General features: G+C 43.9%; 105 protein-coding genes, 1 other RNA gene and 1 riboswitch (2 of these 107 running past the window's edge). Of the genes, 12 read left to right on the forward strand and 94 right to left on the reverse strand.

The window, feature by feature from the left end; genetic code table 11:
* Positions 1 to 51 carry the 5' portion of a lipoyl synthase gene (gene lipA / locus D469_RS0102855; protein ID WP_018921855.1) on the reverse strand. Its footprint begins 873 nt before the window's first position, so only the first 51 of its 924 coding nucleotides appear in the window; its start codon is at positions 49 to 51; its stop codon lies off the left edge, out of view.
* Positions 52 to 597: 546 nt separating this feature from the next.
* Between lipA and D469_RS0102860 the strand changes: the two genes are divergently transcribed.
* The gene (locus D469_RS0102860; RefSeq protein WP_018921856.1) at positions 598 to 1,590 is read left to right on the forward strand and encodes a M23 family metallopeptidase; all 993 of its coding nucleotides are present in this window, start codon (positions 598 to 600) and stop codon (positions 1,588 to 1,590) included.
* 99 nt (positions 1,591 to 1,689) lie between these two features.
* Here the strand turns inward: D469_RS0102860 and D469_RS0102865 are convergent, their stop codons facing one another.
* From D469_RS0102865 to D469_RS0102985, 25 genes are all read right to left on the reverse strand, one after another.
* Positions 1,690 to 3,045, reverse strand: coding sequence for a sodium-dependent transporter (locus D469_RS0102865; protein ID WP_018921857.1), 1,356 nt, complete (start codon positions 3,043 to 3,045; stop codon positions 1,690 to 1,692).
* 351 nt (positions 3,046 to 3,396) lie between these two features.
* Entirely contained in the window at positions 3,397 to 4,197 is an 801-nt protein-coding gene (yunB, locus tag D469_RS0102870; protein WP_018921858.1) for a sporulation protein YunB, read from the reverse strand.
* A gap of 60 nt (positions 4,198 to 4,257) precedes the next feature.
* The gene (locus D469_RS0102875) at positions 4,258 to 4,740 is read right to left on the reverse strand and encodes a dihydrofolate reductase (RefSeq protein ID WP_018921859.1); all 483 of its coding nucleotides are present in this window, start codon (positions 4,738 to 4,740) and stop codon (positions 4,258 to 4,260) included.
* Complete coding sequence (locus D469_RS0102880) at positions 4,737 to 5,531, reverse strand: thymidylate synthase (RefSeq protein ID WP_018921860.1); 795 nt, start codon at positions 5,529 to 5,531, stop codon at positions 4,737 to 4,739. The genes D469_RS0102875 and D469_RS0102880 overlap by 4 nt, the downstream gene beginning before the upstream one ends.
* A gap of 26 nt (positions 5,532 to 5,557) precedes the next feature.
* Positions 5,558 to 6,667 (reverse strand): HD-GYP domain-containing protein, encoded by a 1,110-nt coding sequence (locus D469_RS0102885; RefSeq protein ID WP_018921861.1) that lies wholly within the window; start codon positions 6,665 to 6,667, stop codon positions 5,558 to 5,560.
* A 188-nt stretch (positions 6,668 to 6,855) separates the two neighbouring features.
* Positions 6,856 to 7,170 (reverse strand): YunC family protein, encoded by a 315-nt coding sequence (locus D469_RS0102890; RefSeq protein ID WP_018921862.1) that lies wholly within the window; start codon positions 7,168 to 7,170, stop codon positions 6,856 to 6,858.
* 245 nt (positions 7,171 to 7,415) lie between these two features.
* Positions 7,416 to 8,828, reverse strand: coding sequence for a bifunctional metallophosphatase/5'-nucleotidase (locus tag D469_RS0102895; protein ID WP_018921863.1), 1,413 nt, complete (start codon positions 8,826 to 8,828; stop codon positions 7,416 to 7,418).
* A gap of 167 nt (positions 8,829 to 8,995) precedes the next feature.
* Positions 8,996 to 9,820: a sulfite exporter TauE/SafE family protein gene (locus D469_RS0102900; protein ID WP_018921864.1), complete on the reverse strand. Its 825-nt coding sequence runs from the start codon at positions 9,818 to 9,820 to the stop codon at positions 8,996 to 8,998.
* Between the two features lie 26 nt (positions 9,821 to 9,846).
* Positions 9,847 to 10,710, reverse strand: a complete 864-nt coding sequence (locus tag D469_RS0102905) for a DUF72 domain-containing protein (RefSeq protein ID WP_018921865.1) — start codon at positions 10,708 to 10,710, stop codon at positions 9,847 to 9,849.
* 285 nt (positions 10,711 to 10,995) lie between these two features.
* A complete protein-coding gene (gene sufB / locus D469_RS0102910; protein ID WP_018921866.1) occupies positions 10,996 to 12,393 on the reverse strand; it encodes a Fe-S cluster assembly protein SufB in 1,398 nt (465 codons plus the stop codon).
* Positions 12,394 to 12,491: 98 nt separating this feature from the next.
* Positions 12,492 to 12,953 carry a Fe-S cluster assembly sulfur transfer protein SufU gene (sufU, locus tag D469_RS0102915; RefSeq protein WP_018921867.1) on the reverse strand — a complete coding sequence of 154 codons (462 nt, stop codon included), beginning with the start codon at positions 12,951 to 12,953 and terminating at the stop codon, positions 12,492 to 12,494.
* Positions 12,940 to 14,163, reverse strand: coding sequence for a cysteine desulfurase (locus D469_RS0102920; protein ID WP_018921868.1), 1,224 nt, complete (start codon positions 14,161 to 14,163; stop codon positions 12,940 to 12,942). Before D469_RS0102920 ends, sufU begins: the two co-directional genes overlap by 14 nt.
* On the reverse strand, positions 14,163 to 15,473 hold the full coding sequence (gene sufD, locus D469_RS0102925; RefSeq protein WP_018921869.1) for a Fe-S cluster assembly protein SufD: 1,311 nt from the start codon (positions 15,471 to 15,473) through the stop codon (positions 14,163 to 14,165). The genes D469_RS0102920 and sufD overlap by 1 nt, the downstream gene beginning before the upstream one ends.
* A gap of 18 nt (positions 15,474 to 15,491) precedes the next feature.
* Positions 15,492 to 16,283, reverse strand: coding sequence for a Fe-S cluster assembly ATPase SufC (gene sufC / locus D469_RS0102930; protein WP_018921870.1), 792 nt, complete (start codon positions 16,281 to 16,283; stop codon positions 15,492 to 15,494).
* A 676-nt stretch (positions 16,284 to 16,959) separates the two neighbouring features.
* Positions 16,960 to 17,106, reverse strand: coding sequence for a YuzK family famiily protein (locus tag D469_RS22830; protein ID WP_018921871.1), 147 nt, complete (start codon positions 17,104 to 17,106; stop codon positions 16,960 to 16,962).
* Positions 17,107 to 17,342: 236 nt separating this feature from the next.
* The gene (locus tag D469_RS0102940) at positions 17,343 to 17,717 is read right to left on the reverse strand and encodes a carboxymuconolactone decarboxylase family protein (protein WP_018921872.1); all 375 of its coding nucleotides are present in this window, start codon (positions 17,715 to 17,717) and stop codon (positions 17,343 to 17,345) included.
* Between the two features lie 125 nt (positions 17,718 to 17,842).
* Complete coding sequence (locus D469_RS0102945; RefSeq protein WP_018921873.1) at positions 17,843 to 18,679, reverse strand: MetQ/NlpA family ABC transporter substrate-binding protein; 837 nt, start codon at positions 18,677 to 18,679, stop codon at positions 17,843 to 17,845.
* Positions 18,680 to 18,701: 22 nt separating this feature from the next.
* Positions 18,702 to 19,370 carry a methionine ABC transporter permease gene (locus tag D469_RS0102950; protein WP_018921874.1) on the reverse strand — a complete coding sequence of 223 codons (669 nt, stop codon included), beginning with the start codon at positions 19,368 to 19,370 and terminating at the stop codon, positions 18,702 to 18,704.
* Positions 19,370 to 20,380, reverse strand: a complete 1,011-nt coding sequence (locus D469_RS0102955) for a methionine ABC transporter ATP-binding protein (protein ID WP_018921875.1) — start codon at positions 20,378 to 20,380, stop codon at positions 19,370 to 19,372. Before D469_RS0102955 ends, D469_RS0102950 begins: the two co-directional genes overlap by 1 nt.
* 270 nt (positions 20,381 to 20,650) lie before the next feature.
* Positions 20,651 to 20,762, reverse strand: a riboswitch (SAM riboswitch).
* A gap of 86 nt (positions 20,763 to 20,848) precedes the next feature.
* Positions 20,849 to 22,090, reverse strand: coding sequence for an MFS transporter (locus tag D469_RS0102960; protein WP_018921876.1), 1,242 nt, complete (start codon positions 22,088 to 22,090; stop codon positions 20,849 to 20,851).
* 186 nt (positions 22,091 to 22,276) lie between these two features.
* Positions 22,277 to 22,660, reverse strand: coding sequence for a glycine cleavage system protein GcvH (gene gcvH / locus D469_RS0102965; RefSeq protein WP_018921877.1), 384 nt, complete (start codon positions 22,658 to 22,660; stop codon positions 22,277 to 22,279).
* Between the two features lie 40 nt (positions 22,661 to 22,700).
* A complete protein-coding gene (locus D469_RS0102970) occupies positions 22,701 to 23,060 on the reverse strand; it encodes an arsenate reductase family protein (protein WP_018921878.1) in 360 nt (119 codons plus the stop codon).
* A gap of 243 nt (positions 23,061 to 23,303) precedes the next feature.
* A complete protein-coding gene (locus D469_RS0102975; RefSeq protein ID WP_018921879.1) occupies positions 23,304 to 25,088 on the reverse strand; it encodes an acyl-CoA dehydrogenase family protein in 1,785 nt (594 codons plus the stop codon).
* A 40-nt stretch (positions 25,089 to 25,128) separates the two neighbouring features.
* Positions 25,129 to 26,310: an acetyl-CoA C-acetyltransferase gene (locus D469_RS0102980; protein WP_018921880.1), complete on the reverse strand. Its 1,182-nt coding sequence runs from the start codon at positions 26,308 to 26,310 to the stop codon at positions 25,129 to 25,131.
* A gap of 32 nt (positions 26,311 to 26,342) precedes the next feature.
* The gene (locus tag D469_RS0102985) at positions 26,343 to 28,730 is read right to left on the reverse strand and encodes a 3-hydroxyacyl-CoA dehydrogenase/enoyl-CoA hydratase family protein (RefSeq protein WP_018921881.1); all 2,388 of its coding nucleotides are present in this window, start codon (positions 28,728 to 28,730) and stop codon (positions 26,343 to 26,345) included.
* 213 nt (positions 28,731 to 28,943) lie between these two features.
* Between D469_RS0102985 and D469_RS19460 the strand changes: the two genes are divergently transcribed.
* Entirely contained in the window at positions 28,944 to 29,201 is a 258-nt protein-coding gene (locus tag D469_RS19460) for a hypothetical protein (protein WP_018921882.1), read from the forward strand.
* A 12-nt stretch (positions 29,202 to 29,213) separates the two neighbouring features.
* Positions 29,214 to 29,546, forward strand: a complete 333-nt coding sequence (locus D469_RS0102995; protein WP_018921883.1) for a spore coat protein — start codon at positions 29,214 to 29,216, stop codon at positions 29,544 to 29,546.
* A gap of 55 nt (positions 29,547 to 29,601) precedes the next feature.
* On the opposite strand, the gene D469_RS0103000 is transcribed toward D469_RS0102995, so the two are convergent.
* Positions 29,602 to 29,871, reverse strand: coding sequence for a YusU family protein (locus D469_RS0103000; RefSeq protein WP_018921884.1), 270 nt, complete (start codon positions 29,869 to 29,871; stop codon positions 29,602 to 29,604).
* Positions 29,872 to 30,253: 382 nt separating this feature from the next.
* A complete protein-coding gene (locus tag D469_RS0103005; RefSeq protein ID WP_018921885.1) occupies positions 30,254 to 30,460 on the reverse strand; it encodes a hypothetical protein in 207 nt (68 codons plus the stop codon).
* A 678-nt stretch (positions 30,461 to 31,138) separates the two neighbouring features.
* On the opposite strand from D469_RS0103005, the gene D469_RS0103010 reads away from it, so the two are divergent.
* Positions 31,139 to 32,278: a cysteine desulfurase family protein gene (locus D469_RS0103010; RefSeq protein ID WP_018921886.1), complete on the forward strand. Its 1,140-nt coding sequence runs from the start codon at positions 31,139 to 31,141 to the stop codon at positions 32,276 to 32,278.
* 467 nt (positions 32,279 to 32,745) lie between these two features.
* Here the strand turns inward: D469_RS0103010 and D469_RS0103015 are convergent, their stop codons facing one another.
* From D469_RS0103015 to D469_RS0103065, 10 genes are all read right to left on the reverse strand, one after another.
* The gene (locus tag D469_RS0103015; RefSeq protein WP_018921887.1) at positions 32,746 to 33,708 is read right to left on the reverse strand and encodes a type I phosphomannose isomerase catalytic subunit; all 963 of its coding nucleotides are present in this window, start codon (positions 33,706 to 33,708) and stop codon (positions 32,746 to 32,748) included.
* Between the two features lie 563 nt (positions 33,709 to 34,271).
* Positions 34,272 to 34,442 (reverse strand): hypothetical protein, encoded by a 171-nt coding sequence (locus tag D469_RS21930; RefSeq protein WP_018921888.1) that lies wholly within the window; start codon positions 34,440 to 34,442, stop codon positions 34,272 to 34,274.
* A gap of 268 nt (positions 34,443 to 34,710) precedes the next feature.
* On the reverse strand, positions 34,711 to 35,223 hold the full coding sequence (locus D469_RS22740) for an Rpn family recombination-promoting nuclease/putative transposase (RefSeq protein ID WP_083910700.1): 513 nt from the start codon (positions 35,221 to 35,223) through the stop codon (positions 34,711 to 34,713).
* Positions 35,224 to 36,041: 818 nt separating this feature from the next.
* On the reverse strand, positions 36,042 to 37,448 hold the full coding sequence (locus D469_RS0103035) for a sucrose-specific PTS transporter subunit IIBC (protein ID WP_018921891.1): 1,407 nt from the start codon (positions 37,446 to 37,448) through the stop codon (positions 36,042 to 36,044).
* A 181-nt stretch (positions 37,449 to 37,629) separates the two neighbouring features.
* Positions 37,630 to 38,622, reverse strand: a complete 993-nt coding sequence (locus tag D469_RS0103040) for a LacI family DNA-binding transcriptional regulator (protein WP_018921892.1) — start codon at positions 38,620 to 38,622, stop codon at positions 37,630 to 37,632.
* 275 nt (positions 38,623 to 38,897) lie between these two features.
* Entirely contained in the window at positions 38,898 to 39,440 is a 543-nt protein-coding gene (locus D469_RS0103045; protein ID WP_026286073.1) for a Rossmann-fold NAD(P)-binding domain-containing protein, read from the reverse strand.
* Positions 39,441 to 39,812: 372 nt separating this feature from the next.
* Positions 39,813 to 40,283, reverse strand: a complete 471-nt coding sequence (gene bcp / locus D469_RS0103050) for a thioredoxin-dependent thiol peroxidase (protein ID WP_018921894.1) — start codon at positions 40,281 to 40,283, stop codon at positions 39,813 to 39,815.
* A gap of 150 nt (positions 40,284 to 40,433) precedes the next feature.
* Entirely contained in the window at positions 40,434 to 41,438 is a 1,005-nt protein-coding gene (locus D469_RS0103055; RefSeq protein ID WP_018921895.1) for an NAD-dependent epimerase, read from the reverse strand.
* Between the two features lie 561 nt (positions 41,439 to 41,999).
* On the reverse strand, positions 42,000 to 43,052 hold the full coding sequence (locus tag D469_RS0103060; RefSeq protein ID WP_018921896.1) for a glucose-1-phosphate thymidylyltransferase: 1,053 nt from the start codon (positions 43,050 to 43,052) through the stop codon (positions 42,000 to 42,002).
* 26 nt (positions 43,053 to 43,078) lie between these two features.
* A complete protein-coding gene (locus D469_RS0103065) occupies positions 43,079 to 44,371 on the reverse strand; it encodes a UDP-glucose dehydrogenase family protein (RefSeq protein ID WP_018921897.1) in 1,293 nt (430 codons plus the stop codon).
* A gap of 557 nt (positions 44,372 to 44,928) precedes the next feature.
* On the opposite strand from D469_RS0103065, the gene D469_RS0103070 reads away from it, so the two are divergent.
* The 5 genes from D469_RS0103070 to D469_RS0103090 all read left to right on the forward strand — a co-directional run bounded on the left by D469_RS0103070 (position 44,929) and on the right by D469_RS0103090 (position 49,633).
* Positions 44,929 to 46,173 (forward strand): CotS family spore coat protein, encoded by a 1,245-nt coding sequence (locus D469_RS0103070; protein WP_018921898.1) that lies wholly within the window; start codon positions 44,929 to 44,931, stop codon positions 46,171 to 46,173.
* Positions 46,170 to 47,972, forward strand: a complete 1,803-nt coding sequence (locus D469_RS20895) for a glycosyltransferase family 4 protein (protein ID WP_018921899.1) — start codon at positions 46,170 to 46,172, stop codon at positions 47,970 to 47,972. The genes D469_RS0103070 and D469_RS20895 overlap by 4 nt, the downstream gene beginning before the upstream one ends.
* A 507-nt stretch (positions 47,973 to 48,479) precedes the next feature.
* Positions 48,480 to 48,695, forward strand: a complete 216-nt coding sequence (locus tag D469_RS0103080; protein ID WP_018921900.1) for a hypothetical protein — start codon at positions 48,480 to 48,482, stop codon at positions 48,693 to 48,695.
* A gap of 171 nt (positions 48,696 to 48,866) precedes the next feature.
* Positions 48,867 to 49,106 carry a hypothetical protein gene (locus D469_RS0103085; protein ID WP_018921901.1) on the forward strand — a complete coding sequence of 80 codons (240 nt, stop codon included), beginning with the start codon at positions 48,867 to 48,869 and terminating at the stop codon, positions 49,104 to 49,106.
* Between the two features lie 317 nt (positions 49,107 to 49,423).
* Positions 49,424 to 49,633: a hypothetical protein gene (locus D469_RS0103090; RefSeq protein ID WP_018921902.1), complete on the forward strand. Its 210-nt coding sequence runs from the start codon at positions 49,424 to 49,426 to the stop codon at positions 49,631 to 49,633.
* A gap of 180 nt (positions 49,634 to 49,813) precedes the next feature.
* On the opposite strand, the gene D469_RS0103095 is transcribed toward D469_RS0103090, so the two are convergent.
* The 14 genes from D469_RS0103095 to D469_RS0103155 all read right to left on the reverse strand — a co-directional run bounded on the left by D469_RS0103095 (position 49,814) and on the right by D469_RS0103155 (position 66,008).
* A complete protein-coding gene (locus tag D469_RS0103095) occupies positions 49,814 to 50,524 on the reverse strand; it encodes a hypothetical protein (RefSeq protein WP_018921903.1) in 711 nt (236 codons plus the stop codon).
* Between the two features lie 263 nt (positions 50,525 to 50,787).
* Positions 50,788 to 51,153: a transfer-messenger RNA gene (ssrA, locus tag D469_RS21445) on the reverse strand.
* Positions 51,154 to 51,269: 116 nt separating this feature from the next.
* Entirely contained in the window at positions 51,270 to 51,776 is a 507-nt protein-coding gene (smpB, locus tag D469_RS0103100) for an SsrA-binding protein SmpB (protein WP_018921904.1), read from the reverse strand.
* Positions 51,777 to 52,060: 284 nt separating this feature from the next.
* A complete protein-coding gene (rnr, locus tag D469_RS19470) occupies positions 52,061 to 54,361 on the reverse strand; it encodes a ribonuclease R (RefSeq protein WP_018921905.1) in 2,301 nt (766 codons plus the stop codon).
* Positions 54,362 to 54,385: 24 nt separating this feature from the next.
* Positions 54,386 to 55,141: an alpha/beta hydrolase gene (locus tag D469_RS0103110; protein ID WP_018921906.1), complete on the reverse strand. Its 756-nt coding sequence runs from the start codon at positions 55,139 to 55,141 to the stop codon at positions 54,386 to 54,388.
* Between the two features lie 743 nt (positions 55,142 to 55,884).
* Positions 55,885 to 56,115: a preprotein translocase subunit SecG gene (secG, locus tag D469_RS0103115; protein ID WP_018921907.1), complete on the reverse strand. Its 231-nt coding sequence runs from the start codon at positions 56,113 to 56,115 to the stop codon at positions 55,885 to 55,887.
* Between the two features lie 264 nt (positions 56,116 to 56,379).
* The gene (eno, locus tag D469_RS0103120) at positions 56,380 to 57,663 is read right to left on the reverse strand and encodes a phosphopyruvate hydratase (RefSeq protein ID WP_018921908.1); all 1,284 of its coding nucleotides are present in this window, start codon (positions 57,661 to 57,663) and stop codon (positions 56,380 to 56,382) included.
* A gap of 55 nt (positions 57,664 to 57,718) precedes the next feature.
* Positions 57,719 to 59,251: a 2,3-bisphosphoglycerate-independent phosphoglycerate mutase gene (gene gpmI, locus D469_RS0103125; protein ID WP_018921909.1), complete on the reverse strand. Its 1,533-nt coding sequence runs from the start codon at positions 59,249 to 59,251 to the stop codon at positions 57,719 to 57,721.
* Complete coding sequence (gene tpiA, locus D469_RS0103130) at positions 59,248 to 60,003, reverse strand: triose-phosphate isomerase (protein ID WP_018921910.1); 756 nt, start codon at positions 60,001 to 60,003, stop codon at positions 59,248 to 59,250. The genes gpmI and tpiA overlap by 4 nt, the downstream gene beginning before the upstream one ends.
* A gap of 51 nt (positions 60,004 to 60,054) precedes the next feature.
* Positions 60,055 to 61,239 (reverse strand): phosphoglycerate kinase, encoded by a 1,185-nt coding sequence (locus D469_RS0103135; RefSeq protein ID WP_018921911.1) that lies wholly within the window; start codon positions 61,237 to 61,239, stop codon positions 60,055 to 60,057.
* Positions 61,240 to 61,626: 387 nt separating this feature from the next.
* Positions 61,627 to 62,631: a type I glyceraldehyde-3-phosphate dehydrogenase gene (gene gap / locus D469_RS0103140; RefSeq protein WP_018921912.1), complete on the reverse strand. Its 1,005-nt coding sequence runs from the start codon at positions 62,629 to 62,631 to the stop codon at positions 61,627 to 61,629.
* Between the two features lie 64 nt (positions 62,632 to 62,695).
* Positions 62,696 to 63,736 carry a sugar-binding transcriptional regulator gene (locus D469_RS0103145; protein ID WP_026286076.1) on the reverse strand — a complete coding sequence of 347 codons (1,041 nt, stop codon included), beginning with the start codon at positions 63,734 to 63,736 and terminating at the stop codon, positions 62,696 to 62,698.
* A gap of 543 nt (positions 63,737 to 64,279) precedes the next feature.
* Positions 64,280 to 65,641: an RNA polymerase factor sigma-54 gene (gene rpoN, locus D469_RS0103150; protein WP_018921914.1), complete on the reverse strand. Its 1,362-nt coding sequence runs from the start codon at positions 65,639 to 65,641 to the stop codon at positions 64,280 to 64,282.
* Between the two features lie 88 nt (positions 65,642 to 65,729).
* Positions 65,730 to 66,008 carry an amphi-Trp domain-containing protein gene (locus D469_RS0103155; protein ID WP_018921915.1) on the reverse strand — a complete coding sequence of 93 codons (279 nt, stop codon included), beginning with the start codon at positions 66,006 to 66,008 and terminating at the stop codon, positions 65,730 to 65,732.
* Between the two features lie 583 nt (positions 66,009 to 66,591).
* Here D469_RS0103155 and clpP point away from each other — a divergent pair.
* The gene (gene clpP, locus D469_RS0103160) at positions 66,592 to 67,188 is read left to right on the forward strand and encodes an ATP-dependent Clp endopeptidase proteolytic subunit ClpP (protein WP_018921916.1); all 597 of its coding nucleotides are present in this window, start codon (positions 66,592 to 66,594) and stop codon (positions 67,186 to 67,188) included.
* An 85-nt stretch (positions 67,189 to 67,273) separates the two neighbouring features.
* On the opposite strand, the gene D469_RS0103170 is transcribed toward clpP, so the two are convergent.
* The 5 genes from D469_RS0103170 to D469_RS0103190 are packed head-to-tail and all read right to left on the reverse strand — an operon-like array spanning position 67,274 to position 70,903.
* Positions 67,274 to 67,531, reverse strand: coding sequence for an HPr family phosphocarrier protein (locus D469_RS0103170; protein WP_018921917.1), 258 nt, complete (start codon positions 67,529 to 67,531; stop codon positions 67,274 to 67,276).
* 33 nt (positions 67,532 to 67,564) lie between these two features.
* A complete protein-coding gene (whiA, locus tag D469_RS0103175) occupies positions 67,565 to 68,527 on the reverse strand; it encodes a DNA-binding protein WhiA (RefSeq protein WP_018921918.1) in 963 nt (320 codons plus the stop codon).
* Positions 68,528 to 68,563: 36 nt separating this feature from the next.
* Positions 68,564 to 69,508: a gluconeogenesis factor YvcK family protein gene (locus tag D469_RS0103180; RefSeq protein WP_018921919.1), complete on the reverse strand. Its 945-nt coding sequence runs from the start codon at positions 69,506 to 69,508 to the stop codon at positions 68,564 to 68,566.
* Position 69,509: 1 nt separating this feature from the next.
* Complete coding sequence (gene rapZ, locus D469_RS0103185; RefSeq protein ID WP_018921920.1) at positions 69,510 to 70,388, reverse strand: RNase adapter RapZ; 879 nt, start codon at positions 70,386 to 70,388, stop codon at positions 69,510 to 69,512.
* A 32-nt stretch (positions 70,389 to 70,420) separates the two neighbouring features.
* Entirely contained in the window at positions 70,421 to 70,903 is a 483-nt protein-coding gene (locus D469_RS0103190; RefSeq protein WP_018921921.1) for an NUDIX hydrolase, read from the reverse strand.
* A gap of 273 nt (positions 70,904 to 71,176) precedes the next feature.
* Here D469_RS0103190 and D469_RS21935 point away from each other — a divergent pair, with 273 nt between their 5' ends.
* Positions 71,177 to 71,326, forward strand: coding sequence for a hypothetical protein (locus tag D469_RS21935; protein ID WP_156816882.1), 150 nt, complete (start codon positions 71,177 to 71,179; stop codon positions 71,324 to 71,326).
* Positions 71,327 to 71,501: 175 nt separating this feature from the next.
* Here the strand turns inward: D469_RS21935 and trxB are convergent, their stop codons facing one another.
* From trxB to D469_RS0103240, 10 genes are all read right to left on the reverse strand, one after another.
* Positions 71,502 to 72,452 (reverse strand): thioredoxin-disulfide reductase, encoded by a 951-nt coding sequence (trxB, locus tag D469_RS0103195; RefSeq protein WP_018921922.1) that lies wholly within the window; start codon positions 72,450 to 72,452, stop codon positions 71,502 to 71,504.
* A gap of 106 nt (positions 72,453 to 72,558) precedes the next feature.
* A complete protein-coding gene (locus D469_RS0103200) occupies positions 72,559 to 73,620 on the reverse strand; it encodes a tetratricopeptide repeat protein (RefSeq protein ID WP_018921923.1) in 1,062 nt (353 codons plus the stop codon).
* Positions 73,621 to 74,139: 519 nt separating this feature from the next.
* A complete protein-coding gene (hisIE, locus tag D469_RS0103205) occupies positions 74,140 to 74,766 on the reverse strand; it encodes a bifunctional phosphoribosyl-AMP cyclohydrolase/phosphoribosyl-ATP diphosphatase HisIE (protein WP_018921924.1) in 627 nt (208 codons plus the stop codon).
* Positions 74,763 to 75,521, reverse strand: a complete 759-nt coding sequence (gene hisF / locus D469_RS0103210; RefSeq protein WP_018921925.1) for an imidazole glycerol phosphate synthase subunit HisF — start codon at positions 75,519 to 75,521, stop codon at positions 74,763 to 74,765. The genes hisIE and hisF overlap by 4 nt, the downstream gene beginning before the upstream one ends.
* Positions 75,521 to 76,255, reverse strand: a complete 735-nt coding sequence (gene hisA / locus D469_RS0103215) for a 1-(5-phosphoribosyl)-5-[(5-phosphoribosylamino)methylideneamino]imidazole-4-carboxamide isomerase (RefSeq protein WP_018921926.1) — start codon at positions 76,253 to 76,255, stop codon at positions 75,521 to 75,523. The genes hisF and hisA overlap by 1 nt, the downstream gene beginning before the upstream one ends.
* Positions 76,248 to 76,892 carry an imidazole glycerol phosphate synthase subunit HisH gene (gene hisH / locus D469_RS0103220; RefSeq protein WP_018921927.1) on the reverse strand — a complete coding sequence of 215 codons (645 nt, stop codon included), beginning with the start codon at positions 76,890 to 76,892 and terminating at the stop codon, positions 76,248 to 76,250. Before hisH ends, hisA begins: the two co-directional genes overlap by 8 nt.
* A 2-nt stretch (positions 76,893 to 76,894) precedes the next feature.
* Positions 76,895 to 77,518 carry an imidazoleglycerol-phosphate dehydratase HisB gene (gene hisB, locus D469_RS0103225; RefSeq protein ID WP_420834844.1) on the reverse strand — a complete coding sequence of 208 codons (624 nt, stop codon included), beginning with the start codon at positions 77,516 to 77,518 and terminating at the stop codon, positions 76,895 to 76,897.
* Positions 77,478 to 78,758 (reverse strand): histidinol dehydrogenase, encoded by a 1,281-nt coding sequence (gene hisD / locus D469_RS0103230; RefSeq protein ID WP_018921929.1) that lies wholly within the window; start codon positions 78,756 to 78,758, stop codon positions 77,478 to 77,480. The genes hisB and hisD overlap by 41 nt, the downstream gene beginning before the upstream one ends.
* A complete protein-coding gene (gene hisG / locus D469_RS0103235; protein WP_018921930.1) occupies positions 78,755 to 79,396 on the reverse strand; it encodes an ATP phosphoribosyltransferase in 642 nt (213 codons plus the stop codon). Before hisG ends, hisD begins: the two co-directional genes overlap by 4 nt.
* Entirely contained in the window at positions 79,389 to 80,579 is a 1,191-nt protein-coding gene (locus D469_RS0103240; protein WP_018921931.1) for an ATP phosphoribosyltransferase regulatory subunit, read from the reverse strand. The genes hisG and D469_RS0103240 overlap by 8 nt, the downstream gene beginning before the upstream one ends.
* 494 nt (positions 80,580 to 81,073) lie before the next feature.
* Here D469_RS0103240 and cax point away from each other — a divergent pair, with 494 nt between their 5' ends.
* Positions 81,074 to 82,141 (forward strand): calcium/proton exchanger, encoded by a 1,068-nt coding sequence (cax, locus tag D469_RS0103245; protein ID WP_026286079.1) that lies wholly within the window; start codon positions 81,074 to 81,076, stop codon positions 82,139 to 82,141.
* 638 nt (positions 82,142 to 82,779) lie between these two features.
* Here cax and D469_RS0103250 read toward each other — a convergent pair.
* From D469_RS0103250 to fliD, 27 genes are all read right to left on the reverse strand, one after another.
* The gene (locus D469_RS0103250) at positions 82,780 to 84,504 is read right to left on the reverse strand and encodes a methyl-accepting chemotaxis protein (protein ID WP_083910703.1); all 1,725 of its coding nucleotides are present in this window, start codon (positions 84,502 to 84,504) and stop codon (positions 82,780 to 82,782) included.
* A 147-nt stretch (positions 84,505 to 84,651) separates the two neighbouring features.
* Positions 84,652 to 85,179, reverse strand: a complete 528-nt coding sequence (locus tag D469_RS0103255) for an acyltransferase (protein WP_018921934.1) — start codon at positions 85,177 to 85,179, stop codon at positions 84,652 to 84,654.
* On the reverse strand, positions 85,176 to 85,823 hold the full coding sequence (ppaX, locus tag D469_RS0103260) for a pyrophosphatase PpaX (protein WP_018921935.1): 648 nt from the start codon (positions 85,821 to 85,823) through the stop codon (positions 85,176 to 85,178). Before ppaX ends, D469_RS0103255 begins: the two co-directional genes overlap by 4 nt.
* The gene (locus D469_RS0103265; RefSeq protein WP_018921936.1) at positions 85,813 to 86,766 is read right to left on the reverse strand and encodes a nucleoside recognition domain-containing protein; all 954 of its coding nucleotides are present in this window, start codon (positions 86,764 to 86,766) and stop codon (positions 85,813 to 85,815) included. Before D469_RS0103265 ends, ppaX begins: the two co-directional genes overlap by 11 nt.
* 50 nt (positions 86,767 to 86,816) lie before the next feature.
* The gene (gene lgt / locus D469_RS0103270) at positions 86,817 to 87,683 is read right to left on the reverse strand and encodes a prolipoprotein diacylglyceryl transferase (protein WP_018921937.1); all 867 of its coding nucleotides are present in this window, start codon (positions 87,681 to 87,683) and stop codon (positions 86,817 to 86,819) included.
* A 129-nt stretch (positions 87,684 to 87,812) separates the two neighbouring features.
* Entirely contained in the window at positions 87,813 to 88,748 is a 936-nt protein-coding gene (hprK, locus tag D469_RS0103275; RefSeq protein ID WP_018921938.1) for an HPr(Ser) kinase/phosphatase, read from the reverse strand.
* A 197-nt stretch (positions 88,749 to 88,945) separates the two neighbouring features.
* Positions 88,946 to 89,293, reverse strand: a complete 348-nt coding sequence (locus D469_RS0103280; protein ID WP_018921939.1) for a phage holin family protein — start codon at positions 89,291 to 89,293, stop codon at positions 88,946 to 88,948.
* 12 nt (positions 89,294 to 89,305) lie between these two features.
* Positions 89,306 to 89,512, reverse strand: a complete 207-nt coding sequence (locus tag D469_RS0103285; protein WP_018921940.1) for a PspC domain-containing protein — start codon at positions 89,510 to 89,512, stop codon at positions 89,306 to 89,308.
* A gap of 53 nt (positions 89,513 to 89,565) precedes the next feature.
* A complete protein-coding gene (locus D469_RS0103290; protein WP_018921941.1) occupies positions 89,566 to 90,783 on the reverse strand; it encodes a DUF4097 family beta strand repeat-containing protein in 1,218 nt (405 codons plus the stop codon).
* Positions 90,784 to 90,854: 71 nt separating this feature from the next.
* Positions 90,855 to 93,725: an excinuclease ABC subunit UvrA gene (gene uvrA / locus D469_RS0103295; RefSeq protein ID WP_156816900.1), complete on the reverse strand. Its 2,871-nt coding sequence runs from the start codon at positions 93,723 to 93,725 to the stop codon at positions 90,855 to 90,857.
* Between the two features lie 12 nt (positions 93,726 to 93,737).
* Entirely contained in the window at positions 93,738 to 95,714 is a 1,977-nt protein-coding gene (uvrB, locus tag D469_RS0103300) for an excinuclease ABC subunit UvrB (protein ID WP_018921943.1), read from the reverse strand.
* 100 nt (positions 95,715 to 95,814) lie between these two features.
* Positions 95,815 to 97,032: a PDZ domain-containing protein gene (locus tag D469_RS19475; protein ID WP_018921944.1), complete on the reverse strand. Its 1,218-nt coding sequence runs from the start codon at positions 97,030 to 97,032 to the stop codon at positions 95,815 to 95,817.
* A 743-nt stretch (positions 97,033 to 97,775) separates the two neighbouring features.
* Positions 97,776 to 99,260 carry a S41 family peptidase gene (locus D469_RS0103310; protein WP_018921945.1) on the reverse strand — a complete coding sequence of 495 codons (1,485 nt, stop codon included), beginning with the start codon at positions 99,258 to 99,260 and terminating at the stop codon, positions 97,776 to 97,778.
* Positions 99,261 to 99,865: 605 nt separating this feature from the next.
* Positions 99,866 to 101,125, reverse strand: a complete 1,260-nt coding sequence (locus D469_RS0103315; RefSeq protein ID WP_018921946.1) for a murein hydrolase activator EnvC family protein — start codon at positions 101,123 to 101,125, stop codon at positions 99,866 to 99,868.
* Between the two features lie 111 nt (positions 101,126 to 101,236).
* The gene (ftsX, locus tag D469_RS0103320) at positions 101,237 to 102,133 is read right to left on the reverse strand and encodes a permease-like cell division protein FtsX (RefSeq protein WP_018921947.1); all 897 of its coding nucleotides are present in this window, start codon (positions 102,131 to 102,133) and stop codon (positions 101,237 to 101,239) included.
* Complete coding sequence (gene ftsE, locus D469_RS0103325; protein WP_018921948.1) at positions 102,123 to 102,809, reverse strand: cell division ATP-binding protein FtsE; 687 nt, start codon at positions 102,807 to 102,809, stop codon at positions 102,123 to 102,125. The genes ftsX and ftsE overlap by 11 nt, the downstream gene beginning before the upstream one ends.
* Positions 102,810 to 103,757: 948 nt before the next feature.
* Entirely contained in the window at positions 103,758 to 104,156 is a 399-nt protein-coding gene (locus D469_RS19480; protein WP_018921949.1) for a c-type cytochrome, read from the reverse strand.
* A gap of 65 nt (positions 104,157 to 104,221) precedes the next feature.
* Positions 104,222 to 105,094: a YitT family protein gene (locus D469_RS0103335; protein ID WP_018921950.1), complete on the reverse strand. Its 873-nt coding sequence runs from the start codon at positions 105,092 to 105,094 to the stop codon at positions 104,222 to 104,224.
* Positions 105,095 to 105,279: 185 nt separating this feature from the next.
* A protein-coding gene (gene prfB / locus D469_RS0103340) for a peptide chain release factor 2 (protein WP_156816884.1) occupies positions 105,280 to 106,378 on the reverse strand; the annotation gives its coding sequence in 2 pieces (ribosomal slippage) (positions 105,280 to 106,305 and positions 106,307 to 106,378; 1,098 coding nt in all).
* Between the two features lie 261 nt (positions 106,379 to 106,639).
* Positions 106,640 to 109,165, reverse strand: a complete 2,526-nt coding sequence (gene secA / locus D469_RS0103345) for a preprotein translocase subunit SecA (protein ID WP_026286083.1) — start codon at positions 109,163 to 109,165, stop codon at positions 106,640 to 106,642.
* A 524-nt stretch (positions 109,166 to 109,689) separates the two neighbouring features.
* On the reverse strand, positions 109,690 to 110,268 hold the full coding sequence (gene hpf / locus D469_RS0103350) for a ribosome hibernation-promoting factor, HPF/YfiA family (protein WP_018921953.1): 579 nt from the start codon (positions 110,266 to 110,268) through the stop codon (positions 109,690 to 109,692).
* A 312-nt stretch (positions 110,269 to 110,580) separates the two neighbouring features.
* Positions 110,581 to 110,778 (reverse strand): cold shock domain-containing protein, encoded by a 198-nt coding sequence (locus D469_RS0103355; protein WP_018921954.1) that lies wholly within the window; start codon positions 110,776 to 110,778, stop codon positions 110,581 to 110,583.
* Between the two features lie 623 nt (positions 110,779 to 111,401).
* A complete protein-coding gene (locus tag D469_RS0103365) occupies positions 111,402 to 112,823 on the reverse strand; it encodes an NAD-dependent succinate-semialdehyde dehydrogenase (protein ID WP_018921956.1) in 1,422 nt (473 codons plus the stop codon).
* 191 nt (positions 112,824 to 113,014) lie between these two features.
* Positions 113,015 to 113,440: a DUF8042 domain-containing protein gene (locus D469_RS0103375; RefSeq protein WP_018921957.1), complete on the reverse strand. Its 426-nt coding sequence runs from the start codon at positions 113,438 to 113,440 to the stop codon at positions 113,015 to 113,017.
* Positions 113,441 to 114,057: 617 nt separating this feature from the next.
* Positions 114,058 to 114,435 (reverse strand): flagellar protein FliT, encoded by a 378-nt coding sequence (gene fliT, locus D469_RS0103380; protein ID WP_018921958.1) that lies wholly within the window; start codon positions 114,433 to 114,435, stop codon positions 114,058 to 114,060.
* A gap of 3 nt (positions 114,436 to 114,438) precedes the next feature.
* Entirely contained in the window at positions 114,439 to 114,849 is a 411-nt protein-coding gene (gene fliS, locus D469_RS0103385) for a flagellar export chaperone FliS (protein WP_018921959.1), read from the reverse strand.
* Positions 114,850 to 114,891: 42 nt separating this feature from the next.
* On the reverse strand, positions 114,892 to 115,343 hold the 3' end of the coding sequence (gene fliD / locus D469_RS20900) for a flagellar filament capping protein FliD (protein WP_018921960.1). The gene runs 1,783 nt beyond the window's last position; 452 of the gene's 2,235 nt are visible here — the last part of the coding sequence; its start codon lies off the right edge, out of view; it ends in the stop codon at positions 114,892 to 114,894.

The following is a 115,343-nucleotide window of genomic DNA, read 5'->3' on the forward strand; positions in this document are numbered from 1 at the left end:
TTTAATCTTAAGCCATTCCGGCTTACGAACGTGTTCTTCTTTTTTTGCCACGCTAATCACTCCACTAGGTTTATTTCCATTACAGAAGCGCACCTATTCATATGTATATTCACCTTCTGTATTCTTCTTATACTTTAACACGTCCAACGTCCGTTTCCAAACGTCCTGCTCCATATATTTATAAATAACCCCCCAACAGAAAAGCGGAGCGGGCTTGAATAACGACGCAGAGCCCTTCTCTACCACCGAGGAGGCTGTGGCCGCCGCAGTGTGGGAGAAAGGGATCTCAAGTCGTTAGCCCGCGAAGCTAGACATCGAAAAGCGGAGCGGGCTTGAATAACGACGCAGAGCCCTTCTCTACCACCGAGGAGGCTGTGGCCGCCGCACACGCTTCTTAACCAGCGAGAAGGACGCGTCCGCCGTAGGGCGTGATCAAGAAACGATCGCAAGCCACTAACACCCACAGCAATAATGCTTAGAACGATAAGCTTTATTCATTGCGATCATTGAATTTAGAAAGCAATCATTTTCTTTCGTATCTAATCGTGGTTTTTTACTCATTATAAAAAGAGTCATCAAAATTTGGAGGTTTCCATCATGAATTTCAGACAGCTGATCCCTCTACTTATCATTCATGTTTTGTTTCTTTCATGTTTCCCAGCATCACTTCAAGCCGAAACTGAAAACGAAGAAAACCTCTCCATTCATGAGGAAAGGCTTAATATGTATCATGAAATTGAAAGCCTTACGCATGTACCTTGGTACTGGTTAGCCGGAGTTGATGCTTATGAACGTGGTCTGACTAAAGCAAGAAAAGACCGTGAAAGTTCTGAAGGTATAATCTCTATTTATTATGCGCCAAACGAATGGGCTGGCCCCCTCAATCCTGACCTTGAAGATGTTGACCCAACGAGTATCACATTATTTGGTGGAAAAGGATTGGATGGAAATGGGGACGGGAAAGCCGATAGAGAAGATGACTATGACCGGCTGTTTACGTTTGCCAATGAAATAGCTTCGTACGGTAATACTGATAAAGATGTGCGAATTGGTTTATGGAAGCATTACTTACGTGATCAAACAGTGCGTATTATAACGGGGCATGCCAATGTTTACAGACACCATGGTCATACCAACCTTGAAGAAAGAGCCTTCCCTCTCCCTTCTGAATATGAATACAGTTATCAAAGTACCTGGGGGGTTAAACGGGGTTGGGGCGGCAGGCGCATTCATGAAGGAACAGACCTATTTGCTGGTCATAGCACGCCGGTACGCTCCACTTCTCACGGTGTAGTAGAATTAATGGGTTGGAACGACTTTGGCGGTTGGCGAATCGGCATTCGCGACCTTAACAACGTCTACCATTATTATGCACATTTAAGCTCATTTGAAGATTCAATTGAACAAGGAACAATAGTAGAACCTGGAGATGTAATTGGGTATGTAGGAAGTTCAGGCTACGGTAAACCGGGTACACAAGGAAAATTCCCTCCCCATCTTCATTATGGCTTGTATCGTGATAACGGCTATACAGAATGGTCGTTTGATCCTTATCCTTCTCTTAAACAATGGGAAAAGCAAGAGAGTTAACAAAGCAAAGCATAAAGCCTTTCACTTCTTCGTTTTATATATTTAATTAAATCAGTCCAAAAAAGCTCTCTCTCCAGCAACGGAGAGAGAGCTTGATGTTTATTGGAAAAACGGTGTATTAACAACATTTAGATACAAAATCCACAGAATACCTAGTGGAGCTACAATACGCAAGAACCAAATCCATAGAGGTGCGATGCTCGAACCGGTAAGGTCGGACTCGCGGAAAGCATCCTCCCTGCGCCAACCCCAGCCTACAAAGAGGGCAATCATCAAACCACCAAGTGGTAAGAAGTACATATCGGTTAACGTATCGACAAAGTCAAGGAATGGTAATCCTGCAATTGTGGCTTCAGTCAACGGTCCGCCTTGACTTAGAGCTGATGGAATACCTACAGCAGTAATAAGGAGACCTACTACCAAGGCTGCCTGCTTTCGGGCCCAATTAAACTTCCGCATCACAAATGCTACACTAACTTCCAACAAAGAGATCGCAGAAGATAGAGCTGCTAAGGCAACGAGGATGAAGAAGAAAATCGCAAATACAGTTCCTCCCCCGCCCATTAAATTAAACACTTCTGGAAGCGTGACGAAAATAAGCCCAGGGCCATCTCCAGGATCAATGCCAAATGAGAAGACAGCAGGGAAAATTACCAGTCCAGCTACAATCGCAAACAATGTATCAAGAACTACAACAGTCCCCGCTGCACTAGGCAAACGATTGTCTTTGGAAAGGTAACTACTATAAGTAATCATAGCCCCCATCCCGAGAGATAAAGTGAAAAAGGCCTGCCCAACAGCAGCTGACCAAACTTCCGCATCACCAAACGCGCTCCATTCAGGGCTGAACAAGAATTGAAGTCCTTCTGAAGCACCGTCAAGCGTTAAACTAAATCCAGCCAAGAAGAGAAGGATGACGGCAAGTAACGGCATAAAGATTTTATTGGAAAGCTCAATCCCTTTCTTGACGCCAAAGTAAACAATTCCAATTACAATAGCCATAAATAAAACCTGCCAGAAAATAGGCCCTCCACTCGAACCAATAAAGCTTTCAAAGAAGTCTCCGTATCCACCTTCTTCTACAGCACCAGCAGTTCCTGTAAAATAACTATATATATAGTATAGGACCCAACCGGCTATAACCCCATAGAACGATAAAATAAAAAACGATGCAGCTAGCCCAAAAAAGCCACCTAGTACCCAAGGTTTACCTGGCGCTTTTGAAGTAAAAGCAGCGATTACATCAGTCTGCCCTTTGCGCCCAATCGTAAATTCAGCTAAAAGAACAGGGAGACCGATCAAAAATATACAAATAACATAAATTAATAAGAAGGCAGCCCCGCCACTTTCACCAGCAACATAAGAAAAGCGCCAAATGTTACCAAGTCCAACAGCTGAACCAACGGCAGCTAAGATGAATCCTAGCTTCGATGCCCATTGTTCGCGACCATTCATTTTATATACCCCTTTCCCTTTGTAATAAAGGCTCTATTAAAGGGCAGTGAAACACGTCAATATCATACAATAATAGAATAACTTCGAATTATCAAAAAATTACCATCGTGTTCCATTATACCCTATAACACTTCCAGTTGTTCCCTCACCACCTTTCAAACTCGTGCTTATGCACTCGTGCATCAATTATAATCACCTACTATTCCTTTGTCAAAACGAAGTATTATTCTGCTTGCTGAAAGAATGCAATTTCTTCATCACATACTATTTACTATTAAAAAATAACAATAATCTCCCCCTTTCCCGTTAGGCATTTCTTTATGAGGTCTTAACGTTTTGGCAGTTAGACGGTTATGCTCCGCCCTCCTCTTCTGTGGCATCAGAAATATCTTCTTCTTGAATAATTGCTGGAGCCGGCATTCCTTCCCCTCCGCTATTGTAAAAGTCAGGCACCTCTCCAGGAACAAATACCATACCAACAGGAATAGAGGTAGCTACTTCATCTGTTTCAGTTGCAAATGGAATAACGACTTCAACGTCGACTTCAATATGAACAGAGACACGAATGTAGGTATTATTAATACCTGATTCTTCAATCTCTTCTTCCATTTGAACGTTTACATCTCCAATTGTAGTAAACTGCACTGGTATTTTTGGCCCTAAATGAGCAAGAAGAGCATTGTTGGAAGCTTGCCCAAGCGGAATCATATGAACAATTCCATGTTCGTTATAGTACTCTTCATCATAATGAATATCAATGCCTTCTGGTAATTCCAACTCTTGTAGATTCCCTTGCTCGACCATTTTCAAGTACTTTTGGACACGTGATACAGACTCGGCCATCACCCGATTATAAATCTGAGAGTTAAATCCTATTGAAGTAATAACACCATCATCATTTGTATCCACATCGACCAAATCTTCCATGTCTGAATTCTCGACGATTTTCTTGGAAATTGCATCATTGATAGCTTGCGTCGCAATTTTTTGAGTTTCTGTGCGAGCAATTTCCACAATCGTTGGCCGTATGCCCTGGTCCACAAGCCAAAGGCCCTGTAATGTTAATACTGTAAAAATAAGTAGTGAAATCATAAAAACGTGACGAAAAGAGAGGGGCCCTCTTTGGCGTCGTAACTTTGGTGTTTTTTTCATGAAAAAGCCCCCTTTGCAACCAAATTTATGCAAAGAGGGGCTGGAAAAGCACTCAATTTCTCAATTTTGTCCAATCCGTTCAAACGTCACAAAGCGGTGAGGATATCGATTTTTTTCGTCGACGTTTCCGTTTGTTACTTCAAGGATCGTAAACTGGTCATTGTCCCATTGCGGAAAAAATGTATCTCCTTTAAACGAAGCCTCAATAAAAGTTAAATACATTCGGTCAGCCATCGGCAGAAATTGTTCGTAAATGGTCGCTCCACCAATAATATATATATCTTTCGCCAAAGAATGGATGTCTTCTTTATCATGAATCACCTCGCATCCTTCAGCTTCGTACGCCCGATCACGAGTTAAAATAATATTTGTCCGGTTTTTCAACGGTTTGCCGATAGACTCAAACGTTTTTCGGCCCATCACGACAGTTCCACCTGTCGTTACTTGCTGAAAATGCTTTAAATCGTTAGGAAGGTGCCATGGCATCTTCCCATTTAAGCCAATGGCCCGGTTTTCATCCATAGCAGCAACTAACGCAATCATACGGATACTTCTCCTTTAATATGCGGATGAGGGTCATAGCCTTCTAAAGAAATATCTTCGAATTTAAAATCAAAAATAGACGAAACTTCCGGATTTAGGTGTAATGTAGGCAATTCTCTCGGGGTGCGGCTCAATTGAGTCTTTATTTGCTCTACATGATTTGAATAAATATGCACATCACCAAATGTATGTACAAATTCCCCAACCTCTAAATCAGTTGCTTGAGCAACCATGTGTGTAAGCAGAGCATACGATGCGATATTAAATGGCACACCGAGAAACAGGTCAGCACTGCGCTGATAAAGCTGGCAGGAAAGTTTTCCATCAGCTACGTAAAATTGAAATAAGCAGTGACATGGAGCGAGGGCCATGTCTTCAATTTCAGCAGCATTCCAAGCATTCACCACTAACCTTCTTGAATCAGGGTTCGTTTTAATAGCTTGAATCACATCGCTGATCTGGTCTACAGTTTGACCATCAGCCCCTGTCCAAGAGCGCCACTGTTTACCATAAACCGGGCCTAAGTCTCCGTTTTCATCTGCCCACGCATCCCAAATCTTTACTTTATTTTCTTTTAAATACTCAATGTTTGTGCTGCCTTGTAGAAACCATAGCAATTCATGAATAATTGACCTTAAATGAAGTTTCTTGGTAGTAACGAGTGGGAAACCTTCAGAAAGATCAAATCGGCATTGATAGCCAAAGGCACTAATTGTTCCTGTCCCTGTCCGGTCATTTTTTTCTATTCCAGTTGTTAAGACATGCTCACATAAATTCAGGTATTGCTTCATCTTCTCACCTTCTATTTTGGTTTCCTTTACATAGCCTCTAGTTCTTCACAGGAAATGATCGTTACGTTAGTGTCTTTAAGCAAATCCACCTCGTACGGCTTGTCCACTTTGTTGTAATTGTGGTCCGTTAAAATGCGGATCACAGGACGTGTTGTCATTTCTCCATTTTGTCTTACAACTACTCCCTGCCTACCGTCATTCAGCGTTAACGTCATCCCATTTGGGTACATAGCAATCACCCGACTGAAAACTTCAACCGCCTGAAAGTCATATAACGTCCCAGCTCCGCTAAATAAAATTTCCATCGCTTCATGAGGGAGCATTGCATTTCGATACACACGGTTAGACGTAGTAGCATCAAAGACATCTGCAATTGCCAAAAGTTTAGCATATGGATGAATAGCTTCTTCCTTAATTCCTCTTGGATAGCCGCTTCCATTCAAACGTTCATGATGCTGGTACGCACAATGGGCTGTTAACAGTGATAAGTTTGGCATATCTTTTAACAATAAAAAACCGTCCTCAGGATGTTTTTTGATTGTAGTAAATTCCGCTTCTGTCAGCCCGGTAGGCTTCTGTAGAATTTCTGAAGGAATATTTAATTTCCCTACGTCATGTAATATAGCACCTAACCCAATCGCTTGTAACTCTTGTTTATTATATCCCATTTTCATAGCAAGCCGAAGAGTATAGATGGTCACATTTAAAGAATGAGTAAAGATATAAGAGTCATACATGTATATATCAGATAAAATACCAATTGCATCATCGTTTGTTTCTATATCTTCAAGTATTTTGTCAACGACCGTACTAAAAGACTTACTAACTTGGCCTTGCGTCAACGCCGACTGCAAGCGCCCCGGCTGCATGATGGTACGAAATTCATTTTTAATTGTCGCTAAAGCTTGTCCTCTTGTTTTGTCATGAATAGGAGAGGAAACTTCTATATCGTCGGTACGACCGTCTTCAATATACACATATGTAATACCTTTTTCCTGTATTTTTTTCACAATACGCTCTGTTAAAGTTACTCCTTCTTGCAAGAGTACGATCCCATCATCATTTACGATGGGTCGAGCTAAGATAGAAGAAGCTGGCAACTTTTTTGTTGAGACTAGGCGCATACGTTTACCCATTCCTTTTGTATTCTAATTTAAATACTGAAATTAAACTCCTCCATGCAAGTGGGACAAAGACTTGATTTCCAGCTTCATATTATGCTTCTTCACGTGTTGGCAAAGGGTACTGTTTGCTTTTATTGTAACTCACTTTTTAAATCATCGTCACCAGCCTTTTACCTTTTCACAAAAACCTAAACCCGCTCTTAGTCCGATTGTTTATGCATTCGCAGCAGAGCATCCTTTCCACTCATCCCAGGCTGTACTCCTTTTTTACTTGCTTCTAGTGTAACATCTGAAAGGGGCGCATGTATTAATTCATCAATCGAACGAACTCCTAATGCTCTAGCAGCTACAATTTGTCGATGTGCTAATTTTTCATTTAATAACTGAACATCTAAAGCACCACACATAATATAACCAGTGTCCCCTGAAACCGTCATCAACTTCGTACCCGGTAACTCTACGGTTGTAGCCATAAATGTATAATCCTCAATGTGAACCGGCTTCAAGCTTATCATGCTGCTTTCCCCCTAAGCTTCTGGTCTCTCTGCATTCTATGCAGGCAAAACACGAACCGTGCAGAAGAAAAGGAGCTAATTACAAACGCGTTTTCACCACTGCCTGCGATGAAAGTATTCGCCTGGAGCGAATTAACATAGTACACTCCCTTAAAAAGAAGCAAACTTTTAGAAACCAACCTTAGAAAAAAGAACTGAAATCACTTTAGTGAATGGCGATTTAACAGTTTTGCCACGCCAATGGTCTATTTTCCTTCTCCATCACTCATCTTCATTAATTTGTTCGCCAATATATCTCTCATCATCTCCGGCATGAGGTATTCTTTCTGTTCAGCTTGTGCAAAGCCGGGGTACAAATAACCAAAAGTGAACATATCTGCTGTAGCTAAAGTGTACATCTTGTTCGATAGTAATGGTTCTCCCTGCATAGTGATGTCTGCCACTCTCTCACTATCATCATCAGCATGCACAATTTGCACCTCAATCCCAGAAAAGGCCATGCGACCAAGCTTTTCGCCCCGGAAGCCAAACCCCTTTAATTCAAAATGAATCATTCGTTTAGTAAAAGCAGCATGAATCGATTCTTTTAAGACGGCCCCAGACACCGTAAGTATACAAGGGTTTACAGGATGAGGGCAGATGCGGTGTATATCCATTCTTGTGACTGGGCCACTGGCTAAAGAGTCTAATAGCAAACCAGCATTTATCATTGCAAAGTCTGTCTCACACCATTCTCTTACTGCATCAACTAAAACATCTGCTAAAGGAGAAGGGTTTTCCCAGTCCACGGCCAACGGTTGGTCTAAGGTAGTAATTTTCTCCATCAATAATGTATCTGCCTGTTGTTCTTGTTCTTGCAAAATCTGCTTTGTCGTTTCATCTTCTTTAAAAGTCTTCATAGAAACCGTTCCGCCCTCTTTATTGACGATTTCTTTTGTATTGGTATCAATTAGTAAACGAACCTGGCCAGCATAAAAGGAATGCTTCCCTGCTTGTGCTATCAAGGTACCATCCACTTCCTGCGCCGTTTTCAATAAATGATGGGTGTGAGCCCCGAGAATAACATCAAGTTCTGAAAATCGCGCAGCCAGCATTTCATCCTGTGGGTAACCGAGGTGCGATAATAAGATAGTTACATCGCAAGTTTGCTTTAGAGTGGTTAAAATATCCGGCAGTACATTAGTAGGTTCAACTATATGCCAGCCAAGCTTTGTATAAAATGGAGTGAACGGTGCAGTTACAGCTGTGACACCTACTGTCAGCTTGGACTCTGGAAGCTCGATACGATCATAAGGTTTAGACCATGTGGGACGCATACCAGATTGGTCAAACAAATTAGCTACTAAGACTTGAAAGTTCGCTTCCTCATAAAGAGCATCCAGATCTTCCCTCGAAAAGGTTATCCCTTCATTATTTCCAATCGTTACATGGTGCACTGGTGTAGCATTCAATAATTGAACATTGCTTTTCCCTGCTGTCCCTTCTGTGACCGGGTGCACACGGTCAGCATGGTCACCAATATCAAAAAACAGCGCATCTTCATGGCGCTCGCGGTGTACATGTTCTCGCTCTTTAAAATAAGAAGCAACTTTTGGCCACTGTTCGAGATAACTATGTAAATCATTCGAATGATATATATAGACCGGATACAAGCTCACTGCATATCACCGCTTTCTCCCTCTTTACATCTTCTCCTTATGAAGAACCTGGTATTATTGCTTATTTTCTTTTTAATTCTGATAAAATGGAGCAAGTATTTAGCTCCGTGGAGGCTTTTGGCGCTGATGAAACGTGATAATTGACAACATTCAACAACTTTTTGGATTTAGCTCCCAGTCAAACCTTGCCAAATTAGACGGATCCCGGCAATGATCAAAAAGATTCGCAACAGAAAAATGAGTTTATCACTTTTCAACTGCTCATTAATAATAGCTCCAAGTTTTGCGCCAAACCATGCGCCAGGCACAAGTGCAAGTACATATAGCCATTCTACATTCCCAAGAATAATATGGGAGACAGAACTTACGATTGCCGACAATAAAATCATAAACATGGAAGTCGCCACAGCTAAATGGGGTGGAAAGCCAAAAAGCAAGATCATGGCAGGCACCATTAACGAACCGCCGCCTATACCAAACAGGCCGGAAAGCATGCCAACAAAAAAGGCAATCGCTATTCCAATCACTGGCGAAAAACCATATTCCACATGTTCATTTAACGTATTGATATATGAACGCCGTATGCCATTTTTAGATACTTTCAATGGGCGAAGCAAATGCCGAATCAATAATACAAATGATACAACAATCATGAACAACCCAAAATAAATAAGAAAGGGCTCTACTTCCAACCCTTGATTTAAGTATACTCCTATTAAAGCCCCAGGCCCACTCCCGGCAAAAAAGATCCAAGCAGCTATAAAATCAACTTTCTTCTGCTTTATGTAAGCTAACGTTGAAGAAAGGCCCGTAAATACCATAATGACAAGCGAAACGCCTACGGCTAGTTGAGGCGTGATCCCTGACAATAACTCTGTATATGCTCTCAACATCATAAGAGCTGGCACTATAATAATGCCACCGCCCAGACCAAGCAGACTTCCTAACATACCTGCTGCAAGACCAATGAAAATCAGTAATATCCATTCCATTTCCTTTTTTCCTTCCCGGTCTTTCCTTATGGATCCTCCCCATCAAATAAATTCAATTGTCGAGGGTTTAGGTTTTCATAAGAGATATTCGCTTTTTTTAAGAATGTTTTAGCGTTTGGAGCAGCATGGCCTCCTGAATTGTTGTTAAATATAACATACACATTCTGCCCTTCGGCTTCTAACTCCTTTACGTTCTTTATCCACTCTTGTGTTTCAGTTTCATTATAGTCATATAAGTAGCGTATTTCTCTCCATTTCTCCCCTGATGCAGGTTTACTCCAAGCTTCTTTATTTCTCCCATGAAGCCGAATTAAGGTCGTATTAGGATGAGTGGGATGCAAAACAGTTGGCACCGAGCCTTCCCCGATTTGTGGTTCATCCACGATGGTATGAATCCATCCTTCCTTTTTCATAAAAGCAAGGGTTCGCTCGTAGTTCTGAGCGTTAAACCAACTACGATTCCTGAATTCTAGCGCAAGTGGATATTCTCTCAACTGCTCTCTCATGAATCGCAGGACATCTACATGTTCTTTTTTACAATCAAACCAGGGAGGAAATTGACACAAAATCATCGCTAATCGGTCTGCTTCTATAAGTGGGAGGAGGGAGTCTTTAAACGATTCGTACATTTCTTGTTTTGAAACGTAGGGAATCTCTCCTCGTTGGTGTCCCGTCATGCCTTGATAGGCTTTAACTATAAATGAGAAACGGGAAGGGGTTTGCTTGATCCATTTTTCGAAAGTGCTTTGTGACTGGATAGCATAGAATGATGAATCCACTTCAACGGTTGGAAAGTGGCTGCTATATGCTTCTAGTTTATTACCTGCTTTCGTTCCGGCAGGATAAATTGAATCATGATCTCCCCATCCCGTCAATCCAACGTATATCATGAACTCTCTCCTTATTACAGTAACAGCTTTTCAGATAAAGTTGAAATTTAATTCGTTAGTAAAAAGTATACTCACTACTTTCCCTCATTAATAAGAGAAATAACCTTATACTAAAAAATTCAGGGTCTACTTACAGCTGTGAGGCCTTTCTCAGCAATACTAAAATGAGAGTAAAAAGCTTTACTTCCTTACTGTGCTACCAATTATGTAAATAAATTCGAATGAGAGAAAGCGAACTCCCGCAAGAGTTCGCTTTCCATAATGCATTCCATTTCAGCTTTAAAATTAACCGATAGATCCTTCCATTTCGAAACGGATAAGACGATTCATTTCTACGGCATATTCCATTGGCAATTCTTTTGTAAATGGCTCGATGAAGCCCATTACAATCATCTCTGTTGCCTCTTCTTCAGAAATACCGCGGCTCATAAGGTAAAAGAGCTGTTCTTCGGATACCTTTGAAACAGTTGCTTCGTGTTCAAGGGTAATATTGTTATTAAGAATTTCATTATATGGGATCGTGTCTGAAGTAGACTCTTGGTCCATGATAAGTGTGTCACACTCAATCTTTGACTTCGATCCTTCAGCTTTGCGGCCGAAATGAGCAATACCACGATACGTTACTTTTCCACCTTGTTTTGAAATCGACTTCGATACGATCGTCGATGAGCAGTTTGGCGCAAGATGGATTGCTTTCGCACCTGCGTCCTGGTGCTGACCTTTACCTGCAATGGCAATGGAAAGAATATTACCTTTTGCATTTTGGCCTTTCATGATAATAGATGGATATTTCATGGTAACTTTGGAACCGATATTTCCATCTACCCATTCTACCGTTGCATTTTCATCTGCAGTCGAACGCTTTGTCACAAGGTTGTAAATGTTTGGCGCCCAGTTCTGGATCGTTGTATAACGCGTGTACGCATCTTTTTTCGTGATGATCTCAACTACCGCACTGTGGAGAGAGTCCGTACCGTACACAGGAGCAGTACAACCTTCCACATAGTGTACCGAGCTTCCCTCATCGGCGATAATTAACGTACGTTCAAATTGGCCCATGTTCTCCGAATTAATACGGAAATAAGCCTGCAACGGCGTATCAACTTTTACACCCTTCGGCACATAAATGAAAGAACCGCCGGACCATACCGCAGAGTTTAAGGCCGCAAACTTATTGTCGGCCGGAGGAATAACCGTAGCAAAATGCTTACGGAAAATCTCTTCATCCTCTTTAAGCGCGGTGTCTGTATCTTTAAAGATAATCCCTTGATCTTCCAGGTCTTCTTGCATGTTGTGGTAAACCACTTCTGATTCATACTGCGCAGAAACACCAGCAAGATATTTTTGTTCCGCTTCTGGAATCCCTAGTTTATCAAAGGTGTTCTTAATTTCTTCTGGGACTTCATCCCAGGACTTTTCCGAACGCTCTGATGGCTTTACGTAGTACGTAATATCATCAAAGTGAAGTCCGGATAAGTCACCGCCCCACTGCGGCATCGGCATCTCATAAAATTTATCAAGCGCTTTTAAGCGGAATTCCAACATCCATTCCGGTTCTTCTTTCATTTTCGAAATGTCTTTTACAATCTCTGGCGTCAAGCCACGATCTGAACGATAAATGGAAACATCTTTATCATGAAAACCATATTTATATTCGCCAATATCCGGCATTTGTTTAGCCATGTGATAACCTCCTTAATAATGGTTGAGGAACAATCTGCACGATACCAATGGCTGAGTTCTCTCTTACTTCATCTCTTACATTTTACTAAGAAGACGTATTAATCTTCGTCCTCGTCTTCTTCCACATCTTCTCCGAGTCCCTTTTCCATCGCTTTCCATGATAAAGTTGCACACTTAATCCGAGCCGGGAATTTCGTAACGCCCTGCAGCGCTTCAATGTCTCCTAAGTCATACTTCTCGTCGTCATAATCTTTTCCTTGCATCATGTCTGAGAAAACCTCGGCGATTTCAAGGGCTTCTCCTACGGGGCGGCCTTTTACAGCCTCCGTCATCATCGAAGCGGAAGATAAGCTGATGGAACACCCTTCTCCAACAAATTTTGCATCTTGAATCGTGTCATCTTCTACGTGCATCTGCAACTGAATGCGATCTCCACATGTAGGATTATTCATATTAACAGTTACAGTTCCGCTCTCAGCTTCTCCGCGGTTACGCGGATTCTTATAATGATCCATGATCACTTGCCGATACAGGGTATCCAAGTCACTATGCGAAGACATCACCAAAATACTCCTTTGCTTTACTAAGACCATTGACTAACTTGTCAATATCTTCTTCAGTATTATATAAATAAAAGCTGGCTCGTGCTGTCGCTGTAACGTTCAACCATTTCATCAACGGCTGCGCACAGTGATGGCCTGCTCTAACAGCAATTCCATCTGCATCTAATACGGTAGCCAGGTCATGAGGGTGGACTTCCTCACTATTAAATGTAATCAGCCCGGCACGCTTTTCTGGACCGAACACTTCTAATCCCTCAAGTTCACTAAAGCGTTCCAATGCGTAATTTGTAAGCTTCGTTTCATGAGCAGTGATATTATCCATACCTATATCTTCAAGAAAGTCAATAGCCGCTCCAAGACCTATTGCTCCTGCTATTATAGGGGTTCCCCCCTCAAATTTCCACGGCAGCTCTTTCCAGGTCGATTCATATAGATCAACAAAATCAATCATTTCGCCGCCAAATTCAAACGGTTCCATCTGCTTTAAATGTTTTTTCTTTCCATACAGAACACCAATACCTGTTGGGCCGCACATTTTGTGAGCAGAAAAAGCATAAAAGTCGCAATTAAGGTCCTGCATATCCACTTTCATATGAGGAACACTTTGCGCGCCATCTACTACTGTTACCGCGTTGTGCTCATGTGCAATGGCTGTAACTTCTTTAATGGGGTTAACCGTTCCGAGTACGTTAGAAACATGCCCCATAGCAACAATTTTTGTTTTATCAGTAATGGTGTTTCTTGCATCTTCCACTGTTATTGTACCATCATTTTGCATTGGAATGTAATGGAGCTTGGCTCCGGTTGCTTTTGCCACCTGCTGCCACGGGATAATATTTGAATGGTGTTCCATCTGGGTTAGGACGATTTCATCGCCTTCAGAAAGATTGGCACGTCCATAACTATTGGCCACCATATTCAAAGCAGTCGTTGTCCCTCGTGTAAATATAATTTCCTCAGAGCGCTTTGCTCCAATAAACGTTTTGACTTTTTCCCGTGTGCCTTCATAGCCTTCAGTTGCCATAGTTCCTAATGTGTGCACACCCCGGTGAACATTTGAGTTATAGCGGCGGTAATAATCCCCCAATGCTTCAATAACAGGCAGCGGCTTTTGGGAAGTCGCTGCACTGTCAAGGTAAACAAGAGGATGACCGTTTACTTCTTGGTCTAAAACGGGAAACATGTCCTTCACGTTTTTAATATCCATTAAAGTACTTTCCTTTCAATTAACGCAGAAAGTTGATCTTTAACCGCCTGAATTGGAAGCTCACCAACCACCGGCTCTAAGAAACCGTGGATGATAAGGCGTTCTGCTTCCACACGAGGAATACCACGGCTCATCATATAAAACATCTGCATCGGGTCAATTTGACCAACAGAGGCAGCATGGCCTGCTGTTACATCATCTTCATCAATAAGCAAAATCGGGTTTGCGTCTCCTCGTGCTTTTTCACTTAACATGAGTACACGCTCCGTCTGTTCGCCATGAGATTTTGTGGCATTTTTTTCAATCTTTGTGATTCCATTGAAAATAGAAGTAGCTCGATCTTTCATAACCCCGTGCTTTAAAATGTAGCCTTCTGAGTGTTTGCCATAATGAACGATATCTGTCGTAAAGTTTTGCGTCTGTTGATTGCGTCCGATAGAGACAGTCTTCGTATCAGCATAAGAACCATCGCCAACAAGATAGGTCATATTTTCTGATACAGTTGACCCCTCATTCATTTGGCCCAAGGCCCACTCTAATTTTCCGTCTTTGGCTACATGGCCGCGGCGGTTAACGTAAGTGAGCATACCTTCTTCAAAATTATCTACGGCCCCAAAAGAAAGATGAGCGCCATCGCCTACGTAGACTTCAGTCAGCACGTTCGATACAGCCTTTTCTTCCTTTTCAAAAGACGCATAGTTTTCCAAGAAGGTCGCTTTACTATTAGCTTCAGCCACCACAATTACATGATTGACCAGGCCGAGCTTAGGATCTTTCTGCCAGTTTACTGTTTGCAGTGGAGCTTCTACTTCCGTATTTTTAGGAATGTAGACAAATGTGCCGCCGTTTAAAAAGGCAAGATGAAGAGCTGTGAGCTTATGCTCTATATCTTCAAAAGCCGCTCCCATAAAGTACTTCTTCACCAAGTCGCTATGCTCACTTACAGCAGTAGCAAGATCAGTAAAGATAACCCCTTGCTCTTCAAGCTTTGCACTCACTTGGCTATAGATCGGCTGGCCATCTTGAAAAACCAGCAAGTTTTGTTCCTCAGAACTTGTATCAACCAACTTTTGCACATCTTCATGCAATTCATTCAGATTTTGAATGGCAGGAACCTCACCAGCATCATATTCAAACGTGGAAAAATCCCATTTTGAAATGTTTGTTTTGTCCGGCTTTGGTAACTCTAGCTGATCAATCTGTTTTGCTGCGTTAAGACGTTTATTTAATAACCATTCAGGTTCATTTCTTTTTTTCGAATATTCCTCTAATGCATTCGCATCAATCGATACGTTTGTTTCTACAGACATGTTTTACACCCTCCTACACTACGCTTGTTGTTGTTGCCCTACACGCTCATCTTCTATGCCAAGTTCTTCTTTAATCCACTCGTAACCTTCAGTTTCAAGGCGCTTAGCAAGTTCAGCATCACCAGATTTCACGATGCGCCCTTGCATCATAACGTGGACTTTGTCTGGAGTAATGTAGTTTAACAGGCGCTGATAGTGCGTGATGATAAGACCGCCAAACTCAGGACCGCGCAAGTCATTGATACCTGTAGAAACAACTTTCAATGCGTCAATATCTAAACCAGAATCAATTTCATCTAGCACTGCGATCTTTGGTTCCATCATAAGCAGCTGCAAGATTTCATTGCGCTTCTTTTCTCCACCGGAAAAGCCTTCGTTCAAATAACGTTGGGAGAAGGCTTGGTCCATTTCAAGCGTCTCCATTTTTTCTTCCATTTTACGAATAAACTTCATAAGAGAAATTTCATTGCCTTCTTCACGTTTTGCATTGATCGCAGAACGCATGAAGTCAGCATTTGTCACACCGCTGATTTCGGATGGATATTGCATGGCCAAGAATAAACCTGCCTGGGCACGCTCATCCACTTCCATTTCCAATACATCTTTACCATCTAAATGGACAGACCCTTTAGTGATCTCGTATTTTGGATGGCCCATAATAGCTGAAGCAAGGGTGGATTTCCCTGTCCCATTCGGTCCCATAATGGCGTGAATTTCACCGCCATTAATCTCAAGGTTAAACCCTTTGATAATTTCTGTACCGTCGATCTCTACGTGTAAGTTCTCAATCTTCAAATTTGGTGCTGACATAATCCATACCTCCATTTATTCGTTTAGAAAAGCTCATCTCCAGCTTACGAAATAAAACAAGCTTCTCTTATAGTGTCGCATTCGAGAATCCACTGTTTCACTGTGCATCAGTTTATTGACGCACGGTTCCATTCTCAATCTATTCTCATTCTTATTTTAAAACAAATCCAATGTGAGTTCAAGCCGTCCGCCAATGATAGATCTTCCTTGCGACAGACATTACTACAAAGGGCAAAAATATATGCCCTACCCATTTTCCCTGAAAGTACTTATTCTGTCCAGTTTGTTGAACTTCGTCACTATCTTTTTCTATTTTAAGCTTTTATAACCAGTTTGTTCAAATACGAATTCTTTTTCTCATGAGTCGTTTGCTTATGAAGTAATTATAATTTGAAAGGCTAAAGGCCTTACAGGGAAGGTGGCTGGGATGTATGCACTCGTATTTGTGTTTTGTTTAACGGTGGTTCCTTTGCAGGCGAATGGCACAGTTCCGTTTTAAAATCAATCTATTGGTGTGTTTCAGCCTCACATACTCTGCTAAAACTGCAAAGCTGCTTACAAACCACCTCATGAACCTGCTTTGCCGAAACAAATAAAAGAAACCATGTCTGAAATTTGGCAGACATGGCCTCACACTATTATTCTTTCTTATATTAAACAATCGTTCCTATTAATGTTACGGGCGGTTTTGAAACTCTGCTGCTAGCTGACAGCTTGCATAGTATTCTTTTTCTCGGCTACGTTCCACGTGCAAGCGAGTAGCTAAGCATTGATCGTATACCGCAAAACCAATTCCGTGTGCTTGGTGCATTGCTTTTTCCATTTCACCAGTTACCGTCGATTCAATCCTATGGATAGAAAATCAACCCTTTCAGTTTATTTTACATGCTCTACTTTAGCACGTTGAATTTTTTCAGACAAAAAGGGTTTGTTGTTAAATTTTCTGACAATAAGGAAAGAATTACCCTGCACATCATTGTTAGATATGAGAGTGACGATTTCTGGCATATTCTCTTACATACTTTAGATTTCATTGCAAACAAGAACGTTTATTCGCATTTAATGAGATTGATTTCCTCCAAACGTTTGCATTGCTTCCTGAACCACGGTCACGGCCTGACTCATTGCAGCTCCGCCCCCAAACGCACTTGCCACGCCAATTGTTTCTAGCAACTCGTCCTCTGAACAGCCTTCATCAAGACTTCCTTTGGTGTGATAAATCATACAATATTCATCTTGAGCCTCGATGCTTACTGCCAAGGCAATCAACTGTTTAGTCTTTTTGGAAAGCTTACCTTCTTTGAAGCATTCATCCGTAAACGCTTTGTACTGTTTAGCAAGCTTTGGCATCTTATGCTCCAAATCTCCCATGCCTTCCTTATAATCGTGCAATGCTTCTTCCACAAAAGATTGACCTTGTTGATCGTTTGTCATTAACGTCTCCTCCTCACACAGCATTACTCATAGCATGAAACAATACAAAGAAAAGTATGTAAGCAAAAGAAAAGCCGACCGAGAATATCCGGTCGACTTTTGCCCAAGAACTGCAGGCTACTTATTTATTCACTTACAGGTACTACGGCGTTTTCATACTCTTCAACAATGAAATCTTGAACGTCCTCAGAGCGCAGCACCTCAACGAGTGTTTGAATCTCTTCGTTGTCCTCATCGCCTGCTGGCACTGCAATGACATTTACGTGCGGGTTGTCCAATTCAGTTGATTCTGTAGCAATCGCATCTTCCATCGGATTTAGATCATAATCAATCGCGTAGTTTGAATTGATGAGAACAGCATCTCCTTCGCCTTGTTCATACGCAGTTGGAAGTACCGCTGCTTCTACATTTGCTTGAAATTCCAAGTCACGTGGGTTTTCTTCAATATCATCAACTGTAGCATCCACATCTACACCTTCAGCTAAGGTGATTAGCCCTTCTTCTTCTAACAAGGTAAGAATGCGGCCATGGTCTGCCACTGAATCACTCATAATAATTTCAGCACCGTCTGGAAGCTCATCAAGTGAATCGTATTCTTGGCTGTATACACCAATTGGTTCAATGTGAATACCACCTGCATGTTCAAACTCATAGCCGTGTTCCTCAATTTGGTCCTCTAAATAAGGAATATGTTGAAAATAGTTTGCATCTAGTTCCCCTTCGGCTAGATACTCATTAGGAAGAACATAATCGTTAAACGTTTCAATTTCCAACTCAATGCCTTCCTCTTCAAGTGCGTCCTCTGCATATTCAAGAATTTCAGCATGCGGAACGTTCGAAGCCCCAACCGTTAATGTTTGAGTCTCTTCGCCTTCTCCACCTGATTCTTCTCCATCTGTTCCACAAGCTGCCAACACCAAGGCAGCAGTTCCTGTTGTTGCAAGCAGTGCTAATTTCTTCATTTTATATTCCTCCTCTAGTTAATTAACGTTTATCAAATTTATAAGTCAACCTGTCGCCCATCCACTGTAAAACAAAAACAATCAATAAAATAATAACCGTTGCTGTTACGGTAATATCTAAATTATTGCGTTGAAAGCCATCTCTGTAAGCAAGGTCGCCTAGTCCGCCTGCACCAATCACTCCAGCCATAGCTGTATAACTAACTAGCGCAATAGAAGTTACAGTAATGCCCGATAACAAAGCAGGCATAGATTCTGGCAAAAGCACCTTTAAAATAATGTCTCGATGCCTTGCTCCCATCGATTGAGCAGCTTCAATCACTCCACTATCCACTTCTCTTAGCCCAATTTCAACTAATCTTGCATAAAACGGGGCTGCTCCAACGATTAAAGCTGGGAGGGCAGCGGACGGCCCCAAGATCGTACCAACAATAATACCGGTCAACGGAATCAGCAGAATGATTAATATAATAAAAGGAATGGAGCGAGTAATATTCACATAAGCTGCGATTATGGAATGGACCCCTTTGTTTTCCCACAAATGCCCTTTTGAGGTTAAAAACAAAAGAAGACCGAGCAAAATACCAAAAAGAAACGTCAAGACGCCAGCAATAGCCGTCATGTAAATGGTTTCTAGTGTAGCCTCCCACATCGTTTCCCAGTTTACGTTCGGAAAGATTGTCTCTAGCATCAGGCCATCACCTCCGTAAACACGCCGCGTCCATTTAGAAAAGAAAGGCTATGACTCAGTTGGTCCTCATTTGCTCCCACAGCCACATATAACGTTCCGAAACTTCCTTCTGTGGTATGAGTCAGTTTCCCGTGTAAAATATTCACATCAACTTGCACTTCACGAATCCAATCTGAAACGACGGGTTCGCCAGCACGGGTACCGGTAAATGTCAATTTCATCACAGGGGCATTCGCAGATTCGATAACTTGCTGCACGGCTTCTTCATCCGGAGCAGCAATCTGTTTGACAAATTCCTTCGTCATTTCTTGTTCCGGCTGTTGAAACACCTGAAGGACATTGCCTTCCTCAACCACTCGACCCGCTTCCATCACCGCAACCCGGTGGCAGATCTTGCGAATTACGTGCATTTCATGAGTGATCATTACAATTGTAAGGCCTAGCTTTTGATTGATATCTACAAGCAGATCTAAGATCGAATCTGTCGTTTTCGGATCAAGAGCTGATGTAGCTTCATCACAAAGCAAGACCTTTGGCCGGTTAGCCAATGCCCTGGCGATGCCAACTCTTTGCTTTTGGCCGCCACTTAACTGTGAAGGATACGCCTGTTCTCTACCCGCTAACCCAACCAGCTGAATTAGTTCTTCAACTCGTTTCTTGCGTTCGCTTTTAGGGACCCCGGCAATTTCAAGCGGAAGCGCAATATTGCTGTAAACCGTGCGTGACCAAAGCAAGTTGAAATGTTGAAAAATCATACTAATTTCTTGCCGTGCCTCGCGCAGCGAGCTGTTATCCAGTGCTTGCATATCATACCCTGCCACTTCCACTGTGCCTGCCGTCGGAGCTTCAAGCAGATTCAATAAGCGGACGAGCGTACTTTTACCAGCACCGCTGTATCCAATCACTCCAAAAATCTCTCCTGCCTCGATATGCAAATCTACATCATCGACGGCTGTTACCTCTTGATTTGAAGTTTGAAAGATTTTCGATAGTTGTTTTAAACGAATCATGATGTTCACCGCCGTTCTGTATAAAAATAATCTAATTAGGCTCTTTTGCTTTCCTCAATTCTATCCATTGGGATAGACGATGAAATTAGAAAAGGGGCTGCCTTGCATAAAGAAGCTCCTTTATATAACTTGACTCTTGCAGAGAAGTGGTAAAGTTTACTATCCCTACCTATTAAGTATACTTTGGTGCGGAAAGAAAAACCTGGCGGGCCCCAAGCTTTAATGAAATGAAAAGCCTTCCTGGCAAAAGAGCAGAAAGGCAATTCCTTTCTCTCATCTTTCAAAGTCTTGTAGAAACTTTGCAGGAATTGGCACCATTTTAGTCAAACTAACGGTTGCCGGGTTTCATAGGGCCCAGTCCCTCCACCTCTCGTGATAAGAGCATATATATGATTGTAATCTTCTTTATTAGGACAGAGAAAATCATAGCACGCGCACTTCATCCTGTCAATTCAAATAGCCGCTAGATTAACTCCGTTTAATAAATACCAAATAAAAGTAAATTGAACCAATTAAATAGAGTACACAAGTCATGCTAAAAACAAGGGCCCAGCCCGTATATGCTCCGTACATGACCACGATTGTAGTCGACACCGGTCCCATCACTGCCCAGCCAAGCTGAAAGACCATCTGCCCTACTGAATTCGCAAGTCCTTTTATCGAATCATCTACTTTTCGCATCATAAGAGACATTTGGATGGGGTTTCCTGCATTCATTAGAGCCTGACGGAAAAGAAAACCAATAACAGCCAACCAGAGATTCTCTGTAAAAGCTGTCACTAAAAGAAAAGGAAGAGAACTTAATTGGAGAATAACGACAGCTTTTACTTCGCCAACCTTCCCCACCACTGCTGGCCCGAGCATAAAAGCTACTGCCGTCATAGCCTGGCCAGCAGCTAGAATTATGCCTACAGCAGAATAGGTGATGTCAAATCGATCGGTAAAATACAGGTTTAAATATGGAATAACAAGCCCTGAGCCAAACCCAATTAAAAGCTGGGCAACAGCAAATAAGCCGATTAACTTCAAACCTGAACGATGAGTAGTAAGTAGTTTTTTCCAACCGCTCACGCCTGCTTTTTCTTGTTTCACTTTTCGTTCTTCTTTAATACGCAGGACTGGAAAGAGGGCAGAAAAACTTAATGCAGCCCCTATAAGCAGTGTAACTCGAATGCTTTCCAACGAAGAAAAAGCAAACGTCCACTGGAAAACGTCACTAAACGTACCTCCGAGCGCATTACCAATCACGTTGGCGACCATGTTCAAGGCAAAATTAAAGCTGAACAAATGAACACGCTGAGCTTCTGTAGAATTTTCAGCAAGCAGAGGAATGGCAGCCACTTGAATAGCAGCCATACCTATCCCCGTCAAAAAAGCCATCGATAAAAGCGCGTTTTCCGGGACAAATAAAGAACGGGCAAAGAGGCTTACAGCTAAACATAAAGCACCGCTAATAATAATTTTCTTACGGCCAATGCGATCACTTAATAGCCCGGCTGGTAGTAAAGCCAGGGCTGTTGCGGTTGCTTGCATCGCTATGACCCGTCCATTCACATCATCGGTATAACCAAGCTCACGCACGTAATAATTATAGATAACAAGAAAAACGCCCATTCCAATGTTTGAAAGAAGCGAAGCAAACAGGAAGAGTCTAACGTTCTTGTTGTATGTTTTAAATTGAGATTTCCATTCAGCAGCAATTCGAACCATGGCATGTATCCCTTTCACTTGCCAGCAATTTTTTCGACACCCTAAATATCATAATCAAAAAGTGAGGATTTGGAAAGGGAAAATATGCTTGGCTTAAGCTACTTTTTGCCAGTGAAAGGTTCCTATACATCAAAAAAGCGAATGCCTCCCCTTTGAGCAGGGGGGACATTCGCTTTATGTAATGCCTTAGTCTTCGCTTACCATTTCTTTATACTCTTCAGCAGACATTAACTCATCGAATTCACTCTTATCGGATGGTTCAACTACAATCATCCACGCTTTTTCATACGGTGATTCATTGACGAATTCCGGACTGTCTTCTAAGTCTTCATTGATCTCTACTACTTTTCCAGTTACTGGAGCATAGAGTTCAGATACTGTTTTTACAGATTCTACACTGCCGAATGGTTCATCTGCTTCGACTTCATCGCCTTCTTCCGGCAATTCAACGAATACGATATCACCAAGTTCGGATTGAGCAAAGTCAGTAATCCCGATCCGGACTTTTCCGTCTTCCTCTTTCACCCATTCATGTTCTTCTGAGTACTTTAATTCCTTTGGTAAATTCATGTGGGGCACCCCTTCGTTTTCAAAATTGATGATGTTTAAGTTACTGCTTCCATCGTTCCTCGAATTCTTGTTCTTTAAACCCAATCGTAACATTTGTGCCGTCTGTTACAATGGGTCGTTTAATTAACATACCGTCTGAAGCTAACCAATCTAACAATTCTTCTTCACTAGCGTCTTTAACTTGATCTTTTAAGCCGAGTTCGCGGTACTTTTTACCGCTCGTATTGAAGAATTTGCGAAGCTCCAGACCGCTATTCTTATGTAGCTTTTCTAGCTCCGCTTTGCTTGGAGGTTCTTCAACGATATGTTTCTCATTATAGCTGATATTATGGTCATCTAGCCACCGTTTTGCCTTTTTGCATGTACCGCACTGGGGGTATGCATAAACTGTCAATGCCATTCTTATCCCTCCTTTCCTGCTTTCTTATGTTCTAGTATAACGAATACGCGCGCTTTATTCATTACTTGGCGCTCACTTATAAATGCTGAGTAATAACGCTTTATTGTTAAACGGACAAAAAGCCCTGGTAGTCCCAGAGCTTTTTGCCATACTTCAAAGAGAGGAGAATCCCTTCCAAAAGAAGGAGTGTATATTAGTTTTGAGATCAATAATGACCTCAAATTTGCTAACGCTAATGAATTGTTATACCAAGTAACGTTCCGCTTCTAATACTCGTTCGGCAATGTCACGTTTAAGCTGCACGACATTGGTCGGCGTATGGCGCGTTAATTTGCGTAGAATGGAGAGCATTGTTCGTAAGTTGTCTCCTGCTTCCATATGAACGAGGGATTCTTTTGCATGAGCTTCTATCCGATTAATCGCCTCTTGGCAAACAACTTGAGTATAAAGATGTTTAAGCGCTTCTTTATCAGCACCGTTTTTATTGATCGCTTTTTCAGTTCGTAAAATTGAGGATTCCATATTGTAAATATCACTTACAATATCAGCTACATTCATCAATAATTCTTGTTCCTTATCTAGCGCCTCTCCGTATTTCTGCGCACCGTTTCCGGCAATCATAAGAAAGACTTTTTTTGCGTTTTTAAGCAAGTATTTTTCTTGCTCAAGCAGCTCATCCCCAATTTCCTCTGGCATCATCATCATCAGTTCTTCCTGCAGCCCTTGAGCCTTTTCTAGGAAAGGAAGTTCCCCTTTCATTGCTTTTCTCATGATCGTGCCAGGGACAAGCATACGGTTAATTTCATTTGTGCCTTCAAAAATACGGTTGATGCGAGAATCACGATAAATGCGTTCGACTTCGTATTCGGCCATAAATCCGTAGCCACCATGAATCTGCACCGCTTCGTCTGCTACAAAATCAAGTGTTTCCGATCCGTATACTTTATTTAAAGAGCATTCGACTGCATATTCAGCGATCGCTTTCGCTACTTTGCTGCCGTCTTCTTGCTCAGCTTCGCTTAGTTGGCCAAGCTTTTCTTCAAACAAACCTCCTGTACGGTAAATTGTACTTTCAAGCGCGTACGTTTCCGCAGCCATAGAGCCTAATTTTTCTTGAATGGCGGTGAATTGAGCAATCGGAGTTTTAAACTGCTTACGTTCATTAGCATAAGCAGCTGCCAATTCAATGCCTCGCTTGCTGGCGCCGACTGCTCCTACTCCAAGTTTATACCGGCCCACATTTAAAATATTAAATGCAATGACATGGCCGCGTCCGATTTCGCCCAACACATTTTCTTTCGGTACTTTTACTTCTTCTAAAAGCAGGGTACGAGTAGAGGAACCTTTGATCCCCATTTTTTTCTCTTCAGGCCCGGTTGAGACGCCTTCGGTATCAGCGTCTATGATAAAGGCCGTGAAATGTTCGCCATCAATTTTGGCATAAACGATAAAGACATCAGCAAAGGCAGAGTTTGTAATCCATTGCTTTTCCCCGTTTAAGATATAGTGCGTACCCTCATCATTGAGCACAGCCTTTGTCTTAGCACCGAGTGCATCCGAACCGGAACTCGGTTCTGTTAAGGCATAGGCTGCGATTTTTGCCCCGTTTGAAAGGTCTGGCAAATATTGTTTTTTTTGCTCTTCATTTCCGAAGAAGATAATTGGTAGTGAGCCGATTCCAACATGAGCACCGTGGCTCAAGGAAAACGAACCAGCTCGCGAAAACTTTTCTGTTATTAACGTAGAGCTGATTTTATCAAGCCCAAGTCCAGCATACTTTTCCGGTACATCCGCGCCAAGAAGCCCGAGTTCTCCAGCCTGTTCTAGCAAGCGCCGAGATATGTCAAACTGGTGACTTTCGAGCTTTTCGACTTCCGGGACCACTTCATTGATAACAAAATCTTCTGTCGTTTTTGCAATCATTTCGTGTTCTTCCGTAAAATCTTCTGGTGTAAATACTTGCTCCGCTGTGACTTCATCAATAAGAAAGCCTGCTCCTTTGACACCAGCTTCTAATGCCTCGCTCATGTTCATTCCTCCCATTATAGGTATGCTAAAGGTTTAATTTTTAGTTAACTAATTCAAAGACTCCTGCAGCACCCATGCCTCCGCCGATGCACATCGTAACCACTCCAAACTGTTCACCGCGGCGTTTCATCTCATAGGCCAGGCTAAGCGTCAATTTCGTTCCGGTACATCCTAGTGGATGCCCAAGTGCAATGGCCCCACCATTTACGTTTACTTTATCGTGATCTAGTTCTAATTCACGTATTACTTGCACAGACTGAGAAGCAAATGCTTCATTCAATTCAAACAATCCAATATCTGAAAGCTCCAGACCTGCCATTTTCACTGCTTTTGGTATAGCTTCAACTGGCCCAACTCCCATGATTTCAGGACGTACACCCGCCACAGCAAATGAGTGAAACTTAAGCAGCGGCTGCAACCCTTCTGCTTTTGCCTGTTCCCGTTCCATGACAAGTACAGCAGCAGCACCATCACTCATCTGGGAAGAGTTACCTGCAGTTACACTACCCTTTGGATGAAAGGCAGGTCGCAGATTAGCAAGAGTTTCAACCGTTGTGCCTTCACGGACGCCTTCATCAGTCGTAAAGGTCACGTCTTTTTCAATCAGCTTGTTATCATCGCCCACCGAACGCTGCGTTACGTCTACGGGGACGATTTCTTCCGCAAACTTTCCTTCTTTAATGGCGCTTGCGGCACGTTTATGACTTTCTGCTGCAAAAGCGTCCTGGTCTTCCCTGCTCACTCCAAATTCATTTGCTACTTGTTCTGCCGTATAACCCATGCCCATATAATATTCCGGCGCTTCATCAACGAGCGTCGGGTTGGGAGCAATAACATGGCCGCCCATCGGAATCATGCTCATTGATTCCACCCCGCCTGCAATAATTGAATTAGCATGGCCAAGCATGATTTTCTCTGCTCCATATGCAATGCTTTGCAAGCCGGAAGAGCAGTAACGGTTAATCGTAATGGCAGGAACGCCATGTGGAAGTCCTCCTAGAGCAGCTATACTCCGCGCCACATTCATGCCCTGCTCAGCTTCCGGCATCGCACATCCTATAATGACATCTTCTACTTGAGCAGGATCATATTCTCCAGCTCGTTTTAACGTTTCTTTTATCGTTAGAGCCGCGTAATCTTCAGGGCGCACCCCCGCTAATGTTCCTTTTTTTGCTTTTCCAACCGGTGTTCTCGCACCCGCTACAATAACTGCTTCCTTCAAGAGCTTTCCCTCCATTCATTTATTCTCGTTTGCTAGTTGCGTAATGGTTTACCTTTCGACAACATGTGCTGCATGCGCTGCTGCGATTTTGGTTCAGCAACGAGACTCAGGAAAGCCTCTCTCTCTAAATCAAGCAAGTAATCTTCATCGACAAGTGTCCCTTTTGGGACCCGTCCACCAGCAAGTACAAAAGCTAATTTATCTGCAATTTTCATGTCATGCTCACTTACTTGCCCGCCAAATTGTAAGGTCTTAGCTCCCAATTTCATTGCAGCGTACCCTGTCTCTCCAACTACCGGGACTTTTTTGCGAATAGGTGCTCTATATCCTTTCTCAAACAAATCAATGACTTTACGTTTTGCGGCATATAAAATATGGTCGCCGTTCGCAATAATGGCATCTCGTTCATTCATGAAGCCATTTTTTGCAGATTCCGCTGCTGACGTGCCGACTTTTGCCATAGCAATCGTTTCAAACACTTGATTAGAGATAGCTTGCAAATCAATGGAAGCCCCTTCTGGAAGCCCTTCAAGTTGCTTCATGTAAAGCTCCTTATTTCCACCTCCGCCAGGAATCAGGCCAACCCCCGCTTCGACAAGTCCCATGTACGTTTCAGAAGAAGCCTGCATACTTGCAGATGGCAGGCAAATCTCTGCCCCACCACCGAGCGCCATCGCAAAAGGTGCTGTAACTACCGGTTTATCCGAGTAGTGAATATTCATCATCGCTTGCTGAAATTGACGGACCACCATGTCTACTTCCATGTAGTTATCATCTTGAGCTTCCATTAAAATCATCATTAAATTAGCGCCAACACAGAAGTTTTTGCCTTGGTTGCCTATAACTAAGCCTTTATAATTTTTATTCACTTCTTCAAGTGACTTGTTAATCATTTGAATAACATCAAGCCCGATCGAGTTATTAGGAGAATTAAATTCAAGCCCAGCCACTTCATCTCCTAAGTCGATCAAGGAAGCACCCGCATTTTTCATAATGACCCGGTTTTCGTTTTTCAAGCTTTTTAGATGAATGACTTTTTCATTTGTTTCGATTTCATGATAAGCGCCCTGGTGATAAAAACGATGAGTTCCTTCGTAAAACGAGGTATACCCTTCCTCCACCATCGTTTCCACCCATTCTGGAATCTTATCGCCTTCTGTTTTCATTTTTTCGGTCGTTTTTTCAAAGCCGAGCGCATCCCATATTTCAAATGGGCCTAGCTCCCATCCAAATCCCCACTTCATTGCCTCATCAATGGAGACGATGTCATTAGCGATCTCCTGAGCTTTTTCAGCTGAGTAAAGCAAGGTAGATTTAATAATATTCCACACAAACTGAGCGCCTTCATCTTTCCCAAAGCAGATGGTTTGCAGTTTTTCAGGCAGCTTCTTAGCTTGCTTTGCCTGTTCCACTGCAGGTGTTTTTAGCTTTTGACTTGGTTGATATTCCATAGTTTCATAGTTCAGTTCTAAAATCTCGCTGCCTTTTTCACCTTTTTGTTTTAAGAAAAAGCCCTGCCCTGACTTACTTCCTAACCAACCACGTTCAGCCATATCGTTCATAAAAGCTGGCGGGTCGAATACTTCCTTTTCCTCACCATCCACCTGATCATAGACATTTTTTGCGACATGAAGAAACGTATCAAGGCCAACTACGTCAAGGGTACGGAAGGTAGCACTTTTGGGCCGCCCAATTAGTGGTCCAGTTACTGAATCAACTTGACCAATTGACAGACCTGCCTTCATCATTTCTCTGACAGTGACAAGAAGACCATACGTTCCAATTCGGTTACCAATAAAGTTGGGCGTGTCTTTGGCCTCTACTACACCTTTCCCAAGTGTTTCTTCACCGAATTTCTTCATAAAAGCCAAAATCTCAGGATTAGTATCTTTTGTCGGTATAACTTCTAACAACTTCAAGTATCGAGGTGGATTAAAGAAATGGGTGCCGAGAAAATGAGAGCGGAACTCCTCAGAACGTCCTTCAGCCATTGCTTCTATGGAAATGCCGGAAGTGTTTGAACTGACAATGGCACCTTCTTTACGGTAATTGTCTACCTCCCCTAAGACTTTTTGCTTTATATCCAGCCTTTCAACTACAACTTCAATGACCCAGTCCACTTCCCTGAGCTTTTCCATATCGTCTTCCATATTCCCAGGGATTATAAGGCCTGCATTCTCTTTCACAGTGAGTGGAGCAGGTTTTTGTTTGTGAAGCTTCTTAACCGCTTCTTTGCTTAAACGGTTCCGAACTGGTTTATCTTTTAGTGTTAGACCTTTCTTTTCTTCCTCTTTTGTTAGTTCAGACGGTACGATATCTAATAAGTATACTGGAATGCCGAGATTGGCTAAATGAGCAGCAATACCAGCCCCCATCACGCCAGATCCTAGTACTGCCACTTTATTTATGCTAGCAGTCATCGTCTTCCCCCTTTTATCCTTGAATGAATACTCATTCATATAGTGGCAAAAAAATATAGATTTGAAAACGCTTTATCTTTTTATATCTTAAAATATTCAGAAAGAATTAGCAAGTATAAAGTAGATAAAATTTTTATTGGAGCTTGTTTTTTCTCATAAATGCAAAGCGTTCAGCTCAAACTATAGCTGTAACCAAAAAGAGGAGGGATGGTAATGGATATGCAAAGCCAGCCTGGTCAAGTAATGACCCAGCCGCCAAATATCATAACAGTTAAAGACGAACTTTACATTACGGATATGATGGCGTGGAATTTAAACGCTGCCAAAAAAGCTCATTTTTTTGCTGGCCAGTGTAATGACCAAGAAATATCACAAGCACTTCACAAAACTGCCGCTATGCATGAACAGCATTATAACAAACTTTTAAATCATTTAGACCGCCAAGCTACGGCAGCCAATCGCATGAATTAAGGAGGGGAAAAAATGACGCAACAAAAAATTAGCAACCCTAAAACGGAAGTACCTGAAACGCCTGCCATGAACGACCGTGACTTTATTAATGATATGATCAGCACGGAAAAGTATCTCTCATCTTCTTACAGTATAGCAATGAATGAAGCGAGCCATGATGCACTTTACCGTGATATTAATCAAATAGGTAATGAAACACAGGACTGTCAACGTTCCCTTTTTAATATCATGTTCAAAAAGGGATGGTACAGTTTTGAAGCTGCTTCGCCGGATGCCTTGCAACAAGAAGCTCAGCAGTTCCAAGGGTACACTTCTCAATTGCCTCATAACGGCGGGCCTCATTAAAATAAAAGCTTGCATGTACGGCACTGACCAAAAAGGAAGGAGGAGACGCCAACAATTAGGAGTCTCCTTCCTTTTTTTCGTTTTGCTTTTGTTTTTCTTCTGCATTTAAAGCTTGAATATGCTGAATGACCTCCTTAATACCTTCTTTTCCTGCTGGGTATGTTTCATTCCAGTGACGAGCGAGGGGAGGCATTTGTTTAGATATATGCGTATAAACGATCCAAGCTTTAACTTCTTCTTTACGCTCAGGAGTCGCTTCGCCAAGCAAGAGCTCCGTATACTTTTCCAGCAAACCGTCCAGCTGTTCTTGCAATTGGTTGTCCAATCTACATCCTCCTTCAACTGCTGCTAATAATGATTACTTTCTACTTCCTTACAAATGTTTATGAGAACCCTATAAGTAAGCTCATGATTCTTACTTATATCTGTATCATTTATCATACCTGAAGCCAGCGTCGTTTGAAATGGGTTAGCAAGACTTGCTTGGAAAAGCTTTTTTCTGCCGGCCACCTAGCATGTCTCGGTTGTATACAAAGAATCTTGTATAAGGAAGACGCAGTTACTAGTAAAGCCAAGCCTACCGATAGGCTGAGCCTTAGTTGCACGTATAACGTTTCCTTCAACTATTTATACATTCTTACGGTGCAAAATTACATAAAAGACTGTTTCACATTCGTAGTGAAACAGTCTTATTATAGTGAACTATTCTATTGGACGGTTTTTCTTTCTTCAGCTGTCTCCTCGGCGTGTTGATTGAGCAGAAGTCCATACAGAAAAGAAAAGACCATACCCGAAAATGCGATGATCTGCAAAGCTGATTGGGCAGCGCTTCCCGTTGACAAGCTTCCTACAAAGAATAATGAAGCAAACGCCAGCAAGGATATAAAAATCCAAAGCATCCCTTGATCTTTCATCTTTTCAACCTCCTTCTCTTTTCTATGCTATGCTAATGACCAATAGACATGATGAATAACTTCTGTCTTACGTTCTGTTCGACCGATTGCGAATATACAGTCAATACCCTGCGCTTACTTAAATAAAACCTCTGTCTAAATTGATGATTTTAATGTTTTTCAGAAAGAAGTCTCCCTCTTCAAGCGTATGAAGGGCGAAGCCTAACGCTAAGGGGCAACCTATGCCTTTGAGCCAAAGGGTATATGCTTGTTCCTGTGGTTACATGGGTGACGGAGATAATACAGCTCTGAATATCAAGAAAGAAGGACTCCACATGTCAGCGATGTCTTAGGGGAGATCAACTCTTGGAACAAGAGGGTTAGCTTGGTATATTTCGTCAGCTATCGAAAGTGGCGACAACCCAAGAGTGTGGTAAATGGTGGGTAGTTCACTTATCATAGCAATATGTTTTTTTAATTGCAATAATTTTTATAAAATTCATTGCAAAATTTTTCCAACATTTTACCCTATATTATGCAGTTGCGAACACTAACATAATAGAGGAAGATCACATGGTGACCGTTTTCCCTAAGCATTCTTTAAAAACACTTTACGAACAAGCAATGATGTTGTTTTACACGTAACCTTGCGATATCGTATAAAGAAGAACGATTTTGATTTTATGATAGGAGAAATACATGGTGAAACAAATCTATCTTGATTATAATGCAAGCACCCCTGTATCACCGGAAGTAAAGCGCAGCATGATTCCTTTTTTTGACGAAGGTTATGGAAATCCTTCTGCCACGCATTTTGCAGGAACGGTGGGAAAAGAAGCTCTTGAAAACGCGCGCAAACAAGTAGCTTCTCTTCTCAACGCCTCCAGCGAAGAAATTATTTTTGTAAGTGGAGGAAGCGAAGCCAACAATCATGTATTGAAAGGTAGCGTCCATCACGCAGAAACGACGACTCCACATATTATTACTACTGTAATCGAACACCCTGCGATCCTTGAACCTTGTCGTTTTTTAGAGAAACAAGGAGTAAACGTTACATACCTCGGGGTTAATGAAGAAGGAATGGTCGCACCAGAAGCAGTGGAAGCAGCTATTACTAAAGATACAGTGTTAATTAGCGTTATGCATGCAAATAATGAAACAGGAGCCATCCAGCCCATTGAGAAGATTAGTGAAATTGCCAAAAAAGCTAATATTCCTTTTCACACAGATGCTTCGCAATCCACAGGGAAAATTCCTACCAATGTAGATGAACTTGGGGTGGATTTCTTAACCGTAGCTGGCCATAAACTTTATGCCCCTAATGGGGTGGGGGCATTATATATGCGAAAAGGTACAGAAATGGAACCGCTCTTACATGGAGCAGGACATGAACTTGGCAGACGTGCTGGCACTGAAAATGTCATATTTGCAGTTGGCCTGGGGAAAGCATGCGAAATGGCCAAAAGTGTACAGCCTGAGGAAAGCAAGAGGCTTGAAACGTTGCGCGATCAGTTCATGGACGAGCTCGAAGTTGCTTTTGAAGGCCAGCTGTCACACAATAGCCCACAAGAAAATGTTCTTCCTAACACGTTAAACATAAACATTCATGGGTTTGTTGGTGAAGAACTACTTACCGGCACCCCACAATTAGCAGCTTCTACTGGCTCTGCCTGCCATGCAGGTGATGTTGCGCTCTCCCCTGTATTAAAAGCTATGGGAGTCTCTGAAGAAAGAGGAAAAGGTGCTCTTCGCTTAAGCATCGGCCGCTATACCACGAAAGCTGAGATCACTGAAGCTGTTCGTCTTTTAAAGCAAACAGCTGACCGAATAAGTATGTAAACAATTATAAAAGAGAAACTTACTGATAGTCTAAAAGGGAAAACGGCACTCAAGTTGAGAGGAGCGTAAAGGGGCTGTCCCATAAGTCCGTTTTCGGAAAACACAACTGGAATATACTCCCTTTCACCACAGGCACAAGTGCGACATCGACTTCATCTTCACTATTTGATGTCGCCGTGTCTTCTTTGCTATGGGCAATGCTTCATCCTCCTTTAGAGCTACATCCGCTCATTACGGAGTTTTCAACAGCTCGTTTTCGAAGCTGCTGAAAAACTGCTTATCGTTTAAGAAACGGTTTATCTTTATACTATGACCTGTATAAGGAGGTTAACGGCGCTTAAGCAATCTCGCTTTCCGTGGAGAAGTCGGAAACCAGCATAGTTGTCTTCATATAATTGAACCTTTTGAGACGGCCTCTTTTGGGCTCCCTTTCTTATAGGATGGCAAGTGCCTTCTGTTTCGTGTTTTTAAGCAGGGTGGCTCATCAACCAGGTAAACGAGCCTTCTAATTCGTATTGCTCCATCGCTTCTTTTGTTATGATCAGGTTGTCCCCTGCTTGCACTTCTAACTGCTCAGCATTGGTTGTTACTGTGCCGCTCCCTTCGATAATACTAAGTAACAGAAAAGAAGCTTGCACTGGTTGTTTTAACGAGCTGCGCGTCTCCCCTTTATACACATAGAAAACGTCGGAAGCAAGAAGGCGCTCCACTTCCCCATTTTCCCCGTTCCAGATTGGTTCATGTTCCGTCGGTTCTGTTGCTGCAGGGATCGTTGTCACTTCAAGCGACCGACCAATGTGCAGTTCTCGCTTATTTCCCTCCTGGTCGGTACGGTCATAATCATACACTCGGTATGTCGTATCAGAACTTTGTTGCGTTTCTAAAATAAGAATACCTTTTCCAATCGCATGAATCGTACCGCTCGGAATAAATATAAAATCTCCGGCTTCGACAGGTTGTTTTTTTAAGAGCTCTGACCATTTTTCTTGTTCCACCATTTCGGCAAATTCTTCTTTAGTATGGGCATAATGGCCAATAATAAGTTCTGCTCCCGGCTCCGCCTCACAAACATACCAGCATTCAGTTTTTCCGTATGCTTCTCCTTTTTCAAGCCGCTTGGCCTGTTCATCATTTGGGTGAACCTGCACGGATAGATCATCTGCGGCATCCAGCCATTTCACCAGCAAAGGGAAACTTTCACTCTGTTCGTAATCAAAAAGAGCGCGTTCTTTCTCCCAAACGTCACGCAGAGACCTGCCCTGTAAATCACCATTTTCTACAATGGATTCACCATTTGGATGAGCTGAAATTCCCCAGCATTCTCCTGTTTGCTTAGAAGGAATGTCAAAACCAAACCGTTTCTTCAGCTTACTTCCACCCCAAATTCTTTCTTTAAACACAGGCTGCAATTTCAATAAGTGCTGTGACATAAAAAGACCTCCTCTACTGCATATCATTCTTGGTAATCCTGTTCTGATTTTATACACAGGAATAAATAAAGCTTACCATGAGCTCGTCTCTATCTACACCTAGAATTTTTTATGAACTAGCGGAAAGTAAGTGGTCACTGCTTACAAGTGCAGCCTCTCCCTTTTAACAGTGACACCTTCGGCTTGCATAGTGGCGGGCTCCAGGTGCGCCACCTTGCGCAGTGAGGGGGACGGAGAGTGCGTAGTGATGAGGCGGAAGTGCGGATTGAAGCTTATTCGAGTGCGGCGTCATAATGCTTGAGTGCCGCGTGAGAAAAGGGAAGTTGCGAGATCGGTGTAGCCTCGATACATTATGTGAGAAATTCGTAAACCTTCTTGAGGAAATCAAAAGATTCGATGCGGGTAAAACTGGCGAGCCAGTTTTTACATTCTGGTGAAGAGGAGTTAGAGAGAAAAGACAAAATTAAAAGAGATTGCCACCAAGGGAATCTCTTTTAGCTTAGAAGGTGTTTTATTTTCACATAACCCGTGCGTTGCACCTTTCAACTCTTTCTGCCAGTGCGTTAGTCTTCCAAAGCTTGCAGCACGGTTTCTACTTCTTCCCACGTATCTGCTTTAAATAAGCGGGATTGAATCTTTTCTAACGTGTCTACTTCTTCGCACGCTTGAATACCAGACACTGCTTTTTCCGTCACTTCCTCCGGGAAACGGGCTTGCAAAAAGCTAATCAGCATGGCTGTTTTTCTTCACGTTTTCCTTTTTCTCTCCTTCTCTTCTGCCTTCTTCTTTGCCTTCGATTTTCCACTATCGGGTGCGGTACGTTTCGATCTTTATGACGTGAGTTTCCTCCTTTTTTGGGAGTTTTTGAATTTCATGCTGCAGGGTTGCTTTCTTCCTCTGCGTTTAACGTCAGGTACGATTCAAACAGATTGGCGAGAAAGTCGGCGCGGGCCGGATCGATTTTGAGGCGGGCGATCATGCGTAAACATTCGAGTTTCACTTCTACCTTTTCTTTTTCATTTTACCCCATTTGTGAGAGCAATGCGGCAGCGGCCGGATTATCTTTTTTAATAAACTCCCGCCAGTTGTGGTTGGCGAGTTCGAGTTTGAAAAAGTGAAAGGAAGGACGTGGAAAAATGGGAAGGTGACTTGAAGGGAATCCGGTTCGCTGCGGGTGGAGCGGTGGCTGAAGATGGTGATCGGCAAGATGCGGCGCTGATATTTTTCGTAGATGCGGCTGAAATAGTGAAACATGCGCTGATGGAAGTTGGCTTCCGGCGCGGACTGCGCTTCCACGTAGACGATAATGAGCCCGTCTTCGCCTTTGATTTTCGTTTCGACGAGCAGGTCGACGACGCGTTTGTCCTGGTTCACGATGTCGGTGAAAATTTCTTGTTCCAGGAACGTGAGGTGGGTCGTGTCGATATGTTCGAGGGCGGCGGGGAAAAACGCATCGAGAAATTCAGTGAAATAGGTGGTGAGGAGTTGTTTGAAGAGTTGTTGGTCATGCGGAATGGTATCGTGCGGAGAATGTGACGTAGGGGTCGACCTCCTTCAGGGGATAAGTGCCATAGGGAACGCGCGGTTATTCGTAGTATAGCGGAATTTGGCAGAAGGGGCGAGGAAGATGATTTTAAAGAAAACGTGGCAAAGCCAAGCCTACGGCGCAGGCCGAGCCTTAGTTGCCCTTGTACCGTTCCCTTCAACTATTTATACATTCTTACGGTGTGAAAAAACTGGCGCGGCCAGTTTTACCATGATGAGGGGTAGAGAATTTTGCATAGGAGATTGCGACATTGCGTGATGAGGATGGTAGGGTGCGCAGTCATGCATTCCTCTTGCGCAGTGACGGGGACGGAGTGCGGCGTCACACGAACCGAATGTGGCGTCGCCCAACCCGAGTGTGGCGTCACGCAAACCGAGTGCCGCGTCTCGCGAACCGAGTGTGGCGTCGCCCAACCCGAGTGTGGCGTCTCGCGAACCGAGTGCCGCGTCTCGCGAACCGAGTGTGGTGTTACTGCATTCCAGTGCGGTGTCACCGCCAATGAGTGCGGCTTCGCGCATTCCCCCTCCTGTATTTGCGATATGGCAGCGGCGCAAACGAGATCAGCCCGTTTTTACATGAGGACTAGAAAAGGAGCTGCCCTTTTGGGACAACCCCTTTCACGTGTTCCTGATATTGCTCTTTTCAGGTGCTCCCCTTGCTCTCTTTCCTCGGCAAGAGAGCAGATGGATAAAAAATCCATAACTCTGTTAATTAAGTGGCTATATAACGACCGAAGAACCTGTCGAAAGGATTGCCACGCTAATGAAGTTTTGTCGTTTTATTGCTATCACGTTTCATCAATTTCCTCTTTCATTTTATCAGAATAACCAAACATCCACGTCAGCGTAAATGCTACAGCAGCTGCAAGCAGATTCGCGGCAATATAAAGAATGAATTGTTCATTTAAATACAGTAGTGAACCTGGGATCACAGTAATGGCCATTCCTGTCGCTTCCAAACTTATAATCGAAGCAAAGAAACCACCAACACCACCGCCAATGAGTCCCATTAAAAATGGCTTCATGTAGCGCAAGTTTACACCGAAGATAGCTGGTTCTGTAATGCCTAAAAAGGCAGAAAGAGATGAAGGAAGTGCAAGTGCTTTTAACTTCTTCGCACGTGTCTTCAAACCAACGGCAAGCGCTGCTGCCCCCTGAGCTGCAATCGCACAAGACATGATAGCATTAAACGGATTACTTCCATATGATTCCAGCAACTGAATCTCCAAGAAGTTAAAGATGTGATGAACACCGGTAATAACAATAATCTGGTGGAAAAAACCAATCAATAGACCAGCGAGACCAAATGGTAAATCAAGCACCCAAACCGTACCTGACATAATAATATCTTCAATTCCACTTAAGATTGGGCCAAGCGCAAACAGCAACACAGTGATCATGATAAGCAATGTTAAAAATGGCGTTACGATCAAATCAAGTGCTTCTGGCACTCGTTTTCTAATCCATTTTTCCAGTTTTGCCCCGAGCAGACCGGCAATAAAGGCTGGCAGTACCGACCCTTGGTATCCTTCAATTGGGATAAAACCGATCATAAGCGGCTCTGCTGCTCCTTCAGCCACTGCCCATGCATTAGGAAGTTCCGGGTTTACAAGCATTAACCCCAGTACAATCCCTATAATAGGGCTTCCTCCAAATACTCTAAACGCTGACCAAGCAACCAGTGCAGGCAAAAAGGCAAAGGCTGTATCGGTCAAAACTTCTGTCAGTACAATAAAGTTTTGTGGTATGTCTGCTTCGGTTAGTCCGAAAAGAGCAAGGACTTGTTCCTGCAGGATTAAACCTCGTAACCCCATGAATAAACCGGTTGCAACTAAGACCGGAATAATTGGAACGAAGACGTCACCAAATGTGCGTATAGCGCGTTGGAATGCATTTTTGTTCGATTGGTCTGCTTTCTCGGATTGCTCTGATTTTGAAGACTCTGTCACCCCGAATTTCGAGAATTCTTCATAAATACGGTTCACTGTTCCCGTTCCAAAGATGACCTGGAATTGGCCGGAGTTGTAAAATGCCCCTTTAACTTTATCGACATTTTCCGCTCGCTCTTGATCAATTTTCTCTTTGTCATGGACCATGATACGGAGCCTTGTTGCACAATGTGCCACAGATGATATGTTTTCAACGCCGCCAACTGCTTCTAGCAGCTCTTTTGCAATTTTACGATTTTCAGACACCAGAATCTCCCCTTCCTAAGTTGTCAGAACTCCTTCGAAAAACGAATGCCCTGTTGGATAAGGTACATTTCCTTTTCTTAGTCTGTCCTTTGTTAAATGTTCCTATTTTCAGCGACTGAAATAAAATGTGGAATCGATTCCACACCAGTAAAAAAATAAAAACCTGTAATCGATTTCAGGACTATCCTAAACTATCCCGCGCTAAAAGTCCATAGGGCATGACAAATTTTTTATGAGAATTGTCGCCATTTGAAATATGATCCAACAATAGATTGGTAGCCTTCATTCCCGCTTCTTCGTTGGCATAATCGACAGTAGCAAGCGGCGGGGTGACATATTTCCCAATCTCAGAAGCTCCAATCCCAGCCAAAGCTACATCTTCTGGAATGCTCATGCCAGCTTGTTTAATATATTCCATCGCGCCGACTGCTAAACGGTCTGTGACGGCAAAGATAGCTGTAGGTGTAGTTGTTGATTCTTTAAACATTCTCCGAGTTGCCTCATATCCAGATTCTATATCAAAACTGGCTTCTTGCATCCAGCTTTTTTCTACTGGAAGGGCTGCTTCATTCATTTGAGCTTGATAACCGTTGCGACGTTTTCTGCCGACAGCTTCATCATGTGCAGAGACACCAATAAATCCAATTTTTGTGTGCCCTTTCGCCAAAAACCAGTCCACTACATCGCAGGCGGCATGGTAATCATCGTATAAAACCGTCGAAACACCAGGCAAATCCTGCCCTAACGCAACAAGAGGCGTTTCTAATTCAGAAAGCTCCTTTTGCAGATTTTCGCTCACGTTCGTAGCCAGGAAAATAATCCCCTCAACTTGCTTACTTTGTAACAACCGCAATTGGTCAATTTCTTTTTCGGGGGATAAGTCAGAGGTCGCTAACAAAATCTGGTACCCTTTGGCGGACAACACCTTATCAATACCATGTACGACCCGACTTGACGTCTCCGTGCTTAAACGAGGCATAACAACCCCTATCACCTGTGTTTTTTTCGTACGAAGTGATTTAGCATGTTCGCTCGGTACATAATTAGTTTTTTCAATCGCTTCGATGACTCGCTTTCTGGCAGCCGAACTTACATAACCAGAGTTATTTAACACCCGCGATACCGTAGCAGGCGATACATTTGCTAATTCTGCAATATCTTTTATGGTAGGCATCTTTTTACTCCTTTGACTTTCACAATCAGCTTTGTTTCTTCATGGTGTGGCGATCTTGATCTTCCAATTGTCAGATTCACAGCGGAGAAGGAGCGAGCAGCCCACATCTCCTGTACTAACTCGTTCCCGCTCAAGTTGGTACTGAGATGAATGAGAAAAGCCCTCCCTTCTTCCTATGAGCACCGCAACCTGTTCAATCGCAGCCACTTCTTCTTCCTTATACAAGAGGCAAGGCTTGTTAATTACGATGCCACAAACTTTGAAGGGTTCCTTGATTAAGGTCTACGTTCCCACGGTTCTACGACACCGATAGTTTTTCGTTGTTCCTTCTTCCGAATTGCTTCAATTACGCCTTTTGATATCTCTACATGCGTAAGCCAGCGCGAACGCTCTTGTTCAATCATAAAGCCTAGCTGGATGAGATGGTAGTCTACCGTTTCAGGTACAGGAGTGGTGGTTCGAAGAGCGGCTGCATCAGAGTGACTGCCAACAATATGAAAAAAAGAACCGTGAGAAGTAAGTGCCTCTTTACAAACAATATCAATTACGGCCTCTTCCGGCTGATGAACCCAGGCTATTACTTTTTCTGCTAGACCCAACTGGTGAGCCACAGCTGTTACTTTCTCCTGAAATTCCTTATGGTTACGGTAATTCACTACAATTGGATAAAGCAAATGAGCCAGTTCTTTCTCCTCAGCTATCGCTCGTATCTTTTCCTCTGACCTTCCCACTACCGAAACTTGATGACCTTGTTCAAGCAGCCAACGACTTGTGTTAGCAAGCATTCCACTTCCACCAATTACGAGTACATGTGCCAATCCCATTCACTCCTTCACCTATTTGTCGTTATTCTCCTTACCCTTTTGTATACTGCTGCAACCTGTTGAGCTATCAAGACCATGATTTCTATTGCAGCCAAGAATATGCATAAAATAAACCATTATTCTATTTTACCTTGTCAGATTTCACCTATGTATGCAAGCTGAATGTATTGCAGTTACGCCCTGACCACGCATCTATTTTTTATTTTTTTGCAAATAATTAGTGGAATGAGTGGTTGTAGCAAGAGCAAGCGAGGGAAAAGACCGGCGAAGAATTGATTGATTTTTAGGAGCAGCTCATAAGATAAGAGGCGATTGCTAAAAAAGATCCTGCACGCGCTAACTACGAATACAGGATCTGTTCTTCATTTAACTTAAATTCTCCTTAATGTATTCCAAGGCCTCCTCTACGTGGCCTTCTACCTTCACTTTGCGCCATTCATAATTAAGCTTTCCTTCTTTATCAATAATAAAAGTAGATCGAACTATGCCCATGTACTCTTTGCCAAAGTTTTTCTTTAACTGCCAGACGCCGTATGCTTCTGCCGCTTCGTGTTCTTCATCAGCCAGCAATAAAAATGGCAAGCCATGTTTGTCGATAAACTTCTCATGACGGTTTACCGGATCAGGACTGACGCCAAGAATGACCGTATCGAGGTTTTCGAACTCTTCATGACGGTCGCGAAAGTCACAAGCCTGCGTTGTACAGCCCGGCGTCATGTCTTTTGGATAGAAATAAAGCACGACATTCTTGCCGCGAAAATCCGATAAGCTAACGTTCTCGCCATTATTGGCCGGAAGGGTAAAATCTGGTGCTTGTTCGCCTTTTTCCACTGTCACGTCAAATCACCTCATAGTATAGTGTCTCTATTTGAGCATAGCGGTTTTTAATAAGAGGTGCAAGTAGCTTCCTTCGCTGTTTCGAGAAGAAAAAGAAGACACAAAAAAAGAGAAGAAATGCCACTTATATGACAGCATTCAACCTTCTCCTTATTCCACCTTGTAATACGCTTTATACCAATCGATAAATTTACTAACCCCGTCTTCAATGGAAGTTCTCGGTTTGTATCCCACCGCCTCGCTTAAATCTTCTATATCTGCATAGGTGGCAAGTACATCCCCGTCCTGTAAAGGCAGATATTCTTTCTCGGCTGAAATACCAAGCTTTTTTTCAATGGCCGTAATGAAATCCATAAGTTTAACAGGCGTGTTGTTTCCTATATTGTACAGTTTATATGGTGCATAACTGCTGCCCGGGTCTGGTTTCTCACCATTCCAATCAAGGTTTCCTTGGGGAGGATGATCGATCAGGCGTACAATGCCTTCCACAATGTCATCAATATAGGTGAAGTCTCTTTTCATCTTGCCATTATTATATACTTGAATAGGTTTCCCTTCTAATATGGCTTTTGTGAAGCGGAATAAGGCCATGTCTGGGCGTCCCCAAGGACCATAGACCGTAAAAAAACGAAGCCCAGTGCTTGGCAATCCGTAAAGATGGCTGTACGTGTGAGCCATCAGTTCATTTGCTTTTTTCGTAGCTGCATATAAGCTTACAGGATGGTCAACGTTATCACGGACCGAAAAAGGCATCTTCGTATTTGCCCCATAAACAGAGCTCGACGAAGCGTAAATAAGGTGTTCAATTTCATGCTGCTGGCAAGCCTCCAATATATTCATAAACCCTACAATATTAGAATTAATATAAGCATGTGGATTCTCTAAACTATAACGAACACCCGCCTGAGCCGCTAAATCAATAACGATGGAAGGGCGGTAGGTGGTAAATAATTCATTTATACGCTCTCCATCTTCTCGTTCTAGTTGCTCAAAGGTAAAACGGTTGTGCTGCAAAAAATGTAAACGATCTTTTTTTAATTTAACATTATAGTAATCATTAATATTATCGATACCAATAATAGTATGCCCCTCTTCAAGCAGGCGCTTAGCAACATGTGAACCAATAAAACCGGCAACTCCAGTTATAAGAATCATAGCCTCACCTCAAAATCTTTCTCATTACTAAGTTATTGCTTAATCTTCAGCGCTCTCTGCGTTCTGCTGTTCCAATTGTGCATACAAGAAGGAGTTCTCCTATCCCGTAAAGTTCGCAGCCAAGCCGGCCGCAATACGTACTTTCTTGGGGGCAACATTTTGCCTCCTTATGAGCTAAAACTGCTCACTGCGGGATTTTCAGCTGCCCGTTTTCAGGGCCGCTGAAAAACTGCTTCTCCTTTAAAAACAAGTTTACCTTTATACTATAACCTGTATGAGGCGTTGATGGTGCTTAGGCAATCTCACTTCCGTGGAGAAGTAGACAATCCTCTTTGTACGTTGCTCTACTGTTCTTGCCCTGACTTCCCTATCCACTGGAGTCTGACTTGCTCCGGTCTCATCAACTATTTCTCACTATAAGGAAAATGGTATAATGATGAATGTGAATAGCGGCGAATTAACTATTTCAATAGCCTCATTGCTTTTCCCGCAGGAGCCTCGCATATCCCGGTTGCTTGTTTGTTTTCACACTTTCAGTGAACACTTTTGGACAACCTCTTCTTATTTCTTTTTCCTTTTAGCAGCAGAGTTCGAAAAAATAATAGACGACTGATCCCCAATAATTCCTTGCATGGTATTAGCATTCATTTCTTTACTGATTATCTCTGTATTTTCCCCCACTATACTGTCCTTGATTTCATACGGAACACTAATCACACGTGCATTTTTTAATATAATGCTGTTTTGAACAAAGGAGTTTTTTATGGTCACATCAGATTCAACCGAGGTATATGGTCCGATAATTGAATTTTCAATGTGGCAATTGGTCCCGATTTTAACCGGAGGAATAATAATTGAATCTTGATATTTTCCGTTAAAGTCGTTATCCCATTGATCTCCTTTTTGCTTGAGTTTCCACCGGTTCGCATCCAACCAGCGCTCCATCGTCCCGACGTCAAAGGTTGGTTTATCTGTTTTTACGTAATTGACTGTGCAACCGTTATCGATCATCCATTGAATCACGTCGGTTATTTCATATTCCCCTCTTGCTGATGGAGAGATAGATTGAATGGCTGTAAAAATCGCCGGATCAAACATATACACTCCAATAACAGCTAAATTAGACTTGGGGGCTTGCGGTTTTTCTTGAACATTGATGATTCTTTCATTTTTTATTTCCGCTATACCATAATCCTGGGGCCGGTTCACTTCACTAAGCATTACAGCTCCATGAACACCATTTTTATTAAATTGATCTTTTAATAACGTTAGTGATTCATCTATTAAGTTGTCACCTAAAAGAACAACAAAAGGTTCTGAGCCGATAAAAGATTGTGCCTCCCCAATAGCATGCGAAATCCCTTTTTGTTCGTGCTGAAAAATATAATGAACGTGAATACCTTTTTTATAATTTATTTGTAAATACCTCTTAAAAATGTCCTCTTGTGACGGGTGAATAACGACCCCGACCTCACGTATCCCCAAATTGTATAATTGCTCAATTCCATAATTTATCACTGATTGATTGGCAACAGGCAATAGTGGTTTAGGTTTAGTGTAAGATAAAGGTCTTAATCTCGTTCCTTTTCCTGCAGCTAGAATTAAACCTTTCATTTTCTTCTTCCTTTCCAATCAGAGCATTAGGAATAACCAATACCTGTATAATAAAAGTTTAATCGTTTCATTTCTTGGGCATCTAACATGTTTCTACCATCAAAAATGAAACGGTGACGTACTAATCCAGTAACTTTCTTCCAGTCGAGTTCCTCATACTGAGGCCAATTTGTACAAATTATAATCACATCAGCACCTTTAACAGCTTCATAAGGATCACTGTGTTGGATAACTCCTTGGGCTAGCCACGAAGGTGACAGCTGTACAATTGGATCATGCACAATCACTTGTGCCTTCTCATCTGTTAATTGTTTCATAATGGGAAATGAAACAGATTCCCGTGTGTCATCGGTATCCGGCTTAAAAGCCAATCCGAGTAGAGTCACCTTTTTCCCTGCTAAAGAAGGGTACTTTTCTCGTACTTTCCCTAAAAAATAATCAGGTTGGGTCTGATTAACTGTTTCTACTTCTTTCAAAATCTGGAGAGGGTTTTGGTAAGCATCAGCTGTCCATAATAATTCTTTTACATCCTTAGGAAAGCAAGAACCTCCATATCCTAAACCAGCATGTAAGAAAGCAGACCCAATCCGATGGTCCAGCCCCACCCCTTTTGACACATCACGCACATTAACTTGAAGCTGATCACACAGTCTTGCTATCTCATTCATAAAAGAAATTTTAGTAGCTAAGAAAGCATTTGAGCTGTATTTGATCATTTCAGCTGTCCGGGTGGTCGTTTGTACAATCGGACAGTCCCAGCTTTTATAAATAGTTTTCATATCATCAAGTCCTGCTGTGTTGGTGCTGCCTATCACAATTCGATCTGGATTAAGAGCATCTTGCACGGCACTGCCTTCTCTTAGAAACTCAGGATTCATAACCATATTTACAGCGAAACGCCCTTGGCTTGCTTCATGAATCCACTCGCCAATTTTTTCTGTACTTCCGATCGGTACCGTACTTTTTACTATCACAGTTTTTGTTTTGTTTATAAAACTCCCAATCATCTGGGCGGCTTTTTTTACATACGTTAAGTCTGCATTTCCGTCCTGCTGAGATGGTGTACCTACGGTAATAAAGAGAACGTCATTCGTTTCAACAGCTTCCTTAGGATCAGAAGTAAACGTTAAGTTTTTGTTTTGAAGTTGTGTCATGAGCATAGTTTGCAGGCCTGGCTCATGAAAATATAATTCTCCCTTCTGTAAGGAAGAAATTTTATCGTTATCAACATCTAAACCGGTAACTTCATGCCCTGCATTCGCTAAAACGACTGCCATTGTAGTACCTACATAACCCATTCCTATAAATAATATTTTCATGAAACTATCTCCTTTTTTGCGAAACCCTACGTTTACTATATTGTCCACTTCAATAGTGGCGACGGCGAAACTCAGGGGATAAGCAGCCAAAAGTCAAATTCAGGCTTTCATCACTTTTTGGCGTAGAAGAATCCAGCAACACTTTGACTGAGACGGAAATGAAACTAGAAGTTTTATCTTCCGGGTCTTTGCTTCCGGAAACTCCTCTGCTAAAACAAAAAGGGCCGAGCCTTAATCACAATAGGCTCGGCTTTTTTAGGATATCACGCTGGATCCAGACAACTATGTAGCTCCCTCCTAAACTTAGGCAGATCAATGAATGTACATTTTAAAATAAAGCTAATTCGTGGCTTTCCATCTTTACCGTTCATTTGCCTTAAAAATTCTTTGATTTATAAACGACTGATTTACAACATTTGACTCTGTTTTTAATAGGATACTATTACTATGCGAAGAACCACTGTTCCAAAAAACCAGCAGTGGATATGGATTAATCCTGCGACATTTATTTTTCGAAAGTAAATGTTACGACTATAACGCAAAGGAGAGAGAAACAGGTGGCAGATAAACTCCAAAATAATCGTTCCAATAAGAAGCCTGAAAATAGGAGCGTTCCTAAACCGGAGCACCAGGCCCCCACCTCAACGCAAGCTGTCGGAAACAATAGCAGCTTAAATCAATCAGCCGGAAAGAATAACCCTCAATTAATAAAACCATGGGCCCAAGAAATCATTGAAAATAACCTGGATCCACTGTACGTTCCTGATTATATTAAGGAAATGGCTAAAGAGGTTGTGAAATCTTATGACTTCGAGGTTCAGCAATGGACTGTAATGGCGCTTAAAGACGAACAAGGAGGAGCCATTTGGAAAATCGATACAAACAAAGGACCTTTTAGTTTAAAGATATTGCACCGCAGGCCGATGAAAAGCAAATTCAGCCTGGGAGCACAAAATTATTTAGTTAAAGAAAAGAAAGCCAGAGTTCCAGCTATTGTGCAAACAAAAGATGGAGAAGATTATGTTGAAATGGGCGGGAAATTGTGGTTTGTGGCCAAATGGATTGAAGATTTACGGGAAGTCGCTGAGGATTTAGAAGGGACTAAAAAGCTTTGCTATGCATTAGGAGAGTTTCATAAATTATCAAGAGGCTACAAACCTCCAGCTGACGCAGAAATTCAAACCCGGCTTCACCGCTGGCCAAGAACCTATGAAAGAGTTGAACTGAAGATGGAATGGTTTCGTAACGTAGCCAACGCCTATGATGAATACTCAGGAAGCCAAACGATCCTGTCCGTACTTGATACGTTTGAAAAACACGTTCAAGAAGCACGGGCCAGGTTAAATAACTCTTCCTATCATGAGATTGCAGCTCGCGGCATTGAAGATGCAGCCCTTGTTCACCAAGACTACGGCTGGTCCAATGCGCAAATGGGCGATGAAGGCATGTGGATTATTGACTTGGATGGAGTAGCTTTCGATATCCCCATCCGCGATTTAAGAAAGCTGATAGAGGAGCGCATACACGCTCTAGGGGAATGGGATATAAACTGGATACGAGAAATGATCACAGCCTATGAGCAAGCTCATCCGATAACCGATGAAACGTATGAAATGCTGCTTATCGATTTGTCGATGCCGAATTTGTTTTATAAACATGTAAAAGATATTATCTACGATCCGCCGACATTTCTAACTACGGAAGTTGATGAACTGCCCACTGTCATTGAACTTGAGGAAAAGAAGTGGCCAGTTTTACAAGAGCTTGCCAGCGACAGAAAAGGAGGCCCTACTTTTAAATGAACGTGTTAATCATTTGTACAGAAAAATTGCCTGTCCCTGCTATACGCGGCGGGGCCATCCAAACGTATATTGATGGTTCTCTTCCTGCCTTAAAGAAAAACCACAACATTACCGTTTTAGGACGAAGCGATCAGGATCTTTCTCAAGAAGAAACCAGAGATGGGGTTCGCTACTTTCGCGTAGAAGGTGGCCTGTTAGAACTTTATCGAGAAAATGTAGCTCAGTTTTTAAAAGACACCTCGGAAAAATATGACCTCATTCATATTTTTAACCGCCCCCGCCTGATAAACGCTGTGCGTGACCTTGCTCCAACCTCAAAAATTGTATTAAGCATGCACAATGATATGTTCAAGCCTGAAAAAATTGATCATGAAGAAGGCGCTTCAGCCGTAAAAAAAGTAGATAAAATTATTACCATCAGCAATTATATCGCGGAAACGATCCAAGGCTTTTTTCCCGAAGCCGAACCAAAGCTGCAAACCATCTATTCAGGTGTAGACCTTGACCGTTTCGTCCCTGCCTACTCAACAAAAGGCCAAAATATAAGCACAAGAATGCGCAAGGAGCATAACCTTACTTCCAAAAAAGTAATATTATACGCTGGCCGAATTTCACCTAACAAAGGACTTGACGTACTAATTCGTGCGATCCCGGACTTAGTAAAGAAGCACAAAAATGTGGCCCTTGTAATTATGGGAAGTAAATGGTTCAGTGATGACTCAATCACAGATTATATTGCTTATGTGCGCGCTTTGGCTGAACGGCTCCCGATTCCAGTTATTCAAACAGGCTTTGTAGCACCAGACCAAATTCAAGATTGGTTTGTCGCTTCTGACATTTTTGTCTGTACCTCACAATGGCAAGAGCCTCTTGCTAGAGTACATTACGAAGCGATGGCAGCGGGCTTGCCAATCATTACGACCAACCGTGGAGGAAACAGTGAAGTTATTGAACCATCCAAAAACGGGATATTAGTAGAGCAGCCGGCAGATACAGATGAATTTGTAAAACACTTATCATATCTTCTTTCAAACCCGTCTCTAGCCAAATCAATGGGCAGACATGGCCGAAACTTAGCTGAAAAACATTACACTTGGGATCGAGTAGTTAATGATATTTCAGCAGTGTGGGAAGAGATGGAGCATGCGCCTGCCCATGACGAGCAGTTAGAAGAGACGGAAGCTTTAAAAGCAGCAGCCGCTGATATAGAAATCGATCCTGAGGCAGAAACTGAGGATTCCGTTCTTTCTGAACCATCTGCTGCTGAGGCAGAAACTGAGGATTCCGTTCTTTCTGAACCACCTGCTGCTGAGGCAGAAACCGAGGAAGCCGTCCTTCCTGAACCATCTGCTGCTGAGGCAGAAACTGAGGATTCCGTTCTTTCTGAACCACTTGCTGCTGAGGCAGAAACTGAGGATTCTCTCCTTTCCGAACCACTTGCTGCTGAGACGGAAACTGAGGATTCTCTTCTTTCCAAACCACCTGCTGCTGAGGCAGAAACCGAGGAAGCCGTTCCTGCTGAAGCGCCTGCCTTTGATATAGAAATCAATGAAGCTGATCCATCCGAACCGAATGCTAACGAAATAAAAGCTGTGGAAACTTCACAACTAGTCACCATCCAAACCGGAGGCAAGGTGAAAATTGTTTGGAATTCCCGGAATTCTAATGATAAAGGCAGCTTGTCTGAGGATAAAAAGCAGAAGAAAACTTCCAAAAAAGATAAAAAACAACAAAAAGGAAAGGAAAAAAACAAAAATCGTTCAAAAAAGAAGTCTCTCAATGTGTCAATGATGCTTTAGAGACACCCCTTTGAAAAACAAAACACTGTAACTGATGGTAAGGGAGGCATATTTCTTTAAGCCGCTATTTCTTAATAAATTGCGGTCCCTCCCTATGCCTCCAGGCCTGCCGCTGTACCATTTTCTACTTCCAAAAACAGCAACCATCAATCCTCTTCTCGTTTTTAATAAACCAGGATCATACCATTCCCTCAAGTGGCGAGTTACCTTATTTAAAAAGGCAAGTCATTCTCTTATAAAAACACATTATACTGCTGTTTACAGTGGCTAAGAGGAAATCGTTTTTACACCCTGAAACAAACACATGAACTTGCCACCTTTTTTCTATAGTAGTACGTGGTAAAAAGTGCAAGCGGCTTTTTATTCTATTGAGAATTGCTAGAATATAGGCAAAAGCCCCTTTTCCTAAAAATCCTTAAAACTACTACCCATTGGGAAAATACATCATACACTACAGTATCCTAGTTAGTCATGAACCAGGAAATTTTAAAAAAAGGGGGATACTTTATGGGTGATAAAAATACTGGGAACACTAACATTTACGAGGTCTTAAAAACTTTTCCCATGAACTATCCTATTAACAAGGTGGTTATAGAAGAACAGGAGGAAGACGTTACAAATTTCTTAACGTTTGATGAAGAAAACGGGGTCGCCATTTTTAAAAATGGCGCAGAGACAAAAGTTGTTGAATATTGGAAAATTACTGGATTTGATATGAATTAAGCCAGATAGAAACAGGTATGTAATTGGACGGTATGGGCTTTTTGCCTCTACTTTTTTTAAATCAAGTTGAATTTGCTTTCTGACTGTTTCTATACCTTTCTCCCCGAGTAGATTTGAAAATTTTTGCTTCATTACATGAAGAGAGGAAATTGTTGAAAAGGAGAGTATGTTATGAGTGACAAAGGGAACAACAGCATTACTGATGTATTAAGATCTTTTCCTATTAATTATGTTGTCCATGAAGTAGAGCTGCAAGGGCAAAGTGAAGAAGTTACAAACTTTTTAGGTTTTGATGACGTAACCGGTCTCGTGCTCTTTAAAAATGGCAGCGAAACAAAAGTTTTTGATTCCTCCAGAATTACCGGCCTTCTCTTAGACGAAGATCCAAATGGTGAAAATGAGGATAATTAATAAGTTATGCTCTCACTCTCATTTTATAAGCAATAACATCTAACCTTAGACCTTAGCTTAATTCTTACTCTACAAATGTCTTTTGGCTGCGCCACTTGCTTAATCATACCCTTTTCGCCTTAATGTATACCAACAAGAATAGATCATTCTGAGCGTATAAAAAACCTTCTCAATTACCACCCCCTCCAGCCTTATTAGTACCTTTCGTTCTATTAACAGCTGGCGCTTTTAAATAAAGATTGATAACAGCTGTCATTTACTAAATGATTATAAAGCCACCTATTTACAATCAAAACCTTAAGAAAGGAGCATCCCTTATGGGTAATAGTAATTACGGAGAGGTAAGCGAACTGTTAAATTCGTTTCCAACTGACTTTCCTGTTAGTACAGTAATACTGCAAGGACAAAGTGAAAATGTTACCAACTTCGTGTCTTATGATGAAGCGACTGGAATCACCATTTTTAGAAACGGAGCTGAAACAAAAGTTTACGACTGCTCAAAAATTAGCGGCCTTAAAATGGATTAAATATCAGTCGAAAAACAAACTTGAAAAAGAGAGTATGGGCTTTTTTCTTTGCCTATACTCTCTTTTAAAGACTAACCATATTTTTACCACATCGCTTTGTTAAACAAAGTTAAGTGAAATTACATAGAAAATCCCAACCAACTGGGTAATGGCCATCATACACGGTTGTTTTAATCAAAATTACCATTTAATAGCGTCTATCTTTTCTACAGCAACACTTTCCAACTCATCATCTTTTAAAAAATACGCAATTCCATTAGAGGTGTCTAAACTTACAAATTTAGATACATTTACGGGACTTCCGCTTATAATAATTTGATGAACTGGGTAATTGTATGGCATGGTTTTTAAAATATCCATAAAGGGATCACTTACTTTTAACATATGCTCGACTTTCGATTCCAATTCTTGGTTTATCTGGCTTTGTTCCTCAAATTGATGAGATAAGTCCTCATGAGCGGCATCGTAATTTTCTATACGTTTATTTAGTTCCTTATTGATCTCTTTTTGCTCATCAACTAAATGATTCAATTCTTCATTCGCAGCATCTTGGTCTTCTATACGTTCAAAAAGTTCCTGTTTTGACTTATCTTGCAAGTTAAGACGCTGATTAAACTGGGCTAGCAGTGCTTCAAACTCACTCATTTGCTTTGTTAAGGACCAGGTTATTCTCTCCTGATTATTAATTCCCCCAACCATTTGATTCTTAATGTTTGAACACTCATCCTTCAAATCACAAAACTTATCATTTAATTTTCTTTGTTCATCAGCTAAAATGTCCATTCTACTATGATAATAGACCCATTGGTTCCCGTTAAATTTTCTTCGAGTATGAGGTGTAACGATATACATGGTAGGACTTATGCTTTCTTTTCCCTTATCCATACCCAACACTTACCCCTCCCTTTAACAAATTCATTAATAGTAATATATGTAGGCAAGAGCATAAAGTGACTCAATTAAAGGAGTACAAGGGTCTAACTGGCAATAGCTCAGCATTAAAAAACAGGTGCTATGAGTTAGCACCTGTTAAAAAGTCAAATATATGTCTCCATTCCACCACTCACTGGAAAATGGAAACTTTGTTAATTGCTGGTTCAACCTGCCGTATGTCAACTGTTTATAAGCTGGTCATACCGTCATCCTGTAAGTATTGGTGGAGACGGCGGGAGTCGAACCCGCGTCCAGAAATATCGGCACTTAGACCTCTACGAGCGTAGTCGCTATATTATCATTCGCCATCACTTCGGCCTAGCGACAGGCTTCCATGTGGCTAGTCTGATTAGTCTCTTCCTTCCGGCCTCAGACGGTGGCCAGAAGGCGTACCCTGCTATTGAGTGAGACCCTTCAATCCTTCACACAGGGGATGAAGGGAAGGATCCGCTAGTAACTACTTATGCAGCTACTGCGAGGTTTTCTTCGTTTTTGCCAGTTATTATTGGCGGTGGCATTTTAGCGAGTTTGCCAGCTCGGCTCGCAGCCTAAGCTCGACCTATTCCTGTCGAATCCGTATCGTCCCCAAATGGGTAAATGAACGGTTAGGAGCGGACTGTCTTAGACAGTTCAACTTCCATCCCGTTGGACAAATAATTATAGCACAGAAAACGTTGCTTGCCAACCGTCATTTTTATTTCATTTACATGCCTTTTGCTCGTTGACCAAGCGCCTTATCTACTTCTCGCTTCATCGTTTTTTGTTTGAGCGCTTCACGCTTGTCATATTTCTTTTTCCCTTTTCCAAGCCCAATTAATACTTTGGCAAAGCCATTTTTAATGTATAATTTGAGCGGAACGATCGAATATCCTTCTTGTTGCGATTTTCCGATCAGCTTTTTTATTTCTTTTTTGTGGAGCAGCAAACGTCTCGTTCTAAGCGGATCATGATTATGACGGTTACCTTGTTCATAGGGGCTGATATGGACATTATGAAGCATGACTTCTCCGCCTTCAATTCGGGCAAACCCGTCTTTTAAATTTGCACGTCCGGCCCGGATCGATTTAATTTCCGTACCCTTTAACTCAATACCTGCTTCAAAGGTTTCTTCAATTGTAAAATCATGCCGTGCTTTTTTATTTTGAGCGACCAGCTTTCCTTCCGTGCTTGGTGGCTTTGTATCGCCCTTATTTTTCTTTTTTGTCGCCATGTCGCATCGCACTCCGTTTTTCGAGATTCATTCATTCATCATAGCAAAGCCATCTTAAAACCGTCAAATGCCAATGTTTTCGGCTGTAAGAAGTCCGGCTATTATATATATGGATGAAAACATGTAAAGAAAACTTGGCAAAGCCAAGCTTACGGCGCAGGCTGAGCCTTCGTTGTATGTATACCGATTCTTTCAACTATTTATACATTGTTACGGAGCAAAAAGACAGCAAGGCTGCCTGCTGGTAAAGCTTTGCTTCTTTTCAGCTGGCAGCCACTCTTTGATTATTTATTTGCTTTCTTTTTTTTCTTTCCGCCTTTGTTGTTACGTCCTTTCTTTTTTTGACCCTCGTCTTTCTTTTTTTTCTTGCCGCCACCATTTTTGCCAGGTGCCTCTGTATCTTTTGTCCCTTTAATAACCGTTGGTGACTCTTTTTTCTTGCGTTGTTTTCTCGCGGGCATCCCGATAATTTCAAAATCAACCGCACGTTCATCTACATTCACATTAATGACGCGTACGTCAATCTGGTCGCCAATTCGGAACATATTGCCCGTTCTTTCACCAATTAACGCATATTGCTTTTGGTCATAGCTATAATAATCATCGGTTAAATAGCTGACATGTACCAACCCTTCGATTGTATTCTCCAATTCCACAAAAAGGCCAAAGTTGGCAGCACCGCTTACAAATCCAGTGAATTCTTCACCGATTTTATCCTGCATGAATTCAGTTTTCTTCAAGTCATCCACTTCACGCTCAGCATCTACTGCCCGTCGTTCTCGCTCTGAGGAATGTTTGGCAACCTCCGGAAGATTGTCATTCCAGTGGCGCTGCGTTCGTTCGCTCGTATCCCCTTCAACCAAATACGTCCGAATCAAACGATGAACGATTAAGTCCGGATAGCGACGGATGGGTGATGTAAAATGAGTGTAGAAATTAGCGGCCAGGCCAAAATGACCGACGTTGCTTGGGTCATATTTTGCTTGCTGCATCGAACGAAGCATCACGGTACTGATGACAGCTTCTTCTGGTTCACCTTTTACTTCTTCAAGCACTTCCTGAAGCGCACGCGGATGAATGTCATCTGCTTTTCCTTTTACGGCATAACCGAAATTCGTAATGAATTCAAGGAAGTTCTGCAACTTGTCGGCGTCCGGGTCCTCGTGAATACGGTAAATGGCCGGCAGCTTCAACCAATGGAAGTGCTCTGCTACTGTCTCGTTAGCAGCAAGCATAAATTCTTCAATTAACCGCTCCGCTACAGAGCGCTCCCGCAATTTCACATCAGTTGGACGCCCTTCTTCATTTACTTCCACGCCTGCTTCCTTAAAATCAAAATCAATCGCACCGCGGCGCGTACGTTTTTTACGAAGAATCTCAGCAAGCTCAGCCATATCTTCAAAAAACGGCACAAGGTCACGGTATTTTTCCGTGGTTTCTTCATTTTCTCCTTCAAGGATTTCCCGTACTTCTGTATAAGTCATGCGCGCATTGGTGCGAATAACCCCTTCAAAGATGTCATGGCTGACTACATCACCTTCTGGAGAAATCTCCATCGTGCAGGAAAGTACCAAGCGATCTACTTGCGGATTTAAACTGCAGATTCCGTTGGACAGACGGTGAGGGATCATCGGAATCACGCGGTCGACCAAATATACACTTGTTGCCCGCTCATAGGCTTCCTGGTCGATCGGCGAATCTTCTTTTACATAATGAGTGACATCGGCAATGTGCACCCCTAATTTATAATTGCCATTCTCTAGCTTTTCCACTTGAACGGCGTCATCTAAATCCTTTGCATCCGCCCCGTCAATTGTAACGATCCGTTCGTCGCGTAAGTCACGTCTGCGGCTTACTTCACTTTCCTCAATTTCATCGGGGGTATTATTGGCTTGTTCTAATGCTTCTTCGGGAAAATCCCCCGGTAACTCATGCTTATGGATGATCGCTAAAATGTCTGTTCCCGGGTCGTTTTTATGCCCGATTATCGTAACAACCATACCTTCGGCGCTAAAACGACCTTCTGGGAATTTAGTGATTTCAATGATGACTTTATGCCCGTCAACGGCTCCATTTGCTTGGCCTTTCGGGATGAATATATCATTTGCGATGTGCTTATCGTCGGCCTCCACAAAGCCATAATTTTCATAATCGATATAGGTGCCGACCACCCTGGTGGTGCCACGCTCTAGAATACGGACGACTGTGCCTTCCTGGCGCCCACCCTGGGGACCGTCCTGTTTACGAACTAACACAGTATCTTTGTTCATCGCCCCGTTCAGCTCGTTAGGAGGCACAAATACATCTTCGAGGTCTTCTTCCTCCGGTAAGATGAAGGCAAAGCCTTTTTGGTGTGCTTGCACGGTTCCTTTCATTAAATTCATTTTTTCTGGTATCCCGTAGCGATTACTGCGGGTACGAACAATCTTTCCTTCATCTTCAAGTTCATTCAATTGTTTTACCAGGGCACGGAACGACTCGGAACCAGAAGCTTCAAATACTTCCTGCAGTTCTTCAGTAGACAGTGGTTTGACAGCTTCCTCCTTCATATAAGTCACAATTTGCTGTTTCTGGTCTTCATCCATTGCCACATCTCTCCTTTCTGCTATCTATTTCTCATTTTCCCAATCCAATTGTTCTAAAAACTGATAGATATCTTCAAACAGCTGATCCCGTTCCGGGCCATGAGTAATGACGTGCGGCGAATTTTCGTACCATTTTAATTCTTTCTCATCCGAAGCGATTTCCTCATAGATCACATTCGCATTTTCAGGCTTTACCATTTCATCCTTCACGGCCTGTACCACCATTGTGGGGGCATCAATCATATCTAGGCTGTCATATACTTCCTCAATCAATTCATTAATTAGCGAAAGTGTGGTCGTCGGCAGCTGTTTGAATGCTTCCATCTCTTTATGAACTTCTTCTTCGCTTTTATTTTCAAGCTGTTTATATTCTTTTGCGTATTGTAACAAGCCATTATACAAACGATCTTTATTTTCTCTTGTTATGATAGGGGCACACATCGGAACAAGTCCTTTTACTTCATAGGAGACACCCGAACGCAAGGAAAGCAGTCCACCTAAAGAAAGGCCGCAAATAGCAATTTCGTCATACCCTTCATTTTTTAAATGTTGAAACGCTTGATCTACATCGAGCCACCAGTCTTCAGGCCCTGTTTGTAAAATTTCTTCAGGAGGGACGCCATGCCCTTTATACAACGGTGCATGAGTCGTATATCCTCTTTTTTGCAAATATCTTCCCAGCATGCGCACATCGGTAGGTGAACCGGTAAACGCATGCAATAATAAAACAGCTCGTTTTCCTCCTTCAAATGTAAACGGTTTTGGCGGTACCATCTTCATAGTATTTCCCCTCTTTCTTAACTGCTTTCAACGTTGAAATTGTTATTTTTCGCATACTATTATTTTAAAATTGGTTGCTCTATGTTCTCTATTCGCTGCAAACGCAGAGAGCGTTTTAAAATCAAGCCATGTTCGCAGCAAATGTTGCAGCTAGGTAGAAAAACGTTATGATATCGAGTTGCTCACACCGCTCGGTATACCGGTTGCCGACAGCATATATACAAGCTGATAAGTAGCAACTCTCTTCTGCCCGAGCTTTACTGGAAACCTCTAACACGGACAGTTGAAGACCTTGCAGAGCCGGAGTTCCCGAGGAGGTTACAGTGAATCTGCGACTACGAAGACACAGCGAGGTCAAACGAAGTGAAGATCAAGCTGATGTCCTCCTTTGTCTGCAATGAAAACGTCGGCCTAGAGCTAAGAACTGAATACACATATTGAATACTTACATAACGAGCGAAGAACCTGTGAACAGTTTTGCAACGTTAGTGATCTTTTATTCTTTCATTGTGAACCTGTGGTTTTAATCCCAACATCCTCTGCTGAAGACGTGGAAGTAGAGGCAGAGCTCATAACTTGTCGCGCAATGGTGAAAGAGTATTCACCTTCTAGTCTTCCCGTTCCCTGCTTTCTTCAACCTTCTTTGCTCCTATTCCCCCAGAAACGAACAAAAAGCAGCGGATTATCCGCTGCTTACGTATTGCTACAGAGACTTGCGTGTCTGTTCGCTTCACTTTTGTCCGTTACAAGAAATAAGCAAGTGCAATGGTCACAAGGAAGAACAAAACAGCAAGTACAACCGTAGCTCGGCTCAAAAAGGCTTCCACACCTCTTGCTTTTTGTTTCCCCATAAGCTGTTCAGCACCGCCGGAAATAGCTCCGGACAGTCCTGCACTGCGGCCTGATTGCAACAATACTACGGTAATTAGCCCCAAGCTAATAAGAATAAGTAGTACAAACAAGGCGGATTCCAATGCGTGACACCTCCAAGTACATTTACCACCATGGATAATTTACCATACATATGAAAGGGAATCAATTGTATCTTTTGCATATGTGCTTATGCATATACGTATATAAGCTTTTGACCAGCTGCTGAAGGCAATAAAGAAAACTTGGCAAAGCCATGCCTACGTTGCACGTATACCGTTCCCTTCAACTATTTATACATTCTTGCGGTGAAAAATAACGGCAGCCCCCACTATGAGAGGTGCTGCCGCTCAATAAGATATTTCTCTTTATTTGCTTAAGTTATAAAAGGCATTTTTCCCTTCAAATACATCAACGCCCTGTAATTCATCATAAATACGCAAGAGTTGATTGTACTTAGCCACACGGTCTGTTCTTGAAGGAGCTCCAGTTTTAATCTGGCCAGTGTTTGCAGCCACGGCGATATCAGCAATGGTTGCATCTTCTGTTTCGCCGGAACGGTGGGAAATAACTGCTGTATAGCCTGCACGCTTAGCCATTTCGATCGCGTCAAATGTTTCTGTCAAAGTACCAATCTGGTTCACTTTGATTAAGATGGAATTTCCAATCCCTTCGGAAATTCCGCGAGAAAGTTTATCCGTATTAGTAACGAACAAATCGTCTCCTACCAATTGTACTTTATCACCGATCGCTTCAGTAAGCTTCTTCCAGCCTTCCCAGTCGTTTTCATCAAGCCCGTCTTCAATCGAAACAATTGGGTACTTTTCTACTAAGTCTTGATAGAAAGCGATCATTTCATCTACAGTCTTAACAACGCCTTCGCCTTTCAAGTTATATTTGCCATCTTCATAAAACTCCGATGCAGCTGCGTCCATGGCAAGTACAACTTCTTCGTCCGGCTTGTAGCCTGCTTTTTCAATTGCTTCAATAATAGTAGAGAGTGCTTCTTCGTTTGAACCGAGATTTGGTGCAAAGCCGCCTTCGTCCCCTACTGCTGTGTTATGGCCTTTGTCTTTCAATACCTTTTTCAAGTTATGGAAAATCTCAGTTCCCATTCGCATTGCTTCTGGGAAGCTTTGCGCGCCTACTGGCATAATCATAAATTCTTGAATGTCCACACTGTTATCGGCATGCTCGCCGCCATTCAAGATGTTCATCATCGGTACTGGAAGCGTCTTAGCATTAAAGCCACCCAAATACTGGAACAAGTTTGTATCTTGTTCTTGAGCAGCTGCATATGCGCAAGCCATAGAAACTCCAAGAATAGCGTTAGCACCGAGATTTGCTTTATTATCGGTGCCGTCCAAGTCAATTAACACGTGGTCGATGATTGTTTGTTCGGTGATATCCAAACCAACTAGTTCAGGCGCAATCGTTTCATTTACGTTGTCTACTGCTTTTAGTACACCTTTGCCCATGAAACGCTCGCCACCATCACGTAGTTCAACCGCTTCATGTTCACCAGTTGAAGCGCCGCTTGGAACAAGTGCTCGTCCAATGAAGCCTTCTTCTGTCATTACTTCCACTTCTACTGTCGGGTTACCGCGGGAATCAAGAACTTCGCGTGCGTACACATCTGAAATCATACTCATTAATATCTCTCCTTATTTTGCAATGAATTTATTGTCGCCTTGGAAACGTCCAAGCTTATTTTAACAAAGAATCGCCTGTCATATCTTCAGGTTTTTCTATCTCAAGCAAATCCAGCACAGTTGGGGCTAAATCGGCCAAAATACCCCCGTCACGAAGCTTGCCGCCTTCTTTTGTCACAATGACGGGAACAGGATTTGTAGTGTGCGCTGTCATCGGCTTATCTTCTGTGGTGATGACTTCATCAGCATTCCCGTGATCAGCTGTGATCACAGCTGCGCCGCCTTTAGCTTCAATGGCTCCCACAATTTTCCCTAGACACTCATCAACCACTTCTACAGCTTTTTTTGTAGGATCAAGCAAGCCAGAGTGACCGACCATATCAGGGTTGGCAAAGTTTAATACAATGCAATCGTGCTTATCAGCTGCCAATTCAGTCAGCAGGGCATCAGTTACTTCATAAGCACTCATTTCTGGCTTCAAATCATAAGTCGCTACCTTAGGGGAGTCGATAAGAATGCGAGATTCGCCAGGGTATTCTTCCTCCTGTCCTCCATTGAAAAAGAAGGTTACATGCGGATATTTTTCCGTTTCTGCTATTCTAAGCTGTTTAGCGCCTGCTTTTGATAATGTTTCACCCATCGTATTTTTCATATCCATCGGCGGATAAGCCACTTCACATGGAATGGCATCACTGTAAGCTGTCATCGATACGTACAGAAGATTGTCCGGATACTCACTCCCAAGCTCAAACTCGTCAAATGAAGAGTCCGTAAATACTTTCGAAAGTTGAATCGCACGATCGGGACGGAAATTAAAGAAAACCACAGCATCATTATCTTTGACAGTTGCAATTGGCTCGTCTTTATCATCTGTTATAACCGCCGGCAGCAGAAACTCATCATTGATTTCGTTTTTATAGGAAGCTTCAACGGCTTCAACTGGATCACGAAATGTTTCTCCTTCTCCTTTTACAAGCGCATTATATGACTTTTCTACACGTTCCCAGCGATTATCACGGTCCATAGCGTAATAACGACCATGGATGGTGGCCATTTCCCCCACGCCTTTTTCTTCCATAACCTCTTGTAATTGCTGAAGATACGTATTCGCCGTGGTCGGCCCCACATCGCGTCCATCTAAAAAGCCGTGCACATATACCCGGTTCACTTTTTTACGACGTGCTAGTTCTAATAAAGCAATAAGGTGATTAATATGGCTGTGTACCCCGCCATCAGAAAGCAGTCCGTAAATGTGGAGAGCACTGTCATTTTTATCAACATGGTCGATCGCCTTTAAGAAGGCAGGATTATCATAAAACGTACCTTCTTCGATTCCTTTGTTGATTAATGTAAGGTTTTGATAAACGGTCCGGCCCGCTCCAATATTTAAGTGACCGACTTCAGAATTGCCCATCTGCCCTTTTGGAAGACCGACAGCTTCGCCGCATGCTTCTAGCTGGCTATGGGGATATTGATTCCAGTACCGATCAAAATTTGGCGTATGAGCTTGTTCGACTGCGTTCCCTTTCTCCTCATCACGAAGAGCATACCCATCCAAAATGATCAATGCTACCGGTTTTTTACTCATGATGAAGCCTCCGCTAATTTAATGAAATCATCTGGCTTTAAGCTTGCTCCTCCTACCAGTGCTCCATCAATATTTTCTTTCGCCATATAGCCGTCAATATTTTCAGGCTTTACACTGCCGCCATATTGAATTCGCATCGCTTCAGCTACGTCAGTTGAAAAGAGGCTGCTAAGTACGCTGCGAATCTGACCGCATGTTTCATCTGCATCTTCTGCAGTTGAAGACTTTCCAGTGCCTATTGCCCAAATCGGTTCATAGGCAATGACAACTTGCTTAGCCTGTTCGTGACTCAACTCTTTAAGTCCCTCTTCTACTTGTCGCTTAACCACAAGTTCCGTCTCTCCGTTTTCACGTTCAGCATCTGATTCTCCGACACAAACGATTGGTGTTATGCCATGAGAAAGCGCAGCATGAACTTTTTCATTAACTGTTTGGTCTGTCTCATTGAACATTTCCCGACGCTCAGAGTGACCGATGATGGCAAGTTGAATGCCTAAGTCAGCAAGAACTAACGGACTGATTTCGCCAGTAAAAGCGCCGCTGTCTTCAAAATGCATATTTTGAGCTCCCACTTGAAGGTCTGAGGAACCTGCTGCATCTTTCATGTCTTTAAGAAATAGCGCAGGAGCACACACTGCTGTTTCAACTTGGTCGTGCGATGGAAGCTGGCCGCTTACTTCTTTTACAAATGCCAGAGCTTCCTCATGAGTTTTGTTCATCTTCCAGTTACCTGCAATAAATGGTTTACGCATCTTGCTTCACCTCTTTGGTTAAATTTCAGCCGGACCGTTACGAAATAACGTTTATTTATCGCTTAATACGACAACTCCAGGTAATTCTTTACCTTCCATAAATTCAAGCGAAGCACCGCCGCCGGTGGAAATATGGCTCATTTTGTCAGCCAGGCCAAACTTCTCCGCTGCTGCGGCTGAATCTCCGCCGCCAATGACAGAATATGTGGTCGAGCTTTCTGCAAGGGCAGTTGCCACGCCTTTTGTACCTTGGGCGAAGGTGTCCAGTTCAAATACGCCCATTGGTCCATTCCAGATGACGAGCTTTGAGTCTTGAATCAATTTGGTATAAGTCTTAACTGTTTCCGTTCCAATGTCCAAAGCTTCCCAATCAGCTGGAATTTCTTCAATTGGAACAATTTTTGTGTTAACATCCTCGCCAAAATCATCCGCCACGACTACGTCCTGCGGCATATGGAAAGAAACACCTTTTTCTTCAGCCTTTTGCATATACTCGCGCGCAAGTTCGATTTTATCTTCTTCTAGCAAGGACTTCCCGATTTCATAGCCTTTTGCTTTCACAAATGTATAAGCAAGACCGCCGCCAATAATTAAATGATCGACCTTGTCCAATAAGTGATCGATGACGCCGATTTTATCTTTTACTTTTGCCCCGCCAATAATAGCTGTAAATGGGCGTTCCGGATCTTCTAGCGCTTGGCCTAATACTTCAAGCTCTTTTTCCAAAAGAAGGCCGGCAGCTGAAGGCAAGTGGTGGGCAATCCCTTCGGTTGAAGCATGAGCACGGTGAGCAGCTCCAAACGCATCATTTACATAAATATCTGCCAACTCGGCAAACTGTTTAGCCAATTCCGGATCATTCTTTTCTTCGCCCGCCTCAAAGCGAACATTTTCAAGCAGAAGAACTTCCCCTTCAATCATGCTGTTAACAGCTTGAGTGACTTCCTCTCCTACCACACTGTCTACTTTCTTTACATCTTTATTTAATAAAGCGCCTAAGCGGACAGCAACTGGTCCTAAACGTAATTCAGGGTGTGCTTCCCCTTTAGGGCGCCCCAAATGGCTGGCTAATATTACTTTAGCTCCAGCTTTCACCAAGTAATCAATCGTAGGAAGGGCAGCTCGGATTCGTGTATCATCGTTGACCTTCCCTTCGGACATCGGCACATTAAAATCAACCCGGCAAAAGACAGTTTTTCCGGACAGTTCAAGATCTTTCACACTCTTTTTATTCATGAAAGTTCCTCCTTATTAACAGACAATATAGCTCATTCGGTTATTGGCGAGCTATGCTCCCCTACCATGATTCCCGTTTCAAGCAGAACTCTATCCTCTGATTACTCATGTTTAACCTGAAAGTATCTGAAAGTAAGTATAATAAATAAGTGAAATGCAGGAGCGGCCGCTGCTCGTTAGACCATGTTAGCTTCTGTTGCCCAGGCCAGCTCGCTCATTTCTTAATTAATGATATCTCTTAAAGAAAACTTGGCAAAGCCATGCCTACGGCGTAGGCTGCTCCTTCGTTTCCTTCAACGATTTATACATTCTTACGGTGTAAAAAAGGGAGAAAGAAAAGCTCACCTTTCTTCCCCCTTGTTTATTTTTGTAGCTTATATGGTTTTATTAGCCCTGTTTCGCCATGTATGCGACAAGGTCAATAACACGGCTGGAGTAACCGTACTCGTTATCATACCAAGAAATAGCTTTTACCATGTTGCCTTCCATAACCATGGTAGAAGCAGCATCCACGGAAGAAGAATGAGCATCACCGTTGTAATCGGAAGAAACAAGCTCTTCGTCCGTGTAACCAAGAACGCCGCTCAATTCACCTTCAGCTGCTTCTTTAAGTGCTGCGTTTACTTCTTCAACAGTCACTTCTTTTTCAAGCTCAGCAGTGAGGTCTACAAGAGAAACGTTTGGCGTTGGTACACGCATTGCGCTTCCGTTTAATTTGCCTTCAAGCTCAGGAAGAACAAGAGCAACGGCTTTAGCAGCACCAGTTGATGTTGGAATAATGTTTTCTGCCGCTGCACGCGCACGACGATAATCTTTGTGCGGCAGGTCAAGGATTTGCTGGTCGTTCGTGTAAGAATGCACAGTAGTCATAAGACCGCGCTTCAAGCCGAACGCATCATGCAGTGCTTTTGCAAGTGGTGCCAAGCAGTTCGTTGTACAAGAAGCGTTAGAAACGACATCATGCTCGGAAGCGTTGTAGTCTTCATGGTTAACACCCATTACAAACGTACCGTCTACGCCATTACCAGGTGCAGAGATAACAACTTTCTTCGCTCCGCCTTCGATGTGTTTTGCAGCATCTTCTCGCTTAGTGAAACGGCCAGTTGATTCAACAACGTATTCTACGCCGAGGTCAGCCCAGCCAATTTGGGCAGGATCTTTTTCTGCGGTAACTTTAATTGTCTTGCCGCCGACAATTAAATCTTCGCCGTCCACTTTCACTTCTTGGTCAATACCGCCGTGAACGGAATCATACTTCAAAAGGTGCGCAAGCATGTCTGCGTCTGTCAAATCGTTTACTGCTACAACTTCTACATCGTCATTAAGAAGAGAAGCACGAAATACTAGTCGACCAATTCGTCCAAAACCATTAATTCCTACTTTTGTTGCCATGTGTAACTCCTCCTTAGTTAGTTAAAGCTTTTCTTCCTCTGCTATTGAGGTGTAAGCCTAAGCGCTATTTGATGCCTCCAGAACGACCTTGTTCTATAACTGCGCGGGCCGCTCCTTCATCAGTGATCAATATATCGCTTGGACGATAACTCATGTATGCAGCGATAGCTTCTGCTTTTGATGAACCTCCTGCAACTGTCACTACCATTTGTTGGTTGGTAAGGTCATCCAGCTGCAACCCAATCGTTTCTTCTTTGTGTACGATTGAACCTTCGCGGTTAAAATAATAACCAAAAGCTTCTGCTACTGCTTCTTCTTTCTTTAAATAATTCATTGTTTCCGCTTTTGTCCCTCTACGGCCAGCCATGGTTTCAGCTTCTCCAACGCCGTGGATGACCATGCGCGGATGGCGGATTAAATCGAGTAGTTCTTTTATACCCGGCTCATGCTGCAGTGAATCTCTTGCTTCAGTACTTAGCTGGTCCGGCACATGAAGCAGCCTGTAGTTGGCCCGGGCTCTTCTTGCCATCTCTGAACTGACTGTATTTGACTGCAGGTCGACATTTTCTCCTAGGCCTCCACGGGCCGGTACAAATGTTACATCTCTTAACCGTTCTTCCAGCTGCATCATTTCAGCCACAGAAGCTAAAGTAGTACCCCCGGCAAGCGCAACGACGTCACCCGGAAAAAGGCGCTCCACCATTTCCTGAATACAAGCTCGCCCCAGCTCTCGTTTGACCCATTCTTCGTTATCACTATTACCAGCTACTACAATGACTAGTCGAACACGAAGCACTCTGCTCACTTCGTTTTCTAAACTTGCCAAGCCCGAAGCGGACTTTACGACTTCTTCTAGTGCCTCTAACACACGTTCTCCTTCTTCACTTAGCGTCATTCCAGCGGCGTGAACGTGTACAAGGTCTTGCTTTTTCATAAAAGTCACTTCATTACGAAGAACGCGTTCTGAAAGCTCAAGGCTCTGAGCCAGGGTACGCCTCCCTACAGGCTGCATGACACGGACATATTGTAAAATGCGATAACGCTGGCCCATTACCTCTAACATGTCGGGAACAAGCTTTTTTTGCCATTCAATGGTCTTTCTCATCAGATCACCCATTATCGGGATCATCATTGTCCCGGATAGACTTTTTGCGTCCCGCTTAATTCACAAAAGCTCAATTTAACTTTATCTAAAATATAGCAAATCTCTTCAAAAATCACAAGCAAAAAAGAAGAGCTTACTTCAACACCTTGCTCATATCCTTTTCAAAAGCAAAGCAGCTTTATACAGCGATAAAGCAACCTTGGCAAAGGGGCTGTCTCAAAAGCCTTTATAAAGCATTAAAAAATGGAGCGGGCGTGTAGTCTCCCCCTCCGCTTGAACAGTGACATGCTCTCGGGCGCAGTCTCGTCCTTCCTTTGCGCAGGGACGAGAAGAGAGTGCGGCGTAGCGCGTTTCCCCCTCCTGTATTTGCGATATGGAACGGCGCAAACGGGATCACCAAGATTTTATATGATTACTAGAAAAAGATGCTGCCCTTTGGACAGCACCCTTAGTTGCACGTATACCGTCTCCTTCAACTATTTATACATTCTTACGGTGTTAAAAAGCTCCCACTTCCCTTATAGGGAAATGAGAGCTTCTTGGTCAGTCAAAACGTTTTCGTTTCGACGAGGAAGGAATGCTTAAAGCATCGCGGTATTTAGCAATCGCCCGCCTTGAAACATTGATCTGTTGATCTTCTTTAAGCTTTTGCACTATTTTTTGGTCTGATAAAGGCTTTCGTTTATCTTCCGCTTCGACATAGGATTCAATCCAAGACTTAATCACCGCTGATGATGTTTGTTCACCATTTTGATTATGTTCCACGGAGGAAGAAAAAAAGTCCTTTAACTCAAACAGACCTCGCGGCGTCTGTACATACTTATGAGTCGTCGCCCGGGAAACAGTTGATTCATGAACCTCCGCTTTTTCAGCAATGTCTTTTAACGTCAGCGGCTTTAGATAAGCCGCTCCTTTTTCAAAGAATTCAACCTGACAAGCTACAATCTCCTCTGTCACCCGCTGCAATGTTTGTTGGCGCTGGTCAATGCTTTTTAAAAGCCAGGTTAGCTGTTTGTATTTCTTAGCTGCATAGTCAAATGCATCGCTGTCACTTGCTTGCTGAAGCAGCTTACGGTAATGGCGGTTCATGCGAATACGAGGCAAGGAGCTGTCGTTTAAATATACGGACCATTCCCCTTCAATGTATTCTACATGGACATCAGGTACGAGATGGCCGGGGGAATCAACGCCGTAATTGCACACAGGACGAGGCTCGAGCGTTTGAATAAAATCATGCGCCTGCTGTATGCGTTCAAGCGATACTTCCTGCGCTTTAGCTATCTGCTTCCACTTTCTTGACGCTAAATCTTCAAGGTGATGTTGAATCAACGTCTCTGCTAACGGATCAGCATCTTGTCTGCGGGCAAGCTGAAGAAGAAGACATTCCTGCACAGTTCGCGCTCCTATCCCGGCAGGTTCTAAACACTGAATAAATCGAACCGCTTCTTCTATTTCCGCAGCGCTTGCATTTAATTCATCTGCCGCTTCCTCTCCATCAATCTTAAGATAACCATCGTCGCCTACATGCCTGGCAATATACATATAGAGAACTCTTTTATCATCCGAGACATTCTGTTCTCGAATTTGTTGGACAAGCTCTTCGACAATACTTTTGGACTGGTTGCTTATCGTTTCAAAAATCGATCGCTCTTCCTGCTCTTCTTGTTCCTGTGTCTGAACTTCTTCGTCATTCCAAATGACTGGAGAGCTAAATGCCATTTCCGGGTCAACAGTAGGCTCTTGCTTTTCAATCTCCATTAAGGGATTTTCCAATGACATCTCATCAATATAGTCTTGGAGCTCCGTCGTAGAATATTGTAAAAGAGAAATCGCTTGTCTTAACTCCTGAGTCATGACTAACTTCAAAGTTTGTTTTTGCAAGAGGTTCATTTCCATATTCATCATACGATCACCTCCCCCTTCATAGATGGTCTGGACTATTATTAAACTATTTTGATTTTTGAAAAATATAAGTTGAAAAGAGGTCGACTCTCTATTTAATTTTAGGCTTGGTTGGTGGTTCTTCTGCCTCCATCCATTTCAATTCGAATTCCAGTGCATGTTTTTTTCCTTTTTGAACGTACTCAATATCTAGCTCTACCATCTCTGCGGGGGAAATGCTCACCTCTTCTGTTCCTTGAACAAAAGTACAAGAACCATCTGTCCGCAACTTAGCAGCTAACTGTTCAAAAAGCTCAGCCGCATCATGCAACTGCCGCCTTTCCTCATAGTCGATGTGCACAGTTTGTTCGAGACGATCTTGCCCAAACATGCAAAACCTCCTTTATGAAAATGGAGAGCTTCTTATAAAATAAAGCGTTTTCTATATTATATCTTACTTTCCCAATGAGCACTAGACTATGATTCAAAACGTTTGAGGGAAGAACAAAAAGGATATGATAACTGTGGAAAGAAAAGCGGAAAGCAGCGTTCAGGGGCTTCAAGCATAAGACGGGCGGCGCCAAAGTCGCTCTTTGACTTTGAAGGCCAATGGCTTATGACCTCGAGCCCTGATTTGTACTTACTTAAACAAAAGTACCTGATAGTAATGGTAACCGACATCTTTTCCGTTATTTGCGGGCAACCCTTGTATTTTTGCTCGTTTCAGGCAAAATAGCGGAACTCATGGCCGTAAACTTAATGAGCTGGCCACTGAAAGGAAGAGCGAGCCCATGACAACATAAAGCAGGAGAAAGCGAAGAAGACAACGAAAGATAGTGCAAAGGAAGAAATGATTTGACCATCATTGACCTTTTAAGTTATGATAAAATCAGTTAACGTTGTAGAACGTTTTCGGCTGTGCCAACATCGTATGCCAGCCTTAAGCTGATGAATGATCAAAGGAGGAAAAACATATGCAACTTATCCCAACAGTTATTGAACAAACGAACCGCGGAGAACGAGCGTATGACATTTATTCGCGCTTGTTAAAAGACCGTATTATTATGCTCGGTTCAGGAATTGATGACAACGTGGCAAACACGGTTGTCGCTCAGCTTCTTTTCTTAGCAGCAGAAGACCCAGATAAAGATATTTCTCTTTACATTAACAGCCCAGGCGGCTCAATTACAGCGGGTATGGCAATCTATGATACCATGCAGCACATTTCGCCAAAAGTTTCGACCATTTGCGTCGGCATGGCTGCCTCCATGGGAGCTTTCCTTTTAACTGCAGGCGAACCTGGCAAGCGTTTTGCTCTTCCTAATAGTGAAGTGATGATTCACCAGCCGTTGGGTGGAACTCAAGGCCAAGCTTCTGATATTGAAATTCATGCAAAACGCATTATTGAAATGCGGGAAAAACTTAACACCATTCTATCAGAGCGTACCGGCCAGCCACTTGAAACGATCCAGCGTGACACAGACCGTGATCATTTCATGTCTGCGGAAGAATCAAAGAACTACGGCCTGATCGACGAAGTTCTTTATAAAACAAACGAAAGTTCCTCCTAAAAATAATAAAACAAGCCGCCTTCGCTGATTTTCAGCATTGCGGCTTGTTTTATTTGTGCTAACGAAAAATGGCCTCGAGGCACATCTACTCTTCTTGTTCGATAAAAGAAGCGAGTGTTTCTACAGCGTCCTCAGCATCATTTCCATCTGCCTGAATTGTAATCTCCGTGCCGGTGCGGATAGCGAGACTCATGATTCCCATAATACTTTTGGCATTGGCTTTTTTCTCTTCACGAATAATATGAATGGTTGACTGGTACCGGTTCGCTTCTTGCACAAATAAAGCAGCCGGGCGAGCTTGCAAACCAGTTTTTAATTGTACAGTAGCTGTTTTTTCTGCCACTTCGTTCATCCTCCTCCGATCATTCCAATATGCTTATGGTATATCGATCTCTGTCCATTCACCATTTCTAATTTTTTCGGCTAATTGATCAATTTTACGCAGACGGTGATTCACCCCAGACTTACTAACCTTACCGCTTGGCACCATTTCACCAAGCTCTTTTAAAGTAATATCTTGATGCTGGACTCGTAGTTCTGCAATTTCTCTGACTTTGTCCGGCACCTGTTCTAAGCCAAGGTGCTCACGCACAAGCTCGATATTTTCTACTTGGCGCATTGCAGCTCCTACGGTTTTATTAAGATTAGCCGTCTCACAATTAACCAACCGGTTCACGGAATTCCGCATATCTTTTTTGATTCTGACATCTTCAAAATAAAGCAAAGCTTGATGAGCACCGACAATATTCAAAAACTCACTAATCTGTTCACTTTCCTTAATGTAAATAATAAAGCCTTTTTTTCGTTCTAGTGTTTTCGGCTGCAATGAAAAGGCATTCATTAAATCAGCAAGTGAACGATTATGTTCTTCATATAACGAAAAAACCTCAAGGTGATAAGACGAAGTTTCTGGGTGATTGATAGACCCTCCTGCTAAAAACGCTCCTCTTAAGTATGCACGTTTGCAGCAATCATCTTCTATAATTCCTCCATCAATGGCTCGAGTAAACGTAAACCCTTCCTGCATAATACCCAAGTTCGCCAAAAGTCGTTCGCCTTCCTGCGAAATTCGCACTAAATATACATTATTTTTTTTAAGGCGCATTTTTTTACGCACGATCAATTCTACCGAAATCTCCTCATAGCAGCGCTTCATTAATGTATAAAACCTCCGGGCAATCGCTGCATTTTCTGTGGATACGTCCAGCGAAAACGCGCCCGAACTAAATGATAAGCTGCCGTTCATTCTCATTAGAGCTGCTAATTCTGCACGTGCACAACACGAGTCTACTTCAAGTTGTGTTAATTCTTTTTTTGTCATAGCCGCAAAGGATGACATGGCCCTTCACCACCTTTTTATAAAAAGCTGCCGCGTTTACATTTGCGCTAGCAGCGAATGCGCTACCTTTTTGGCATCATGACGTAGTGTTCCTTCAAAATGTTGAACAAAAACATCCTGAATCAAATGGATACCAGCTTGTTCCAAGCGCTCCCGGTCACAATCTACGGGTTCTGACCCTTCTGATTGATATCTCGCTAAAGTCGCAGCTGGAATATTACTTGAATCTACCAATACTTTTTGAATCAAGCCTTCTCCGACATGGTCATGAATGCCTTTTACATGATCATAAACTGAATAACCATCTGTTTCACCAGCCTGGGTCATCACATTTGATATATAGATTGTCGGAGCTGAAGAAGCACGAATAGCATCTGTAATACCTGGGACCAGAAGATTCGGCAAAATACTTGTATACAAGCTTCCCGGCCCTATTACAATTAAATCTGCTTCCTGCACCGCTTCAATACTTTCAGCGAGAGGTTCTACATAATTGGGTTGCAATCTCACACGATGAATACGTTTGTTGGCTTTTGGGATCTGAGATTCACCCTTAACAATTGATCCATCCTCCATCACCGCTTGAAGATGAATACTTTGATTGGATGCCGGCAGCACTCGTCCTCGGACATTGAGCACCGCCGAAATCTCACTAATCCCTCTGGCAAAATCCCCTGTAATGGAGGTCATCCCTGCCAATAATAAATTCCCGAGCGAATGACCGTTCAAGCCGGTGCCATTTTCAAACCGATGCTGAAACAGTTCTTCAATCATCGGTTCCACTTCTGCCAAAGCTACTAATACGTTACGTACATCACCAGGCGGAGGAATCGCCAATTCTTCTCTTAACCTGCCGGAGCTGCCTCCATCGTCTGCCACGGTTACAATTGCTGATATGTCAATAGGGAGCGTTTTCATGCCACGAAGCAACACGGATAGGCCTGTGCCGCCGCCTATTGCTACAACTTTCGCCTGTTCCACGTTATAAACCCTTCCCATTCGGAATATCGCGATGTGTCGTTTGCACGCGGTATTCGTCTTCAAATGTAGTAGCTAATGTTTCTGCAAGGGTTATCGAACGATGCTTGCCGCCTGTACAGCCAATGGCGATGACAACCTGGCTTTTTCCTTCTTCTTTAAAACGAGGAATCATGAACTTTAATAAATCCGTGACTTTTTCTAAAAATTCCTTTGTTTCTCCCCATTTTAACACATACGTAGAGACATCTTCGCTTAACCCCGTCTTTGGTTGCAACGTGTCAATGTAATGTGGATTTGGCAAAAAACGCACGTCAAAAACAAGATCAGCATCAATCGGAATGCCGTGCTTAAAGCCAAATGACATCATATTTACGGTAAACACTTCCTGGTCAGGAGTAGCGAAGTGCTTTGTAATTTCTTCACGAAGCTGGCGCGGGGACATATTGGTCGTATCAATCCGGTGCCGCGCCCGTCCTTTCATCTCTTCTAGCATTTCTCTCTCTTGTAAAATACCATCAAGCGGAAGACCTTCAGGTGCAAGCGGATGAGACCTTCTTGTTTCTTTATAACGCTGCACTAGTTTCTTATCAGCAGCATCTAAAAACAAAATATGAGCAGTCAAGTTATCTCGTTCAGACAAAGAGCCAACCGAAGCAAATAATTGATCAAAAAACTCCCGCCCACGCAAATCCATAACGAGCGCTATTCGTCTCGTTGAATTCCTGGTCGCTTCCATCAAGTCCAAAAATTTTGGCAGCAACGCAGGGGGCAAATTATCGACACAAAAGTACCCTAAATCTTCAAAGCTCTGCATGGCGACAGTTTTTCCTGCTCCCGACATCCCAGTAATGATGACAACATGAATTTCCTTATCTGGCATGGCACTCTTCCCCCTCTTCAAGTCCGGCTAAGCTATGAACGAACCTCTCCATTAAAACCGTCATTCTCCAGCCGGTAATTTAATAGCTCATATTCTTCTGTATATTCAAACGTACCGTACAACACACCCTCATGATGCAAAATGTGTTCAAAAATAAAACGATCTCCCTTTGCCATAGGAAGCTGGTTCGTCTCATCTATTGTTTTCCAAGCGAGGTCTCCTTCAGGAGAAGTTGTTAAGAGCTCTCCTTCATGAGATGAAGCTTCAAATGTAAACATCATCCATTCCGAAATGACCTCTTCTTCCCGTTTTACCAATACGGTAAAAATCCCGCGGATACGAACCTGCTTAACCTTTAGTCCGGTTTCTTCTCGAAATTCTCTAATCGCCGCTTCCCGAACTGACTCCCCAGATTCCATCTTCCCGCCTGGGGCTACCCACCAGCCGCGGCTTGGCTTCTGCAGCACGAGTACATGGTCGCCCTCGACAAGTAGACAATTTGTTATTCTCTGCATTTCGATCACCTCATTACCTATACCATCTTAAGTATACAAGGTTCATTCTTCTCTCACAACGATGAGGTATTTTTTGGTATTTATAATAGCTAACTTAGTAAAAAGAAACGTTATTCACTGCTTTAGACGTTGAGCTGAGGCTATTCCGCTTGACTGCTTTCGCCACCATATTGTTTTTGGGAAAAAACGCATGACAGCTACCTCAACAGGAAAACGGTATGAACCACTGAAAAACTGCTAATGTTTTGAGAATCGGTTTTTGATGATCCGAGCGTGAGCTTTCGGGACGCCGCTTCAAGTGTCGGCGCTGGCAAAGAAGACACATCGACCTCAAACGAAGTGAAAATGAAGCCGATGTCAACCATTCGTGCATGTGGTGAAAGCATCAGCCTGCAACGAATTCAAAGAGTACCACTCTATTAGAAAATACTTTTCCCTTTCTATACAAAAAAAGAGCGCAGGAAAATCCTGCGCTGCTCAAAAAATATATGAAAAGGGGGTCAATTGATCTAACTTTAGTTTAACGTGTACACATTTCGCTCGCGTTACAATGGCGTTAAAACCGATTAACGTTTCAGCCCCTGTTTCTTTACATTCTTTACGCTTTGGATTCAACCTTTTCTTTCAATTCTTCCACATACTGCTGAGCCGTTTGCGCAGCAATGCTTCCATCCCCTGTCGCCGTTACAATTTGGCGCAGTGTTTTTTCACGAATATCACCAGCTGCATAAATCCCTGGAATATTCGTTTCCATATCCGAATTTGTTTCGATATATCCTTCTTCATTGGTAATCCCAAGATCTTTAACGGCATTATTTAACGGGAGCATGCCGATATAAACGAAGACACCTTCTGTTTCAAAGTCATACTCTTCTTCCGTTTTAACATTCTTAAGGGAAACGCTGCCGACCTTGCCGTCTTTTTCATTGATTTTATCAACGACAGTATCCCAGATAAAATCAATTTTATCGTTCACAAAAGCCCGTTGCTGTAAAATCTTTTGCGCGCGCAATTCATCACGGCGGTGGATCACAGTAACTTTTGAGGCAAAACGCGTCAAATATACAGCTTCTTCTACGGCAGAATCTCCTCCGCCAACTACTACGATTTCTTTATCGCGGAAAAAAGCACCGTCACAAACTGCACAATAGGAAACGCCGCGGCCACCGAGTTCTTTCTCCCCCGTAACACCAAGGGCCTTATATTCTGCACCCGTCGTTACAATGACCGCTCGGGCTTTATATTCTTTATCACCTGCAGTGACGAGTTTATAATCACCTTTATCTTCGATGGATTTCACATCGCCAAAACCGTACTCTGCGCCAAACCGCTGCGCATGCTCAAACATTTTTGTAGACAAGTCAGGTCCGAGAATGTGGTCAAAACCCGGATAGTTTTCTACATCTTCTGTATTAGCCATCTGGCCTCCTGGCATACCACGTTCAAGCATGAGAGTACTCATCTCAGCCCGTGACGTATAAACGGCCGCAGTCATTCCAGCTGGACCAGCTCCTGCTATAATAATGTCGTACATGTTTTCTTCTGTCATCGCTTTTATTCACTCCTCATTCAAGCGTCCTTCTTATCAAGTAGGGATAACTTATATATCTATAATTATCATAATCAAACCCGGGTGCCAACGTCCATTAACTTGCTCACAGATTCCCATATTTATTGTGGGTTAAATCACATCGGACGTCACCCGAAGATAAGAGTCCTTCATTTTCTTTTTCAACTAACAATTCAGCAGCGGAATGCCCCATATCTTTTGCCTGCTCAAATCGATTTCGGGCTAATCTATACTCACCTACATGAAACGCACATACCCCTGCCCGAAAGAATATTTCAGCATCCACTTCATGCTGCTGCTTTACTAAATACACATACCAGTGGTGCGCTCTCTCATAAGAGCCTAAAGCGCATAATACATCGGCAAGTTTGCGAGCATGGCCACGATCTATCGGAACTACGCTTTTGAGACTTTCAAGCAGTTCATCTCTTGCTTCAAAGCGGCCCAATTCATCCAGATAAAGAGCCAGTTGGCACATTGCAGGAAGATACGATTCTTCGGCCAAGAGCTCCTTTAAAAAAACGATGGCTTCATCTGTCCGATTTTGGGCATGCAATAGTTCAGCTCGTTTCGTATAGGCTGACCAAAAGTTTGGATAATCAACCATAATTCCATCAAGCAAATGAGCAGCTTTTTCAAAATACTCATCATTCATATATCGACAAGCCCGCTCATAATTAATGATTAACTCATCATCAGAAGAATTTATATCCTCTGTCTCTTCTTCCTCTTGCTCATCTTGGACAGCTTCTAATAAGTTTTGTGCTTCTTCTTGAAATTCACCGTTTGGTTGATGGGCAAGGTAAGTGGATACCGATTCAGCCGCTTTATCAAACAAACCTAAATGAGCATAATTATTGGCTAAGAAAAAATAGCATTCATACATGCGCTCATTAATATGGTCCAGCACATAATGAAGAATTTCGTTTGAACGTTCATGCTCTCCCGTATCAGATAAAACGGCTGCCAGCTGACAGCGAAAAACCCCTTCTCGGGGCTTTAATTCAATCGCGCGTTGTAAATATTTTACAGCACGACGGAAATCACCATGCTGGTAGGCGCGAACTCCTCTTCGGAAAAAGTGTTCGCCACTCTGGACAAAAGGAAGCACGCGGCCTGAACCCTTTTGATTTGTATTAGATGTCATGAATCCTTTAAACCTCCATAAGGAGCAATATTATTTCATAAAAAAATATTCTCTACTACTAACTCGACATCGATTAGAATCGGCACGAAAAGCCTAGCGTCGATGCCATTATACAGCAAATGGTTTATTAACGGCCATGTGCACCGCTATTTTTATCAAAATTCCTAATTTCAGTGGCTAACAGACAGGTGTTCCGCTAATTCACTCGAAACAGGCAAAAACCTCATTAAAATCAACAAATAACAGAATAAACGTCCGCTACAACGCCCACTGCTGTTTTTCATATGAATAACGGAGCAGATGTCCGTCCATTAAAATAGAAAGGGAGCATTTTGATTTTTCTGCAGGCGTTAGCGACATGCACTCGCTTCTGGTCCGAACTGTTGCGTAGGCGACAGCCTCCTCGCCTGTTAAAAAGCGTACAGCGCTGCTGAGCAAACTCGCTCCGCTTTTCGTCTCATTATATCATTTTAAAGGTCGGATTCCCAAAGGAAAATCCGACCGGTCGTTGGCGTGTCACTAGCTGTGGCGTTCACGCAATACATTTAAAATGTCATCTAGGTTTACACCCTGTTCTCTTAGGAGAACGAGCCAGTGGTAGAGGAAATCGGCACTTTCCCACTGCACTTCTTCTGGGTCGCGGTTTTTGGCGCCGATGATAATTTCACTTGCTTCTTCACCGACTTTTTTCAAGATCTTATCGACGCCTTCTTCAAATAAATAGGTCGTATAAGCTCCTTCCGGCCGTTCCGCTTCTCTTTTGGCAATCGTTTTTTCAAGGTGATTTATAATATCGTAGCGGTGTTGAACGGGCTCTACTGTTTCTTCATTTTCCAAAGAAGTAGAGAAACATGTGTAAGTACCTGTATGGCAAGCTGGACCTTTTGGCTGAACAAGTACAAGTAAAGCGTCCTGGTCACAGTCATAGCGGATGTCTTCTATGGTTTGTGTATTTCCTGAGGTCCCGCCTTTATGCCAAAGCTCCTCGCGTGAGCGGCTGTAAAACCATGTTTCTTTTGTATCCAGCGTCTTTTTCAGAGACTCTTCGTTCATATAAGCAAGCGTCAATACTTCCTTGCTCGCTGCATCTTGTACAATAGCCGGGATGAGGCCGTTTTTATCAAATGTCAGTTCTTCAATGTTCATCGAACGTTAACTCCTTTCTCTGCTAAGTGGCGCTTCACTTCTTTGACAGATGTTTCTTTGTAATGAAATATCGAAGCCGCAAGCGCCGCATCAGCAGAGGCTTCATGAAAAACAGCCGGAAAATGCTCTTTCGCCCCGGCACCACCTGAAGCAATGACCGGCACGGACACTACTTCGTTCACGGCTTTAGTCAAGGCTAAATCAAAGCCTGTTTTAGCACCGTCCTGGTCCATGCTTGTTAAAAGAATTTCACCAGCTCCGCGCTTTACGACTTCTTTTGCCCACTCTCTCACTTCAAGGTCCGTTGGCGTGCGGCCGCCGTGTGTATAAACCCGCCACGAACCGAGTTCTTCATCATATTTAGCATCAATGGCTACTACGATGCACTGGGTGCCAAAATAATTGGCTCCGTCGGTAATTAGTTCAGGGTTTTTAACAGCAGCAGTGTTCAGGGACACTTTATCAGCTCCAGCGCGCAAAATGCTGCGCATGTCTGAAACAGCATTGATGCCGCCTCCGACTGTAAACGGAATCGCGAGCGTCCCAGCTACTTCTTCTACGACTTCAATCATTGTTTTGCGTCCTTCGTGAGAAGCGGAGATATCTAAAAAAATAAGCTCATCTGCGCCTTGCTCATCATAAAAGGTGGATAGCTCGACGGGGTCGCCTGCATCACGGAGCTCGACAAACTGTACGCCTTTAACCACTCGGCCTTCTTTCACATCGAGGCAGGGAATGATTCGTTTCGTTAACATCAGCCATCCACCTCCTGTATTGCTTCTTCCACATTGATCTGATCGGTATAGATTGCTTTTCCAACAATCGCTCCACCAATCCCTTCTGAGGCCCGATCCCGCAAGACATGGAGGTCCTCCATAGTGCTGACGCCGCCAGAGGCGATCACTTCTTTTCCTGTCGCTTTAGCAAGCGCTGCAATCGCTTCTACGTTAGGACCGCTTAACATTCCGTCTTTAGCAATGTCTGTAAAAATAAATACTTTTGCTCCATACGAAGCCATTTCCTGACCGAGTGCTTCGGCTGTTACTTCCGAGGTTTCCAACCAGCCGTTTACAGCTACGTAGCCATCTCTAGCGTCCAGTCCAATCGCAATTTGTGAGCCGTACTTCGCAAGCATGTCTTTTGCGAATTCAGGGTTTTGCAATGCAACACTGCCGAGAATGACCCGGTCTACCCCACGCTCTAAATAATAGGTAATATCTGCTTCTGTACGGATCCCGCCGCCGATCTGAATCGAAGCGTCAAGTTCCTGTGCCGCGCGGACTACATCTTCATGATTGACGCGCTTCTTTGCTTTTGCTCCGTCCAAATCAACCATGTGAATCCAGCGCGCTCCTTTTTCCGCAAAGGCTTTTGCCATTTCAAAAGGAGAATCGCCATAGACGGTCTCTTTATCATAATCCCCCTGCAACAAGCGCACGCACTTGCCGCCACGCATATCAATTGCAGGATAAACGGTAAATTCAGCCACGAGCAGTCACCTCTCTTTTTACGAGTGCAGCAAAATTATGCAGCATATCCATCCCTAAGAAACTGCTTTTCTCGGGGTGAAACTGCGTACCCATTGTATTTCCTTTACCGACAACTGCTGGGACCTCACCGTCATATTCAGCAGTCGCAATTAATACCTCTTCAGCTGAAGTAGTTACTAAAAAGGAATGAACAAAATAGACGTGCCCTGGTTCTGTATGTTGGAGCAAGGTATGTTCCGGCTGCTTAAAGGTCAACTTATTCCAGCCCATGTGTGGGACTTTGTACGCTTCTCCTTCTGCTGTTACGCCGGAAAAACGTCGCACTTTTCCCGGCAAAAGGTTCAGCCCTTCCGTTGGACCGTTTTCTTCACTTTCTTCAAACAGCAACTGCATCCCTAGACAAATACCAAGGAGCGGTTTGTCAGCGAGCGCCCAGTCGCGGATAAAGCCATCCAGCTTTTCTTCTTTTAAGATTTTCATTCCATCATAAAACGAACCTACACCAGGCAAAATCAAGCCATCTGCTTTTTCAAGCTCAGCCGGATCACCGGACAAAAAATAATCTAACTCCAGCCGTTCAAGCGCTTTGCTGACGCTGTGCAAGTTGCCCATGCCGTAATCGATAATACCGATCATTGCTATAACATTCCTTTCGTTGACGGAACACCTTGAACGCGCTCATCATACATCGTGGCTTCATCCAAGGCGCGGCCTAGAGCTTTAAAGACTGCTTCGATCATGTGATGCGTATTCGTTCCATAATGGACGATAACGTGCAAATTCATCCGTGCTTCCAAAGCAAATTTCCATAAAAATTCATGCACAAGTTCTGTATCAAAGGTGCCCACTTTTTCAGCAGGAAAATCAGCCCGCATTTCCAGATGGGGACGGTTGCTTAAATCTACAACCACTTGAGCAAGCGTCTCATCCATCGGCACGAAGGCATTTCCGTAACGGTGAATTCCTTTTTTATCTCCGAGGGCCTCGGTGAGTGCCTGACCGAGACAAATGCCAATGTCTTCGGTCGTATGGTGATCATCTACTTCAACATCACCACGTCCACTTACCTCAAGATCAAAATGACCGTGCTTTCGAAACAAATCGAGCATATGAGTCATAAACGGAACATCGGTCTCGACACTTCCTGCTCCGGCTCCATCAATCGCAAAACGAAGTGAAATGTTCGTTTCTCCTGTTTTTCGTGAAATACTTCCTACTCGTTCAGTCATGCGACCTCTCCTTTCGCCGCAGGGCAACAGCATTGGCGTGTGCGTCTAATCCTTCCAGCTTGGCCAGCGTTTCAATATACGTAGCGTTTTCCTGTAATGCTTCTTTGCTATATTGGATAATACTTGATTTTTTCGTAAAATCATCTACACTCAGTGGGCTTGAAAACCGAGCCGTACCATTTGTAGGAAGGACGTGGTTCGGACCGGCAAAATAGTCCCCTACTGGCTCTGTACTGTTTTCGCCTAAAAAGATCGCGCCCGCATGACGTATTTTGCCGAGAAGCGCTTCCGGATGGAGCGTCATCACTTCTAAGTGTTCAGGTGCTAACTGGTTAACCGTTTCAACCGCCTGTTCCAATGTTTCTGCGACATAAATCACCCCAAAATTTTCAATCGAGGCTTTAGCTATTTCTTTTCGGGCTAAGTGCTCTAGCTGCTGCTCCACTTCTGCTTTTACTAGTTCAGCTAGGGCGTTCGAAGTTGTTACCAAAATAGCAGAGGACATTTCATCATGCTCCGCCTGCGATAGTAAGTCAGCAGCAATGTAATCTGGACGGGCGCGGTCATCGGCAAGCACAACAATCTCGCTAGGCCCGGCAATCATATCAATGTCTACCTTTCCATAGACTGCCCGTTTTGCCAACGCAACGTAAATGTTGCCAGGTCCTGTGATTTTATCAACGCCAGGCACTGACTCTGTTCCGTAGGCAAGCGCGGCGATCGCTTGGGCGCCTCCCGCTTTAATGACATGCTTGACTCCTAATTCACGCGCAGTGACCAGTACAGCAGGGTGAAGCGTTCCGTCCGCAGACGGCGGCGAGGTCATATAGATCTCTTTTACGCCAGCTACTTGAGCTGGAATAACGTTCATCATAATGGTGGAAGGATAAGCTGCTTTCCCCCCGGGCACATAAACCCCGGCTGCATCAAGCGGCGTAATTTTTTGGCCGAGCATCGTTCCATCTTCTTTTGTGACGAACCAGGATTCCTGGCGTTGGCGGGCATGAAAAGCATATATATTCTCACGTGCCTCGCGCAGCGCAGTGATTACTTCTTCATCCACATGTTCATATGCAGCATCCATTTCTTCTTCGCTCACATACAGCTCTTCAAGTTCTGCCCCGTCAAGCTCTTTCGTATAGCGTTTCAAGGCAGCATCGCCTTCTTGCTGAATGTCTTTTATAATTTGCGCAACTGCCTTGCTTTGGTCTTCCGTGCCTGCATCCAAGTCCCGAGTCAGGGCTTCATCTCCCGTCACTTTCTCAATGTTCATGCCGTGCCCTCCTCTTCAATGACTGCGGCTAATCGTTCAATCATATCATCAATGCGGGCATCTTTCAGGCGGTAACTGACAGGATTTACAATTAAACGAGAGGTAATCGAAACGATCTCTTCCATTTCAACTAAACCGTTTTCTCGCAACGTTCCTCCGGTGGAGACAATGTCGACGATTCGGTCAGCCAGACCCACAAGCGGCGCCAGTTCAATCGAACCGTTCAGCTGGATAATCTCAACCTGCTCCCCTTGTTGTTTAAAATACTCGGTCGCCACTTTCGGATATTTGGAAGCGACTTTAGGTGCAATATCGGTCGGCTCATAATCAGGGAGACCGGCCACCGCTAAATAGCATTCGCTAATTTTCAGATCAAGCACTTCATAAACGTCGCGCTCATCTTCAAGCATGACATCCTTGCCGGCAACCCCAATATCAGCCACCCCATGTTCTACATAAGTAGGGACATCCATTGGTTTAGCCAGGAAAAATTTAATCCCGGCTTCCGGGGCGTCCACGATCAATTTTCGCGAATCATCAAATTCTTCAGGGAGGTTAAAGCCCGCTTTACGAAGCAAATCAGCTGCTTCTTCAAAAATTCTTCCCTTTGGCATCGCAATTGTTATTTGATCACGCATCACGAGTATCCTCCTTTGGAGAACGGCCAATAAACGAGCGTACCTCTTCGAACTGCTCGGTTAACCGGTCCACGTCCTCTACCCCTGTCATATCTTGTAAAACTACAACCTGACCTTCTGCACGTAAAGCTTTCGCGTCAGCAAGGGCTTCTTTTCTACGTTCTTTGCTAAATAAAACGAGCGTCTGGCGGCGGTTCTCTTCTGTTTCACCGATCGCTTCTGTAAGGAGGTCCATTCTCACCCCAAAACCAGTAGCTTGGGCAGGACGGTTAAATTTGGCTAATAATTCATCATAGCGGCCTCCACTAGAGAGTGGGAAACCTAACTTGCTGCCATATCCTTCAAAAACAATGCCAGTGTAATATTCCATATGCATGACTAGGTTGAGATCGAAAGAGAGATAAGGAGTTACCTCAAACGTTTCTAGAACCTCATACAGCTCTTCTAAATCCTCAAGAGCTTTTGCTGCTTCACCGTTATTCACTAACGCGCGTGCGTCATCTAATTTCGCGCGGCCACCCCTTAGTTTTAGCAGGCCTAGTAAACGATCTTTATCAATCGAAGACAGCGGCAGACTTTTTACGTGCTGCTTGTAACCGACATAATTTTTTTCATATAAGTAACGACGGAGCACGCCTGCTCGGTCTTCACTCCCGACTATATCCTTAAGCAAAGCGTTAACGTAGCCGATGTGACCGACCGCAATTTGAAAATCTTTCAAGCCAGCTGCGTGCAGCGTTTCTGCCATTAAAGCAATCACTTCGCCGTCCGCGCTGGCACTCTTGTCGCCCACGAGCTCTACGCCCAGCTGTTCAAATTCAGCTGGACGTCCGCCTTCACGCTGTTGCGCACGAAAGAGCGGGGTGTGATATGAGAGCCGGAGTGGGAGCGGCTCTTCCTTTAAGCTGGAACTGGCGACCCGTGCAATTGGCGCTGTCATATCCGGGCGCAGGACGAGCGTGTTTCCTTCCTGGTCCAACAGCTTAAACAACTGCTGATCTAAGATCGCAGAAGCGTTACCAATCGTGTCATAAAATTCGAGGGAGGGAGTCTTAATGGGCCGGTATCCCCACTTTTCTACTTTTTCTTCCATTCGTTCTCGCAAGCTGCGCTTTGTTCCATATAAAGCAGGCAACGTATCGCGCATGCCGATCGGTTTTTCAAACATAAATGGCTGGCTCATTTTTCGCTCTCCTTTTGGACAAATTTCGTGGTAAACGTTGCATTAATCGATGTTATGTGCATCCAGCTCTAATCGCAAAATCGTCACTAATTGCTTCAAAGGGCGGTGTTGAGCGGGAAGCAAATGGTGATTACTACTCGATGTATATGGTCGTACTTTAGTTCGCTAATGTGCTAACAAGATAAAGAATCTAATAGGTAGTTTACACCCCCAACCCCCACACGTCAATTAGAAGAAAAATAGAATAAAGCTACTTATCAGAATACGGCTCTTCGTTGTAGACGAGTTGGTAGTTCCGCTGCGCTGTGAGCCAAAAACGGGGAAAACGTCCAAGTTTTTGTCGAAAGCGTACGAGAATCTTGTCGAAACGTCCAAATTTGGTCCACAACTGTCCAAAATTTTGTCGAATCGTCCATTTTCGCTCACCGACCCTTGCTTAATTGCATGTTTTTGAACGGACACGCTCAAACTAAAGCACGGAATGATAAACGGAAATGAGGCGTTCGTACGTGAAATGGGTTGTATTAATACTCGTCGCTACCGGCTTTCCTCTTTCATTAGTAGGTGATGCGCTTGGGTGGCCGGACACGTGGATGTTCCCAGTGTACGCCATTACAATCGTTGGGTTTGCCGCTTATATGGGACAGGCTACTGAGAGCATTGCGATTCATGCTGGTGAACGGATTGGTGGATTGCTAAACGCAACATTTGGGAATGCTGCAGAACTTATTATTTCAATATTTGCCTTACAAGCAGGCTATACATCTATTGTGCTAGCTTCAATGACTGGCGCTGTCATCGGTAACCTTTTATTCGTGTCTGGTGCCGCTTTTCTTGCTGGAGGCATTCAAAAGAAGAGACAGACTTTTAATGCTTATGATTCACGTCACAATGCCAGTTTACTCATGGTAGGGGTGGTGATCGCCTTTGTCTTTCCTCATATATTTGCCAGCCAAACGAGTGAAAGCCAGGCGATGACGCTCAGCATTTTTGTAGCAGTGATCGGTATGCTTTTATATTCAGCCGGGATCATCTTTCGCTTATTTACTCACCGTGGAGTCTACGCCAATTCAGAAGAAAACAAAGCAGATGACGAGTCACCAAAGTGGGGGAGAGGCGTTTCTTTCACTTTACTTGCTCTAGCAACCGTCGGAGTTGCTATTACAAGTGAAAAGCTAGTGGACACCTTTGAAGTCGTAGGCGAAGCATTTGGCTGGAGCGAACTATTCTTAGGGGTTATCGTCATTGCCATAGTCGGAAACGCAGCCGAACACGCCTCAGCTGTTTATTTAGCCTGGAAAAGCAAATTGAATGCTTCAATCGAAATTGCTGTCGGGTCCTCCATCCAAATCGCGATGTTTGTGGTCCCTACCTTGGTACTGCTTTCGCTCGTCTTCGGCCATCCGATGCCGCTTATTTTTTCAGTTCCTGAACTGGTCGCTATGGTACTCGCCGTCCTCTTATCTTATATCGTCACGAATGACGGCGACACCAACTGGTTCGAAGGCGCCGCCCTCCTCTCCGCCTACCTCATCATGGGCGTAGGCTTCTACTTTTTATAAAGAAAAGCGGAAAGCGGCGATCAGGGGCGTCAAGCAAAAGGCGAGCGCTGCCAAAACCGCTTTTTGGTTTTGAAAGGGCGCGACTTTTGACCTCGAGCCCCTGCCGCTTGACGCTAGACAAAGAAAAGCGGAGCGGGTTCGGTTAACGACGCAGAGCTCTTCTCTCCCACCGAGGAGGCTGTGGCCGCCGCAGGGTGGGAGAAAGGGATCTCAAGTCGTTAGCCCGCGAAGCTAGACAGAAAAGCGGAAAGCGGCGATCAGGGGCGTCAAGCAAATGGCGAGCGCTGCCAAAGTCGCTCTTTGACTTTGAAGGCGAACGGCTTATGACCTCGAGCCCCTGCCGCTTGAAGCTAGACAAAGAAAAGCGGAGGCGCCTTGCCCGGATGCACTTTTGTCGAAAATGAATCTTTTACGAATCATTCTTGCCAATTTACTAATCATTCTCAGTTAAATACGAATCATTCCTGAGGAAATACTAATCATTCTCCAGAAAATACAACTCATTCCTAGAAACGGGGGCGTTCAGCGGCTCCGCCCGCTTCTTAACCGGCACGGAAGCTCTATCTTTCACCCAAAACGTTTCCTTTTCTATCTAGCAAAAACCTTCTCCCGCAGCGATAAAGGGAGAAGGTTCATTGTTATTTAAACGTTTTCATTAATGCTTGAAGTTCATCCGTCACTTCATGTAATTCACGCACACTATTTGCTATAACTTCTGTAGAGCTTTCTTGATGACGAACAGCACTACTGGCTGAATCGATTTCAGAGGCTGATTCTTCCGCAGCGGCTGTTACTTCTTCAATTGAAGTTTGCACCCGTTTGCTCTCATTAGACATCGTTCGAAGGTCTTCGAATAACTCTTGCATGTTTTCAGTCATGGTTTCAACTTGTTCGGCGATGTTGGCAAAGTATGAACCCGTCTCATTCATTTTGACAGCGCTTTCCTCGGAGGATAAGAGAGTAGTTTTCACTTTGTCTCCGATTCGGATAGCTTCTTCGTCGGTGCGTGAGATAATCGGCTTTATGTCAGCAAGGGTTGATTCCACTTGCATCGAAAGCTTGCGAATTTCTTCAGCTACAACTGAAAAGCCTTTGCCGGCCTCTCCAGCACGCGCTGCTTCAATCGAAGCGTTTAATGATAAAAGGTTTGTTTCTTGAGCAATGTATTCAATAGCTTCCAGCAGGGCCCCAATGTCTTTAGCATTTTGCTGAAAAGCTTGCATACTCGACTCTGTTTCACTCATTCTTTGTTTCGTCTCTTCTACCACTGAAATGGAATTATCCATGACCGTGCGGCCTTCTGTAGTTGAATGTAAAATATCTTTAGTCGTTGCTTCCATTCGGTTACTTGCTTCATCAATATCATTAATTTGATCGCCCATTTGCTCCATAACACCTGTCACGTCCGTCATTGACGAGGCTTGCTGTTGGCTGGCGTCTGTCAATTGCTCAAATGTATCCGCCAGCATTTTGCTTTCTTCTCTAACTGAATCAGCTGTTCCAGTTAATTCATTTCCTTGGTCTTTTAACTGTCCACTTGCTTTTGACAGCGAACTTACCACTTCACGAAGTTTGTCCTTCATGTTGTTTAACGCATGAGCAATTTGCGAAAATTCATCCTTACCTCGTTCTGGCAGAGAAGAAATAAATACCCGCCCCTCAGCTATATGCTGGCTGAAGGTTACGATTTCATTTAGTTTTTTGCTCGTTTGCCTGCTTACATAAGCCATTAAGAGCATAGAGAGAAGCAATGCTACTCCGACCCCGCTGATTAAAAGAATTGGCATTTGGCCGAGCTGCGTTAAGGCAATATTGCGAGCATCCGTTCGTGTTTCTTCCATTTCTGTCTGTACGTACGCCAGAGAATTCGCCCCTAAATTCTTATAGGTGTTTCCTTGCGAAGCAATAGCTTGTACAAACGCATCGCTTGCGAAGTCCTCTGTCTCTAACACTTGGTTAAGAAACAGATCGCTTAAATCTTCTTTTGTATCAACTGCTGTCTCTAGATAACGTTCCATTTCCTCGGAATCTAAATAAGGTTCGATGTTTTCAACTAACACTGCAAATTCGTTATCAAGTTCTTCAAATTCGTCAGCTAATGACAAATTTTCAGTATGTAAATACGTCATTACAAGACCAAATTGTTCATAAAACACCGCTTGCATGTCAGAAATGATAATTGACCGTTCACTTGTCCGATCTAATTCGTTTACTTCACCGCTTACATTCCCCATTTCAAATACGACCCAGATAGTAGTTATAATGATAAAAACAATAGCCCCTCCAAAAACAAGAGAGTATTTCCAAAATAAACTGAGCCGGTCTAAAAACCTCGTTTTGTTTTTCCTCTTTTTCCCCATCATAGATCCTCTCCTCTTCCCTTACCCCACTAGCATTTACAAACCTTTTAACCGTTTTCACCCCAAATCAACAATGCTATGTTTAAATTATCACAATATTCTTCGATTAACCATAATTTTTTCAAAATAAATAGGAAAAAGAGCCTGGGTTCAAGAAGACCCAAGCTCTTTTTCTCGTTCTTTTTTCTCTCTTTGTTCTTTTGTATAAATGATCTGCATCGGGTTCCCTCCAACAAAAGAACCAGCAGGTACATCTTTATGTACAAGGGTCCCGGCTGAAACTACTGCTCCGTCACCAATCGTCACTCCAGGGAGAATGGTGGTATTTGCACCGATCATTACCTCTGCCCCAATCTCCACATCTCCGAGCCGGTACTCATCAATTAAATATTCATGCGCTAAGATTGTAGTGTTATAGCCTATCACCGTATTTCTTCCCACGCTAATCTTTTCTGGAAACATCACATCAAGCATCACCATTAAGGCAAAAGCAGCTTGCTGACCAACTTCCATTCTTAAAAAGGTGCGATACAACCAGTTTTTCACTGGAAGAAAGGGCATGTAACGAGCAAGTTGAATCACGATAAAATTTTTGACTACTTTTAGGAAAGGAACGGTTCGGTACACATGCCATAGCGAATTAGAGCCGGAGACGAAGTGACGATCAGTTTTTCTCATCTTACATTCACACCTAGCCAGTCAAGCAACTCTGGCATATGATTTAACATGACATCAGGTTCATAGCTTTGTAAGTGATCTGCTCCTTTTATAGACCAGGCTACACCTACCGCTTGCGTACCAGCATTTTTAGCTCCGACAATATCATAATGGCTGTCACCGACCATTGCTGTCTCCCTCGGGGAGACGCCTAGCTTTTCCATTGCTAAATTTAGGGGCTCTGGGTCAGGCTTCGTATTTTTCACATCATTCCAAGTAACAACCGTTTCAAAATAAGGGGCCAGCCCGGCTGCTTTCAAGCCCATATGTGCGGTTCGTTCCCGTTTTGTCGTTACAATAGCAAGCTTATATTGTTGCTCATACAAGGTGCGTACGGTCTCCAACACCCCTTCATATTCTTTAATGAGTGAATCGTGATGAGCAATGTTATGTTCGCGGTAAGTTGCTACCATATCCTCGGCCTGCTCATGGTCTATTGTGCGAAACGTTTCATCAAGCGGTGGCCCGATAAATGAAAGAATATCTTCTTTTGTGAAATCATTATAGCCGTATGAAGCAAGAGTATGTTCAAATGAAGCTATAATCAGGTCATTTGTGTCAACCAGCGTACCATCCAGGTCAAACAGAACTGCATTAATACTCATAGTTTGCCTCCTTTCGCTCTAACATTTCTTTTTTCTCCATCCGGTTCCAAATATAAGCAATTAACATCGTTAACAAAATGGCCGTCACCAGTCGTATAATAAGCAAGGGAAGAACCGGAATCCCAAGCGGTATAAAGATCAGCGTATCTTCAATCACCGCATGACAGGCCACCAGGAAAATGAAAACAAGATATAAATCCTTCTTCTTTACATTTTTTTCTTTTGCTTCTTGAATCATAACCCCTGCCCCGAAGGCTAGCCCAAACAACAAGCCTGAGGCAAGTGTGGTTGAGGTATTTTTTTCAATGCCTAACGTTCGCGTAAAAGGCGACATCCAATCGGAGAAGCGGTCCAGCCAATTCATGTCTTTCATCACTTGAATAAAAATCATAATAGGGATAACAACCAGAGCAATCTGCCCCACACCAACAGCCGCACTTGTAACTCCCTGCCAAATGACTCCCCCCCAGCCGTCTACACTCGGCTGAGAAGCTCCGGAGACCAAACCGTATTGAGCTGTTTCTCCACCGCCCTGCCAAAACAAATTGATCATCCAAGCAGAGAAAAGTGCGAGCCCAATACGCACCGCTAAGACGACAGAAATCCGAATTCCTAGTTTAACCGCAATCGCAGATTCTACAAATAAATTATGAGAAAAAGACAACATAACAGCCAAAATAAAAACTTCTTTGACCGTCATTTCAATTGAAAGAATCGCTCCAATAGCGGCATATAAATTTAACACATTACCGAGCACGAGCGGGATAGCGGCTTCCCCCGGCAAGCCGATCCAAGCCATGAGCGGCGCCATCGCCTGCGCCACCCAATCAAGAACGGGAGTGTAACTTAAAATAGTTACAATCAGCGTAATTGGAAAAATAATTTTGGCCAGCATCCATGTCGTTTTTAAACCGACAAGAACGCCATTTTTCAGTGTATTCATCTTTAGTTCACCTCAGTCGTGCCCACTGGGCAATAGAGCACGTTCCACCCTTACTTTTTCTTCTTTTTCTTTTTCTGTCCAACATTTTGGTTCGTCTTCTTCGGCATTTCGTCTAAATATCTCCTATCTGCTAAACCTGACTTACGACGGTAAATGATTAATATAACTGCCCCTACAATTAAGAGAAGCGAGACAACCTGAGCTGTACGAAGCAAGTCAGCAATCATTAAGCTGTCCGTACGCATGCCTTCGATGAAGAAACGACCGATCGAATACCAAATAAGATACGATAGGAATAGTTCCCCCTGGCGTAAATTTACACGCCGCAAATACAATAAGACAGCAACCCCTATTAAACTCCAAATCGATTCATACAAAAAGGTGGGATGGTAATACGTACCATTAATATACATTTGATTAATTATAAATTCCGGGAGAAATAAGCCTTCCAAGAACTCACGGCTTACAGGACCTCCGTGTGCTTCCTGGTTCATAAAGTTCCCCCAGCGCCCGATCGCTTGGGCAAGCAGAATACTTGGCGCTGCTATGTCCATGATTTGCCAGAAAGAATGCCCTTTGACTTTAGCGAAGACAAACACCGCGATGGCAGCCCCAATTAACCCACCATGTATGGCGAGGCCGCCTTCCCAAATGGCAAAGATGGCTCCTGGGTTCTGGCTGTATGTTTCCCATCTAAAAATCACGTAATATATTCTGGCCCCAATAATACCAGCTGGGAGGGCTATGATTAATAAATCTGCAAATAAATCAGCTGGTAACCCACGCCGTTTCGTTTCTTTTGAAGCCAGGAAATATCCAATTAAAGCCCCTAATCCGATAATTAAGCCGTACCAATAAATAGTGAGCGGTCCTAACTCGACCACCACTGGGTCAAGCGGCTGCGTTGATAAAAACAAGCCACTTCCCTCCTTTGTTATAAAGATTAATCTGCATATATGTTAAATATAGATATAGATATATATTTCTCCCCATCCAGCTAGGCATGCCTGTTGCTATACAAGTGATCTATTCCAATGAAGCAAGCATTAATATTCTTCGCGGTCACTTTCCTCAATAACGCCCGTTAAGCGTTCGGAAAACTCCTCCGCCGCATTTATGCCCATTCGCTTCAAACGGAAATTCATAGCTGCTACCTCTACAATAACTGCTAAATTTCGCCCAGGGCGTACAGGTATCGTATATTTGGGAATCTCCGTATCAAGCACGGGAACGGTCTCTTCATCAATGCCTAAGCGGTCATACGCCTTATCATCATCCCAAAGCTCTAGGTGAATATTCAAGACTACACGCTTAAATGGACGAACAGCCCCGGCCCCAAACAACGTCATTACATCAATGATGCCAAGGCCTCGAATTTCAAGCAGGTGTTTGATAAGCTCTGGTGCCCTTCCAACCAGGGTATCGCCATGCTCCTGGCGAATTTCCACAGAATCATCAGCAACAAGTCGGTGACCACGCCGCACCAAATCAAGAGCTGTCTCGCTTTTACCTACACCACTAGCACCTGTGAGTAAAACTCCAATGCCGTATATATCAACAAGCACCCCGTGGATCGCTGTAGTCTTGGCAAGTTTCGTTTCTAAAAAGTCTGTAATTATACTGGAGAGACGAGTGGTTGTAACATCCGCCCGCAAGATCGGCACGCCCATTCGCTCAGAGGCATCCAACAGTTCTGCGGGAGCTTCTAGCCCTCTTGAAATAATAATACCAGGTGTATCATACGTACAAAGCTTCTCCATCCGCTCTACTTTTTCATCGTCGCTCAGTTGAGCAAAGAATGAAAGCTCCGTGCGCCCAAGCAGTTGCACCCGTTTGGCCGGATAATATGTAAAGAAGCCCGCCATTTCCATACCAGGGCGTGAAATATCGCTGGTGGTGATCGCACGATGTATGCCATCTTCCCCACTAAGTATCGTTAATGAAAAGCGTTCAATCAAATTCGCTGCGGTCACTTTTGGCATGCTGCTACCCCCTACCTGTTTGCTACTCTACACATCCAATCAACGTCTACATTCTAGCATGATTTTGCCCAGGAAGGAATCATGATAAAAAACCACCGCTTGGACGCTGCTTCTCTTTCCCCTTAAAGCACAAATATAAAAGACCTTGAGTTCACATCCAAGTGATGCTCAAGGTTCTTCACAATACATACCTTCTTTTAAGAACGTTCCCGCATAGGTTCTACAATCAGCCAATTAATCATCACATTAAGGATTGATATCACAACCGCAGCCAGAAAAGCCATGCCGAACCCTGAAATAACAAAGGAATCGCCCATGATAGAAGCGATCACCATTAAGATAAAGCCATTAATGACAAATAGAAATATCCCTAACGTAAGAAGGGTGATCGGAAGTGTCAATGCTACCAGAATAGGTCGAACAATTGCGTTAGCCACTCCTAATAACGCAGCCGCTAAGAGCGCTGCTCCAAATCCATCTAACGTAAAGCCCGTGAAAAAGCCTGCTACAACCATCAGCACAACCGTATTCACGAGCCAATGCATCAGACACCCCATTTAAAGGATCACTTCTGATTCATTCGGGATGACAAACGCTAGCACAATATACGTAAGGAGGACCGGGATTACAGCGAGCGGAAAAATGGAAACAATGGCCAAAACACGAACGATGGTAGCGTCGATACCGAAATATTCAGCGATACCTCCGCATACACCTGCTAGTTTTCGATCACTTTCAGAACGATATAATTTCTTCTTGCTCATACTCATCCTCCTTTACTACTAACAGAATTAATTAAAAACTTGCAAGCTGCCTATTACTGATGTCCAGCTGGATTAATGTGCACCATCCCTGTCTTTGAATCTGCTTCCAAGCGCAGATGGGCTCGACCTTGTTCATTAGCAGTGAACTGCACAGATTTTTGAATGAAATCTTTCTTTTCATCCACGATATTAACATCTGGGATGCCCAATTTGTAATTGCCGAGGTTGGTGCGAATCACTCCATCCACCCGGAATTGTTCAGGAATAGTAATATGCATGCCGCCGGTAGCTGCGGAAAAGTGCAATCTTGTATCTTCAATCTGCTCTGGTTCGTATTGAATTAAGCCATTCATCGTCTCTCCATGGACGTCACTCATGCGTCCCTTTAGATTCATTTCTCCATTGACCGTACGAATGTCAGATTTTTTAAGATCGACATTTCGGACTGTAACAGGCCCGTTCACGGTTTCGGCATAATAGTCTTCAGCCCAGACTCCTTCTGTAGAAATACTTCCATTTACAATTTTTGCTTTCAAGGCATTTGTGTCTAATTTTCCAATCTGCAAATGACCATTAAAGGTATAAAATTGCAGTCTTTCATACTGCTGTTTTGGCAAATACAACGTAGCCTGCATTTTTAATGCTTTCGATTTGGAACGGAAGTGAACATGCGTGCCGTCTGCTTGAAAAACAGCGTGTTCTAAGAAGGATTTTCGTGCTGATTCTTCATCGTTTGCCCGATATACTGCAGCTGAGCATTCGAGGCGAAGGTCTGGCTGGTCCCAGGGCTCAACTGAAAGCGAGCCATTTTCAATGGAAATATCAATAATCCGTTCCTTCACAGCACGGTGTTGAAACGTATGATCTACTGTCACTGCTGATCCGAAATTAAAATCAAGGTCGACATCACGGATGCGCTGCATCGCCGTCTCAAAAAAATCAGTCAGCCATTTTGAGCCTGTGGTCCACGGCGCCTCCCGCCCTGCTTCCTCACGTTCTTGTGCTTCTTCTTTCCATTCATCAAAACGCCGGTTTCCTTCTTCCCAATTCACTTCAGTCGAAAGATCCTGGGTCGTGTGTTCAGCGTCTGTTACTTCACTTTCAGCCGATAAAGGAGGAGAAACGGCTGAAGATGGAGACGGTGATGATGCCGCGGTTGTCTTTTCTTCCTCTTCATCTTTGTTTAACGCTCGTAATAACCGTTCCCCTTCCTGAGCTGAAATCTTGCCATCATCAATCATTTTAAGAATCATTCGACGTTCTTCGTCCAATTCGCCCACCTCCACTTTCGTCTTTTTTAAACATACGAATTCCAACTCACATTGGTTTCACATACGTTTCATTACGGGGAAGCAATTTGTTCTTGAGCGTTCAGACGTTCTTGCATACGCTTTTTTTCACGCTCTAGAATTGGGCCAAGATACGTTCCCGTGTGTGATTCTTCTGCTTGAGCCACTTGCTCCGGCGTACCTGTTGCGACAATTTTCCCGCCCAGGTCACCGCCTTCCGGTCCTAGATCAATGACATGGTCCACCGTTTTAATCACGTCAAGATTGTGTTCAATCACAATGACTGTATCCCCATTTTCGACAAGTCGCTGTAATACTTCAAGCAGCCGCCTGATATCTTCAACATGCAAACCGGTTGTAGGTTCATCCAAAATAAACAAAGAGCGACCGGTTGAACGGCGATGAAGCTGGGAAGCTAGTTTAACCCGTTGTGCTTCTCCACCTGATAAGGTAGTGGCCGGCTGACCTAGCTTTATATAACCAAGCCCTACGTCTTGCAACGTTTGAATACGCCGGCTGATCCGAGGGATGTTTTCGAAGAACTCAAGCGCCTCATCAACGGTCATGGCGAGAACATCAGCGATGCTTTTCCCTTTGTACGTTACTTCAAGAGTGTCACGATTATAACGTTTACCTTCACACTCTTCACAAGGAACATATACATCAGGTAAAAAATGCATCTCAATTTTAATAATGCCATCACCTTTACAAGCTTCACAGCGACCGCCTTTTACGTTAAAACTAAAGCGCCCTTTTTGATAGCCTCGTATCTTGGCTTCATTTGTCATTGCAAATACTTCACGAATATGATCGAAAACGCCGGTATATGTGGCAGGATTCGAGCGCGGTGTTCGACCAATCGGGGACTGATCAATATCAATCACCTTATCGAGCTGGTCAATCCCTTCAATTCGGTCATGCCTTCCTGGTTTTTGTTTCCCCCGGTGCAGCTTTTGTGACAACACTTTATATAAAATCTCATTAATCAGTGTGCTCTTGCCTGAACCAGATACACCTGTAACAGCATTAAACAATCCTAGTGGAATAGAAGCATCTGTGTTCACGAGGTTGTTTTCAGTCGCTCCTTTGATTTGAAGTGTGCGATCTGTAGGCTTTCGTCTGTTTATCGGCAGCGGTATAAACTTTTCGCCAGCTAAATATTGACCTGTCAAAGACTCTTTAACCTGCTGGACCTCATCTGGCGTGCCTTCAGCAATCACCTCACCGCCTTGGCGGCCAGCGCCTGGACCTATATCAACAATATGGTCGGCTGCAAGCATTGTATCTTCATCGTGCTCAACGACAATCAATGTGTTCCCGAGGTCCCGCATTTTTTCCAGTGTACGAATCAAGCGATTGTTGTCACGTTGATGAAGACCAATAGAGGGTTCATCTAATATATATAATACGCCCATCAAAGAAGAACCAATTTGCGTGGCTAAGCGAATGCGCTGCGCTTCTCCACCTGAAAGCGTGCCAGCTGAACGGCTAAGCGTTAAATATTCAAGACCTACATTTACTAAAAAACTAAGCCGTTCTTTGATTTCTCGTAAAATAAGCTGACCAATTTGAAGCTCTTTCTCACTCAGTTCCAAGTTCTCAAAAAAAGTGTTTGCGTCTTTTACGGAGAGATCTGTTACTTCTCCAATATGCTTGCCTCCAACTAGAACGGAGAGACTTTCTTGACGAAGACGGTGCCCCTTACAGCTCGGACAAGAGGTACTAGCCATATAGCCCTCCATCTGTTCTCTTATATACTCCGAAGAAGTCTCGCGATACCGGCGATCAACATTTTTGATCACCCCTTCAAAGTAAATATCCCGTTCTTTTACCCGGCCAAAGTCATTTTCATAACGAAAGCGAATGCGCTCTGTTCCACTTCCATGCAATAAAATATCCACTTGGTCTTGTGGAAGATCTTTTACCGGTGTGTCCATATCGATGCCAAAATGCTTGCACACTGATTCAAGCAGCTGCGGGTAATACTGCGAGCTTCCCGGCTCCCACGGGGCAAAGGCATGCTTTCGCAACGTTAAATCTTCATCAGGGAGGACCAGTTCTTGGTCCACTTCACGCTTGCTGCCAAGCCCATCACAAGTTGAACAGGCTCCGTATGGACTGTTAAAAGAGAACATCCGCGGCTCCAATTCACCAATTGAAAAGCCACAATGTGGACAAGCATGATGCTGGCTGAAGGTCTCTTCTCCTCCCTCCACTAAATCAACAATGACATGGCCACCGCCTAAGTTGGCTGCTGTCTCCAATGAATCAGCCAGGCGTGATTTAACGCCCTCTTTAATCGCGATTCGGTCAATTACTGCTTCGAGGTCATGTTTTTTATTTTTATTTAATTGAATATCATCGTCGATCTCCCGCATTTCTCCATCTACTCGCACCCGTACGTAGCCTTGTTTTTTAAGGTCTTCTAGTACTTTCACATGCGTTCCTTTTCTACCGGAGACGAGGGGGGCCAGAATCTGCATTTTTGTCCGTTCCGGATAAGAAAACAGCTGGTCCGTCATTTGTGGAATGGTCTGGGACGAAATCTCAATGCCATGATTAGGACAGATCGGTTTTCCAACGCGCGCATACAGCAAACGCAGATAGTCGTAAATCTCTGTTACCGTTCCGACCGTGGAACGCGGGTTACGACTGGTCGTTTTTTGGTCAATCGAAATGGCAGGAGAAAGCCCTTCGATCGAATCAACATCTGGTTTATCCATTTGTCCTAAAAACTGTCGAGCGTAGGCAGAGAGTGACTCCACATACCGCCGCTGCCCTTCAGCGTAAATCGTATCAAAAGCAAGCGAAGACTTGCCTGACCCGGATAAGCCTGTAAATACCACAAACTTATCACGGGGAATCGTTACATCTACCCCTTTTAAATTGTGGGATTTAGCTCCCTTGATTTGAATATAGTCCATGCCCATAGAGGGTCACCCTTCCGATTTAAGTTCAATTACCAAGTCGCGAAGCTCCGCAGCCCGTTCAAAATTCAAGTCCTTGGCAGCTTGCTTCATCTCTGCTTCCATCGATTCAATCATTTTCTGTTTCTCTTCTTTACTCATCTTGCTGACATCAGGAGCTGCCTTCGTTTCAGTTTCCTCCGCCGCATACGTAGCTTGAATTTGCTCAGGAATTGCCTTTTTAATAGTTTGAGGTGTAATGCCGTGCTCTTCATTGTAAGCAAGCTGAATTTTGCGGCGCCGCTCTGTCTCATCAATTGCCACCTGCATTGATTTCGTGACTTTATCCGCGTACATAATGACATGGCCTTTTTCGTTTCGGGCTGCACGTCCCATCGTTTGGATAAGGGAACGCTCTGCCCGGAGGAATCCTTCTTTATCCGCATCTAAAATGGCTACTAGGGAGACTTCCGGGATATCGAGTCCTTCCCGAAGAAGGTTTATACCGACGAGCACATCAAACTCACCCAAACGTAGCTGTCTGACGGTCTCCATTCGTTCTAGCGTTTTTATATCTGAATGCAGGTACTTTACCCGAATGCCGACTTCTTTTAAATAATCGGTTAAGTCCTCTGCCATTTTTTTCGTCAACGTGGTCACCAACACGCGTTCTTTTCGTGTTTGCCGTTCATTGATTTCTCCAATTAAGTCATCGATCTGCCCTTCAATCGGACGTACATTAATGGTCGGGTCGACAAGTCCGGTCGGTCGAATAATCTGCTCCACCATTTCCGGGGAATGCTCTAGTTCATACGGACCTGGTGTTGCCGATACATAGACAGATTGGTTTACGCGCTGTTCGAATTCTTCAAATTTCAGCGGTCGGTTATCCATCGCAGACGGCAGGCGGAAACCATGGTCGACCAATACTTGTTTTCTAGCCTGGTCCCCATTGTACATCCCCCGCACCTGGGGAAGTGTCACGTGTGATTCGTCCGCCACCAGGAGAAAATCATCGGGGAAAAAATCGAGTAGTGTATACGGTGCATCCCCAGGATTTCGAAACGTTAAATGGCGGGAATAATTTTCGATCCCGGAACAAAAGCCCATTTCTTGCATCATTTCGATATCGTAGCGTGTTCGTTGCTCTAAGCGCTGGGCTTCTAGTTCTTTATTTTGCGACCGTAAAGCTGAGAGCTGTTCTTCTAGCTCCTGCTCAATATTAACAATCGCACGCTTTAGTTTCTCTTCACGCGTAACGAAGTGAGAAGCTGGAAAAATCGCCACGTGCGTCCGCTCTCCACGCACTTCCCCCGTTAACGCATCCACCTCGGTCATTCGGTCAATTTCATCACCGAAAAACTCGACTCGAATACATTGTTCATCGCGCGAGGCCGGAAAAATCTCGACCACATCGCCACGCACCCGGAACGTCCCACGCGTAAAATTAATATCATTTCTTTCATATTGAATATCTACTAAATCTCTAAGTAATTGATCACGGTCTTTTTCCATGTCGGTACGTAAGGACACAACAAGCTCCCGATACTCTTCCGGCGAACCGAGACCATAAATGCAAGAAACGCTGGCCACGATAATAACATCATTCCGCTCAAATAAAGAGCTTGTGGCCGAATGGCGCAGCTTATCAATCTCATCATTTATGCTTGCGTCCTTTTCAATGTATGTGTCTGACTGCGGCACATACGCTTCTGGTTGGTAATAATCATAATAACTAACAAAATATTCGACTGCATTATTAGGAAAGAACTCTTTAAATTCGCTATATAACTGGCCCGCTAGTGTTTTATTATGAGCCATCACCAGCGTTGGTTTATTAACCTTTTGAACCACGTTGGAAATGGTAAACGTTTTGCCGGTACCTGTAGCTCCTAACAGCGTCTGATGACGTTTGCCATTTGTGATTCCTTCTGTCAGTTTTTCAATTGCTTTAGGTTGATCCCCTTCTGGAGCATAGTCGGAAACCAGTTCAAACGTTTCAGTCACCGCGAACCACCTCTTCTATAACCACTATTATTTACGTTTTTACATATTTATAGTATACCACAGATTGAAGCAATTCAAACAAAAAACCGAACATACATTCTTATGATGTGTGTCCGGTTTCTGCAGCCGTTTCTTGAGTTGCAGGAGTATTTGTTTCCTTTTCTTTTACAAAGAGAACGCCTAATTCATGATGGGCACTGGCATGGACAGAGCCTTCTAGCCGACGTACTTCTCCATTTAGATTCACCGCTTCAATTTTACAATAAGCAGAGTTTTCTTGAATGCCTTGATAATAAGAAGCAGCCCCGTACACAGTAACCCCGTTCACTTTCACTATCACTTCACCGCTTTGAAGTCCCATCTTTTCAGCAGGAGAGTTTGGTAACACAGCTAAGACCATTAATCCACCCGTTTGCGGGGAAAAGTAAGGGGCGGCTTTTGCTTCTTTTACATACTCAAACCAGAGCAGTCCAATCCGAGCCACGATAGCAACGACTGCAGTAACAACTATAAATAGTGGTTCAAACCAAGCAGTAATCGCAAAGCCGATCAATAAAAAGGAAAGTGCAATCACACGTAAGCCTGCTTGTTTTAAAACAATAGTAGGGAGTTCACGAAAAACAAGCGATTGCATTCCGATAGCAAAAGGAACAATGAAAACGGCCAAACCTTCCTCTCCTACGGGGAGAAGCGGCCACCAGCCTATTGGTTCGAGCATACCTCCCGGCAAAAACAACACGACTGGAAGCGGCCAGAGTCTTTTCACTTCGAAACCGCCAACCCATTTACCACGTGAACTGCGCTTTTGGACTGGAGCAGCAGTTTTTCCCTGTCGCATGGCTAACAGCCCCTCTAGAAAAACAAAAAGAGCCAGAAGTGAAACGATTGGCAAAAGAGGAGCTTCTCCAATACCCGCTAACCAGTGGTCTACTGCTTCATACCCGGTTGCACCTTCAAGCAAAGGTAAATACAGAGCTAAAAGCACAGTCGCTCCTAAGACAACAGCAGGAGAAAGAAAACGTGGACCTGCAAGCAGGAGCACAACAGTGACAAAGGTCAATAACCAAATGAAAGCCATCGTGGTAGAAAGTCCGGCAACAAACGTAAGAATAGACAGGAACGCCCCCAAACAGAGTCCTGCAAACAACGGAGGGAAAACATCCAAAAACTCAGGCTGAACTCGAACATGGAATTGCTGACGCTCACGCTTGACGCGTTTATAAGCAAGAAGCATCATGGCTACAAGCAAAATGTAAGGGAGTGGATGAGCAAGTAAACGCATAAGCCCATAAAACAATTCTGAAACTATGTATTCCATAACCCGCGTCTCCTTTCCGTTCCTGTATTATCGCGACTCTTATGTTGCATGGTAGCGGTTTTGTAACTGGATATGTAAGTGGCAAGGGGAAACGAACAGCTTGGTCAGGCAATTGAGCTTCTCTGTCTGTCCAGCGCTGTGGTTAGCAGCTCTCAGCCTTTTGCCTCGTCCTTAGCGTACCTCCTACTTTCTCCTCGCCAGTTAAATATATTCGTGCTGCTAGCGAAAGGCTGGCAGCCTTTTGAAACGGATGGTGCGCCTTGAGCTTATAACAGGTCAAATGGCTCGTCTGCGGAAGGGAGTGGTTGAAGACGCTATCACGCAACCAGGAGCACATTTTCCGAGCACCTCGTCTTGTGCATACATTTGCACCGCTAGTGAAAAGACCTCCGTTATTTTCATCAAACTGAGCGGCTTATTCTCATCTTACCTTTAGGTGCTTTTAAAGAATAGTGTTAATAGTCCTCCTTGACCTCTCTTTCCTCAAGGTTCCGCAGATGACTATCTCGAACCTTCACCTTCAATAATCTCTCTCCCTTAATCAAAACTATTCTAAAGAAAACTTGGCAAAGGCAAGCCTATGGTGCAGGCTGAGCCTTCGTTGCACGTATACCGTTTCCTTCACCTATTTATACATTCTTACGGTGTAAAAAACGAATACATTCACAGGCTTGGCTGTGAATGTATTCGACAAAAAGGATGCCTATCCTGCTTAGAGATTCGAATTGTTTGCTTTTGGCCTATTATTGTTGTTCAAGCAAGGTGTTAAGCGCTTCTTCAAGCTGACGGTCATTATCCGTATCTCTGATTTCTTCTAATACAGCTTGATGCAAAAGAAGAGCGGTGTCTTCATCAAGCACTCCAGTGGCTTCAACATTTTCCTCTGCCTGGAACGACTGAAGAGCTGCTTCTGTTGCTTCGTCGAAGTATCCGTCACTGCGGCCAGGATCGTGACCGGTTGCCGCTAAAATTTCCTGGGCAATTTCTATCTGGTCATCTGTATCGTCATAGCCCAACTCTTCGTCTACTGAAATGGCAGGAAGATAGAAAAAGTCTGGCTGCGTCACTTCGATCGTCGGCTCTACTCCTTCTTCGTTAATGTCATTGCCCGCAGATGTGAGCCAGCGGAACATAGAAAGTTGCAATTCACTTCCATCATCAAATGGCATCACTTGCTGGACCGTGCCTTTACCGAAGGTCGTTTCCCCAATCACATCATAGTCTCCGGCTTCTTTTAGTGCAGCTGCCAGAATTTCAGAGGCAGAAGCACTACCTTCATTAATAAGAGTCACAATCGGGTACGGCTTTTCTTCTTCCAGGTTAGAGATATAAGGCTCGCGGTTCCCATTTCGGTCCTCAATTTGTACGACTGGTTCCCCGCCTGGAACGATTAAATCGCCAATATCTTCAACACTATTCAAATATCCGCCAGGATTACCACGAACATCAATGGCCAAACCGTCAATATCTTCTTCTTCCAGTTCTTCTAGCTGTTCTTCAAACTCAGTAGCCGTTTCTTCTGAAAATGAAGTCATTTCAAGCACACCAAGTCGGTAACCATCCAGTTCATAAATTTCACTAGTTACCGTCTCAACAGGAATCTCATCTCGTTCCACTTCCACCTCGAAGGGGTCATCGGCTGCAGGACGATCAATCGTCAACGTCACCGTCGTGCCTTTTTCCCCGCGAATATCAAGGACAGCTTCATTTAATGACTGGTCTTCTGTACTTTCTCCCTCGATCTCCAAAATCCGGTCATTTGGCTGCAGTCCAGCTTCTTCGGCAGGGGAATCTTGAAATGGAGACATGATGGTCACATAACCATTTTCCATGCTCACTTCAGCACCGATCCCTTCGAATTGGGAATCCAATGATTCCATAAACTGATCGGCCGTTTCTGCATCCATATAATCAGAAAATGGATCATCCAACCCTTCAACCATTCCTTCAATAGCGCCTTGAATTAAATCCTCTTCATCGACTTCATCAACGTATTGAGACTGTATCACTTCAAACGCTTCTTCCACTTTAGAAAAGTCCATCTCTTCTGCTGTTTCTTCATCCAGCCCTAAATCTTCAAGCGTTAATTCCGAGGTGCTTTCCTCTTCACCATTTGAAGCAGTTCCACTTTGTCCCCCGTCATCACCAACAAATGCATAGAGCCCTCCCGCACCTAAAAGTAATACTGAGACCGCTCCTGCTGCGACCCAACGAGTTCGAATGCCCATTGTTGTTCCACCTCTCTATAATTGAAAGAAAAGGCACCACACTGTTCGTGCAATGCCTTAATTGTACCTGGGTCCATCTTCTGTATACGAAGAGTTTATAAAAGCGAAGCGTAATCACTTCAACAAACTGTAATGCGTGTATTGACTTGGCAGCATAGAAGATTATTTGTAAACATCGCAAGGCTCATAAACAATCAACTTACCTTTTATGACATAAACGTTATGTGTATTTTCAATGTATGACATGTACCTTTTCATTAAACCATATTTTTATTTATTACGCAAAATACCAGTTGTTGAACGCTTTTGCTTTTGATAAAAAAGCAGATGCTCTTTCAAACATCTACTTTTTCTTTTAAGTCTGGTAAGCGTTGTTGTTGATTTTCGCTTCAGGCCTCGGGGTGCCCGCTTAACGCAGGCGTCAAAAGAAAACTTGGGCAAGTCAAGCCTACGGCGTAGGCTGAGCCTTCATTGCACGTCTACCGTTCCCTTCACCTAATTATACATTCTTACGGTGTAAAAAGCCTCCCCGGAGTTGAGACCCAGTGGGCTCCCCGAGGAGGCTAAAGCGTACAACGCAACGTTTCTCCGTGATACAGGAAACTCTACTCTAGATACTTCACCGGGTCGACGGCGTTTGATTTCGCTTGATTCCAACCGCCTTCATGAACTTCAAAATGCAAGTGCGGACCTGTGGAAAAGCCGGTGTTACCCATAATGCCAATTTCTTCTCCTCGTTCGACCCGATCCCCAGAGGAGACATCTTTAGAATCAAGGTGAGCATAAAGTGTCGTCAACGTCTCGCCATTCACGTTATGTGTGATCAAAACAGTATTTCCATACCCATTCATATATCTGGCTTCAATCACTGTGCCTGCTTCGGCTGCAACAACTGGTACATTTGAGCGGTCGCCCTGGGCGATATCAAGCCCGTAGTGCATGTCTCCCCAACGCTCGCCAAATCCTGAGGAATGACGGCCAGTTGCTGGCATCATCAATTCACCGCCACTAGAAGCGGAAGGGGCATCACTAGAAGAAGCACTATCTGTCGACGGTTCTTCAGCTTCCTGTCTTTCTAGTTCTCGTTGTTCTTCATCATAGGCTTCAATTTCTGCTTCTTTTGCTTCTTCTTGTCTTTCTAATATTTCGGCCTCATTTTCCGTGTCACCAAGAGTTTTAACAAGCGCACTTTCCTCTTCTTCAAGGTCTCCCATGAGCTCGTCCTTATCCTCACGTTGTTCTTCAAGTGTATCCATTAACGTCTCTAATTCTGCCAGGTACCCTTCAAGTGTCTCTAGTTCTTCTTCGACACGCTGTTTTCGATCTTCTAACATTTCATGGTCTTTTTCATGTTCCTCGATAATGCTTTGGTCTTGCTCAGCAATAGCTGATAATGCGGACACACGGTCTAGAAAATCTCCAAAACTTTGGGCCCCAAGCAACACTTCAAGATATTCAATGTCGCCTCCATTTTGATACATCGAACGGACCCGGTCTCGCAAAAGTTCGTCTCGTTCTTCTATACGTCCTTCAATTTCTTCGATTTCCGCTTCCAACCGCTCAATATTATCTCGTGTCTCTTCGATTTCTTCTTCGTGTTCGCGTATTTCAGCAGTCGTTTCCGCGATCTCTTCGTCGGCTTCCCGCATTTCTTCCTCTAACTCATTCATCGCTTCTTCAACGGCTTCGATTTCTTCTTCTGTCCGTTCTGCTTCATCTTCTTTATGTTCGCGGTCTTCTTGGATTTCCCGCAGTTCTTCTTCAAGGTCTGTTTCTGCTTGTACACCGTTCGCAGACAGCCCCTGCATGATTCCTGACCCTATTAATGTAATTCCAAGCAAACTTAACGTCACCCGTTGCATCATCTTGTCCTTTTCCTCCCATCTTCAAAAAACAAATGACCGTTCTTCTAGTTACCAAGCAAACTAATGATACGGAGGCTGCTATTTTCCCATTTTCATAGCAGCTCGTCCCACTTAAACTTTTAAAAACTTGCGTACTGAATTCAAACTTCCCCATACACCTACAATTGCTCCAATGATGAAAAGTACAATTGACACTTCATAAACAATGGACTGAATCGGCATGAGATTAATAAAGGAGAGCATCGTACCTTCACGAACCGTTTCGTAAAGATAGGTGTAGCCGGTAATGATAGCCGCGATCGGGATAATCGATCCTATAACACCCAACATGAGCCCTTCCATGAAAAATGGCCAGCGTATAAAGCCGTTGGTAGCTCCAACCAACTTCATAATTTGAATTTCATCTCTTCGGTTAATGATCGTCAATTTAATTGTGTTCGAGATTAAAAACATCGCGGTAAACATAAGACCAAGCACCAATACCGCTCCAGCAATCCGCATGACATTTGTGAAGGCAAAGAGCTGTTCTACGACGCTTTCACCATAATCCAAGTCATCAATGTGTGAAAATTGAGCAATGTCTGCTGCTACAGTCTCCGTTAAATGTGGTTCTTCCGCTTCGACAATGTAAACGTCATTCAGTGGATTTTCATCACGCAATGATTCAAACAGCTCAGCATTTTCTTCCCCAACGCTATCGATAAATTCGTCTAATCCATCATCTCGGTGTAAATATGTAATCGACTCGACATGATCTACCGAAGCAATATTATCACCGAGCTCTACCTGATCTTCTTCATCAGCTGTCAGATCCATGTACACGCGAATTTCGACATCCTCTTCCACTTCAGTCATCATATAATTGATGTTTGCAATCAATAAGAGAAAAACTCCGACGACCAGCAGCATGACCGTTACTGCGCTGATGGAAGCGAAACTCATCCAGCCATTGCGGCCAATGTTTTTAAAGCCTTCTTTAACGTGACGAGTAAATGTTCTACCCTTCATAACCGTAATACCCCCTTGAGTCGTCACGAACGATGCGGCCGTTTTCCATGGCAATGACACGGCGTTGGATCGTGTTTACAATGTGACGATTATGGGTAGCCATCACTACGGTTGTCCCCCGTTGATTAATTTCTTCAAGAACCGACATAATGTCCCAAGCGGTATCAGGGTCTAAATTACCGGTAGGCTCGTCCGCAATTAAGACAGCGGGGCGATGCACCATCGCTCTGGCAATGGAAATGCGCTGTTGTTCTCCCCCTGATAATTCTTGGGGTAAGAAACGAGCTTTATTTTTTAATTTGACAAGGTCTAGAACTTCCATCACCTGCCGTTTAATAACCTCTCTTTTCTCTTCGGTAACTTCAAGGGCAAAAGCAATATTTTCAAAGACAGAAAGTCTTGGCAACAGCTTAAAATCTTGAAATACCACCCCGATATTGCGGCGTAAATAAGGAACATGACGACGCTTTAATTCAGCCAAATTCGTCTTATTAATATAAATAACGCCTTTATCGGGTACTTCTTCACGGTACATCATCTTAATAAAGGTGGATTTACCGGCACCGCTTGGACCGACAATATAAACAAATTCACCTTTTCCAATAAAAACATCAATGCCGCCTACAGCTTTTACACCATTGCGGTATGTTTTTTCTACATTTTGCATTTCGATCAAGTCGCATCCCGTCCTCAAGCAATCAAAATCTAAGTTGTTTTATTCTAGATGAGCTTATAACGCTAAACTTTTTAGTAACACCAGACACCATGCATAAGTCCTAGCTATTTGGCACCATTTCAACTCTTCGCTATTAAAACGAGAATTCCTCTTTCCAGATCGCGTTTTTTGTCAGATGATGAAAGAGAAGCTCTTTTTAATGAAACGCCTTTTGCTATGGCCGCCTAATATAGACAAACTTCGAAACTATTAACTAAACAAACGTGCAGAATTGTGCTAAATCCTCTATCATTATATCACTTTAAAGATTTCATTGAGGCTAAAAAAACATAACATTTCTTTGTCACTTAGATTGCAGAGAAGGTAATATTTTAAACATATCGAAGAAAAAAATCGTTGTAAAGAAGCAAAAGGCAACGGTGAAGGATAGGCATAGGTCATTGTTACGGAGTGAAAAACGCACATAGAGCGGATTTGGAAAAGTTAATAAACTGGAGAAAAGTAAAATTGGGAGGCAATCGGTTTGTTAACGGACAGATATTCCGTTATATAACGATATTCGGGGATCGGTCAAACTAGCGGACATCCGTTACGCAATTTGCACAAAAATTACGAGATACAGTGGATGTTGAAGGGTTTAATGGAAGAGAGGCAGTTACATGTGAAAAAACAGGGAAAAACTTAAAATAACGGCACGAGTGCCCGTAAGACTATAGGAGAGAACCTGCCGTCGCCGCGGCTGGTTCTCTCCTGAAAAGTAAAGGCAGGCGCCTCCTCGCCGGTTAAGAACCGTGCGACGCCGCTATGCAAAGCGCCTCCGCTTTTCTTTGTCTAGCCGCGGGCGCTATTGGCTTGTGATCCCTTTTCCCCGCTCTGCGGCGGCAACAGCCTCCTCGGCGGTGAAGAAGGGCCCTTCGCCAATGTTCAGGCGCCCTCCGCTTTTCTATTTTACTGATCGGAAACCCATGCTGAGAGCTGCTCAGCTTCTTCATCTTCTACCAGGTCTGCTGGCATGCTGCCAGGGCCTTCTTCAATCGCGGTAAGAACTTCATCTTCGTCCATTCCGTCGATTCCAGGGCCTGCTCCGCCGCCTTCTAGGTTGTCGCCATGGCAAGATAAGCAGTTTTCTTCATAGACTTGATGCATTTCGTCTGCGTCATAAGTATCTCCACCATTTTCTTCGGCGTCACCGTTTTCCTCTTCTTCACCGTTTTCATCATCGTCGTCTTCGACTTCTTCATCTACGCCGTTTTCATCTACAGCGTCCGGTGCTTCACCTGCTTCGTCATCGCCACAGGCCCCAAGAACGAGTAATGCGCCTCCAATGACCATTAGAAACTTCTTCATGATGTACACACCCTCCTTTATCTATAAATACTTGATGTCAATACCCGTCTAGTATACCCGATAATTCACGTTTTGAAACCCTCTCCAAGTACTTCGGTGGCATTGGTAACAATTACAAATGCCGCCGGATCAACGTGTTCGACAACTTGTTTCAATTTTGTGACCTCATGTCGGTCAACGACGCACATTAGCACTGGACGCTTCTTATCTGTATAGCCTCCTTGTGCATCGAGTCGAGTGACACCGCGATCGATCTCATATAAAATCGCAGAACGGACCTGCTCTTCTTTTTCCGAAATGACTAGAGCGATTTTCGCGTAGCCGAGTCCGGTTTGGACGAGGTCGATCGTTTTTCCAGTGATAAATAAGCTAATCAAGGCGTAAAGTGCGTATTCGAGGCTAAACACAAACGCTGAAGTAAGAACGATCAGGCCATCCATGACGAAGACACATGCGCCGAGAGAAGCGCCGGTGTATTTATTAATAATTTGAGCAGCCAGGTCCGTACCGCCGGTTGAGGCATGGGCGCGAAAAACAAGTCCCAGCCCTAGACCGACGCCGATGCCGCCAAAGATGGCTCCAAGTAATGGGTCGGTGGTGGCAGGGGACCAATCCTGCGTTAAGTAAACGACAAAAGGCAAAAAGAGCGTGCCAATAATCGTTTTCGCCCCGTATTTCAACCCACCGAGTAGTAAGAGACCGAGCAAAAAGAGTGGAATATTAAGCGACCAGAGCGTGATCGCAGGCAAGATTGCAAAGACGTCATAAATAATTGTCGCAAACCCGCTTACACCGCCGGAAGCAATCCGATTTGGCAGCAAGAAAAGATTATAAGCGATGGCGACAATGGCTGAGCCGGTGAAGATTAAACCTATATTTAATAAAAAGAGGGTACGGGGTGAAAGCGGTTCGCGCCGTTTTTGCAAGGCGACCATCATATAGGGACCTCCTCAATGAGCTATTTCTACGTTGTGCAATATCAAGATAATTAAACCGCTACGTAGTATAGCAAGGGGATAAAAGGAAGTAAATAACAGCTGATTGACGCGTTACCTTGTTAAATCATGCATGCTCGTTTTGTCATTAAAAAAGCAGCCATTTCTGGCCGCTTCATCTTTGTCAATTATCTATCCATCGCTGAACGTAAGTAAGCATCAATAAAACCATTAAGGGCTCCGTCCATCACAGCCGAGGTGTTGCCGACTTCGTGGTTGGTACGATGATCTTTCACCATATTATATGGATGGAAAACGTACGAGCGGATCTGATTGCCCCAGGCGATTTCTCCCTGATCCCCGCGCAAGTCATCAATTTCCTGCTGCTGTTTTTCAATCTCCAACTGATATAAACGGGCCTTCAGCATCTTCATAGCCTGCTCGCGGTTTTTGATTTGCGAACGCTCGTTTTGACACTGTACGATTACTCCGGTCGGCTCATGGGTGATCCGCACCGCTGAATCTGTCGTGTTAATATGCTGGCCACCGGCGCCACTTGCCCGGTACGTGTCAATCTTTAAGTCTTCCGTGTTGATGTCAATATCAACATCATCATCTAGCTCTGGAAGTACATCACAAGAGGCAAACGACGTATGCCTACGCCCGGAAGAATCAAACGGTGAAATTCGCACAAGCCGGTGCACACCTTTCTCCGCTTTCAAATAACCGTAGGCGTTATGGCCTTTAATCATAAGCGTTACACTTTTTACGCCCGCTTCATCCCCCGGCAAATAATCAAGGGTCTCGACTTTAAAGCCGCGCCATTCAGCCCAACGCGTATACATGCGCAAAAGCATGGAAGCCCAGTCCTGGCTTTCCGTACCACCAGCACCTGGATGAATTTCTAAAATTGCATTCTTTTTGTCATATGGCTGATTTAAAAGAATTTCGAGTTCGAAGTTATTAATGCGCTGCGCCAGTTCTTTTACTCCAGGCTCCAGCTCTTCCTTTAGCCCTTCATCTTCTGCTGCCAATTCAAACGTCACTTCTAAGTTATCAAGCTCTTCTTCCAGCCCTTTAAGGCCGTTGACGAGCTCTTTTAAGCCATTTGTTTCTTGAATCACTTCATGAGACTGAGCTTGATCATCCCAGAAGCCTGGTTCTGTCATTTTCTGCTCTAATTCAGCGATGCGGTCCTCTTTCGCTTCGACGTCAAAGAGACCCCCTAAAGTCCGCTAATCGCTTAGCCATGCTCTCAAGTTCATGCCTGATATCCGCTTGATCCATGTGAAACACTCCTACTTCTTTTTCTGAGGCTGTTTTCTAAATTTTTTCTTTTAAAGAAAAGCTAGTAGCGGCCATTCCCGGGACAGGAGCGGGCGTTGTCCGGCGTACGCTTTCTGCGGGCAATGGTTCAGTCTTCTCGGGAAGGGCTGCCCTAACAGAAGGCTGTTTTCGTTGTTCCACCGCTTAGCCGAGCAATGAATTAGGATCAGCTCACCACTAGCCAAAGAAAGTCAGCCTTCTGCTGACTTTCTTTGTATCATGCTACGAGCCGCAGCACTGCTTATATTTTTTCCCGCTTCCGCACGGGCACGGGTCATTGCGTTTAGCAATGGACGAACGCTGAATCGGCTGGCGTTTTTTATTCTTTTCTCGTTTCTTGTCTGTATTGTTGCCGTGGTTCGCTTCTTCATCTTCCGAGACTTTTTCCCGCTTTACTTCTTCGGTAATGGTCGCTTTCATGACGTACGTGGAGACTTCTTCTTCAATGGAAGCAACCATCTCTTCAAACATGTTGTATCCTTCAAATTGATAATCCCGAAGCGGGTTGCTCTGTCCATACGCACGCAAGTGGATCCCCTGACGGAGTTGGTCCATCTGGTCGATATGGTGCATCCATTTGCGGTCTACCGTGCGCAGCATGATTACTTTTTCGAATTCACGCATCTTCTCAGCGCCGATTTCTTCTTCTTTTGCTTTATAATTAGCTTTGACCTTTTCCTTGATCAGTTCTTTCATTTCTTCAGGGTCCTTGCCGCGTAAATCAGCCACTTCAACATCGCCTTCGTGAAGCACGTTTCCATTCAAGTAATTAACAATCGCTTCAAGGTCCCAATCTTCTTCCACTTCTTCATCCGGCGTATGTGCAGCAACACTGCTGTCCACGACACTATTCATCATACGCAGGACAATTTCGCTTAAGTCCTCAGACTCAAGTACTTCCATGCGTTGAGCATAGATAATATCACGCTGCTCCCGCATGACATCGTCATATTGAAGAATCTGCTTCCGGGCATCAAAGTTATGGCCTTCCACACGCTTCTGGGCTTGTTCTACCGCACGGCTGACAAGACGGCTTTCAATCGGCTGATCTTCTTCCATGCCGAGCTTGTTCATCATGTTTGACATATTGTCTGAACCGAAACGCTTCATAAGATCGTCTTCCATAGCAAGATAGAACTGAGAAGCACCCGGGTCACCCTGACGTCCAGAACGACCGCGCAACTGATTATCAATGCGGCGGCTTTCATGGCGTTCCGTACCGAGGACAAACAATCCACCAAGTTCAACGACGCCATCACCTAGTTTAATGTCCGTTCCGCGTCCGGCCATATTGGTCGCAATCGTGACCGCGCCTTTTTCGCCCGCATTTTCAATAATCTTAGCTTCATTCTCATGATTCTTCGCATTGAGAACACTATGTGGAATCCGGCGCTTTTTCAGCATTTGCGAAACGAGCTCAGACGTTTCCACACTGGCTGTACCGACAAGTACAGGTTGTCCTTTTTGATGAAGCTCTTCGATATGATTGGCAGCAGCCTTGAATTTACCTTCCTGGGATTTGTAAATTAAATCAGGCTTGTCTTCACGAATGATCGGTTCGTTGGTTGGAATCGCTGTTACGTTCATCGCGTAAATGTTTTGGAACTCTTCTTCCTCGGTCTTCGCAGTACCAGTCATGCCGGCAAGTTTGTCGTACATGCGGAAAAAGTTCTGGAACGTAATCGAAGCAAGTGTCATGCTTTCTTTTTGGATCGGCAACCCTTCTTTAGCTTCGATGGCCTGATGAAGCCCGTCTCCGTAGCGGCGTCCTTTCATGAGGCGGCCGGTAAACTGGTCAACGATAACGACTTCGCCGTCTTCGACCACGTATTCGGTATCACGCAGCATCGTATGATGGGCTTTCAGCGCCTGGTTTACGTGGTGCGTAATCTGCACGTTGTCCTGGTCAAACAGGTTATCAATTTGGAAAAATTGTTCCGTTTTAGTGACACCGTCCTCAGTAAGCTGGACGTTGTTTCGCTTTTCATCAATGGTAAAGTCCGTATCTTGAATCATATGACGGACAAGCTGGTCGGCATAGCCGTACAGCTTGGTCGACTGTTGGACAGAGCCGGATATGACGAGAGGCGTTCGGGCTTCATCAATCAAGATGGAGTCCACTTCGTCGACGACGGCGAAATGAAGTTTGCGCTGCACCATCTTTTCTTTATAAAGAACCATGTTGTCACGCAAGTAGTCAAAGCCGAATTCGTTATTTGTTCCGTACGTGACGTCGCAGTTGTAGGCTTCGCGCTTTTCGTCTTTGGACATGCCTTTTTGGTTGAGGCCGACGGTGAGGCCAAGGAAAGTGTAGAGTTTGCCCATTTCGGTGCTGTCACGGCGAGCGAGGTAGTCGTTTACGGTAACGACGTGAACGCCTTTGCCGGTGATCGCGTTTAAGTAGACAGGCATGGTTGCGACTAACGTCTTCCCTTCACCGGTTTTCATTTCGGCGATTTCGCCGCGGTGGAGAGCGATAGCCCCGATGATCTGCACGTGGTACGGATCAAGGCCAAGCACGCGGCGCGCGCCTTCGCATACGACGGCATAGGCTTCCGGCAGAAGGTCCTCTAGCTTTTCACCGTTTTGATATCGTTCCTTGAACTCTTCCGTTTTCTGGCGCAGGCCGTCATCCGAGAGCTTGCGCATATCGTTTTCATAAGATTTCACCGCTTCTGCATTCTTTTCCATCTTTTTAACAACACGTTGGTCTGTATCTCCAATGACTTTTTTCAATAAGCCGATCATCTTACTATCATCGTCCTCTCTCATCTGAGTAGGTCGCCTATTTTTTGACGAGCGAACTTTCGTCACAATTACTTTCATTTTATCAAGTTGTCCTGACGGATACAAGAAAAGCCTAGAAAGAGGGGAAACGCCCTATTAGAAGGTGAAAGCGAAGGTGACGAAACCAACACAGATAATTTTATAGCTTGTCTTGATGATTTTTCACATCTTGAGCGGAGGGCATACTATACATTCCTCTCCACCTTTAGTGATGCGACACTGTACTCAGAATGTGGAATTCACGGACTAAGTGTAGATCATCACTGCGCATGGCCGGGGCGTGATTGTTAAGAAACGGCCAAGACTGTGCAAACTCGGAACGGCACTACGCAACAAGTCCGCAAAACTGCGCAACCAGCGCATTTCACTACGCAAACTGGGTGCGGCACTGCGCAACCAAATTACTATAGAACTAGTAAAGGAACGGGCAGCAACCCGTTCCTTTCAGCGTTTCATTTTCAATTACTTAACCTCGTAAAGCCGAATCAAGATTCCGGCTCAATCAAGCCGTAGCGGCCGTCTTTTCGTTTGTAAACGACTCGCGTATCACCATTTACGTCATCAGAGAAGACGAAGAAATTGTGGCCAAGCATGTCCATTTGCAACACCGCTTCCTCAGCGTCCATCGGCTTTAGATCAAAACGCTTCGTGCGCACAATATCAATTGAATCCTCGTTCTCCTCGATGCCTGTATCTTCATCGAAGTTCACATCATTTAATTCTTCAATGTTATCTCGAAATGTCTGCTTTGCTTCGCCATTTTGCTGGCGGAACTTGCGATTGACCCGTGTTTTGTGCTTGCGGATCTGACGTTCTAATTTTTCAACTACTTGATCAATGGCTGCATACATATCAGTATGTGTTTCTTCAGCTCGGAGAAGAAGCTGAGACATTGGAATTGTTACCTCGATACTTTGATCGATATTCAGCACCTGCATTTTCACATAGACATCAGCTGTAGGAGCTGTATCGAAATATCTCTCTAACTTACTGACCTTTTTCTCCACATAATCCCGGAGAGCATCAGTAATTTCCAAATTCTCGCCTCGGATGTTGTAATTCATCAAAACTCCTCCTTTCGTGTATGTATTATTCTCTATTCCTGTTTCAAACTCCTTCTCAAACGAGCATTTTCATTAAAAATGTGAAAGATTCTCGTTGGCATCGACTTAATTTACCTAGTAGAACAGTTTGGTATACTCCCGCCCGCCAGGACCCTATGCCATTTTAGAAATGCTCACACTACCCTCCTCATTTCAATTCTTATATTGAAACTAACAGAATATTCATACTTTTAAAATGAGAAAAATTAACAAAATCCCCGTAGCGCTGATGAAACAGCACTAAGAGGATTTAAATGTTTTAACGTCATTGATTTAAATTTTATTAACGTTAGCCGCTTGAGGTCCACGGTCACCTTCGACAATTTCAAACTCCACATTTTCCCCATCTTCAAGCGATTTAAAACCTTCCGAATTAATCGCCGAAAAATGAACGAATACGTCATCCCCTTCCTCACGTTCGATAAATCCAAAACCTTTTTCGTTGTTAAACCATTTCACTTTCCCTTGCATACTCGTCTTCCTTTCACACATATACTTTTTGCAGCCCAAGGCTACACTTCAATCATAACCAAAAAATGTAATCGTTGCAACTTCCTGTATTCATAAAGAAAAGCGAACTCTTCTTTTAATAGGAACAGGCTCTTGCGCACCATGTACTTTTTTAGTTAAAAAGAAGTCTTATGAAGAGGAGAGAGACCTTCTCCTCCAAGACCTAGTTATAACCGACGTAGAAAGATATTATTCAGATGACGTGCGGCGTGTTTGAGGCGGGTGTGGTTTGAGATTGAGCTAAAGGGGGCACCTCCAGGCTGAAGATCATCTGGTTGTGGCGTGACTTCGACCTGTTGTGGCGTCGCGCGTGTTCGTTGTGGCGTGACTTCGACTTGTTGTGGCGTCGCGCGTGTTCGTTGTGGCGTGACTTCGACCTGTTGTGGCGTCGCGCGCGTTCGTTGTGGCGTGACTCTCTCCCTCAGTCCAGTGTGAATCCTGCCGAGTGCCGCGTCTCGCTCGCTTAGTGCGGTCTCACTCTCTGCCGATACCAGGTACCGGCGATTAGCCAGAGCGTCCCTCTTCCCCATCCTCCTTATGTAAAAAGCTCGCCGGGCAATCGCGCGGCGAGCTTCGTTCTTTCCTTACAATCCGACAGAAACGTATTTGGTTTCGAGGAAGGCTTCAATGCCTTCGTGGCCGCCTTCGCGATCGAGTCCGCTTTCTTTCATGCCGCCGAATGGTGCCTGCGCTGCAGATGGACGTCCGTCGTTCCAGCCGACGATGCCAAATTCAAGGGCTTCAGCCACCTTCATGCCGCGTTTCAGGTTATCAGTGAAAAAGTAAGCAGCTAAACCGTAGCGTGAATCGTTAGCAAGCTCAATTGCTTCCTCGTCCGTCTTCACCTTTTGAATGGGAGCAACCGGACCAAAGGTTTCTTCTTCCATAATGACCATGTCATGGTTAATATCGGCGAGTACGGTTGGCTCGTAGAAGTAGCCGCCATCTTGTTCGAAACCGGAACCGCCCGTCTTTAGGGCCGCTCCTTGCTTCAAGGCGTCTTGAACGTGTCTATCTACTTTCTCAAAGCCGTCTTTATTAATGAGCGGCCCGAGATCCGCGTCCCCCTCTAATCCATCTCCTACCTTCAACTGAGAAGCGCGCTCGGTGAATTTTTCCACAAAATCCTCATAAATACGTTCTTGCACATAAATGCGGTTGCCGCAGACACATGTCTGGCCAGCGTTGCGAAACTTGGAAGCGATCGCGCCGTCAACAGCCTGTTCGATATCGGCGTCATCGAGGACGATGATCGGCGCGTGCCCGCCAAGTTCAAGCGAGAGCTTTTTCACATGCTCAGACGCCTGCTTCATCAACAGTTTCCCGACTTCGGTTGAGCCGGTGAATGTCACTTTTTTCACAGCTTCATGCTCCATAAAAGCGCCGCCAATTTCTGCAGCTTCACCGGTCACGATGTTGATGACCCCGTTCGGCACCTCTGCCTCCGCACAAAGCTCAGCAAAGCGAATCGCAGAAAGCGGCGTGTCTTCGGCCGGCTTCAACACAGCGGTACAACCAGCAGCAAGCGCTGGAGCAATTTTACGAGTTACCATCGCCAGTGGGAAATTCCACGGTGTAATCGCGCCTACAACTCCAACCGGCTGCTTCATCACCATAAACCGTTTGTCCTTCGAGTTAGAAGGAATCAAATCTCCATACACCCGGCGTGCTTCTTCGGCGTACCATTCCAAAAATGAAGCCGCATACATAACTTCGCCTTTTGCTTCAGCAAGCGGCTTTCCCATCTCTTTTGTAACCAGTTCACCAAGCTCATCTTTATGCTCAAGCATGAGCTGCTGTAATTTCTTCAAATAGCCAGCGCGCTCCTCAGCCGTTTTCGCCGCCCATTTCGGAAAAGCTTCATGAGCAGCTTTAATCGCTTGATTCGTCTCGGTGCGTCCGCCATTGGCAGCGCTCCCCACTTTTTCTCCATTGGCCGGATTCAATACGTCAAAATTCTCCGGCGCTTCCAACCACGTGCCATTAATGTATAGTTGAGCATCCATATTGATCACCTCTTTTTAGATAATTCGATATCTCCTTCCTATACCCTTTTTTTAAAAATACGAAGCTTTGAAATTAAGGACAATGTTCGGCAATATAATTAATTTGGGAAAAGAAAAGCCGGGACGCTGTTTCACTCATTACTCCTCCTCCGTGGTACGCTCACTTTGCAGGACTTCGCTGACAGGTTTTGTTATGTATCGCGGGAGTCCATCCAACCGTTGTGCTCCGACCCGTCTTCTTGGAAACGCGCCACCGTTTGAAAAACGAGCACCTTCCAGCTTTGAAACACCGGCATCACTTCCCGCGAAATGAAAACCAGACGCTCTTCAGCCGATGTTAATTCAGTGATTTGTTGCGCTTTTTTAACCATTTCATCGAAGCGGAGCAACTGCTGTTCCGTTTCTTCTTCCAACGCAAAAATCGAACGCAACGTCATGTTCGACGCATCAAACGGAACAAACCCAGCCATCATCTGCGTCAACAACCTGTCCCCTTCTTCAACAAACCCTTCACGGTAGAAGCCGACCACCGTGCTAATCCCTTCTTCCACTGTCTTTAACCAATCCTGGTACCGCAGCAAAAACTCCCGCTGCGCAACCGATAAATTCTCTGCCATCACGCACATCCTCCTTTACTGTAACTATATCAAACTTAGAGAAAAATGAGGAAGACAGGATTGAAGGAGGAACTGAGTGAGTGCGGCGTCATATTGATTTAGTGCTGAGTCACGCACGATGGGTGCGGCGTCACGTACTATTATTGCGCATGACGTTGACTCGTTGCGTAGTGACGCCAGTCCCTTGCACAGTCGCGCTCCCCCGGTTGCGCAGTGATTCATGCAACCTGTGCAGTCACGCTCTCTCGTTGTGCAGTGACACCTGACCCTTGCGCAGTAGCGGCCCTCGAGTTGACCGTCCCCTTCTCCAAACCAAAATGACAAAAGACGTAAGGTGGCGCTGCGGACGCAGCGCTTCCAAATGCATTGTTATTACATGCAAGTTACCCCAGTTGTGGCGTCGCAGTCTTGAGTTGTTGCGTCGTTCCCCTTTCTTGTGGCGTCATCGCCTCTTGTTGTGGAGTCACTCGCCCTGCTTGTGGCGTGACTCCGGATAGTTGTGCAGTGACTCCCTAGACTTGTGGTGTCACGCCTCTCACTTGTTGCGTGACACCTATTCTCTTTCCCCACCAAAAAACGCCGCGGTTTACTTCTCCGCAGCGTTTCCATACTTCTATTCAATTTTTCTTATCAAAAAACAAGCCGTCGACGGTTGGGCCTTCGTACGGGTTTTTGTATTTTCGGCCGGTCACGCGTCGATTTTTCGTGCGGTTGTACTCACCACGAATCGTGAAGCGCTTGGCATTCATTTCCTCGTTGATTTCTTCATTCATGCGACCAATTTCTTCGGTGTAGCGCTGCCTTGTTTCCGGGTGCTCTTCATCGGCTCTACTGCCTTCTTGTTCAAGTTTTTCCATCAGGCGACCCCGCCGTTCCAGCAGCTGCTGGGTGCGGCGGATGTATTTTTCGCGTGCCGCCATGTCTTCCGGCAAATCCGCCGTCACATGCTGGTGGAGTTTTTTCGTCTGCAAATATAAGCGCTTGACCGGATCCAAGACTTACACGCCCCCGCCGTATTTGCGCTTGCGCTCTTGTTGGATCACTTCTTTCCAGGTATCACGGAAACGAATGACGTACTGTTCTGCTTCATCTATAAAAGCTGGATCATTTTTTACATTGGCCTGGATCAGCTGATAGTTGATGTATTCATACAACCGCGCCATATTTTCCGTTGTCTCATCTTCTACTTTAAGCGTAATCAACAGTTCGCTGATAATCGCCTGCGCGCGCTGCAACGCTTCATTGCGTCCTTGCACATCTTTCTCATCCATGGCTTGACGGGCTCGCTTGGTAAATTTCAAGATCCCATTGTAAAGCATTAACGTTAATTCTCCAGGAGATGCGGTTGTTGCTGCATTTTGCTTATAAACGTTTGGCTGTGCGCCAAGATTCATGTTCGACATTGCCATCGTCGAATCCACCTTCCTTAACCTATAAACTTAATCTATGTTTTAACCAAACATGGCGGAGTAGAACATATTGGCCTGTTCCTGCGCCTGGGCCATCGCCCGTTCCATCGCGCCAAACTCCCGCCAGTAGCGGTCTTCCAGCTGGTCAAAGCGCTGTTCCATCCGGGTCTCTTCTTCCTCTAAGCGATCAATGTTCCGGCCGAGCGCAAATTGATGATTCATGTTATTTCCACGGAATCCACCAGCGCGCTCAGCTAAGTTGTCAATCGCACCATCCAATGTATCGCGCATGCGCCGGGCAAAGCCTTGCTCGCTTGCATCGTCGCCGTTTGCTGCAAATAAATGAAACACGCCATCTGGATCTTCATTAATTGCGCCTCGCAAGGCCTCTTCATCGATTTCCAGCTTACCGCGCTCCATATAATCATTGCTAGTCGTAATTCCAATTTCCGACAAAATACGGAACGCTCCGTCTTCCCCACCTTCCACCGGAG

This window comes from Salsuginibacillus kocurii DSM 18087, assembly GCF_000377705.1.
GTDB lineage: Bacteria > Bacillota > Bacilli > Bacillales > Marinococcaceae > Salsuginibacillus > Salsuginibacillus kocurii.

Coding starts and splice junctions, on each gene's coding strand:
- hprK (WP_018921938.1), bottom strand. CDS start 88,748: ATGCCAAAAGTGACCGCAGCGAATTTGATTGAACGCTTTTCATTAACG.
- D469_RS0102885 (WP_018921861.1), bottom strand. CDS start 6,667: ATGGGTAAACGTATGCGCCTAGTCTCAACAAAAAAGTTGCCAGCTTCT.
- D469_RS0102945 (WP_018921873.1), bottom strand. CDS start 18,679: ATGAAGAAATTAGCACTGCTTGCAACAACAGGAACTGCTGCCTTGGTG.
- D469_RS0103040 (WP_018921892.1), bottom strand. CDS start 38,622: ATGCCTACCATAAAAGATATTGCAGAATTAGCAAATGTATCGCCTGCT.
- D469_RS0103065 (WP_018921897.1), bottom strand. CDS start 44,371: ATGAAAATATTATTTATAGGAATGGGTTATGTAGGTACTACAATGGCA.
- sufU (WP_018921867.1), bottom strand. CDS start 12,953: ATGTCTTCGCATAGTGACTTGGATACCCTGTATCGGCAAGTGATCATG.
- D469_RS0102985 (WP_018921881.1), bottom strand. CDS start 28,730: ATGACTGCTAGCATAAATAAAGTGGCAGTACTAGGATCTGGCGTGATG.
- D469_RS20895 (WP_018921899.1), top strand. CDS start 46,170: ATGAACGTGTTAATCATTTGTACAGAAAAATTGCCTGTCCCTGCTATA.
- D469_RS0103010 (WP_018921886.1), top strand. CDS start 31,139: ATGGTGAAACAAATCTATCTTGATTATAATGCAAGCACCCCTGTATCA.
- tpiA (WP_018921910.1), bottom strand. CDS start 60,003: ATGCGTAAACCATTTATTGCAGGTAACTGGAAGATGAACAAAACTCAT.
- hisG (WP_018921930.1), bottom strand. CDS start 79,396: ATGCGTGATCAAATAACAATTGCGATGCCAAAGGGAAGAATTTTTGAA.
- hpf (WP_018921953.1), bottom strand. CDS start 110,268: ATGAATTACAACATCCGAGGCGAGAATTTGGAAATTACTGATGCTCTC.
- D469_RS0102950 (WP_018921874.1), bottom strand. CDS start 19,370: ATGCTAGAGACAATCTTTCCGAACGTAAACTGGGAAACGATGTGGGAG.
- D469_RS0102960 (WP_018921876.1), bottom strand. CDS start 22,090: ATGGTTCGAATTGCTGCTGAATGGAAATCTCAATTTAAAACATACAAC.
- D469_RS0103090 (WP_018921902.1), top strand. CDS start 49,424: ATGGGTAATAGTAATTACGGAGAGGTAAGCGAACTGTTAAATTCGTTT.
- D469_RS0103005 (WP_018921885.1), bottom strand. CDS start 30,460: ATGAAAGATCAAGGGATGCTTTGGATTTTTATATCCTTGCTGGCGTTT.
- yunB (WP_018921858.1), bottom strand. CDS start 4,197: ATGAAAAAAACACCAAAGTTACGACGCCAAAGAGGGCCCCTCTCTTTT.
- D469_RS0103280 (WP_018921939.1), bottom strand. CDS start 89,293: ATGCATTGGCTCGTGAATACGGTTGTGCTGATGGTTGTAGCAGGCTTT.
- sufC (WP_018921870.1), bottom strand. CDS start 16,283: ATGTCAGCACCAAATTTGAAGATTGAGAACTTACACGTAGAGATCGAC.
- D469_RS0103375 (WP_018921957.1), bottom strand. CDS start 113,440: ATGGCAGAGAATTTATCGGTTGCGCAGCGGGAGTTTTTGCTGCGGTAC.
- D469_RS0102865 (WP_018921857.1), bottom strand. CDS start 3,045: ATGAATGGTCGCGAACAATGGGCATCGAAGCTAGGATTCATCTTAGCT.
- gcvH (WP_018921877.1), bottom strand. CDS start 22,660: ATGAATTTACCAAAGGAATTAAAGTACTCAGAAGAACATGAATGGGTG.
- rnr (WP_018921905.1), bottom strand. CDS start 54,361: ATGGATGAAGACCAGAAACAGCAAATTGTGACTTATATGAAGGAGGAA.
- D469_RS0102970 (WP_018921878.1), bottom strand. CDS start 23,060: ATGGCATTGACAGTTTATGCATACCCCCAGTGCGGTACATGCAAAAAG.
- D469_RS0103015 (WP_018921887.1), bottom strand. CDS start 33,708: ATGTCACAGCACTTATTGAAATTGCAGCCTGTGTTTAAAGAAAGAATT.
- whiA (WP_018921918.1), bottom strand. CDS start 68,527: ATGTCATCCTTTGCGGCTATGACAAAAAAAGAATTAACACAACTTGAA.
- D469_RS0103145 (WP_026286076.1), bottom strand. CDS start 63,736: ATGAGAAAGACCATTGAATGGCAAAAAAAGCTTGTTCCCGACATGTTA.
- hisD (WP_018921929.1), bottom strand. CDS start 78,758: ATGAACATTGAGAAAGTGACGGGAGATGAAGCCCTGACTCGGGACTTG.
- D469_RS21930 (WP_018921888.1), bottom strand. CDS start 34,442: ATGCTGATTAGCTTTTTGCAAGCCCGTTTCCCGGAGGAAGTGACGGAA.
- D469_RS0102875 (WP_018921859.1), bottom strand. CDS start 4,740: ATGATTGCGTTAGTTGCTGCTATGGATGAAAACCGGGCCATTGGCTTA.
- hisB (WP_420834844.1), bottom strand. CDS start 77,518: ATGCTGTTGCCCTGCGGCGAAAGGAGAGGTCGCATGACTGAACGAGTA.
- D469_RS0103055 (WP_018921895.1), bottom strand. CDS start 41,438: ATGATTCTTATAACTGGAGTTGCCGGTTTTATTGGTTCACATGTTGCT.
- D469_RS22830 (WP_018921871.1), bottom strand. CDS start 17,106: ATGGAAAAAGCAATGCACCAAGCACACGGAATTGGTTTTGCGGTATAC.
- D469_RS0103355 (WP_018921954.1), bottom strand. CDS start 110,778: ATGCAAGGGAAAGTGAAATGGTTTAACAACGAAAAAGGTTTTGGATTT.
- D469_RS0103080 (WP_018921900.1), top strand. CDS start 48,480: ATGGGTGATAAAAATACTGGGAACACTAACATTTACGAGGTCTTAAAA.
- smpB (WP_018921904.1), bottom strand. CDS start 51,776: ATGGCGACAAAAAAGAAAAATAAGGGCGATACAAAGCCACCAAGCACG.
- D469_RS0103135 (WP_018921911.1), bottom strand. CDS start 61,239: ATGAATAAAAAGAGTGTGAAAGATCTTGAACTGTCCGGAAAAACTGTC.
- D469_RS0103365 (WP_018921956.1), bottom strand. CDS start 112,823: ATGGATGCTCAACTATACATTAATGGCACGTGGTTGGAAGCGCCGGAG.
- D469_RS0103190 (WP_018921921.1), bottom strand. CDS start 70,903: ATGCAGAGAATAACAAATTGTCTACTTGTCGAGGGCGACCATGTACTC.
- D469_RS0102900 (WP_018921864.1), bottom strand. CDS start 9,820: ATGGAATGGATATTACTGATTTTCATTGGTCTTGCAGCAGGTATGTTA.
- gap (WP_018921912.1), bottom strand. CDS start 62,631: ATGGCAACAAAAGTAGGAATTAATGGTTTTGGACGAATTGGTCGACTA.
- D469_RS0103265 (WP_018921936.1), bottom strand. CDS start 86,766: ATGAATACACTGAAAAATGGCGTTCTTGTCGGTTTAAAAACGACATGG.
- sufB (WP_018921866.1), bottom strand. CDS start 12,393: ATGGCTAAACAAATGCCGGATATTGGCGAATATAAATATGGTTTTCAT.
- D469_RS0103250 (WP_083910703.1), bottom strand. CDS start 84,504: ATGATGGGGAAAAAGAGGAAAAACAAAACGAGGTTTTTAGACCGGCTC.
- D469_RS0102920 (WP_018921868.1), bottom strand. CDS start 14,163: ATGGATATTAAAAACGTGAAGGACATGTTTCCCGTTTTAGACCAAGAA.
- D469_RS19480 (WP_018921949.1), bottom strand. CDS start 104,156: ATGAAGAAGTTTCTAATGGTCATTGGAGGCGCATTACTCGTTCTTGGG.
- D469_RS0102955 (WP_018921875.1), bottom strand. CDS start 20,380: ATGATTCGTTTAAAACAACTATCGAAAATCTTTCAAACTTCAAATCAA.
- D469_RS0102905 (WP_018921865.1), bottom strand. CDS start 10,710: ATGATATACGTTGGATTGACGGGATGGGGAGATCATGATTCAATTTAT.
- D469_RS0103085 (WP_018921901.1), top strand. CDS start 48,867: ATGAGTGACAAAGGGAACAACAGCATTACTGATGTATTAAGATCTTTT.
- clpP (WP_018921916.1), top strand. CDS start 66,592: ATGCAACTTATCCCAACAGTTATTGAACAAACGAACCGCGGAGAACGA.
- eno (WP_018921908.1), bottom strand. CDS start 57,663: ATGAGTATGATTTCAGATGTGTACGCACGCGAAGTTCTTGATTCCCGC.
- D469_RS0103060 (WP_018921896.1), bottom strand. CDS start 43,052: ATGAAAGGTTTAATTCTAGCTGCAGGAAAAGGAACGAGATTAAGACCT.
- cax (WP_026286079.1), top strand. CDS start 81,074: ATGAGGCGTTCGTACGTGAAATGGGTTGTATTAATACTCGTCGCTACC.
- ftsX (WP_018921947.1), bottom strand. CDS start 102,133: ATGAAGGGTAGAACATTTACTCGTCACGTTAAAGAAGGCTTTAAAAAC.
- sufD (WP_018921869.1), bottom strand. CDS start 15,473: ATGTCTGTAGAAACAAACGTATCGATTGATGCGAATGCATTAGAGGAA.
- D469_RS0102975 (WP_018921879.1), bottom strand. CDS start 25,088: ATGAGCGAGGCATTAGAAGCTGGTGTCAAAGGAGCAGGCTTTCTTATT.
- secA (WP_026286083.1), bottom strand. CDS start 109,165: ATGATCGGCTTATTGAAAAAAGTCATTGGAGATACAGACCAACGTGTT.
- D469_RS0102995 (WP_018921883.1), top strand. CDS start 29,214: ATGACGCAACAAAAAATTAGCAACCCTAAAACGGAAGTACCTGAAACG.
- trxB (WP_018921922.1), bottom strand. CDS start 72,452: ATGACAGAAGAAAACATGTACGACATTATTATAGCAGGAGCTGGTCCA.
- hisF (WP_018921925.1), bottom strand. CDS start 75,521: ATGTTAACGAAACGAATCATTCCCTGCCTCGATGTGAAAGAAGGCCGA.
- D469_RS0103255 (WP_018921934.1), bottom strand. CDS start 85,179: ATGAGAAAAACTGATCGTCACTTCGTCTCCGGCTCTAATTCGCTATGG.
- D469_RS19460 (WP_018921882.1), top strand. CDS start 28,944: ATGGATATGCAAAGCCAGCCTGGTCAAGTAATGACCCAGCCGCCAAAT.
- rpoN (WP_018921914.1), bottom strand. CDS start 65,641: ATGATGAATATGGAAATGAACCTCTTGCAAAAACAAACTTTGAAGTTA.
- uvrA (WP_156816900.1), bottom strand. CDS start 93,725: ATGGACTATATTCAAATCAAGGGAGCTAAATCCCACAATTTAAAAGGG.
- D469_RS0102880 (WP_018921860.1), bottom strand. CDS start 5,531: ATGAAGCAATACCTGAATTTATGTGAGCATGTCTTAACAACTGGAATA.
- D469_RS0103285 (WP_018921940.1), bottom strand. CDS start 89,512: ATGAGCAAGAAGAAATTATATCGTTCTGAAAGTGATCGAAAACTAGCA.
- D469_RS0103335 (WP_018921950.1), bottom strand. CDS start 105,094: ATGATGGTCGCCTTGCAAAAACGGCGCGAACCGCTTTCACCCCGTACC.
- D469_RS0103315 (WP_018921946.1), bottom strand. CDS start 101,125: ATGATGCAACGGGTGACGTTAAGTTTGCTTGGAATTACATTAATAGGG.
- hisIE (WP_018921924.1), bottom strand. CDS start 74,766: ATGAACATTGAAGAACTGACATTTGATAAAAACGGCCTCATCCCGGCT.
- gpmI (WP_018921909.1), bottom strand. CDS start 59,251: ATGAGTAAAAAACCGGTAGCATTGATCATTTTGGATGGGTATGCTCTT.
- ppaX (WP_018921935.1), bottom strand. CDS start 85,823: ATGAGTATTAATGCAGTTCTGTTTGACCTGGATGGTACGCTGGTTGAC.
- D469_RS0102860 (WP_018921856.1), top strand. CDS start 598: ATGAATTTCAGACAGCTGATCCCTCTACTTATCATTCATGTTTTGTTT.
- D469_RS0103155 (WP_018921915.1), bottom strand. CDS start 66,008: ATGTTTGGGCAAGATCGTCTCGAACAAACTGTGCACATCGACTATGAG.
- fliS (WP_018921959.1), bottom strand. CDS start 114,849: ATGGCAATGTCGAACATGAATCTTGGCGCACAGCCAAACGTTTATAAG.
- D469_RS0103200 (WP_018921923.1), bottom strand. CDS start 73,620: ATGACATCTAATACAAATCAAAAGGGTTCAGGCCGCGTGCTTCCTTTT.
- D469_RS0103110 (WP_018921906.1), bottom strand. CDS start 55,141: ATGAAGATGGTACCGCCAAAACCGTTTACATTTGAAGGAGGAAAACGA.
- D469_RS0103240 (WP_018921931.1), bottom strand. CDS start 80,579: ATGAGCCAGCCATTTATGTTTGAAAAACCGATCGGCATGCGCGATACG.
- D469_RS0102890 (WP_018921862.1), bottom strand. CDS start 7,170: ATGATAAGCTTGAAGCCGGTTCACATTGAGGATTATACATTTATGGCT.
- D469_RS0103310 (WP_018921945.1), bottom strand. CDS start 99,260: ATGGGCATTCGAACTCGTTGGGTCGCAGCAGGAGCGGTCTCAGTATTA.
- rapZ (WP_018921920.1), bottom strand. CDS start 70,388: ATGCCAGATAAGGAAATTCATGTTGTCATCATTACTGGGATGTCGGGA.
- D469_RS19475 (WP_018921944.1), bottom strand. CDS start 97,032: ATGGAATACATAGTTTCAGAATTGTTTTATGGGCTTATGCGTTTACTT.
- hisH (WP_018921927.1), bottom strand. CDS start 76,892: ATGATCGGTATTATCGATTACGGCATGGGCAACTTGCACAGCGTCAGC.
- D469_RS0102940 (WP_018921872.1), bottom strand. CDS start 17,717: ATGACAAACGATCAACAAGGTCAATCTTTTGTGGAAGAAGCATTGCAC.